Here is a 115,343-nt window from a genome sequence, read left to right as displayed (position 1 = left end):
TTGTAGTGGGATAAGAACTTGTCCAATTGGATATTTTAGCAGATGGGGAAGTAAATATCTTGCTGAGCAAGGGAGAGATTATTTGAATATTATTAGAAACTATTATCCGGTAGCAGAAATTCGATTTGTATAATTGAGGGTTTGAGAGGAATTTTGAAGGATATATTCTATAAGAAGATAAGCATAAAATCTTGATTCTAGTTCCAAAACTTTAATTCCTCTCTCAATCTCGACATATTGATTAATATTAACCTAAAAAGGTGGAAGATAAAGAAAATATCTAATGATTGGAAGTGACGCTTTAGTAATCGCCTATACAATGATTATGAGGTTCATCAACATGTTTTGAAATTAGATAAGCGAGTTCGTTATCTCTGAAGAAAACAAATAACTGGTAGCGAGTAGAAGAAACGCCTATTAAAGTAAAAAGAAAGTGGATGTATCTTTGACGTGGCGTAAATTTTGCAAGAAATATGATTGTTTTTATCACAGTAAAACATGTGTCATTAGCTGATAAGAGCCTAATGTATTCTGAATAAGCAAATAAGAAAGTTTCATAATAGAAATATAGCAATGTATTTTTGTTTTTATTACTATAAAGATTCTTGCAAATGATCCGAAGTAAAGAACATGTACATAAAGAATGCTCGAATGTATGTATAAACATTTATTTTATCGTCATCCTATATAAGTGAATACACTATGAAACCTGAAAGGAAAGTTTAACATAGAATGAAACTAGATGGCGTTTTTGAAGGTGGAGGAGTTAGAGGTATTGGACATGTTGGTGCCGTTTGTGCTTTAGAAGAAGAAGGGTATGAATGGACGCGTTTAGCAGGAACCTCTGCTGGCTCCATTGTTGCTGCACTTCTAGCATGTGGTTATACAGGAAAAGAATTAAAAGACATCATTGGTAATTTGGATTATACAAAATTTATCAGTAAAACATGGATGCATAAAGTCCCTTTAATTGGAAGAGGGTTGAGCATCTGCTTTCAAAATGGTTTATATAAAAATGACCATGAAGAAGAATGGATAGGATCTTTGTTGCTAAAAAAAGGCTTCCGTTATTTTGATGACCTAGGTAATGATGGGAGATTGAAAATTATTGTTTCAGATATCAGTAATGGAAAAATGGTAGTAATACCTGACGATTTATCACAATATGGACTGTCATATAAGGATGTCACGATAGCTCGAGCAGTAAGGATGAGTGGAACCATACCTTTCTTCTTTCAACCAGTAAAATTAAAGATTCCGAAATCAACACACCCTTGTTATATCGTAGATGGTGGAATTCTTAGTAATTTTCCAATATGGATTTTTGATGATCATCCAGAATGGCCTACATTTGGATTTCGTTTAGTAAAAGATGAAATAATTGGGAAGCCTATTGAGGATGGAAATCCTATCTCTATGTATAAGGCCATGTTTAAAACAATGATGCAAGCTCATGACCTTCGTCATCTAACACCGGAGGCTAATGCGCGCACCATCAAAATCTCCACCGGGAAAATTGTAAGTACAAATTTTCGCTTAACTCTTGAAGAAAGAGAAAAACTTTATGTATTTGGTTATCAAGCAGCTAAAAGTTTTCTTGAAAAGTGGGATTTTGAGGAATATAAGAAGACATACAGGTAATTAATTCTAACTTTCAACATAAAAAACTCTCTTACAAGAATAAGGTGTAAGAGAGTTTTTTATCAATGAAATTCGTTAATTTATTATATTTTAGAATATAGAATTCGATGTAATCTTTTTTCATATTCTGTCCATACCCCTTAAATAGACGGTAATATTTGATTTGAAAATATATCAAAGACCATTCTTACATTTTTAAATATGTACCAAAAGGATGGTTTTTTATTTGAATTCATCCATCATTTTTATAAATGATTTCTATTAAAATAATTCATTTTATTTATTTGTATTCTAAATATATAATAGCGATTAGGTGAGTGCACAGGAACTGCTATTTAATGAGTAGTTAGGATAGAGAATAAATGATTTTATTAGAGAATCACTCAAGTTGAAAATATATGAAATTGTTACTAAAACCAACTAATTGCATGAGAATGATGACTTTTATGATGTCTTGTTAGATAATGGACTGTATTTTCGCGTAAGAAGAAAACGATGTAACTTACATATTCATTTTCTCATTATTATGGAGATATGGATACAACAAGAAAAACATCAAGAAATTATATGATTGTACAACAGGAGGGGTAAGTATGGAGCTGCGCCATTTGAAAACTTTTATTATTGTAGCGGAAAGCGGTGGCTTTACACGGGCCGGTGAACAACTTGGGTATACGCAATCGACAATCACCAATCATATTCGATCATTAGAAGAAGAGATTGGGAGTCCATTATTTGATCGTCTTGGCAAAAGAGTAATTTTAACTGAGGTAGGAGAGCATATGCTTTCTTATGCACATAAAATATTGGAATTATCAAACGAAGCATTGGAATCATCTCAAATGAACGGCAAATCGTCAGGAACAATACGCATTGGAGCGAATGAGTCTTTAATGATTTATCGATTACCTGCTGTTTTATATGAATTTAAAAGGAAGTATCCACAAGTCCATATCATTTTACAACCATCAGAGAGTCAAGAGTTGCATAATGAATTAAAATCAGGGAAATTTGATTTTGCTTTATTTACACATCCGGAACAACTGGGGGCAGACATCGTTACTCATTCTCTTGTTCAAGAGAAGATTGTGCTTATTGCTCCGCCGAAACATCCGTTAACAAAAAAAGTGAGCGTTAGTCCTGCTGATTTAGAAGGAGAAATGTTGTTGCTCACAGAGCCAGGGAGTTATCGAGATTTGCTAGAAAGACGGATTAAAGAAGATGGAATTAATTGTTCCCATATTCATTTTTGGAGTATTGAGGCGATTAAGCAAACCGTTATGTGTGGGCTAGGAATATCTTATTTACCGTTTATAACGGTTAAAGAAGAAGTCGAGCAAGGAAAGCTAAGTGTACTGCCATGGACGTATAGTGAAGATTTCGTTACAACTGAATTGGCATACCATAAAAGTAAATGGTTAACTCCTGCAATGAAGAAATTAATTGAAATGATAGAGAAACATGCAGAAAAATGGAAAGAATTCGCTTGATTCTCTGAGATGAAATTAGGATAAAAAATATGTATTGGGGTAGATAGGGGGAAAAGTAATGAACGCACGAGTAAAAGAAATAGCACTTGTCGTAATTGGATCATTGTTGTTTGCGATTGGAATTAACTTTTTTGCTATTCCAAATCGATTATCTGAAGGTGGCATTATTGGACTTACAGTTATTACATATTACTTGTTTGAATGGTCACCAGGTACTGTAAACCTTTTAATAAATGCAGTATTACTTGCAATTGGGTATAAGTTTTTTGATAAAAAAACAATGGTGTATACAATACTTGGTATTGTCTCTTCATCTTTCTTTTTATATATCACAGAAGATATTGCGACTCCGGTAAATCATGATACATTATTAGCGGCTCTTTTTGCTGGTGTTTTCGTTGGTGTTGGTTTAGGGTTTATGTTCCGTGCAGGTGGTACATCAGGTGGGTCTGCGATCATAGCTCAATTAGCAAACCAATATTTAGGCTGGAGCGTTGGAAAAGGCGTATTGATTATTGATATCGTAGTTATTGCAGGTTCAGTATTTATTATTGGACAGGAAAAGGCTATGTATACGCTTGTAGCGGTATTTATAGGTGCAAAGGTTATTGATTTTATTGTAGAAGGATTGAATACAAAGACTGCTGTAACAATTATTTCAAGCTATCCAGACATGATCAGAGAATCTATTATGAAGAATATGACACGCGGTGTAACAGTATTAGAGGGGAAGGGCGGTTACACAGGAAATAACAAAGAAGTATTATATATTGTCATTAATAAACAAGAACTCGTGCAATTAAAGAAAGTCGTGAGTCAAAAAGATGAAAATGCATTTGTTGTCATTCACGATGTACGTGATGTATTAGGTGGTGGCTTTAAAGCGAGTTAAAAAGGCTGGTCTTCAAATTTTGAGGACCAGCTTTTTTGTTTAAGTTGGTAAAAAGATTTACTAGTAGAAGAGTTTAATAATTAAGGATATTGATTATATCAGGATGAAAGGAAGAAGTAGAAGGTGATGTGATTCTGTCTGTGTATCGAATACGTTTTCTGATGTTTGGGATGATTAATGTATTAATAATTTCTTCTTTATCCCGCTATTCGCGGGTAGTAAGACTCCCACCTCAAAATTCAGCGAAAGAAAAGTAGTTAGGTGGGGGACGGGCTGCCCGTAAAAGCCTGATTTATGAGGGTTAATAATCAGTGGGAGATGAAGGAAAACCCCACTGATTAAAGTTTCACTTTATTGTATTTGCTTATGAAAAAGAGGGATTCAAGATATTGAAAAATTGTTAAATGTAAAGAAAAGAGTATAGTGAAATTTTTATCGTTCACAAGACGTATATAATTAACCCTATTGTGAAGGTGTGAAGATTAAGCGTATAATATTATAGGTCTAAAAAATATAAGACGAATTGTGAATGATAAAAATGATAGATATTTTTCATCACTTATAAAAAAGAGATAAAATAAAGTAGTATTGGAATTTAGATAGGGAGTTATAAAATGAAATTAATTATTGCCGAGAAACCAGATCAAGGTTTGGCCCTTGTTTCTCAATTTAAATATCGCCGAAAAGACGGCTATTTAGAAGTGGAAGCAAATGAGTTATTTCCAAATGGAGCTTACTGTACATGGGCAATTGGTCATTTGACGCAGTTATGTAATCCGGAACATTATCACACTGAGTGGAAAAAATGGTCATTAGATACATTACCAATGATTCCGGAGCGTTTTCAATTTGAAGTCACCAAATCGAAGTATAAGCAATTTAATGTTGTGAAACAGTTGTTACACAATCCGCAAGTGACGGAAATTATTCATGCAGGCGATGCGGGGCGTGAAGGGGAATTAATTGTACGAAATATCATTAATCTTTGTAACGTGCAAAAACCGATGAAACGTCTGTGGATTTCCTCCTTAACGAAACAAGCTATTTACCAAGGATTCAAAAATTTACTCGATGAATCAGATACAATCAATACATATTATGAAGCATATACACGGTCTTGTGCTGACTGGGTCGTTGGAATGAATGCATCACGTGTCTTTAGTATCTTGTTAAAGAAAAAAGGAATGAATGATGTGTTTTCGGCTGGACGTGTACAAACGCCGACACTAGCTTTAATCGTAAAACGTGAAAAGGAAATTGAAAACTTTAAATCAGAACCATTTTGGGAAGTGTTTGCAACTTTTAATATAGAAGGAAAGAAATATGAAGGAAAGTGGGAGAAAGATAATGAGTCCCGCTTAAAAGATCCTGATATGGCAAATAAAATTGCAGCATTTTGCCAAAATAAACCGGCTGAAGTAAAAGAAATGAAAACGGAGCGGAAAGAGTTTCAACCACCGTTTTTATTTAACTTATCATCACTGCAAGCAACTGCAAACAAAGCATTTAAGTTTTCGCCGAAAAAGACTCTTGATATTACACAAGCGTTATATCAAAAAGGGATTGTTTCTTACCCACGTTCGGATTCTAACTATGTAACAAAAGGGGAAGCAGCAACGTTTCCTGACATCTTACAAAAATTAAGCCAATTTGATGATTATAAAGAATTGTTACCAGCACCGATTGAATCTATTATGAATAATAAGCGGTATGTAAATGAGAAAAAGGTTACGGATCACTACGCTATCATTCCAACGGAACAGGTTACAAATCCAGGTAAACTATCTGGGGATGAAAAGAAAATTTACGATATGATTGTTAGAAGATTAATTGCGGCTCATTATGAAGTTGCGATTTTTGACTATACAACAATTACAACACTTGTTGATGGACGTGCGGAATTTATTTCAAAAGGGAAGCAGCAAATTCAAGAAGGATGGCGCAAAGTTATTTTCCAAGATGATAAGGACGATGAAACCATTCTTCCAATCGTAGCAGAAGGTGAACAAGGAAAAGTTGTAAAGGTGAAAGTGAAAGAAGGAAAAACGCAGCCGCCAAAGCGTTATACAGAAGGACAACTTATTACGCTAATGAAGACAGCTGGGAAGTATTTAGATAATGAAGAGCTTGAGAAGGTCTTAAAAAAGACAGAAGGTTTAGGGACTGAAGCGACTCGTGCAGGCATCATTACAATGTTGAAAGACCGTAAGTATATTGATGTGAAGAAAAACCAAGTGTATGCAACCGATAAAGGGAAAGTATTAATTACCGCAATTGGGGATAAAATTTTAGCCTCTCCAGAAATGACAGCAAAGTGGGAGCAGCGTCTTGCAGAAATTGGGGAAGGGACAGCTTCACCAGCAACTTTTATGGAACAAACGAAAAAATTATCAGCGAAGATTATTGAAGATGCGGTTGAAATGTCTGAGAAATGGGATTTTACCGGATTACATGTTGAATCGATTGAACGTAAAGGCTCGAAATTTACAACAGGTAAAAAAGTAGGGAAATGTAAAAAGTGTGATGGTGATGTGATTGACAAATCTACTTTTTACGGTTGTTCGAATTATAATACAACGCAGTGTGACTTTACTATTTCTAAAAAGATACTAGGAAAAACGATTTCGCAAAAGAATATGAATAAGCTCTTAAAAGACGAACTGACAGATTTAATTAAAGGGTTTAAGAAGAATGATAAAACGTTTGATGCGAAGCTAGAGTGGAAAGAGAATAAAATTAATTTTGTATTTGAGAAGTGAGAGTGTCAACAAATAAAAAAGTCCTTTACTGGGTAAAAGGTTCTTAATAAGTTAGGACTAAAAAAGATTATTCATTGAAAACAATGAGGTGAAGCATGACGATAAAATGTCATGCTTTTTTATTTTATAATTGCAAAGTGAGAAAGGATTTTAAGAGGTTTTGAAGAATTAATGATAGTTAGAGACTGAAAAGTTAATTCACCGAAAGCTCAGCGACGTGCGGCGCAATTATGCATTGTTAATGCATGGCTTAGTGATTAAACGAATATATCTAAAAAAGTCAGAGCATGGAGTGTTGTGATTTTTTACGAATTTTATATTGTGTATTTATTGATTAAACGCTATAATTATAGTGTTAAAGATGGAATCGTGATATGACCTGTTATGAATCTATCATTTTATTTATGAATAAATGGATTGGTATTTTAGCAAGATGTGCTAATGAACTACTCCACCATGATGATATCGTACCTATTAATTCGGTACGTATATTTTCGTGGTGGAGTTTTTTTATTCTCAAAAAAGGGAGGAAAGACCATGAACGACAGCATGGTTCATATTACAATCGACGGAAAAAGGTATACAGCTGAGCCGGGTTCAACTATCTTGGGCATCATTAATCAAAACGGGATAGAACATCCACAAATCTGTTACGTGCCTGAAGTGGATCCTATTCAAACGTGTGATACTTGTATTGTAGAAGTTGATGGAAAACTTGTGCGATCCTGCTCGGCAGTAGCAAAGAACGGTATGAATATTGAGTTGTCCTCTATTAGTGCCAAGGCAGCACAAACGGAGGCGATGGACCGCTTATTGGAAAACCATTTACTTTATTGTACGGTCTGTGACAACAATAATGGGAACTGCAAATTGCATAATACGGCAGAATTAATGGAAATTGAGCATCAAAAATATCCTTACACGCCAAAAGTAGATGTAAGTGAAGTTGACATGTCTCATCCATTTTATCGCTATGATCCTAATCAATGTATTGCGTGTGGTCAATGTGTAGAAGTTTGTCAAAACTTGCAAGTAAATGAAACTTTATCTATTGATTGGGAGGCAGAGCGTCCTCGTGTTATTTGGGATGACGGAGCGGCTATTAACGATTCTTCATGTGTAAGCTGTGGTCAATGTGTAACCATTTGTCCTTGTAATGCTTTGATGGAGAAATCGATGCTTGGAGAAGCTGGATTTATGACTGGGCTGAAGCCGGACATTCTTGAGCCTATGGTTGATCTTATAAAAGAAGTTGAACCTGGATACAGCGGTATTTTCGCAGTTTCAGAAGTAGAAGCTGCGATGCGTGAAACTCGTACGAAGAAAACGAAAACAGTATGTACGTTCTGTGGTGTAGGGTGCTCATTTGAAGTGTGGACGAAGGGTCGTAAAATTTTGAAAGTCCAACCAACTTCTGATGCACCGGTTAACGCAATTTCTACTTGCGTTAAAGGAAAATTTGGTTGGGATTTCGTAAATTCTGAAGAACGTCTTACTAAGCCTTTAATTCGTAAAAATGGAACATTTGTTGAATCAACTTGGGAAGAAGCACTGGATTTAGTTGCCAATAAATTAGGCACTATTAAACAAGAGTACGGTAACGGTTCTGTAGGTTTTATTTCTTCTTCTAAAATTACGAATGAAGACAACTATGTTATTCAAAAATTAGCTCGACAAGTATTCGAAACGAACAACATTGATAACTGCTCTCGTTATTGTCAATCGCCAGCAACAGATGGATTGTTCCGTACAATTGGTATGGGCGGAGATGCAGGAACGATTAAAGATATTGCACAAGCAGGTCTTGTTATTATCGTTGGCTCAAATCCAACAGAAGGCCACCCGGTTTTAGCTACTCGCGTGAAACGTGCGCATAAACTTCACGGTCAAAAACTAATTGTTGCGGATCTGCGAAAAACCGAAATGGCAGAGCGTTCAGATGTCTTTATCAGTCCAAAGCAAGGAACAGACCAAGTATGGTTAATGGCTGTTACCAAATATATGATTGATCAAGGCTGGCATGATCAACAGTTCATCGACGAGAATGTAAACTTCTTTGAAGATTTCAAAGATAGTCTTGCAGAATATACACTTGAATATGCAGAAAAGATTACAGGCATTTCAAAAGAAGTGCTCATTCAAATGGCAGAAATGATTCGAGATGCAGATGGTACTTGTATTCTTTGGGGTATGGGTGTAACTCAAAATACTGGTGGATCAGATACTTCCGCTGCGATTTCAAACTTACTTCTTGCAACAGGAAATTATCGTCGCCCAGGTGCTGGTGCATATCCACTTCGTGGCCATAACAACGTACAAGGTGCTTGTGATATGGGAACTCTCCCAGGATGGCTTCCAGGATATCAGCACATTACTGATGATGTAGCCCGTGAAAAATTTGAAAAAGCTTACGGGGTGAAAATTGATAACAAGCCAGGTCTGAATAACATTCAAATGCTTCACGCAATTGAAGAAGGGAAAATGAAAGCCATGTATCTTGTCGGAGAGGATATGGCCCTTGTAGACTCTAACGCAAATCATGTACATGAAGTTCTATCAAGCCTTGATTTCTTTGTCGTTCAGGATGTTTTCCTTTCTAAAACTGCTCAATATGCCGATGTAGTGTTACCTGCAACTCCATCTCTTGAAAAAGAAGGGACTTTTACAAATACAGAGCGTCGTGTACAAAGATTATATCAAGTACTTCCTACGCTGGAAGATGCGAAACCAGACTGGTGGATCGTACAAGCGATTGCAAATAAATTAGGCGCAAATTGGAACTATAGTCATCCAAGTGAAATCTTCGCTGAAATGGCAAGTTTATCGCCACTTTTTGCACAAGCAAACTATGAAGTGCTTGAAGGCTGGAATAGTTTCCATTGGGGAAGCTTTGAAGGAACGAATACGCCACTCCTTTTCCTAGATGGATTTAACTTCCCAGACAAAAAAGCTCGTTTCGCTATAGCTGACTGGGTACATCCAGCTGAATTCCCAGAGGAATACGATCTTCATATTAATAATGGTCGTATGCTGGAACATTTCCATGAAGGTAACATGACAAATAAATCAAATGGTATTCAAGCTAAAGTACCTGGTGTTTTCGTTGAAGTTTCTCCAAAACTTGCACAAGAACGTGGAGTTAAAACTGGTTCGTTAGTGCGATTGGTTTCTCCTTTTGGAGCACTTAAATTACGTGCACTTGTAACGGATCGTGTAAAAGAAAATGAGCTTTATTTACCGATGAACTCGACAGACAACGAATCGGCAATTAATTTCTTAACGGGTCCTGCGGTCGATCAACGTACCAATACACCTGCATATAAACAAACGAAAGTTCGTATGGAAGTGTTACAAGTAGAAGGGGAAAATCCGATGCCAAAAACGAATCCACGTAACAAAAAGCGTCATCCTCAAAATGGGATTGAGGTAAATCGCAAGTGGGCTCGTCCAGGATACGTGCACTTAACGGATAACTAGGGAGGAGAAAAGAATATGGCAGCACCTATTAAAGCTATCCGAAAGGATGAGCCAACTGAGGAAGAACAACGACAACAAAAGTTAGAAGATTTAAAAGTACTTCTAGCAAATAATGAAGAAGCTTTAAATCAAATGTTTAATATTGTAGGTGAACTGAATGACATTGGGATGCTGGAAGCTGCAAGTTCTATGCTTCAAGCGAAAGAGCAAATCGCAAAAATTATTCTAGGACAAGTCACTCGTGAACCAGTCACGAATTTGATTAACAATATGATGGGCGCTGCAGGAGCTTTAACAGAACTTGATCCGGAACTTACTAAAAAACTTGTAAGTAGTGTATTGATAGGTATGGATGAAGGAAGCAAGCACCTGCAAAGTAATAAAAAAGTAGGAATACTGGACCTTATGAAAGTACTTAAGGATCCAGACATTAACCGTACTATCGGATTCGGTCTTCATTTCTTAAAAGGTATGGGTAAGGGGTTAAAAGACGAATAGGTAAGCAACAATAATATTATTTCATAGGTTTTATGTATGTTTGAAATAATTCTAAAAAATGAGCCTTTTTGTTTAATTATTTGAGTGAATAATTCAGACGAAAAGGTCATTTTGTTAAAATATTTATGATGAAGTAGTACTGGAAAAGTATTATTGATGAATCGGGGAGGAATGTGAGTATGTCAAAAATGGTACATGAGTTTAATGATATGATACGAAAGCTTCGAAAAGATTTGTTCGGAAAAGGACCGGAACGAATTCATACTGTATTTGCTGAGAATATGGCTATTGCCACACTTTATGGAAATTTGACACCTACTGAGAAATTCATTTCGGGAACTTTGGATGGTGCGGAAATGGTTCATATGGCTAGAACGAAAATGATTCAGGAGGTCTATGCTGTCAATTCTCGTGAGCATTTGGAGGAACTTGTTGGAGCCAAATTAGTTCATCTGTTTTCGGATATGAAAGTGGATGAAGATATTGCAGTTTCAGTGTTTGTCTTTGATAAAAATATAACGTGAGGGAAGGATACTGATCGTGAAATCGATACAGATGGAACGGGAAATTTTCCGGTATGAACAAGGGGAATTTAAGCATATAGAGGACAGCATTGTAACAGAGTTTCCAGTTACGGTTAAAATTAACGGACAGGAATTTGTTACAATGGTTAGTACTCCAGAGTATATTGAAGATATGGTAATAGGCTTTTTAGCATCTGAAGGTGTTATCCGAAAGTATGAAGACATTGATGAAATATGGGTACAGGATAAAGAAGGATATGTACACGTAACAACGACAAAGATCAATCCTTATTATCGTGACATCCAAAATAAGCGTTATATTACTTCATGTTGTGGAATGAGTAGACAAGGATTTGTTTTCGTAAATGATGCACTGACTGCGAAGAAGATAGATGATGTTCACGTAAAGATCTCTGCCCAGGATTGTTTTCGATTAATGAATGATATGCAGCAATCTGCGGCTACTTTTCAGCATACAGGCGGGGTTCATAATGCCGCCTTATGCGATGTGAATGGAATCATTTTAAGCCGAATGGATATAGGAAGACATAATGCTTTAGACAAAATTTACGGCTATTGTTTAAAAAACAACATTTCTATTAGTGATAAAATTATTGTTTTTAGTGGCCGTATATCTTCTGAAATTCTATTGAAAGTTGCGAAAATTGGCTGCGAAATAATATTGTCAAAATCTGCTCCAACTGAGTTAGCACTGGAGCTAGCAGAACAATTAGGGATTACTACAATAGGCTTTATTCGTAATCAATCTTTAAATGTATATACTCATCCAGAGCGGGTTGTAAATATTAAGTAAATGCAAAGTGGTTAGCAAATAAAACTTGTACGAAATCATAAAATATGCAAAAGTGAGGCAATAAACATGAAATCTGTCACATTAGACAAATTGCACCGTCCTTTAAGGGATTTACGTATTTCTGTTACCGATCGCTGTAATTTTCGCTGTCGATATTGTATGCCGGAAGAAATATTTGGTCCTGATTATTCTTTTTTGTCTAATGATAAAATTTTATCTTTTGATGAAATTGAAAGGGTAACACGTATTTTCGTTTCTTTAGGTGTAAGAAAGGTGCGTATTACTGGGGGAGAGCCTTTACTTCGGAAAAACCTTCCTGAACTAATTGAGCGACTTAACAAAATTGATGGAGTAGAGGATATTGGTTTAACTACAAATGGATCTTTACTTAAGAAGTTTGCTCCTGATTTATATAAGGCGGGTTTATCACGTGTGACAGTTAGTTTGGATTCTTTGGAAGAAGAGCGTTTTACTTATTTAAATGGTAATAGAAGTAAAGTAAAAACGGTTCTTGGAGGAATACAGGCTGCAGCGGAAGTCGGGATGAAAATTAAAATGAACATGGTTGTCCAAAAAGGAAAAAATGAACAAGACATCGTTCAGATGGCGCAATACTTTAAAGAGAATAAGCATATTCTTCGGTTTATTGAATATATGGATGTCGGGAATTTTAACGGCTGGGAATTAGACGAGGTAGTCTCTAAACAAGAGATATTAGAGATGATTAATAAAGTTATGCCGCTGGAACGAATTGAAGCAAACTATCCTGGCGAAGTTGCTACTCGCTATCGTTATATCGGTAGTGATGAGGAAATAGGAATTATTTCATCTGTAACAGATTCTTTTTGTTCATCATGTACAAGAGCTCGTATTTCCGCAGAAGGAAAATTATATACTTGTTTGTTTGCTTCTAAAGGAAATGATCTTAGAGAATTGCTTCGTTCTGGGTATACCGATGAGGAGATTATCGATGTTATTCGTGACATTTGGAATAATCGTTCAGATCGCTATTCAGATGAACGGCTAAGCAATACAAATAAAAAAACATTGCCAAAAATTGAAATGTCGCATATTGGTGGTTGAGAAATAAAGGATATGTTAGGGTGACATTCAAAACACTATGAAAGAAGGCTATTAATAGATCTTCTTATTATAGCAAATGTCGCGAAGTGGAAAGCGTGCAAGTTTTGCAGATTTTCTATTTTATAGTAAAAGTGATGATTGATATCTCTGTAAGAGAAATGCAGAGAGATTAAGCAGCATTCAAAAATCCTTACGATGTTAAGGGTCTATTGAAGCTGCTTTTTTATTTTAAAAAAATGGAGGAATTGGTTATGGCATTTCATAAACCGGAAAAAATCGCTGAGCTTGTGATTGAAGCCGGTGTTCAAAAGGTAAGGCAATCGTTATCCGCCATGCTTATCCTCGGTTTTTTAGGAGGAGCATTCATCTCGTTAGGGTTTTTACTTAATATTCGAGTTTTAGGTAATTTACCGGAGCATTGGGGAAGTCTAGTGAATTTTTTGGGAGGAGCAGTTTTTCCTATAGGGCTTATGCTTGTTGTCTTGGCAGGCGGAGAGTTAATTACGGGAAACATGATGTCAGTGTCCATGGCCCTGTATGCGCGAAAAATCTCATTGAAAAGTGTGTTAAATAATTGGATTTGGATAACTTTAACTAACTTTGTTGGTACACTTTTCGTAGCTTATTGTTTCGGTCACCTTGGCGGGTTGACGGAGGGTGCATATTTAAATAAAACAGTGGCAATAGCCCAAGAGAAATTACATGAATCGTTTGGGAAAACATTAATTTCAGCAATTGGTTGTAACTGGCTCGTTTGCCTTGCGATTTGGTTAGCTTATGGAACTAACGATTTTGTTGGGAAAATTATCGGGATTTGGATTCCTATTATGGCATTTGTCGTGATTGGATTTCAGCAAGTCGTAGCAAATATGTTTGTAATCTCAGCAGTTATTTTTGCGGGTTACCTTTCATGGATGGATCTTGTCGAGAATTTTGTTCCGGTTTTTATCGGAAATGTAATTGGTGGAGCTGGATTTGTTGGATTTGCTTACTTCTCTTGTTATCAGAAACAAAGTCATATAGAGAAAGATTTCTAAAAAAATAACCATATATGCAGCAGATTTTTTAATTAATTGATAATTATTTACAAGAAAGGAAGGCCATCTAATGATAGAGCGGTATTCACGTCAACAGTTGTTCACTCCTATTGGGAGTAAAGGACAAGAAAAGGTTAGAAATAAGGGTTCTGGTGCAAATAATATGTAGATTAGAAATAGCAGTGTAGACTCCTAATGGAACCTACTACTATGCGGTGAGACCGAAGAGTTGATTGATTAACTTGATTTGTTTTTTGACAGACTTCTCCCCTTGCAAAGTCTGTCCTTTTTTAATCATTCTCATCGCTTCCAGTCCAGCCAACACTCGTTTAGCTGATTGAAAAGATTTCAATCCTAACATGGTACGCACTCGCTTCTTGATAAAGCGATGATCTTGCTCGATTATGTTATTCAGATATTTTATTCGTCTTATTCGGATGTCAGCGAGCGTCCGTTGTTCTTTCTTCAAATGTTCTATAGCGATAGGATAAGCTGGATTTTTATCAACGGTCACAACACGAGGTTTAGAAACATGAAAAGACTGCAAAGCTTTCTTAAAAAAGCGCTTTGCAGCCTTATGATCTCTTGTTTTACTGAAGATAAAGTCAATGGTGTTTCCTTCGGAATCAACAGCTCGATATAAGTACATCCACTTTCCTTTGACTTTAATATACGTTTCGTCTACTCGCCAAGAATCATTCGTTTTCTTAAGGTGACGACGAACTCTCTTATCTAGCTCAGGACCATATTGGTGAACCCAACGCATAATCGTTGTATGAGCAATGGATAAGCCCCGTTCCTCCATCATTTCGACTAAATCACGAAAACTGAGGTTGTACCGCAGGTACCATCTTACCGTTAATAAGATAACATCAGGCTGATAATGCTTCCATTTAAACAAATTTTCCTTTTCCATACCGAGCACACACCTTTTTTAGAGTAATACTATCAGTATGTCCAAGTTTAGGAGATTACTTGCAAGAGATTTAAAGTTTTTGCACCAGAACCTCGAAACCCGTATTTGCTTTCTTGTCAATTAGATGATTATCGTGTGGTCATTTTTCAAGATGGTCGTGTATTTATTCACGGGACAAATGAAATTCAAAAAGCGAAACAAATATACTATCGTTTATTAGGTTAATAGAAGGGTTTGGTAATTATGGAAAGAAGAGTGCCGATTGCGGTTGGAGAGGCCGTTCGTAAAGTAATGGAATTTGCCAATCGTGGTTTAAAAGAACTGGTGCCACTTGAATTAGCTTACGGACGTACATTAGCAGAGGATTTAGTAGCCGATCATGATGTTCCTTCCTTTAATCGCTCACCATATGATGGATTTGCTATTAGGGCAGAAGATACTGCCTGGGCAAGTTTTGAGAATCCAACTTTATTCGAAGTAATTGGCGAAATTGGGGCAGGGTCCATATTTCCTCAAGAGGTAGGTCAATTTCAAGCAGTTCGAATCATGACGGGAGCACAAATTCCAAAAGGATGTAACGCAGTTGTGATGCTAGAACTGACTCGTCAATATGAGGATGTCGGTAAAACATATATGGAAGTGAGACGCTCATTCAAAGAAGGAGAAAATATTTCCTTTCAAGGTGAAGATACACGTAAAGGGATGATTCTTGCGAAGAGAGGTTCTTACATTAATCGAGGCATTTCAGCGTTCCTTGCTACATTCGGTTACAGCGAAGTACCAGTTGCCAAAAAGCCTGTGATTGGAGTATTAGCGACGGGAAGTGAGCTTCTTGATGTCAATGAATCACTACAACCTGGAAAAATTCGAAATAGCAATACGTACATGATATTGTCCCAAATTCGAAGAGCAGGGGGAAGAGTGAAATACTTTGGTAAGTTTAGTGACGATATTGATACGTGCCACGCAGCCGTAAAAGAAGCGTTAAGCCAAGTGGATATGTTCATTACAACTGGTGGTGTTTCAGTAGGGGATTATGATTATTTGCCAGCTATATACGAAAAATTAGGAGCATCGGTTCTTTTTAATAAAGTTGCAATGCGGCCAGGTAGCGTCACGACCGTAGCACAATTAAATAAAAAACTATTATTTGGATTATCAGGTAATCCTTCTGCTTGTTATGTAGGCTTTGAGTTATTCGTAAGACCTAGCATTCGTACCTATATGTTTAGTGAAAAGCCACATTTAAAAAAAGAAAAAGCATTATTAGGAGAAGATTTTCTAAAACCTAATCCATTTACAAGGTTTGTACGAGCAAAGTTTAAATATAACGAAGGACAATTAATCGCCTATCCATCAGGGCTTGATAAGTCTAGTGCGGTTTCTTCATTAGCTGAATCAAACGCTTTTATCGTACTCCCAGGCGGTACAAGAGGATATAAGAAAGGGATGTTTGTAGATGTTCTCTTATTAGAAGATAATCAAGGCAGTGAATGGCCTTGGAGCAATATTATTCCATCTTACAAATAATAGAGCTTTAAAAAAAGAGGAGGATCATGTTGATGGGACAAGTATTATTTGAAATAGTAGATACTCCTATTTTAGTCGAAGAAATAACGAATAAGGTAGCAAGAAGAGAAGCTGGTGCTATTACAACCTTTATTGGAACAGTAAGAGAATTGACGAAAGGAAAACGAACTTTACATTTAGAGTATGAAGCATATAAATCAATGGCGGTAAAAATGTTTACTCAAATTGGTGAAGAAATTAAGAAAAATTGGCCGGATGCAAAAATAGCAATTACACACAGAGTGGGACGATTAGAAATAATGGATATTGCAGTTGTAATTGCAGTTTCGTCGCCGCATCGTAAAGTGGCTTATGAAGCGAATGAATACGCAATCGAACGTATTAAGCAAATTGTTCCAATTTGGAAAAAAGAATTTTGGGAAGATGGAACAATGTGGATTGGAGACCAGCTTGAAAATACTCCGTATCCAGAAGGAAAACCAAAGAAGGAAGAATGAGAAGATGATTACAATATTACTGTTCGCAAATTTGCGAGAGGAAGTCGGCGTAGACCAATTGGTAATAAGAGAAAAACAAGAGATTAGTGTTCAACAATTAAAAAAATGGCTTAAAGATAGTTATCATTTACAATCTTTGGATCAAGTCATGGCGGCTATCAACGAAGAATTTGCAGTTGACGAAGATATTGTAAAAGACGGAGATACAGTTGCGTTTATCCCGCCTGTAAGTGGAGGATAATGTTGTTTGTTAGTAAAGTTAACGCTATATTTATGATTATAATAGATGGAACGATAATAATGGATTGTTATCATTTTATCACTTTTTATTTATGTTATAAATGGTTGGATTGGTATATTAGTAAGTATTGCTAGTAATCTATTCCACCATGAGTACACAAGCCTATTTAAGTAGGTTCGGGTACTCATGGTGTTTTTTTTGTTTGCAAATTAAGACCGGAGGAGGAAATATACACTAATCTATCTCCGGTATTAAATATGAGGCGTTGAATTCAAGGGTAATTTTATTTGTACTAAAAATTATCAAATAATAATAAAAAGGACTGAGATTTATGCTTACTCATGAACAAATTATGAAAGTTCTAAGCCATGTTCAGGATCCAGAGTTGCACAAAAGTATCGTGGAATTAAACATGGTAAGAAATATTCAAATTGATGGCACACAGATTTACCTTGAAGTTATTTTAACTATTCAAGGTTGTCCATTAAAGGCGAAAATTAAACAAGATATTGAAGACTCTCTGCGGAACATTGGAGCCTCTAAGGTTTCTTTGACCTTCGGCTCCATGACACCGGAAGAACGAGCTGCATTAACAGAAACTTTAAAGAGAAATTCTAGAACGGAAACCGGCATGCCTAGTATGTTGCGACCAGATTCAGGTGTACGTTTTATTGCTGTGACAAGTGGAAAAGGTGGAGTCGGAAAATCAACTGTGACGATTAACCTTGCTACTGCTTTAGCCCGTATTGGGAAAAAGGTTGGGATTTTAGATGCAGATATATATGGATTCAGTATCCCTGCTATGATGGAAGCTAATCAAAAGCCAACAATGATAGATCAGACAGCGATTCCGGTCGTTAGCCACGGCGTTAAAATTATGTCAATGGGATTTTTTATAGAGGATAATAACCCAGTTATGTGGCGAGGGCCAATGCTAAATAAATGGATTCAAAATTTCTTTGCCAACACTCACTGGGGAGAACTAGAGTATCTTCTTCTTGATTTGCCTCCTGGTACAGGAGATGTTGCGATTGATGTGGCTGCGATGATCCCTCACGCGAAGGAAATTATAGTTACTACTCCTCATAATGTAGCTTCGTTTGTTGCTTCCAGAGTAGGGGTAATGGCAAAGCATACAAAACACGATATTTTAGGTATCGTTGAGAATATGGCATATTATGAGGAACAAGAGGGTTCAAGGAACTATCTCTTTGGGAAAGGTGGCGGCGAAATGTTAGCAGAACAACTGCAAACAGAAGTGATAGCACAAATACCTTTTGCAAAGCCTGAAGAAAACAAAGGTTCGTCCGTATATGACGAAGATTCGCTTGTTGGAGAGATGTTTACATCATTAGCTCAAGATCTTATCTACAAAGGATAATTTATTAGAAAACTAAAAGGCTTTCATAAAAATAGAAGGGAATTTCTTTATAAAAATCTTCTAGTTAGCTAAAATAGCTTTTCGTCTCTTATGAATGGAATCGGCGATTATTTCTTATGAAGATAAAATATAAACAGAAATATAAGGAGTGAATGACCTTGGGGAAAAATTGTCCTATCCTGCAGATTGTAGGATTCCAAAATAGTGGAAAAACAACGCTCACGGAAAAATTAATTTTTAGAGCTAGTATAGCTGGATTAAAGGCTGCATCAATTAAACATCATGGCCATGGAGGAACCCCAGATACTGAATTAAGCTCCAAAGACAGTATACGTCATCCATGAAGCAGGGGCTGTTGTTTCTAGTGTGGAAGGAGAGGGGGTCTTATAGATACGTGCTAATTTTGATAATTGGGATCTCGAGGAAATGATTAAGTTATATCACTTTTTTTCTGTAGATATCATTTTCGTAGAGGGATATAAGAAGAAGGCTTACCCAAAAGTTTTTTTAATCCGAGATGAGGACGATCTTTCATTACTTAATTCACTAGTTAATGTCCGGTGTGTAATAAGTCATGTGAAATTGGATAGTAAGGAACTCGAGCATTATCAGGTTTTTCAGCTGGAAGATGATGATTTGTATATAGATTTTTTAATGAAAGAAGCAATGAAAAAGAGTAGGAATAGAACTATGTGGTTTTTTTTGTAATCTAGTACTTGTTGAAGAAATTATCAGCATGTTCTCATATGAATAAAGGATTTTGAGAATATGGAACAATATAGGGCAGGGACAAAGGAATGATTCCGGTTCTATTTTTTCCGAAATACGTGAGGAAATTGGATTAGATTATTTAATAATAGAAAAGCAAGACATAACGATTCGACTGGATTTGAGTCAATATTTTGGACACAAAAAAGTTAAATCTAAGCTGCTTTTTTAGCTAGATCTTCTATTACTTGAGGGGTTTTATCCCGCATAAACGGGCAGTAATACTCCCACCTAACTTCTTTGCCCTCTCTAAATTTTGAGGTGGGGATCCTACGGTCTTACTGCCCATTAATGCAGGATAAAGTTGTTTAAAAATTTCATGTGAAGTAATTATAAAATTACCATACAAAAAGCCCCACAAGCATAGCGCTTAATAAGGAAACAGCCATGCCACTAACAAGAAGCTTCCAAACATTCTTACCGATAATTGCTGATTTTTCCCCACCAAATAATGAATTATAAGTCCCATAAATCATACCAACTGTACTAAAGTTAGCAAAAGAGGCTAGAAATGTTGTTGCAACTGCAACTGTATGTGAAGCTAAAGAGGGTAAATGTGACTTTAAATCCATCATCGCAACAAATTCATTAGTTGTTATTTTTATCCCCATTAATTCAGCTACATACATAGCATCAGTTCCTGATAAACCAAGTAAGAAAGCAAACGGACTAAAGATGATAGAAAAGATTTTTTGAATTGTTAAACCTGTTACAAAGAAACTTAGAATACCATTTAGACATGCCGTTAATGCTACATATCCAATAACCATGGCTAGAATAACAATAACCATATTCATACCAACTAACATACTGTTTGAAATGGTAGAGAAAAAATCTTTTTTTTCTTCTTTTGATGGTGAATAAACAATATCTTCTTCCTTAGTAATTTCTATAGGGTTTAAAACATTTGCCAAAATTAATGCATTTAAACAGTTTAGAGGAATTGCACTGAAAATATATGTCGCTGGAACCATCGATAGATAAGCACCAAGAATGGATCCACTAACACTACTCATACTCATAATTCCAAAAGTTAATAAACGATTTTCTTTTAAAACAGATAATTGATCACGAACAACAGCAAGTGCTTCTGTGTTTCCTAAAAACATCATTTGAATGGAAAAGAAACTTTCTAACTTTGGTAAACGAGAAATTTTTGAAATAATTGCACCTACTTTATCAATAATCCAAGTTAAGATTCCAAAATAAGAAAGAATATCAAAAAATGTAATAACAAAAATGATGGGAAGTAATGCGCTAAAGAAAAAGTCAATCGTTTGATTTTCCATAGCTGATGGAAATGCAAATCGAATACCTTCATTCGCGCACGATATTAGCCAAGTGAAAAATGATGCGATTTTATCAATTATGATGTTTCCAAATTTGGTCCCTAACATAAACCAAGTAATAAAAATTTCAAGTATTATCAGAATAATGATTGGTTTCCACTTTATTTTTCTTTTATTAGGCGAACATAAGAAAATTACTAATAATACAATAAAAATCCCTATAATGTTTAATATCAAATTCATGTCAACAACTCCTTGAGATTTATCCCGCTATTCGCGGGCAGTAAGATCCCTACCTTGAAATTTAGTGGTAGCAAAAATGTTAGGTGGAGGATCAACTGCTCGTAAAATTCCAATTGGTTAGTGCTAATAATCAGTGGAGGATGAAGAACCCCCCCACTGATTAAAGTTCCACTTTATTCTTTGTATATAAAAAAGCTCTTATTCTTCATAATTTGGATAATGACCAGAAATTATGAAGAATAGGAGGGAAATGTAAAAGATATTTGAAATGAATCGATTTTAGAGGGAGGTATTATTTTTCTAGGTATTTTAAATTCACGAAAATATTGTTAAGTTTGAGATAAAATTGTATATTAAATGAAGAATTGAATTCCCATATGTAACTGGCGCAACATGGATTACCATGAGGGAGCATATGGATTATGAGCCGCGCGCCTAGGCAAGCACTTGATATTTTTAATCAAGTGCTTTTTATTTTTCTAAAAAAATAAAGGAGTAGATGGGGATGAATTCTAAACACAAGAAGATGGGGACTTTTGCTCTTACAATGACAGGGCTCGGTTCTATGATTGGTTCAGGATGGTTATTCGGAGCTTGGAGAGCTGCTGAAATTGCAGGGCCGGCTGCTATTTTTTCTTGGATCATAGGTATGGTTGTTATTTTATTTATTGCTTTGTCTTATGCGGAACTAGGTGCTATGTTTCCTGAAACGGGAGGAATGGTGAAGTATCCACAGTATTCTCAAGATTCGTTTGTTGGATTTTTGCCTCTCTTACTTTGTACTGGGCCCGCTGGCCGCTGACAGGTGAAGTTCTTTTCATTATGGCAATTGGATTACCAGTATATTTTTATTACCAAGCTAAAAATAAATGGCATGATTTTAAAAATCAGTTCTGTTCTGGGATTTGGTTGATTGCATATTTATTATGTATGATAACGATATCATATTGTGGAAGTAATAAATTTGGTGGACATAATTTTATTCCATATGGTTGGGATTTACTTCTAATTACTGCATTGGCACTATTCTTTTATTATTGGGGAGTGCGAAGTGGACGATATACAAAATATATGAAAGAAGCTGAAAAAGTGAATGGAGTTTTATTACATGAAGAAGGCAAGAATAGATATACGTCTACAAGTAAAGTAGTTTAGTATAACTTTGTAATGAGTAGAAAACTTGTTAACATTATAGTGAAAATAAAAAAATGAAATTTATGTGTAAGAGGTTCGGGTAAAATGGACCTCTTTTTAAGTTGCTTTTTATACGGTGCGGATTCATTATTTTAGATGAATTATTAGGTTTATTCAAATAGTAATGAATTATAGCTACAATCAGAAAAAATATGGTTAGTGTTTTAAATTCTTTTTTATGGGAATACAGAAAAACATGTAAGAGGGAAGGGTATTGCATATAAAGATGAATAATATGAAGACGTTAATAAAGATTTTAGATAACTTTCAACGATGCTTTAAATCTGTAATATTTTTTCGGTTTTTTATGATGAAAATAAATTTAATTAAAAAATTCAAAAAATAGTATTGAAATAAATTATTCTTAAGACTATAATAAGTAAAGAATAATTTATTTGTAAATTAAATATTCAGAATCTTCAATTAGTTAAAATTGGAAATGAGATAATTATTTTTGTAGTGGAGGTAATATCATGACGAATAAAGTACCGTTCTCGTTCATAGTCGTTATAGGGTTAATGTTATTTGCTCTATTCTTTGGGGCAGGAAATTTAATTTTCCCAGCGATGCTTGGTCAATCAGCTGGAACTAATATTTGGTCAGCAAATGCAGGGTTTTTAGTAACCGGAGTTGGGCTACCATTACTTGGCGTATTAGCATTTGGAATTTCAGGTAAAGAAGATTTACAATCATTAGCAAGTCGTGTTCACCCTGTTTTTGGAATTGTGTTTACAACAACTTTGTATTTAGCAATTGGTCCTTTATTTGCTATACCGAGAACGGGTAATGTTTCTTTTGAGATTGGGGTTAAACCTTTCTTATCAGAAAATGTTGGTTCTCTGCCTTTAATTATTTTTACAATTATATTCTTTAGCATTACTTGTTTTTTTTCGCTCAATCCTGCGAAAATTGTCGATATTGTTGGAAAAATCTTAACGCCAATTAAATTAACGTTCATTGGAATTCTAGTAATCGTTGCTTTCATTCATCCAATAGGGGATATGCAAGCACCTGTTGAGACGTATACATCTAACGCGTTTTTTAAAGGTTTTCAAGAAGGATACTTAACAATGGATACGCTTGCATCTTTCGTATTTGGCATTATAATCATTAATGCAATTAAAGAAAAAGGTGCGAAAACGAAAAAGCAAATTATGGTTGTTTGTGCAAAAGCAACTATCATTGCTGCATCCGTTTTAGCGATTATTTATACAGCACTTTCTTATATGGGAGCTTCAAGTGTAGCAAAGCTTGGGCATTTAGAAAATGGTGGAGAAGTGTTAGCGAAGGTTTCAAATTATTATTTCGGATCATATGGAGGGATACTATTAGGGTTAATGATTACAGTAGCTTGTTTAACAACTAGTGTTGGGCTTGTATCAGCATGTTCTTCATTTTTCCATAAGTTGTTCCCGAAGGTTCCATATAAAGCAATTGCAATTATGTTATGTGTATTTAGTGCCATTGTTGCAAATGTAGGTTTAACGCAATTAATCGCAGTTTCTGTTCCTGTATTAACAGCGATTTATCCACTAGCAATCGTGTTGATTTTCTTAACATTCTTCCACTCATTATTTAAAGGAAGGGCTGAAGTTTATCAAGTGAGTTTGATTATAACGTTTATCATCAGTTTATTCGATGGGTTAAATGCAGCTGGAGTAAACATCCAAGTAGTAAATCAGTTATTCACGAAGTTTCTTCCGATGCATGAAGTAGGTTTAGGATGGATCTTCCCGGCTATTATTGGTGGATTTATCGGATATGGTATTAGTGTTTTAAAAACAAAAAATCAAATCCATTCTACAGCTAAAGTAAATAAGTAATGATATTGTATTAAAAAAGTTATAGAATTTCTTTCTATAACTTTTTTTGTTACTATTTAAATGATATGAAAGTATTTTTGAAAGAAAGTAATATAATTTTATTTGAATATAAAATTGAACTGTAAAATGTATTTTGTAATATGATGATTACATATCTTTCATATAAGAGAAATAAATATGAAACTAGGAGAAATGAAATGAATAAAAAAATGGATCATATCGGTATTGCGGTTCGTGATATAGATAGTACCATAAGCTTTTACGAAAAGGTTTTACAAGGAACTTTAATAGATCGTTATGTAAGTGAGGCACCGGGTGTTGAAAGTGAAGTAGCTATTCTTGAAATGAATGGAGATAGAATTGAGTTACTTGCACCGACTAATAATACGACTTCACCAATAGCAAGATTTATAAAGCAAAAAGGGAAAGGTGTTCATCATATCGCTTATCGCGTAGATGATTTAGATCAAGCTTTAGAAGAGTTAAAAAGACAAGGAATTCGAACGTTAGAGCATACTCTTCGTATAAATAAGCATGGTAGAAGACTTATTTACCTTAACCCAGCGGATACAGAAGGTACAATTATTGAGTATTGTGATTACCCGGAAGAAAAATAAAGGGATTTTAATCGTGAGCAAAGGTGTTACGTATTAACGTAGCACTTTTTTGAATTAGATATTGTGTTATATATAAGAGGATTTCACATTTTCTTCACAAATGATTCACGATATCTTTTCTTCTTGAGAAACTTATATAAATATATTTTATGTTATAATAATAATTGACTTTAAAAATATAAGTTGTATTTTAGTTAGTAGTTACTAATATATTGTAAGTTAAAAGGTGAGGGATAGATAGAGTGTAATGTTATATAGTTTCTAATACTTAATGAGGTTAAGTTATTAACTTGGGAATAAAATGAAGTACGGAGAAAGAAGTGAAATAAGTATGAGAGTGGTAAAAAAACTGGGGGCATGGATCTTAGTAGCGTGCGTGTTAATAATATTGATACCAAAAAACGCTTCTGCTCATGCGTATGTTGTGAAATCAAACCCTACTGAAAATGAAACGCTGAAAAAAGCACCTTCTGTTGTGAAAATTGAGTTCGATGAGGAGATACAAGTTTCGCATTTTAATACATTGTTCGTAAGGGATGCTTCAGGTAAAAGGGTAGATTTAAAAGATGCTCATATTGATAAAAGAAATAAAAAGTTATTAGAAGCTGGTTTAAAAGAGAACATAAAAAATGGTCTGTATTCTATTCAGTGGAAAGCTATTTCAGCCGATGGGCATCCAATTCAAGGAGTTATTCCATTCCGTATTGGATCAGCAGGAGAGGGAACAGATGACATACAAGTAGAAGAGATGGGTTATGTTCCGCAAATAGATATGATTATGGAACGCGGAATTTTATATACAAGTCTTTCCTTATTTATAGGTGTTCTATTTTTTAATCTTATCATTTATAAAGAGAATGCAATTCAAGTTCAATCAAGAAGTAAGAAATTAATATGGTTAACCTTATTTGGTATATTCATTAGTTTACTATTCAATCTACCATTGCAAGCGAAAATTAACGCTGATGTTTCATGGTTGGAAGCCTTCCACCCTTTATTATTAAAAGAAACATTACGGTTATCTGTTTTTGGATATGTATGGATGACTCAAATTGGCCTTATTAGTACGCTCATTATTGTTACATACTTTGCTTTGAAACGTGAAAAGTTCTCATCTTTTAAAGTATGGACAATTCCGATTTTGTTGTTTATTGGTTTACTCATAATGAAAGCCATAAATAGTCATGCATATGGTTTAAAGTATAAAGAAATTGCTGTAACTATGGATTTTTTACATTTACTTGCAGCTTCGCTATGGATTGGAGGACTAGCGGCAATCGTTCTTCTTTTACCTAAAGATCATGAGAATGGGAAATGGACGATGTATTGGGATGCCATTAAACGTTTTTCACCATGGGCAATATGCGCGGTGATTATTATTTTTGTAACTGGTCTCTTTAATAGTACATTCTTTATTCCAACAGTCCATTCATTATTTGATACAAGTTATGGATTAGCATTGTTAACGAAAGTCATTTTATTTATTAGTATGGGGATATTGGGACTTATTCATCATGTAAAGGGAAGGATGAGAGGGCAGAAAAGATTGGGTGCTACGGTGAAAATCGAGTTTGGCGTAGGGATCGCTATTTTTATAGTAGTAGCCTTTTTAACGAATGTACAAACGCCACCAATGCCGCCGACGGGACCTTTTACAGAAAGTCAGAAACTCGATAATGGATATGAGCTTACTTTACATGTAAGTCCAAATAAGGTAGGAATGAATACATTTCGTATTGATTTAAAGGATATAAATGGTCAGCCTGTTACCAACATGGAGCAAATCGTACTGACAACAAAATCTTTAGATATGGATATGGGAAAAGGTACGTTTAGAGTTTCTTCAGTTTCACCAGGATCGTATCAAGCAGAAGGACTGTATATTAACATGACAGGTAAGTGGAATATACATGTCCATGGATTAACGAAAGATCTTGATAACTTTGATACGGATTTTCAATTTATGGTAGGTGGACGATAAAATAAAGCGTCTAAAACCAGCTACTTATAGAGAGTCAAAAAGGAGTCGTAAGAAAATGAAACGTATAAAAAAATTTGGAACAACAATGATAGCAACAGTAATTGCAATGGGACTTTTCTCGTTACCTGTTAGTGCACATGTAACGGTGAAACCAGCTACTTCTGGAATTAGCTCTTGGGAAACGTATACAATAAAAGTGCCTGTTGAAAAGGATATAGCAACAACGAAAGTTACCCTTAAAATACCAGCGGGAGTCGAGTTCCAGCAGTATGAACCTGTACCGGGATGGAAAGTTAATGAACAAAAAGATACATCTGGGAAAGTTAAATCTGTTATATGGGAAGCGACTGGAGAAGGGATTTTACCTGGTCAATTCCAACAATTTACTTTTGTTGCGAAAAACCCAGATAAAGAACAAAAAGTAGTTTGGGATGCATATCAACAGTATAAGGATGGAGATATTGTAGAATGGACAGGTGATGAGAAAGCGGATAAACCGCATAAACCGCATTCACTTACTACAATTACAAAAGGTACAACACTAACAGGGGAACATGGAGAGTCAAAAGCATCGGATGTGAAAGAGAAAGAAAATGCAAGCCTGCAAACAATAGCTATTATTTTATCCATGCTTTCTATTATAGTATCATTCGGTACATGTATCTTTGTATTACGTCGTAAAAAGCGGTAAAAAGAAAGAGCCTATGAGATGGTAGGCTCTTTCTTTTTTATTTTTGATTAGCACCTTTTAGGTTCAACCGATTGTTTCATCATGAGTGATTTAGGTTTTATATTCACAAAGCAAATACTTACGACAATAAATAAAAGGCCGACAAATAAGCTAATTGTGATTGCTTCATGTAGAAAGATAGAACTTACAATAATTGCAATAAGGGGAATGAGAAATGTATAGGCACCAACCTTACTCGTTTCTCCAGCTCCGACAAGTGTAAAGTAAGCTAGCCAGCCCATTGCAATCACAAAGATTGAAATGAATAATAGTACGATTACAAATGGTATGCTCCAAGCAATACTGGACCAGTTTTCAAACCCTGAACCAAATCCAATTAAGCAAAATCCTCCAATAATAAGTTGAAGTGTGACCATCCAAATTGCATTTACACGGTTTCCAGTCTTTTTAATGAATACTGTACCAAGGGCCCATCCAATTGCACATCCTAAAGCAAGTAAGATGCCGATGACAGAAATATGTCCGGTTAAGCTGCTAGAACTAATAACAGCAACGCCTGTAAATCCAAGGATAAGACCAAAAATTTTCAAGCCATACATTGCTTCTTCAAGCCAAATCCAAGAGAAAATTCCAAGTAAGACAGGCTGAAGAAATACAATAGCGGAAAAGAGTCCAGCGGGCATATATTGAAGTCCGACAGTTTGTAGTCCGTAAAATAAAATAATGTTGAGTAAAGCAGAAATAAAATATAAATGCCAAGTTTCTTTTAGATTTAGTTGTTTGTATTTCGGTAATGCAAATATAAGTAGAATAAATCCTCCTATTACTGTTCTGATCCCTGCAAATAATACGGGTGGTGTATAATGCAAAGCAAATTTAGATAAAGGCCAATTAATCCCCCACATAAGAACGAGAAATGAAAGGAGTAAGGCCGTTTTTGTTCGTGAAAGCTGTGTCATAATAATCCCCTCCTTGTTGTATTCCATTTCACTATGATATGATATTGAACATGATAAATAAAATGAATCTTTTTTATAAGGAGTATAAGTAATTAGTTATGACGATTACACAACTTCAAGTTTTTGTAAAAGTAGTTGAACTGGGAAGCTTTACGAAAGCAGCTCGAATCTTGAATATGACACAACCAGCTGTCAGCCATGCTATTTCTAGCGTGGAATCGGAATTAGATGTGAAACTTATTATACGTGATAAAAGAAAAGGTTTAATTCTTACTGATGTAGGAAATCGTATTTTGGTTCATTTTAGAGAAATTTTAAATGGCGTTGAGAAAGTAGAACAAGAAGTAGCGATGGAGAAAGGACATGAAGTTGGTACAATTCGAATCGGAAGTTTTCCAAGTGCATCGGCGTATTTCTTGCCTAAAATGATCAATATCTTTCGTGAGAAATATCCGAATTTAGAGCTGGTTCTCCATGAAGGAACACTGAAAGAAGTGGAAGAATGGCTATTATCACGTGTAATTGATGTAGGAATTGTGATTTTGCCAAATAAAGAAATGGAGATCGTACCTTTAACGAAGGGAAAGATGGTTGTTGTTCTAAGAGATGATCATCCTTTGTGTAAGAAAACGACGATTACAATAAAAGACTTAGAAGATGAACCAATCATTATTTGTAAAGGTGGCTATGAGCCGCCAATTATAGAAATGTTTAACCAAGCTTCAGTACCGCTTTGTATTGAATATGTTGTGTCTACTGTGACGACATCTTTGAATATGATACAAGAGGGATTGGGTTTAGCTATATTAGCTGAATTATCTTTATCAGATATACCTCCGAATGTTCAGACAAGAGAATTAGAACCACAAGTGTGGAGAGAAATTGCTTTAGCTGTTCCTTCATTAAAGGAAGCTTCGCTGGCTGTTCAACTATTTATTGAAGAATTTCAAGCTTTGTTTGCAGAATCGTAAAAGGTATCTCATTTGTGAGATGCCTTTTTATTGCTATCACGTATTTAAAAAAGTTTTTTAGAAAGGCTTGACTTATTTATCTGTTGTAACTATAATGATTACATCAAGGTGGTGATTATGATGAAAATTAGTAGCCGCTTTTCTATCGCTGTTCATATTTTATCTGTTTTGAAAAATAATCCATCATCTATTTGCACTTCAGAATTTATGGCTGAAAGTGTAAATACAAATCCGGTTGTGATTCGAAAAATAATGTCTTACTTAAAACAGGCCAAGTTTGTTTATGTGAATCGAGGCCTAGGTGGAGCAGGATTATTAAAGGATTTAAATGAAATCACATTATTAGATGTGTATCATGCAGTGAATGTGGTTGAAGAAGATAAGTTGTTTCACATTCACGAACAACCTAATCCGGATTGCCCGATTGGAGCGAATATTCAAGCAGTTTTAGAGGTTATTTTAGTTCAGGCACAATCTGCAATGGAAGAGGTTTTGAGAAGTATTACTATGGGGCAGTTATTTGAATCTTTACAACATAAAATGAATGCTTGAAATAAGTATTGAGGAATGCAAATCTCTATAAAAAAGAGAATGCATATTTTTTTCTCAGTGATGTAACTAATTTGATTACAACGTTTAATAATAAAAGAAAGTAAGGTGCAATAATATGACTGTAAAAATGAAAGTGTACTCTGATTTTATTTGTCCATTTTGTTTCTTAGCAAAAGGTCCATTGGATGAAGTAGCTAAGGAGAAAGATGTAGAAATTGAATGGATGCCATTTGAATTACGTCCAAGTCCATATTCAAAAATTGATCCTTGGCAGGAGCCGGATAAATTAGGATCATGGGATTCCTTCATTCTTCCTACTGCAAAAAAATTAGGAGTTGAGATGCGTCTACCACGTGTTTCTCCTCATCCATATACGCATTTGGCGTTTGAGGGATATCAATTTGCAAAGGAACATGGCTTGGAGAATGCTTTTCATCATCGAGTGTTCACAGCATTTTTCCAGGAAGAACAAAATATTGAAGAGATAGACGTACTAACAAAATTAGCAGGTGAAGTGGGGCTTCCTGAAGCTGAATTTAAAGAAGCTTTAGTAACTCGTAAATATAAAGAACAACACCAAAAAGCAATTCAACATGCATACGATGAAGCAAATATTATGGCCGTTCCAACTGTAATGATTGGAGAAGAAGTAATTCAAGGTCTTGCTAGTAAAGAAATGTTAGAAAGAGTAATTGATAAAGAAATACAAAAGGAAAAAACAAATTCATTTGATGGAATGCAATGTACGACTGACGGATATTGCTAAGCCAAATCTTTCATTAAAGAATCAAATCTATTTGTTTAAATAAATTATACAACTTATATACTTGGAGGAATTAACATGTCAGTAACTACAACAAACTTAAAAGAAGCAATTGTGAACCGTCGTTCAATTCGTAAAGTAACAAAAAATGCTACGATTACAAAAGAAAGAATCAATGAAGTTTTAAAAACAGCTTTACATGCACCAACATCTTTTAATATGCAAAGTGGTCGTATGGTTGTATTAATGGATGCAGAGCATGAAAAGTTTTGGGATATCGTAAAAGAAATGCTTAGAGCTCGCGTGCCAGCAGAAAACTTTGAAGCAACAGTAGAAAGACTTAAAGGTTTCCGCGAAGGAGTAGGAACAGTATTATTCTTTGAAAATCAAGCGACAGTAAAACAAATGCAAGAAAATGCACCATTATATAAAGAACAGTTCCCATTCTGGTCTCATCAAGGAAATGCAATGCTACAACATACTGTATGGATGCTATTATCTGCAGAAGGAATCGGAGCATCATTACAACACTATAATCCAATTGTAGATGCTGAAGTGAAAGAAACTTGGAATATCCCAGCAGAGTGGAGCTTAGTAGGACAAATGCCATTTGGTGAGCCAAATGAACAACCAGGTGAAAGAACGTTCTTACCTATTGAAGATGTAGTGAAATTTTATTAATACGGAAAATATATGTAGTAGAAAAAGAAGCTATTTGCCAAATAGCTTCTTTTTTCATGCAATGATTTTAGCAGTTAGGATTTAACGAGTATGAATTCTTAGTTTAGGGAAGAAATATAACAAATAATATGTACTCGACTTAGTGGAATTTTATAAAAGGATGTGTCGTGATGAATAAAGAGAAGAAATATACTGTTGTAGGTACTGATATTGATGAAGTGAAACGCTTAAATAAAAATTCAGGGTTAACGTATAATCAAGTAAAGGAATTACTAGCGAAGCAAGTCGATAAGGGGAAATAGGGAATCTCCCAAAATCTAGAAAAAGGGTAGTGATGCTTTATATTTGTGTGTACAAATATAAAGAGGGATTATACGATTTAGAAAGAACACAATGTATATAAAGAAAAGTGTAATTTGCACTCTCTCGCTACGGATTATATGAAGTGGGAGAGTGCTTACATATAAATAAAGATAAATGATAGAATACATAAGATTGTGAATGGAGAGTTTTAGAGAATTATAATAATATGTGAAGTGAGAGTTGTTTGAGAATTTTATAATACAGATGGAAAATGAGACTTTTCAAAGTTAAAAGAAAGATTGAAGAGTTTTATTCATAAGATGTTTTAAATAGAGTGTTTTATTATTTAAGAATTGATAGAACTATTCATGATGAACAGGATAAAGAAACTGGAAGGGGGAGGTTTGAAATAAATGATGCAAATGAAAAATTTCTTTCAAAGTAGAGGGTTTCAGCGGCTTCTTGTATTAGTCATTTTGGCTCTTATACTATACGGGCTAAAAAGTATGATTAATTTAATATTAATTACCTTTATCCTTACGTTTTTAATGGATCGGTTTCAAAGGTTTATTTCTGAAAAGATTAATCGTTTTGTACGGATAAATAGGAAAGTGATTATCGCTTTTTTATACATTGTTTTAGTAGCGTTTATTATTACTACCTTATATAAATATTTACCTGTATTAACAATACAAATTTCACAATTGATTCACCAATTTAAGCTGTTTTTTAAAAATCCTCCTGATAATGAAATGATCAGATATGTGCTTGCTGCAATTAATCAGATGGAAGTATCGAAGTATATTGAACAAGGTGTGGATGTGATTTATCAATCGTTAGCGAATATCGGAAAGGTAAGTTTCCAAATTTTCCTTTCTCTTATTTTAAGTTTATTTTTCTTGTTAGAAAAAGAGCGTATTATTGCTTTTACTTCTAAATGTAGGGATAGTAAACTTAGTATTTTTTATGAGGAAATTGCATACTTTGGTCAGAAATTTGTCCGTTCATTTGGAAAAGTTATTGAGGCACAGTTTTTAATCGCAGTTGTAAACTGTATTCTTTCTGTCATTGCCCTTGTATTTCTAGGATTCCCGCAGCTACTTGTATTAGCAGTTATGATTTTTCTGCTCGGTCTTATTCCTGTTGCAGGTGTTATTATTTCACTATTTCCACTTTGTATCATCGCTTATAACATTGGTGGGATTGCGTATGTCGTATACATATTAATTTTCATTACAGTTATTCATGCGATTGAAAGCTATTTATTAAATCCGAAATTTATGTCTGCAAAAACGAATTTGCCAATTTTTTATACATTTATGGTTCTTATATTTTCGGAGCATTTTTTAGGGATATGGGGCCTTATTATTGGGATTCCGATTTTTATCTTTTTACTTGATGTGCTTGAGGTGAATAATGAAGAAGAGGATCGTATCCATAATAAATAGCAATGAATTAGAGATTTCTTCAGAGAATGATATAAGTATGCTTATTCTCTAAGTCGATTTTATCAAGTAAGAACCCTACAAGAAGTTAGAAAGAAGCTGTCATAAAGGTTCGACTGGTGAAAGATAATGATTAGAGGAGGATGAGAATCTCCTCTAATCAAGAATGCTTTCAAAGTTCCTGTGCTTAATGAGCATACCTTCAATGATGTGCCAAAAACATCTTGGGCAAAGGGAGCTATTAGTGCAGTGCAGTCAAATGGCATTGCATCAGGAACCAGTGATGGGAAATTTGAACCAAATAAGACAGTAACTCGTGAACAATACGCACAGTTTTTATATAATGCATTGGAGTATAAGAAACGTCTTAACGAGAATGTGTTGCCTGATGAGAAAAATTCTAGTGATACAAATTTATTAAAAGGGTTTCAGCAAGAATTAAAGCAGCATATTGATAATCGAGAAGAAAACATTACAATTACATATAAAACAAATCATAATAATCTTCAAGAAGTTATGGATACGCTTGTTAAAGAATACGGTAAGACAGTAGATTCAGATGAATATTTAAAACATAATGTAGCAAGTACAAAGTATTCAATACGTGGTATACCTGGAAACTATGTATTCACATTGAATATTACATATCGTGAATCAAAAGAACAAACGCAATATGTAAAGGAACAGGAAATGGAGAACCGCATGCTTGGAATTTAGTGAAAATTGAAAGGAAATGGTATCATCTTGATACAATGTTTGATGACCCTGTTCCCGATAAACAAGGGCGAGTTATGTACTCTTACTTAAACATGTCAGATGAACAATTAAGTAAAGATCAACAATTGGACCGTAGTGCATTCCCGAAAGCAGTAACAAATTACTATGGTGAATTATAAAATAAAGGCAGGTAGTCCGAAAGCTTTGGTATATCAACAAATGTTACACGATACAAACCTTCTTTATTTATCTGCTCAATATGGAGCGGAAAACTACAATGAATTTAAAGGGAAATTGCAGCAGCAATTTGCATCAAAACCAACGAAAGTTGAAATTCGTTATAGGCAGTCTATGAATGGAGCAATTCAAGATATTAAGAAAGCATTAAATGAAATCTCTTGGCCTATAGGTGCAAAACAAGTATCTTATCAAGCAGCACCTTATAGCGCACAAGTTGGATATTCATTGGTGACAATTACATTTACGTACTAAAGCAGGAAAAAAGGGTGTCCTAAAAGGGCGATTTCATCAATCTTTTAGGACACCCTTATAAAAACATAAATTTTTTAATGAAAGAGCAATTCTCTTTAAAGGACAGGGGCCATTGTTTCCTTCAGTACTTGTACCGAATGATCAAATTTTAATTCTTCTTCTTCACTTAATTCAACTTCTAAAATCTCACGAATTCCTTGTCGGTTAATAACTGCAGGAACGCCAATATATACATCCTTTTGCCCATATTGTCCATCAAGATAAGCAGATACGGTTAGTACACTATTTTCATTATTTAAAATGGCTTTTGTTACACGTAATAGCGACATGCCAATTCCATAGTACGTAGCACCTTTTCGTTCGATAATATGATAAGCAGCGTCACGGACATTTACAAAGATGTCGTCTAAATCTTTTTGGTTGTGCTGATGGTCTTTTTCAAGGATTGTTTGTAGTTTTTGAATTCCAATGGATACGTGACTCCAAACTGGAAGCTCAGTATCACCATGCTCACCAATGATGTAGGCATGAATGTTGTGAGGACCAATATTGAAATATTCTCCTAGCATGTATCGGAAGCGAGCAGAATCAAGCGTTGTACCAGAACCAATGACACGTTCTTTTGGTAATCCAGATTCTTTCCAAGTTACGTATGTTAAAATATCGACTGGATTTGTCGCGATTAAGAAAATGCCATCAAATCCACTATCCATAATACTGCGAACAATTTGTTTAAAGATTTTAGCATTTTTTTCAACTAAGTCTAAACGAGTTTCACCTGGTTTTTGTGGTAAGCCTGCTGTAATTACAACAAGGTCTGCGTCTTTACAATCTTCATAGCTACCTTTCCAAACTCTTGTCGGTGCTGGAGCAAAGGGAACCGCATGACTCAAATCCATTGCTTCTCCCTCTGCTTTCGCTTCATTTACGTCAACAAGAACGAACTCTTCTGCAACACCTTGGTTAATCATACAGTAGGCATAGCTACATCCTACAGCTCCTGTTCCGACTAATACAACACGATCGATACCTTTTTTCATCTGAAAATTCCTCGCCATTTCATAAATTTTTTGATCTTGCTTTTTCAATTCAATCATATGTAAGAAAATATATAGGTCTTACTTCGACAGATTCAAAACTAGTTTATTACATTTCATAAAAGATATTCAAGTATTTGAAAATTCATCCATTATAATCTTTTTAAAACATGAAGAATTAAACATAGGCATCTTTTTCATTGAATATAATGCAATGAAATCCTTTTGAAGAGGAGAAAATTAGGATGCCTCATAATATGAATAACAAATTAACGACGGAACAAATGCTACGAATCATTAAAGAAGGACTTTCTAAGTCGCAAGCCCCTAAAAATATTATTATTGTGGGGGCTGGATTAGCGGGATTAGTTAGTGCCTCGCTTTTAAAGGATGCTGGTCATAAAGTTAAAATTCTTGAAGCGAATAACAGAATAGGAGGAAGAGTACTTACGCTGCGGGCTCCTTTCAGTAAGGGACTATATTTTAATGCAGGACCAATGCGTATCCCTGATGTACAGACTTTAACTTTAGGATATATAAATAAATTTCGTTTGCCAATGAACGAATTTATAAATCGAACTCCTATGGATATCATTTATACAAATGGTATTCGAACACGCCTTCATACATTTGAACAAAATCCGAGTGTTTTACATTATCCAGTTAGACTAGAGGAAAAAGGGAAAACCGCGGAAGACTTAATGAATTTAGCACTACAGCCGATTATTGATTTCATTAAGAAAGACCCAGATAAAAATTGGACTATTGTAGAAAAACAATATAGAAGATATTCATTAGGTACTTTCTTAAGTTGTTATTTTTCAGATGGGGCAATTGATATGATTGGTGTACTTCTTGATATGGAAGCTTTTATGGGAATATCTTTAATCGAAGTATTGCGAGAAATGATTTTTTTTACATCTACCACGAAGTTTTATGAGATTACAGGTGGGATGGATGCATTACCCAAAGCATTTTTACCACAGTTAAAGGAAAATATATTTTTAAATTACAAAATGACTAAAATAATACAATACGATAACAGTGTTGCGATCCAGACAAATCACGAGCAAACTTTAGAACAGTTTATGGCGATAGGAGATCTTGCGATTATAACAATCCCATTTTCTGCTTTGCGTTTTGTAGAAATTGAACCGTATCATTCTTTTTCTTATTACAAACGAAGAGCGATTCGTGAGCTTAACTATATGGCTTCAACAAAAATTGCAATTGAATTTAAAAGTCGATTTTGGGAAAAGGCGGGGCAATATGGCGGAAAATCGATAACGGACTTACCAATTCGATTTACATATTATCCGAGCCGAGGGATCCATACAGCGGGAGTAGCTGTACTGTTAGCAAGTTATACATGGGCAGATGAAGCATTAACGTGGGACAGTCTGTCTAATGAAGAACGTATTCGCTATGCATTAAGAAATTTAGCGAGAATTTACGGAAATCAAGTTTATGCTGAATTTGTAACAGGTACATCGTTTAGCTGGGGGCAAAATCCTTATTCTTGTGGAGCATTTACTGCTTTTGAATCAGGGCAAGAACTGGAACTATTCCCTTATATGCCGACACCTGAAGGGAGAATACATTTTGCAGGTGAGCATACAACACTCACTCATGGTTGGATGCAAGGAGCAATTGAATCTGGAATACGGGTTGCATATGAAGTAAATGACTTACCCAAATGAATATATCAAATGTTCATAAGTAGGGGTCTAAATTATATAAATATGAATTAGACCCTTAATCGTGACTTGTATTTTAAAGCATTAATTGAAATAGATTATCATTTTTTATTTACAAATGAAAAAGATTTTAATAGAATAGATTTCATAAATCGTAATGATTACTGTTTGGGGAGGGTTGTTATGGAATCCTCTTTTCTTAGTTGTAAAAAGTAAGAAAAACAATAATAATGAAATAAGAAATGATAAAAAGTAGTTAAAACGAAATGGATGGTTGGTCATATGAGTAAAGTAGAAATTCACATATTAGGTGGCTTTTTAGGTAGCGGGAAATCAACACTGCTACAAAATTTATTATTAGCAGAAAAAAAGAAAAATCGAAAAGTTGCTGTTTTAATGAATGAAATAGGAGAATACTCGGTAGATACAGATATTATAGGGAAAGAGAATGTTTTAAGAGAACTTCTCAAAGGTTGTATTTGTTGTACGTTGAAAGATGAACTTGAGATTCAGTTACATTCTTTATATCAACAAGAAAGACCGGATGTAATTTATATAGAAACAACGGGAGTTGCTCATCCAATTGAAGTGTTGGATGCATGCTTATCACCTATTTTAGCTCCGTTTCTTGAAGTGAAGTCAATTGTTGTTGTATTAGATGCAATGAGATGGTTAAATCGTGATACATTAAGTAAAAATGTTCAACAACTTCTAAATGAACAAATCAAATACGGAAGCCATATTCTTATTAATAAATCAGACTTGCTAAAAGATGAGGAAAAGAAACAGATTTTAGAAGAAGTAGCAGCGATAAATAAATATGCAAAATTGTATGAAACACAGTATTGCAATATATCTTTAGAAGATATAGAAGGCGTGAAATTAGAAGGTAATGAAGAACATAAAACGTTACATGTGAAACAGCATTTACATATACAAACGATGACATATCAATTTGCAAAGTCAATCGATCAAGATCAACTATACGAATGGCTTTCCAATTTGCCACAGGAGATTTATCGAGTTAAGGGATTTGTGAAATTTCATGGAGATAAATATCCGCACCTATTACAATACTCATTTGGTGTACCCATTTTATTGGAGCAGGACTTTGGGTTCCCAACAAATCTTGTGATGATTGGTGAGAATTTAGATAAGAAACAATTGGCAGAAGGATTAGATGGTTTAGAGAGTAACTCAATTTCATAATTTGTGTTGATATAGAAAAGCAGCGTAGAATTATAGATTCTACGCTGCTTTTGCATGTGTGAAAATGATAGTGATTGGAAAGTTAATATTATTTAAAGGAAGCGTAACCTTCATCTGCAATAACAACACTCCCGTTAATTGTACTTGCTTCCTCCAATGAAATAAGATGAATAGTATCTGCGATTTGCTCAGGTTGAGTTAATTTATTTCCCATTACTTTTGCTTTCATTGCATCAATTAACCTTAAATCTTTATAGCCTTGAATAATGGGTGTATCAATGGCATCCAGTGCTAATGCAATCACGTGAATACCGTATTAAGCCAATTCTAAAGCAGCTAAGAGCTTTGTGAATAGATTCATACATGAACTGTAAATGGCACTGTATATTTTGTATTTTTGAAGTTAATCATAATCACATTGGAATGAATTTTTTGGAGATCTTTCCTTGCTGTTCATAATTAACGATATCGGGTTGAATATGTTTTAATTCAAGGAGAATAAGATGAATAAGAAATATAGTTTTACAAGAACTATTAGTGTTCCGGCTTCAATAGCTGTTAGTTTAAACGATTTACTGATTGTAAGGAATAGGAAGACCACAGATAAGAAGGGTTTTATGGATTTTTTTACACTATTCGATAAGAAAAACACAATTGAAAATTTCCGCAATCTTTATAAAATATATCCAGCTCAAAAGGTGAAACGTAAAGGAGCTATTTCTCAATTTGATTATGATTTGAAGGATATGAATGTTACGTATAGCTATAATGGGAAGCAATCAACTCTTGATGAGTTTCTTAAAAATACGATCACAACGGGTTTTATCATCATGAAAGATCATAAAGTTGTAAATGAACAATACTTTCATGGAAATACATGTGAATCACTTAATACATCATGGTCTCTCGCAAAATCTTTTTTATCAGCTTTAGTAGGTATAGCGATTGATGAAGGGCACATCAAATCAGTGCAAGATTTAATCATCACTTATTTGCCAGAGTTAAGGGACTCGGGATATAAGAATGTTTCTATTAAGGAATGTCTACAGATGTGTTCTGGCATTTATTTCAATGAAGATTATCATAATTTTTCATCAGATTTTTATATGCTAATGCAGGCATCATTGATTACAAGTAAGGGTGTGAATAATTATATAAACCGATTTAAGTATAAAGAATTTTCTGGGAAATTTTCTTATAAAAGTATAGATACACAAGTGTTAGGGATGCTGGTTGCGAAAGCAACTGGACGGAATTTAGCACAATATTTACAAGAGAAAATATGGGAACCGCTTGGAATGGAGTCACATGCATTTTGGAATATAGGTAGTGATGGGAGCACGATACCTTATTCTTTCTTGAATGCTACGTTGAGAGATTTTGCTAGATTTGGATTGCTCTACTTACATAATGGAAATTGGAAGAGGAAACAGATTATTTCACAAGAGTGGATTCGAGAATCAACCATACCTGAAAGACATAATCTACTGAAAGATAATCAATCTCATTTCACTGATAACTATCAGTATCAATGGTGGACTCCTGGACCAGATTATATAGTCGGAGAATTTCTTGCTATAGGAATTTGGGGTCAGAATATTTATATAAACCAACCAGAAAACCTTGTTATTGTGAGAACAAGTGCTGATCCTAGTTTTGAAAAACATCACTACGAAATGTATGCCATTTATCGTGCAATAGTAGACTTTTTACGTAAAGTGTCTTAAGAGTAGTGCGATTGGTGGAAAAGACTAACTCACTTTGGAAGTTAGTCTTTTTTTGTAGGGCTAATATATTAGAGGAAGAGAACAGTTATTTAAATGTATAATTTAAATAATTGTATGAATATTTACAAATGCATTGGAAGGGATTTGTAAATGCCTGGCGAATGTAGAAGTACTTCGAGAATTTTCTATTGATAACATAATTCACATTGTTAAAAGCGAAAAGTCATGATTACGGATGGTTTACTATGGCGTATTTGATTCTATCAGAAAGTAAAGTATGGGGAGGATCACAATGTCAGCAAAAAAACGTAAGTGGCTAAAAATGGTGTTTACGGGATGTATTCTTGGCTCATTGTTAGTAACAGCCGGTTGTTCGGGAGAAAAAGTAAGTACAGACAATGAGAAAACGATTAAGGTAGGTGTTCTTGCTTCGTTAACGGGTCCGCTTGAATCGTATGGGAAACAAACAGTAAATGGATTTGAACTAGGACTCGATTATGCAACAGGTGGAACAGGGAAAGTCGAAGGAAAGAAGATTAAGTTTGTTGTAGAGGATACGGAAACGAAAGCGGATGTAGCGGTTAAAAAAGCTACGAAACTATTAGAAGAAGATAAGGTTGACTTTCTCGTTGGATCTTCAAGTTCAAGTGATACATTAGCAGTGTTACCACTAGCGGAAGAGTATGAAAAAGTAATGGTCGTTGAGCCTGCAGTTGCAGATAGTATTACAGGTAAGAACTGGAATAAATACATTTTTAGAACGGGAAGAAATTCATCTCAAGATGCAATTGCTGGCGCTGCATCAATTGCTAAAAAAGATGTGAAGATTGCAACGTTCGCACCAGATAATGCATTTGGTCGTGAAGGGGTTGCTGCATTTAAAGCTGGGGCAAAGAAATTAGGTGCGAATATAGTAAACGAACAATATGCTGATACGAATTCTACTGATTTTACGGCAAATATTCAAAATATCATTAGTTCAAAACCGGATTATTTATTCATTGTTTGGGCTGGTGCAAACTCACCATGGAAGCAGTTAAAAGATATGAACGTGGAGGCACAAGGGATTAAGATTTCAACGGGAGCACCGGACATACCAGCATTAAAAACGATGGATGCATTAGTAGGTATGCAAGGATTTTCAGTGTATTATCATACCCTTCCGAAAAATAAAGTAAACGATTGGTTAGTAGAAGAACATAAGAAGCGTTTCAATGGAACAGTTCCAGATTTATTTACAGCTGGAGGAATGTCAGCGGCAATTTCCATTGTTGAAGCCTTAAAGAAAACGAAAGGCGATACAGATGTTGATACACTTATTAAGAAAATGGAAGGAATGGAATTTGATACGCCAAAGGGAAAAATGAAATTTAGAGAGAAAGACCACCAAGCTTTGCAAACGCTTTATTCTATAACGTTGCAAAAACAAGATGGTGTTGATTATCCAGTACCTGTTCTAGAGCGCGAACTAACAATGGAAGAAACAGAGCCACCAATTCAAAAAAAATAAACAGAATATTTATTAAATTAAAAGGTGTAAGGAGAGAAGGATAACTCTCTTTACATCCGTCTCTCTTTTTTTACCCTAAAAATAAAAATTTTTATGGGGGAGGACAATAGAGTGAAGAATTTGTTAGAGACTAGAGACCTTTGTGTCTCATTTGGAGAACATCATGTTATTAAAAATGTAAATTTGACGATACAAAAAGGGAAACTTATTTCTATCATTGGACCGAATGGAGCAGGAAAGACAACTCTATTTAACTTGTTAAGTGGACAGATTACTCCAACAAAAGGAGAGATTTATTTTAAAGAACGTGATATTACAAAGTTATCGATTCCAGAGCGAACGCGCCTTGGAATGGGGCGTTCTTTTCAGCTCACGAACATCTTTCCAGAATTAACAGTGATTGAAAATGTACGTTTAAGTGTACAGTCTTTTGTCCAAGATTATTATCGTTTTTTTCCAAGTTCCTCTCGATTGAAACAACAGATGGGAGAGGCAAGGCGGCTTTTGAAGACAGTATTGCTTCATGAAAAAGAAGAAGTGTTAGCGAAAGATTTAGCACATGGCGAAAAGAGGAAATTAGAACTGGCTATGCTGTTGGCACTCAGGACAGATGTATTGCTTCTTGATGAACCGACAGCAGGTATTTCTGTTGAGGAAGTCCCGGCTATTCTTCAAGTAATAGAGAATATAAAGAAAAATCGAGAGAATACAATTGTACTTATTGAACACAAAATGGATATGATTTTGCATTTGTCAGATCATCTTATTGTATTATTCCATGGTGAATTATTAGCTGAAGGAGTGCCAGAGGAAATTATGAAGGATGAGCGTGTACAAACGGCATATTTAGGAGGATTACACGGTGACACTATTAAAAGTGGATAATATAGAAACGTATTTGGATCAGTTTCATATTTTGCAAGGTGTTTCTTTTGAGGTTGAGAAAGGAACAATCACAGTGTTGTTCGGAAGAAACGGTGCTGGAAAAACAACAACTTTACGTTCTATCATGGGATTTCATCGGATTTCTAATGGAGAGGTTTATTATGGTGATGAAAAAGTAAATGGTTTATCCACTCATTTAATTTCGCGAAAAGGTATGGGGTATGTGCCAGAGAATCAAGGAATCTTTCATGATTTAACGGTAGAAGAAACATTTGCTCTTGCTGGAGCGAAGAAAGGGATAGAATATGCGGAAAAGGTAGAATGGATGCTCGATTTATTTCCAGACTTAAAACAATATTGGCATAAAAAGAGTGGATTTTTAAGCGGAGGGCAAAAGCAAATGCTAGCAATTTCAAGGGCGTTCATTAATAGTGAGGGATTGTTGCTTATCGATGAGCCAAGTAAAGGGTTAGCACCAATTATGATTGAAAAGTTAATGTCGGCTATTTTGAAAATGAAAGAGAAAACAACTGTTTTACTTGTGGAACAAAATTTTATGATGGCAAGTCAAATAGGTGATTATTTTTACATTATGGATAATGGGAAAATCGTACACAAAGGTCCAATGAATGAACTGAAAGAAGATAAGGAAACATGTCATAAATATCTAGGGATTTCTTAACATTGATGCGGAGGAGGTATAGGACGTGGACGTGTTAGTTAACTTGTTTGTCAACGGCGTTTCAACAGGTATGCTTATTTTCTTGTTAGCATCTGGACTGTCACTTATTTTTGGCTTAATGAGCGTCCTTAATTTTGCCCATGGTGGCTTGTTTGCATGGGGAGCCTTTACAGGGGTTTGGTTATTCAACATGACCGGTAGTTATATACTTGCATTAATTGGAGCAGTTGTGATGGGAATGTTCCTTGGTTTCGTTTTAGAAAGATTTCTCATTCGGCCTGTCTATGGAAATCATGTTCGCCAACTTCTTGTTACACTTGGTGGAATGCTCGTACTTAGTGAATGTATAAAAGTATTTTGGGGACCGAATCCAATTGGAGCTAAATTACCATCATGGTTACAAGGGAGCTTCACATTTGATGGAATTATATTAATAAAGTATCGATTGTTTGTTATTGTTGTTGGGGTACTGATTTATATTGGCTTGATGTTGTTGCTACGTAAAACCAAAATTGGCCTTATGATTCGTGCGGGTGTAATAGATAAGGAGATGGTTCAAGCTCTTGGCATTAACATAAAGGCTATATTTTCATTTGTCTTTTTATTAGGGGCTGGAATGGCGGCGTTAGGCGGGTTTCTTCTTGCACCATATTCAGGGGTTATTTTTGCTGAAATGGGGATGCAGTATGCTATTTTAGCTTTTATTGTGGTCATTATTGGAGGATTAGGCAGTGTGCAAGGTTCAGCAATCGCATCATTAATTGTTGGTTTGGCTGGAGCGTTTACAGCGTATTATATACCTGATTTATCACTCGCAATAAATATGTTAATGTTATTATTTTTCTTGATAGTCAAGCCAACGGGACTTGTTGGTGAAAAGGGGTGAAATGGTGAACATCACATTTAATCGGGCCGGGATATATTTTGGGATAGCCGTATTGATTTGTTTAAGTGTATTCCCTTTCGTAAATGATTCACGGAGCTTACTCATTTTGTTCACACAAATTTTCATCTTTGCAATATTTGCAATGAGTTTTGATATTCTTCTTGGATATACAGGAATTGTTTCATTCGGTCATTGTATGTTTTTTGGAATAGGTGCTTATTGTGTTGCACTCTTATTAGATCGACAGGAAGTTTCTATAGCAAGTTTTTTAATCGGTATCGGGGTAGCGGTTGTACTATCAGCGATAATCAGTTATATAATTGGTTTGCTCTCTTTGCGATTAAAAAGCCATTTTTATGCGATGCTAACACTGGCTATTTCCCAGCTATTCTTTGTACTTGCTGAAAAATGGCGAGCTGTCACGCATGGAGGAGATGGTTTTACATTTGGTGTACCTGATATGTTTCGTGATCGTTTCGCATTTTATTACATTACACTCCTCTGTCTAGTTGTAATCTTTCTATTACTTCGTCTATTTACACAATCCTCTATCGGAAAAGTTTTGAAAGCAATTTCGCAAAATGAGCAACGTGTAGAAGCACTTGGATTTAAAATTCTTCATTATAAAATTATTGCGAGTGTAGTTGCTGGAATAGTAGCAGCGCTTAGCGGTGGTTTATTTGTTATCACATTGCGTTTTGTAAATACAACTGTTTTTTCAATTGAAATGACTTTAAACGCTTTATTAATGACAATGATTGGGGGAGTTGGCACATTAGTTGGAGCAATAGCAGGCGCAGGAATTATTGAATCTCTAAAGTATTATTTATCAGAACTTGCGACGCAGTATCCAATCTTTGAACGGTGGACGATCTTCCTAGGTTTATTATATATTATTGTATTATTAGGATTCCCAACAGGGTTGGCTGGAACGGTTAAAAAAATAAGAAATATAACAAAAAAGAAGAGGAAAGAGAAAAGTAAGGAAGTTGAACATAGTGCATGAAACCCTGCCTAAAGATCTAAAGGGAAATGTGGAAGGTAAGTGAGATGAAATCTCTATCAGCGGAGCGGTAGTCCGCTGATAGAGATTTTTGGCTTGCAATTTTATCAGTTGAGTAGTAAAGTGATAAAAAGATCAGTGATGAGGAGGTATTCGAAATGCGTGAAAATACAATAGGATCGTTAATTTGGTTGCGCTTAATTCGTTTTACAAACCAAAGTAATCAGTTGTCAAATGACTTTTTAAAACGCTTTGATTTAACAACTGCTCAATTTGATGTACTCATGCAAATTCGAATTTATCAGCCACTCACGCAAATGGAGTTAGCTGAAAAAGTTACGGTTACACAAGGCGGTATTTCGCGTATGCTCGCACGTCTTGAAAAAGAAGGATATATTGTACGTAAGCAGGACTGGAAAACGAAAATGATTAGTCTTACGGAGAAAGCGGAATCTATTTTAGAACAAGCATTACCGGAGCAACTTGCATTTCAATCATCATTTTTTGATGATGTATTAAACGAAGAAGAACAAGAAACACTATATAAGCTAATAACACGTGTCCATAAGCATAGTCAGAAAAAAGAATTACCACCAGAGTAATTTTTTTTGCACTATCACTTGATTAGTCAAATGAAAAAGGGAGGAACAAAAATGTATACAATTCCTGGACATCATCATATTTCAATGATTACGAAAAATGCTCAAATGAATAATCAATTCTATCAAAAGGTATTAGGGTTACGCCGGGTGAAAAAGACTGTTAATCAAGATAATCCTTCTATGTATCACTTGTTTTATGGAGATTTAACAGGGAGTGCAGGAACAGAGCTTTCATTTTTTGAAATGTCTATGGCAGGAAGAACGACTCGTGGTACAAATGCAATCACACAAATTGGTTTACTTGTTCCATCATTTGAAAGTCTTGTATTTTGGAAAAAACGTTTTGAACGATTGGATGTAAAGTATAGCGAAATTACAACATATGCTGGGCGAGATGCTTTACATTTTGAAGATCCAGATGGATTACAATTGGTACTGTTAAATAATAAAGGCGAAGAGATACCAGAATATTGGTCTGCGTGGGATGATTCTGTTGTAAATCAAAAGCATCGTATTTTAGGAATGGGAACTGTTGAAATCACAGTACGTGACTTGGATGACTTAGGAAAAACCTTAAAGGAAATGTTTGGTTATGTAGAAGTATCTCGTTCCGATGAGGAAGCAATTTATCAGGCTGTTCGTGGACAGTCATTTGGAGAAATTATTGTGAAACAGAAAGAGGGACCGAAGGAAAAGCCTGGGAGAGGAAGTATTCATCATTTAGCAATCCGAGTAAAAAACGAAGAAGAACTGCGGTATTGGGACAATGTTGTTAAAGAAAATGGATTTCATTCAACAGGGATTGTAGATCGTTTTTACTTCCAAAGTTTATATTTTCGGGAATCAAATGGTATTTTATTTGAAATTGCGACAGATGGTCCTGGATTTACTATAGATTCAAAGGTTGAAGAGCTTGGTAAAGCGCTAGATTTACCACCATTTTTAGAAGATCGACGTGTAGAAATTGAAGAAAAGTTAACACCAATTGAGTAAAAAGGAGAGAGAAATGATGCAACAATATCGTATAGATACAAGTAAAGGGATTGAGTTTGGTTTATATTCGATTGGGGATCACATACCAAATCCGCATACAGGCTCAAAGATTAGTGCAGAGCAGCGCATTCGAGAATTAATTGAGGCAAGTAAGTTAGCTGATGAAGCAGGACTTGATGTCTTTGCTGTTGGGGAAAGCCATCAAACGTACTTTACAACTCAGGCCCATACGGTTATTTTAGGAGCAATTGCACAGGCAACAAAAAATATTAAAATTGCTAGTTCGGCAACGGTGTTAAGTACATCGGATCCCGTTCGTGTGTATGAAGATTTTGCCACAATTGATTTAATTTCAAATGGCAGAGCTGAAATTGTTGCTGGACGTGGTTCACGTATAGGAGGATATAGCTTACTTGGTTACGATGTAAATAATTATGAGGAATTATTTGAAGAGAAAATGGAGCTTTTATTAAAAATAAATAACGAAGAAAGTGTAACCTGGAAAGGTCAGTTCAGAGCACCGCTTGAACACGCGACTATTATACCAAGACCTAAAGAGAATAAGATACCAGTTTGGCGTGCTGTTGGTGGACCACCTGCGAGTGCAATTAAAGCAGGACATGCTGGTGTACCGATGATGTTAACGACACTAGGTGGACCGGCTATTAATTTTAAAGTTTCAGTAGATGCTTATCGTGAAGCAGCAGAGCAAAGTGGATTTGATCCAGCAACTTTACCAATTGCGACAACAAGTTTATTTTATACAGCGGAAAATTCACAGGATGCACTTAGTGAATACTATCCTCATATTAATGCTGGTATGCTTGCATTACGTGGTGGAGGTTATCCGAAGCAACAATTTACAGGGGCGATAGATTATCGAGATGCGTTAATGATTGGTAGTCCACAGCAAATTATTGAGAAAATGCTCTACCAATATGAATTATATGGGCAACAACGATTTATGGCACAAATTGATTTTGGTGGTGTGCCATTTGGTAAGATTGTAAAAAATATTGAATTGATTGCGACTGAAATTATGCCAGCTATTAAAAAGTACACAGCAAAATAAGTCAAAAGAAACACCGGGAATGTAATCCATTCTCGGTGTTTTTATTACTTTAATTGAGAAGTTTTCCTTAAACGAAGTGAAGGTAGAAGTAGTTCGATATATTTGTACACTTTTGGAAAATGACCAAAATGTGAATTTTTATATAAAAAAGGAGAGGGATTTTTCTATTTGTGAATAGTAATATTCTTGATTTGAATTTTGAAAATACATTTTTCTCTTGACAAAATGTAAGAGGGTTTCTGGATGGGATTCAGGGACATTTTTTGGAGGGGAAGTCAAGTGTGCAAAGTGATTTTCTGGTCTTTAATCGTTTGAAAAATAGATTGTATGTTTAAAAAACAGTTTTTTGTAATATGAAATTTCTATTTCAAAAAAATTACAAAAGACATATTTCAGACAAAATCCTGTCAAGAATAAGTCAAAATTCATCTGAATTTATTATGTAAGTATATTATACAATTCGATTAACGAACAAAACACTGTGGAAATAGTGAAAAAAGTAAATCTCATGAAAAAATGTTTTTCTTTCATGTATAAAAAGACTGAAAATTTCTATTTTCCAACAATACATAAATGATACTATCTTTTCGTATTTCCGATTAATTGAGTTGTAAGATCTATTAGTTCTATCATTACGACTCAATTAATTTAAACATATAAAAAAATTAAGAAGGAAGTGACTTTGACATGGATACGCTCGAATTAGCACGAATTCAATTTGCATCCACGACGATTTTTCATTATTTTTTCGTTCCGCTGTCTATTGGTTTAGCTTTTATCATTGCGTTAATGCAAACGTTGTACGTGGTAAAGGGACAAGAAATTTATCAGAAGATGACGAAGTTTTGGGCGCAGTTATTCCTTGTTAACTTTGCAGTAGGTGTTGTAACAGGTATTTTACAAGAATTTCAGTTTGGTATGAACTGGTCAACTTATTCACGTTTTGTTGGTGATGTTTTTGGACCATCACTTGCAATTGAAGGGCTATTAGCCTTTTTTATGGAGTCTACATTCCTTGGATTATGGGTATTCGGTTGGGATAAACTCCCGAAACGAATTCACCTTCTATGTATTTGGCTTTTATCACTTGGAACAATGTTATCGGCATTTTGGATTTTAACTGCAAGTGCGTTTATGCATGCACCAGTAGGGTATGAAATGGTGGATGGGCGCGCACAAATGAATGGTTTTTGGGCGATTATCCAAAACCCACAATTATGGGTACAGTTCCCGCATACGATTACGGCAGCGCTGGCAACAGGTGCATTCTTTATTGCTGGTGTTAGTGCATGGAAAATTTCGAAAAGACAAGAAACCGAAATGTTTAAAAAATCTTTCCGAATTTCCATTATTGTTGGAACAATTGCAACAGCGTTTGTATTGTTCTTTGGGCATGCGCAGGCACAGCATTTAATTAAATCACAACCAATGAAGATGGCAGCAGCTGAAGCGTTATGGAATACAAGTGAAGATCCAGCACCATTTACAGTTTTAGCAAACATTAATCCGGAAACAAAATCAAACTCGTTTGAAATTCAAATTCCATATATGTTAAGTCTATTGTCCTACGATAAATTTAGCGGTCAAGTAGAAGGGATGAACCAACTTCAAAAGCAATATGAAGAAAAATATGGACCTGGAGATTATATCCCACCAGTTCGTACAATGTTTTGGAGCTTTAGAGCAATGGTAATGAGCGGGACATTTATGTTACTTCTAGGAGCTTATGGATGGTTTTTATCAAGAAAAGATCGCTTAATTGAAAAGCCTTGGTATTTAAAGATGATAGTTTATGCGATTGCACTGCCGTTTATAGGGAATACAGTAGGTTGGATTATGACGGAAATGGGTCGTCAACCTTGGGTTGTCTTTGGCGTTATGAAAACAGAAGATGCTGTATCACCAAATGTTACATTTGGAGAAGTATTATTCTCGCTTATTTCATTCACATCACTGTATTTAATTTTAGGAGGAATTTGTGTGTACTTATTCGTTCGTATAATTAAAGGGCATGCGAATAAGAAGGCTAAAAAGGATTATCAAAGCCATGATCCGTTTGATAAGGAGGAAGGGTATGTTGTCTCTTAATGAGTTGTGGTTTTTAATTATCTCAACCTTATTTATTGGCTTCTTTGTACTTGAAGGTTTCGATTTCGGAGTAGGGACAGTTTCAAGATTTTTAGGGAAAAATGATTTGGAAAAACGAATATATTTAAATACAATTGGACCGTTTTGGCACGCGAATGAAGTATGGCTTGTTTGTGCTGGTGGCGCTATGTTTGCAGCATTTCCACATTGGTATGCCACACTATTTAGTGGTTTCTATATTCCTTTTGTATTTATACTTCTCGCTTTAATTATAAGAGGAGTCGCTTTTAAATTCCGAGGTAAAATAGAAAGTCATAAATGGAAAGGTATATGGGATTGGGGGATATTAATTGGAAGTGCATTACCACCTCTACTTTGGGGGATTACAATTTCAAACTTTATGGTTGGTGTACCAATTGATGAAAATAAAAATGTTGTAGGCGGGTTCATGCAATTACTTCATCCATTTGCCTTACTTGGCGGAGTAATGTTCCTTCTTTTATGTATTGTTCATGGATTGCAATTTATTACTTTACGTACAACAGGTAAATTACGGGAACGTGCACGTATTGTTGCGATAAAAATTGCTCCTGTTACATTAATAACACTTCTTATTTTTGCAGGTGTAGGGTTATGGAAAACTGATATTTTTACTGTCCATGGAACAGAGTGGATTATGGTTCCAATTGGAGCCTTTGTAGCGTTATTTGCCTCTACATTATTAAATAAAAGAAGAAGAGATGGTTGGGCTTTCTTTATGACAAGTTTAACAATCATTTTACTTAGTGCAAGTGTGTTTATCGGTATGTTCCCACGTGTCATGATTAGCACATTAGGAGCAGCGAATGATTTAACAATTTATAATGCGGCATCAGGGGCTTATGCATTAAAACTCATGAGTTATTTTTCTATTACTATTTTACCGTTTGTTATAGGAAGTCAAATATGGAGTTTTTATGTATTTAAACAACCTGTTAAGTCAAACAACGATTTGGAGTACTAATGAAAAGACAAAGAGGACTCCCATCGTATCCTGGTAGCCGGTTTTTATACTTAGTATTAAGTTTTATGAGTATTTTGGAAGCGTGTAGTATCATTGCACAGGCGATATTTTTATCGCGTTCTATTACATTTTTATTTCAAGGTGCACAAGTACAGGAAGTAGTGAACGAAATTCTATACTTTGGAATTTCATTCGCCGTAAGACAAATACTTGTTCATATGTCACAGTTTTTCGTAGAATGCTTTGCAGAAAAAACAGGATTAGCATTACGTAAACAATTAATAGAAGCATATTTCAAACTAGGACCCAAGTTTGTACAAATAAGCGGAACTGGTCATCTGGTGACCTTATCGGTTGAAGGAGTTGAAAAGTTAAAAACATACATTGAGTTAACAATCCCTAAAATGATGCGAAGTTGCATCGTCCCAGTACTTCTTGTCATATATGTCTTTACACTTGATGTTACTTCAGCTGTAACTTTAGTTATAACAATACCAATTGTTATTGTTTTTATGATTCTTTTAGGCTTAGCGGCACAGAAAATGGCTGATAAGCAATATGACACATATCGTGTATTATCGAATCACTTTGTAGATACGCTAAAAGGATTAGAAACATTGAAATATTTAGGGAAGAGCAAAGAGCATGAAGGTAAAATTGAAAAGGTCAGTAAAAGATATAGAAAGGCAACGATTCGCACATTGCGAGTTGCTTTTCTTTCTTCTTTTGCACTGGATTTCTTTACAAGTTTATCAATTGCTTTTGTTGCAGTAGGACTTGGAATTCGCTTAATAGACGGATCTATTATTCTATTACCTGCTCTTACTATTTTAATTTTAGCTCCAGAATATTTTTTGCCAATTCGCCAAGTCGGGACAAATTATCATGCGACGTTAGATGGACAAATTGCAATGGAGCAAATTGAAGAGATTTTACAAAAACAAAAAAATATATTAGCTCAGTCAGTTGATGAAAAGATTAGATGGGATTCCTTTAGTAGTATGGAATTAAAACATATATCAGTTTGCAATGATGAACCTGAAAAAGCAATGATACGAGACGTTAGTTTTTCGTGGAAAGGCAATGGAGCAATTGGCATAATTGGAGAAAGTGGGGCTGGGAAATCAACATTTATCGATGTGTTAGCAGGTTTCCTTGAGCCTACGCATGGAAGCGTAATGATAAATGGCATAAAAATAAACTCATTAACGCGTGAAAATTGGTTACAAAACATTGCTTATATTCCGCAACAGCCATATGTTTTTCCAATTTCATTAAAAGATAACATTTGTTTTTATGAACCAGATGCAACCGATGAAGAAGTAGAGAAAGTTATAGATGAAGTAGACCTTCGTTCGCTTGTTCAATCCTTACCAAGTGGAATGCACGAAAGAATTGGAGAAGGGGGCCGTATGCTGAGTGGAGGACAGGAACAACGAATTGCAATGGCACGTGCTCTTTTAAGTAAAAAGCCTATTATTTTATTAGATGAACCGACGGCTCATCTTGATATTGAAACAGAGTTTGAGATAAAACAAGCGATGCTTCGTTTATTCAAAGGAAAGCTTGTTTTCCTTGCAACGCATCGTATGCATTGGATGAAACAAATGGATCATATTCTTGTTTTAGAAAAAGGTAGAATGATAAAAAAAGGAACGTATGAAGAGCTATTTATACTGAAAGGAGAGAAGGAAAATGAATAACTGGATTGGGCCTTATATAAAGCAAAATAAAGGTAGAATGCTTCTAACTGTTATCCTTGGAATTTTTGGAGTGAGTTCAGGTGCGATGCTTCTATTCATTTCAGGTTATTTAATTTCTAAATCTTCTCTTCGACCAGAAAATATAATGGCTGTATATGTCCCGATTGTTGCAACACGAGCATTTAGCATAGGGCAAGCTGTTTTTCATTATATGGAGCGACTAGTTGGCCATGATGTAGTCCTTCGTATATTAGAAAAGATGCGTACAAAGTTATATAGAATTGTAGAACCACAGGCTTTGTTTTTACGTTCTCGTTTTCAAACAGGAGATGTATTAGGCGTATTATCTGAGGACATTGAACATCTGCAAAATTTATACTTGCGTACAATCTTTCCTAGTATATTGGGATTAGCGGTATATAGTATATTTGTTGCAGTTCTTGGAACGTTTGATTGGATATTTGCAATTACGGCGGGGAGTATGTTAGCTGTTATTATTTTTTTCGTTCCAATGTTATCGTTATTTTTGATGAGAAAGCACCATACTACATTGAAGCAGGGCAAAAATCACTTATACCAGCAACTAACGGATGCTGTATTTGGATTATCTGATTGGCAAGCAAGTGGACGAACAGCTGAATTTATAAAGGAATATTCAGAGCATAATATTTCGTTGCTAAAAATCGAGAAGAAGATGAAACGTTGGCAACATATTCGAGATGGGATCATCCACTTAACGATAGGAATCGTTGTAATTTCTATGATTATGTGGGCTGGAAAACAGGTAGAAAGTGAACAAATAGCCCCAACGATTATTGCAGCGTTTGTTTTAATGACATTATCAGTGACAAATGCACTTATACCTGTCTCAGATGCAGTTGATCGAATTCCATCGTATATAGATTCTATAAGTCGACTTAATCGTATTGAAAGTGCTGTCGTTTCGTCTAGCGAATATCAGGACAACTTTGTATATGAAGAGAAAAACTTTAGTGTACCAAAGAAAGTGGAAATTCAATTAGAAAATGTTTCGTATAATTATCCAGAAAGTAACGAATTCGTATTGAAAAATATATCACTTAAAATTCCAGCAGGAAAAAAGATAGCTATCTTAGGAAAAAGTGGGACAGGAAAATCTACTTTATTAAAATTATTAACAGGAGCATTACAACCAATAGATGGTCAGATATTGGTTGATAGGAAAAAAGCACATACTGATTTTTTATCTAAGTATATTTCTGTATTAAATCAAAAACCACATTTGTTTGATACAACGATTGGGAATAACGTACGTATCGGGAGATCAGAAGCAGCCGATCAAGAGATTTGGCATGCTTTAGAACAAGCACAAATCGCATCACACATTTCGTCTCTTCCAGATGGACTTCAGACAAAAATGCATGAAATGGGGAAGAGATTTTCTGGGGGAGAGCGACAAAGAATCGCATTTGCAAGAACTCTTATGCAAGAAGCACCAATTATTGTACTGGATGAACCGACTATGGGTTTGGATCCTAAAACAGAATCAGCTTTATTAGAAACGATGTTTACAGCAACAAAAGATAAAACTGTAATTTGGGTAACACATCATCTTATAGGGATTGAGCATGTGGATGAAATTATTTTCCTTGAAGATGGTCACATCACGATGCAAGGTAGTCACGAGCAACTTCTTGTAGAAAATGAGAAATATCGTAGACTTTATGAGATGGATAAAGGGATGTGAAATCATATGTAATAAAAGTACAAATTCTTGTTAAATCAAGGTTTGTGCTTTTTATTTTGGAGATTTTTAAATGAGTATAAGTATGAAGAATGTAAGCTTTATTCCGCTATTCGAGGGCAGTAAGACCACCATCTCAAAATTCAGCAAAAGTAAAGAAGTTAGGTGGAAGATAAACTTCCTGTAAAAGCTTGATTCGTGAGGGCTGATTAAAGTTTCACTTTATCGAATGTAAGTACTTTTAATTGGGTTTAGAACCCAGCAGGTAAAGGCAATACTGAGCCATATTAGGGATGTATGTGAAAGGATGATTATATGTTTGAGGAAGATGGCATAGTGTTACTTATGGAACCTGTAGACGAAAGGAATCTTAGGAAATTCCTTTTGACTATACCTCAGTCAGTTTATAAGAAAAAAGAAATTTCTTTAAAATATGGAGCGGCTATAGGAGAAGGATACACAAATATTATTGAGGAAATTATCGGTGTACATATAGAATCAGAACTTGTAACAGTTATAGGATATGTAGGAAAGTAAACGGGATGATAAAGGAATTGACATACTTAAGTGAGTCTTAAGTATGTCTTTTTTTTCTAAAGATGTATTCATATGTTCATATAAGGAAAGACGGGGAAGAACATGCATAAAAATGGTAGGAATGTATAATTTACTTGTAGGTGATACATATGTGGGAAAATATAAAGAATACTTTACTGAATATAAATACGCTTTTGACGATGCTTATTTTGTTCATGGTTCCAATTTATCCCGCTATTTTAGGACAGTAATACTTCCACCTCAAAATTCAGCGAAAGCATTGTCCAGCTCTAGCGGCTAGAATCTCCGGTCGTTTCGCCCCCTCGGACGAGGCAAAAAGCGCCTCTCTGTCGGGTGCTTCAACGTCCTGCGATTCTGAGCGAGCCGCTTCCGCTTTTCTAAAGAAGTTAGGGCCCGTAAAAGCCCGATTGGTGAGGGCTAATAATCAGTGGGGGATGGAGAAAACCCCACTGATTGAAGTTTCACTTTATATTTCAAAATGTACTACATGGCTGTACAGTTTTAGTATGAAGAGATATTGGGGAAATCGAAAAGAGTATCCTTTTTAACCATGAAAACTTCTGATGTTCTTCAAAACTGATTATGAAAAGGAAATTGAAAAGTTTTGCTAGAATATATAAGTTGAGGAAAGGGAAATGAAAACTAAATAGCTAGTATTTTTGGATGATAGTATAACGAAAGGGATAAGTGTTTATAAATATGTAGAAGAAACAATAGGTTAATATTTATTTAGGAGGTAAACAATGAAATTGAAAAAGACGATGTTACTTGTGTTTTTAATTACAATTGGTTTAATGGGGTGTTCTGTAGTTGAAGAAGGTAAGAATTCAATTGATTATGCTCAAAAGGCAACAGACTACGTTAATGAAGTAAGTGCGTTTGCAAATGAGGCACCAGGGTTAGCAGAAAAGGCAATTAATGATAGTGCTGCTCGAAAAGAATTAGAGACTAAACTGAGAGAAATTCAAAAGGATATTCCAGCTTTTAATGAATTGACACCTCCGGATGTAGCAAAGGATATTCATCAGCAAATTGTTGAATATAATGAAAAGCTAAATGCATTAATTGATACAACTATGAAAAAAATAGAAGAAGGGAAAATGGATGTAGAACAATTTAAAAACTCAGAGCTTATGCAGACAGTTCAACAATTTCAGGATTTAAAAGATAAGGTTCAAAATTTAGGGCAGTAGAGAGTGGAGATTGTATGAAAAAAGTCCGTTATTAATAACGGACTTTTTTATGCGAGGATATTATAATAGGGCGTGTACTTGTTATTGGATAGAAAAAACGACGATCCCAATGATAATGTTACCAATGATTTTTCTTTTTGTTATTTTCTCTCCTAAGAAATACCAACCAAACACTAAAATAATGACATAGCTAAGAGATTCTAATACAGGAGCCTGTTTTAATGGAACGCCTTTTAGTGCAATAACGTTTAGCCCAGCGTTAATTACAAATAAAGAATAGCCAATAATAACATAATGATTTACATATTCTCTCCATTCGGAATCGTATTCTTGTAAAGTTGCTTTTTTGAGTAAAATTTGTGAGTAATTCGCTAAAATAATGCCGAAAGTATATAACAATATATAATTATTCATCTTTCGTCACCACCACAATTCCAATCATAATAATAGCTGCACCAAGTAAATTGTTCCACTTTATCGTATCGCCGAAAAAGAGGACAGACCATAGCATGAACCATAGTATAATAATACCCCGGTGCGAATATGCCTTGGAGATTTCAAAATGTTTAATGACTTGCTGCCAGAGAATAGCGTAGCCAAATAGAAACACAACAAGTCCAAAGTAAGCGGCGAAAAACAAAATGGATGAAACAGGAAATTTAGCGGACCATTTGTAAATCATGATAATAGAATATAGCAAGAAAGCTACATGTAAAAATACATAATTTTTCATAGGCGGCTTCATATATCCAATCTATTTTATATATAAATACATCAATTTAAAAAGAATGTATTTCATCTATATTTTCTTATTACATGGAATGTGGTTTGAAATTTTTTTGGTTTTATAATGTGTATACTTTGTCTATCTCTTCACATTCCAAGGTATATAATACCATGAGTGATGTTGTAAAACAATATAGAGAAACGAGTTGCTTTTTAGTATCGAAGCCACTCGTTTCTCTATATTCATTATGTAATTTCTATTTTATTATTAAAATAAAAATTTATATTATTTGATGTTTTTGTAGCATACCATATTTTTAACAAGTAATCTTGAAAGAATAGTTATCGTAGATTCTTTCCTGTTTGACCTTGACGATTTAAAGGCATTGTTGTTATGTTTAAATTTGAAATTATAAATAGGTAGAGTAAAAGGAGATTTAGTGATGAAAAGGTTAGGGTGGGGAAGCATAACAATACTCTGTGCTATTATTTTGGGTACATGTTGGTTCTTTTTCCAGGGGAGTATTCTAGAAAAGAATAGTACAAATGTTTCCAAAGCAAAAGAAAAAATAGTGATAAATGGTTCACTTTTACAAGTAGCAGAGCTTCCAAAGACAGGGTTGTCCGAAAAAGAAATCCCGCAAAAATATGTACCAGTAGTTGAAGCGAAAGCAGCAATGATCATTGATGCGAGTGATGGACAAGTTATGTATAAAAACCATGAAGAAGATGTGCTTGCCCCAGCGAGTATGTCAAAGATGATGACAGCATATATTCTTTTAGAAAATATACATAAAGGAAAGGTCCATTGGGAAGATCAAGTGAAAATAAGCGCTAAATCAGCACAAGCGGAAGGCGCTAGAATTCCGGTACAAATGGGAGATTTAATAACGGTTAAAGACTTATACCATGCGTTAATGATCCAATCTGCCAATAATTCTGCAGTTGCTTTAGCAGAGCATATAGCAAAGACAGAGCAAGATTTTGCAGAGCTTATGAATCAAACAGCGAAACAACTGGAGTTATCAGAAGCAACTAAGTTTGCGAATGCTTCTGGCTTGCAAGAAGCTGATGGAAGTGAAACAAAGATGACTGTAGCTGATGTAGCGAAGTTAGCGTACCACCTTGTAAAAGATTACCCAGAGATATTAGATGTCACACATTTACGTCAAAGTCAGTTAGCATTTCAAAATACGACTGTTACGAGTACAAATGAAATGTTGAATCCCGCTAACCGAGGATTATACATAGAAGGAATGGATGGATTGAAAACAGGTTTCACTGATAGTGCAGGTTATTGTTTTACAGGGACTGCAAAACAAGGTGACAAACGACTCGTAACAGTTGTTATGGGTACGAAGAGCAAAATGAAACGTTTTACAGAAACGCATAAACTAATGTCCTATGGTTTCGAGATTGTTAATTAGGTGAAGAGTCGATAGTGAAGGAAGACAGCTTGTTTGAAACTCGAATTGAGTGGAAAATAGGCTGTTTTTTAATTTTTAGGGAATATAAAAAGTATTAAAAACAAAAACTAAAAAAGTATGAGTGCTATTGTTTGAAATTGTTTTTCTTTGTAGATATAATAAAGTTATAAACTTATTATTAATAAGTTTAAGGTGGGATATACGATAATACATATCAGTAAGCCTCAAAATAAAAATTGGAGGGAATTAGTATGGCAAAAGATTTTTATTCAGCAATTGAAGACAGAAGATCAATTTATGCAATTAGTAAAGAGCAAGTTGTTTCTGATGAGAAAATTCAAGAAGTAGTGAATCATGCCGTAAAGTATACACCTTCATCTTTTAACTCTCAAAGTGCAAGAGTTGTTGTTTTATTAGGAGAACAACATGATAAACTATGGGATATTACGAAAGAAACATTACGAAAAATTGTGCCAGAAAATAATTTTGCACCAACTGAAGAAAAAATGAATGCATTTAAAAGTGGATATGGAACAGTTTTATACTTTGAAGACAGTAAAGTGGTAGAAGATCTTCAAGAGAAATTTGCATTATATAAAGATAATTTTCCAACATGGTCACAGCAATCATCAGGAATGTTACAATTTGCGATTTGGACAGCATTAGAAATTGAAGGGTTTGGCGCAACATTGCAGCATTATAATCCATTAATTGATGACGAAGTGAAAAAAGAATGGGATATTCCAGACACTTGGAAATTAATCGCTCAAATGCCATTTGGTAAACCAGTAGCACCGGCAGGGGAAAAAGAATTTCAGCCGTTAGAAACTCGTGTTAAATTTCATAAATAAAAAAACAAAAAAGGATTACCGATATTGGTAATCCTTTTTTGTTGTGTACAAATAATGTTTATAATTTGTAAAGGTCATTTTGTTTTACATGATCTATTTGTTTATTAATCGTATTTTTTAAAGCGATCTTTTTTCTTTCGATAACTGGAACTTTTTTGAATGTTAATAAAGATAGCAGGCGTATACATGCGTAGTAAATTTCAATATGGTGTTTGGAACTATTATCAATAATGTGCTCCATAGATAAAAATAAACCTCCTAGTATGTCGATATACAGTAGTTATTTTATCATTTTCAGGTTATATATTCCATTTTTGATTAGAAGATTCCTAAATAATCTCCAATATTTTTTCCAATGAGAAGTAGCGTTACAAAAATAAATAATACTCGCACATAAGAGACGCCCTTTTTTATAGCAAAATTTGATCCAACAAAAGCTCCAAAAATCATCGCAATTCCCATGGGAAGTCCATATGCGAAATTAACAATATCTAAATAAAGAAAAATGATAAGTGCAGCAATGTTACTACTAAAATTTAAAACCTTCGCATTGCCTGCTGATTGCACAAAATCAAACCCAATTATTAAAAATGTAAATAACAAAAATGATCCTGTTCCCGCTCCGAAAAAGCCATCATAAAATCCAATAATGAAAATAACAACAGAAAAAATAATTCCCTTTTTTACAGTCACCCCGCTATATACTGCATCTTTTCCCCAATCTTTTTTCATAATTGTGTAAATGGCAACAGCGATTAATAACACGAGTACTAACGGCTTTAATATTTCAGATGAAATATGTTTGACTACAAATGCGCCAAGTATAGATCCGATAAAAGTTAAAGGAAATAACTTAGAGACCAATTTGAAATTTACATTTCCTGATCGAATAAATGAAATGGTACTCATAAGTGCTCCCATAGAACTTGCCAGTTTGTTAGTTGCAACGGCCGTTGATGGTGGGAGCCCGGTGAATAGCAAAGCCGGTATAGAAATTAATCCACCGCCACCTACTACAGAATCAATAAATGCAGCTAAAAAACCTGCAACAATTAAAAACAGCATTGTATAGAGATTGATGTCTTCCATATGTATTTCCCCCATCCAAAGTAAAAAAAATAGTCACTACTAAAATAGTACCTATTTATCTGCTATATGTAAATGAAAATTTTAATAATTCAGTTGTAATGTTTACTACATCTATTTTTATGGTTACTATTAGAGTAATGACTACTGATAATATTGCAGAAGGAATTAAACATATGGGAGGCTTACAATGGACGATTTACTACAAAAAATTCAAATGCTTGGCTTAAATCAATATGAAACAAAGGCATATGTTTCATTAGTTCAACAGGGAGCTTCTAGCGCTTATCAAGTTAGCAAAAATTCTGGAGTCCCTCGTGCACGTATATATGAAATATTGAATGCTCTTGAACAAAAAGGCATTGTAATGAAGGAAGAAGTAAATGAAGCAGTGCAATATTCTCCTTTACCTGTAGATGTATTTTTAGAGGCAGTAAGAGAGAAGTGGGAAGAAACATACACGTATGTAGAAAAAGAATTAAAAGTATTTGAAAAAAAAGAACCTGAGGTGGATACAAGAGTAACCACTTTGAAAGGGGAAGAAAATATATTAGCTTTTTGCAAAATATTAATTCGAAGAGCACAAAAAAAGGTTATTTTATCGATTTGGGATACGATGTATGAAAAACTACTAGTGGATTTAAAGGAAAAAGAAAAGGAATGCAGTTTAAAAGGTATCGTTTTTCAAGTTGAAAATCCATTGCAGGGATTAGAAAATCACCGAAAAACAAGTTATGTTGATAATATTGGAAGTCATAAATGGTTTATCTTATCAATCGATGGAAAAGAAATGATATATGGTCATTCAATCGAACAAAAAGGAAATGCTTTTTATACAGATGATCCTGTTCATATATATTTATTAGAGAATTATATATGGCATGATATTTTAGTAAATCGTTTAGTGAAGGATAGTGAACAGAATATGGATTCTTGGATTGCCCCTGAACGTGATAAATTCTTTTTCGTATAATTTTAATTTTTTTAGAATATTATATGGTTGCGTATTTGTTAGATTTTTGTCATGATAAGAAGGTGACTCATGAAAAGAACTCTTTTGTATGCAAATAGTTAATACTATTTTGTAAGACCAGTAGGGAAATCAATTGTTTACTTAGGTACTATCTTTTTATTCGTATTATAGGTAAAGAAGGGATACTTCTGGAAACTTCAATTCGTTTTGTAATAAAAAAGGAAATGTTTTATTGCGAAATTACTCTATATGAAGTTGAAATTCACATGAAGTTCACATGAAATTCACATTAATAATTTAAAATGTATGACGTATGAAAAAGAAAGCCCTTGGTAAAAAAAGGAATTTAATGTGGAATTATTTCCAATGTTTTTGGAAAATATTAAGTTTATTTTTTAAGAGGGTAGTAGGGAAAGGGAGTTAATACAACTTATGAAAAAAGTACTAGCAGGTTTAGCAGCAGCATCTGTAGCTGGCGTAGCAGTTCCTGGAATGGATACTGCTCATGCACAAGTTTCAGCTGATGCACTAAAAGAAATCAATGGACAAACTCAAGAACAAACGGTTGAAACAAATGTAACTGAAACAAATGCAGTAGAAACAAATTCTGAACTAAAATATACAGTAACAGCTGATGTATTAAATGTTCGTTCAGGTGCTGGCACAGGACATAACATTATTTCTAAAGTAACAGAAGGCCAAGTGCTACAAGTAACTGGTCAAGAAAATGGCTGGTTTAAAGTAAATGTAAACGGTCAAACAGGCTATGTAAGCGGCGACTTCGTAACAACTGGTGGAAAACAAGGAACTGCTGTTCAACAAGGAACAGGTACATATACAGTAAATGTTTCTTCACTTAACGTACGTACAGGCCCTAGCGCTTCTCATACAGTTGTAGGTACTGTAAACAAAGGACAAACTGTACAAGTTGTCGGTGAAGTACAAGACTGGTTTAAAATTAACCGCGATGGCGGAACTGGCTATGTAAGTAAAGACTTTGTAACAAAAGGCGGCACAACTACAAATGTAAATACAGAAACAGAAAAGCCTAGCAACAATGAAATGACAATCCGAAAAGATGGTTCATATGTTGTTGATACAGGTGCTTTACGTGTACGTACAGGCCCAGCTACATATAATCCTGTAATTGGTGGCGTAGTGAAAGGTCAAACATTACAAGTTATTAGTGGGGAAAACGGTTGGTATAAAATTAACCACCAAGGAAAAACAGGTTATGTAAGTGCAGATCTTGTTAAGTTTGTAAAAGGTGGTACAGCAAATGTAACTACGCCTTCTCGTCCAACTACTGGCGGTGAGCAAGGAAATACACAAACAGAAAAACCGACAACACCATCTGCTAATGGATCATCAATTGTGTCTATTGCACAATCATTAAATGGTTCACCATATACATGGGGAGGTACAACACCTAATGGCTTTGACTGCAGTGGTTTCATTTACTATGTATTAAAAGAAGCAGGTCATTCTGGTGGACGTCAAAATGTTGCTGGCTACTGGAGCAGCAAACAACATACTAGTAATCCACAACCAGGCGATTTAGTATACTTTAGCAATACTACTGGTGCTGGAGGTATGACTCATATGGGTATTTACTTAGGAAACGGTCAGTTCATCAGTGCAGAAACTGAAAAAACTGGTGTAAGAGTTCAATCAGTAAATAGTTCTTACTGGAGTCAGCATTTAGCTGGTTATACAAAAGCGTAATAAGAGAATTTAATTCTTCAATATTATAAAGAAAAGCTTTCTAGGAAACTAGAAAGCTTTTCTTGTCTTTAGTTTTATTTTTGAAAATATAAATGAATGATAGAAATGAAAAAGAGGGAAACACTTGTATAAATACATGTTTCTCTTTTTGCATTTTGTGCGACTATATATTTTTCTATTTTAACTCTCCTTGTAAAAAGCGAGAATACAAATCATGGAAATAGTTAGGACGAAATAAATTTGCTGCATGCCCAGCTAGCGGGATTTCTCTGTATAACACGTTTGGGAGAATAGATTTTAAGTCAAATAGACAAGATTTGTAGAGATGATCATGTTCTCCCATTACCCATAAAATAGGCTGCGACAATTCTTTTAAACGAGATTTTAAATCAAATTCTAAACGGTGCTTGAGCGATTGAACAATAATGGACGAGTGTAGCTGTAATCCAAAGCGATAATAAATGTTTTTTGAAATGACTGCAAAAGGACTTGCTTTTAATATTCCACTTGGGAAAATTGTATTTGCATATTGATATAGCCAAGTAGAATAGTCATGTTCTCTTTTATCCCAAAATTTTCGAAAGACATTATATAAAAGGGATGGATTATTATAATGTCCACCAATATGACAAAGGCTTAATACTTTTTCAGGGTATTTGTGTGCAAATATAGTAGCAATATAACAACCATAGCTTAAGGCACAAATATGAGCTTGTTCAATTCCTTCTGTTTCATACAGGTCGGATAGCTGTTGTACTAATCGGTCTAAAGAAAATTCGATTGCTTGTCCTTTGTCTTCACCATGTCCTAGCAAGTCATATGTTACTATATTGTAAGAGGAAGAAAAACGTTTATATTCTTTTTTAAAGGCACGACGATTTCCGACTAATCCATGAATGAATATAATGGTTTTCTTTTTGGGATTCTTGTTTGTGTACAAAGGGATACTCCTTTCAATCAATGAAGATTTGTAAGGTTTGTGTGATATTCCTACAATCGTAGGGTGTAAAAATACATGTTATATATATTGGAATCATTATTGTATAATTCCTTTTTATTGAAATGAAAGAATACTCATTCTCATAAGTACCAGGTAATAATATCAGATAATTATATCTGTTGTAAAGATAATGTTTGATGTGTTTTATTTCCAAAAAAAATAGATTAAGTATTTGACTGTTTACATTCAGTTTACATTCATATCGTATTCTAATTTTAGAAATAGCCGTTTGGATTGAAATAAGGAGATGAACAGAAGTGGAAATAAAAAATAAAGAGAAACAAAAGGGCAGTTGGCGAAAGTTTTTACGCCTCATACAAGATACAAATCCTCCGAGAGGTATTCTTATTTTTGCATTAGTAATGAGTTTGTTCTCAACAGGAGCGAGTTTGTTTATTCCAATGCTTACAAAAGGGTTAGTTGATAATTTTTCAATCTCATCAATAAATACAATTCAGATTGTTGGATTAGTTGCATTTTTTGTTGTTCAAACAATTGCAGCAGGGTTATCGATTTATTTCCTTAATTATATTGGGCAAAAAATTGTAGCTGGAATTAGAGAACGACTATGGAAAAAGGTTCTGATCTTACCGGTTTCTTACTATGATCAAAACAGGACGGGTGATACGATTAGCCGTATGACAAATGATACAGGTGTTGTAAGAACATTAATTTCAGAGCACCTGTCTAACTTATTAACAGGTGGTATTTCTATTGTCGGATCATTAATTGTATTATTTGTTTTAGATTGGAAAATGACAGTTCTATTGTTAACAGTTATTCCGTTATCTGTTTTGATTTTAGTGCCACTTGGAAGAATGATGTATAAAATTTCTAAAACACTACAAGATGAGACGGCTTCTTTTACAAGTGTGTTAAACCAAGTATTATCAGAAATTCGTTTGGTGAAATCGTCAAATACGGAGTCAAAAGAATATGAAAATGGTAACAAAGGAATTCAAAAGTTATTACAATTTGGATTAAAGGAAGGAAAAGTGCAAGCTTTAATTACGCCAGTTATGTCGTTTGTTTTAATGGCGTTGCTTGTTATTATTGTAGGGTATGGTGGAATGCGAGTTTCTAGTGGGGCACTAACAACAGGAGAACTTGTGGCATTTATTCTATATTTAGTGCAAATTGTTATGCCGATGAGTCAGCTTTCAATGTTCTTTACGCAATTCCAAAAGGCAATCGGTGCAACGGAACGTATTAATACAATTTTAGAGTATGAAGTTGAAAATCATATAGATGGTGTTAATGTGACAAATGCAAAGCAATCCATTTTGATTGAAAATGTAGATTTTGAATATAACGAAGAAGAAAAGGTACTACAAAATATTCATTTTACAATTGAATCAGGAAAAGTAACTGCAATTGTAGGACCTAGTGGTAGTGGGAAAACGACATTGTTTTCTTTACTAGAACGTTTTTATGAACCGACGAGTGGTGTTGTAAAGTTAGGGAAAGAGCCTATTTCAACATATTCATTACAATCTTGGCGACGCCAAATTGGATATGTATCACAAGATAGTCCGTTAATTGATGGGACGATCCGAGATAATATTTGCTATGGAGTTGAAGGGAATGTTAGTGACGAGGAAATAGAACGAGTATCCGCGATGGCTTATGTTGATGCATTTATTCATGATTTACCGAAAGGATATGATACGGAAGTCGGAGAACGTGGTGTGAAGCTATCAGGAGGGCAAAGGCAAAGAATTGCGATTGCTCGTGCGTTGCTCCGAGATCCGCAAATCTTAATGTTAGATGAAGCGACTTCAAGTCTTGATAGTAAATCGGAATCTGTAGTTCAAAAAGCGTTAAATAACTTAATGAAAGGCAGAACAACTTTAGTTATTGCACACCGACTTTCTACTGTTGTAGATGCAGACAAAATTATCTTTATTGAAAAAGGAAAACTTACAGGGAGTGGCTCTCACGATGAATTGTTACAATCTCATGATATGTACCGTGAATTTGCAATGCAGCAATTGAAAATTAAAGAGAGGGCGCTATAAAACGATTGCATGTAGTATTAGATTTTGAAGCAGTGGGGACATTTTTTACTTCACTGCTTATTCATTATTATAAATGGCATGATAAAAGAGAAGAGGTGACGATTTGATGGCGAAAATTTTAGTAGTAGATGATGATCCACACATTAGAGAATTAGTTTCTGTGTTCTTGGAACGAGAAGGTTTTCAAACATACGAGGCGATTGATGGGATGGATGCTCTCCGTAAAATAGAAGAAGTGAAAATGGATATGGTTATACTCGATATCATGATGCCAAATATGGATGGCTGGGAACTATGCTATGAATTAAGAAAATATTACGATATCCCTCTTTTAATGCTTACAGCAAAAGGAGAAACTTCGCAAAAGGTGAAAGGGTTCCAGTTAGGGACAGATGATTATCTCGTAAAACCTTTTGATCCATTAGAATTAGTTGTACGAGTAAAAGCGTTACTGAAGCGATATCAAATCAATGTATCACAGTCTATCCAAGTGGGAAATGTATTATTAAATCGTAAAACATTTGAAGTTACAATTGGAGAGCAAACGATAACATTACCTTTAAAAGAATTTGAGCTATTGTTTACTATAGGTTCAAAGGTAGGTAGAACATGCTCAAGGGAGCAATTGATTGAAGCAGTGTGGGGGTATGATTTTGAAGGGAATGAACGGACTTTGGATGTTCATATTAATCGCTTGCGTGAAAAGTTTCAGGAAGAGCAAACAGGTTTTACAATAAAGACAATTCGTGGGCTAGGTTATCGATTAGAGGTAAGGAAATGAGTAGACGAAAGTTTTGGAAGGTAATAGTAAGTGTTGGGGGAGTATTCCTCTCTCTTATTATACTTTGGGCAATTGCCTTTTTTGTATCATCATATGTGCTACGTGTTTTAAGCATAGAAGTGGCACCTTTTGTTAGCTTTCTGATTAGTAATATTTTAAGTTTGTTATTTGCTATTTTAGCTAGTATGACAATTGGACTTTTAATGAGACCAAAGCGAGAAGCAATGGTTTGGTCTATTATTGAGCCGATACAAAAAATTACAAAAGGTGATTTTTCTGTGAAAATAAGGAATGAAGAGCAGTATGATGGAGAAATAGGTGTCCTTGTGAAAAGTATTAATGAAATGGCGGATGAATTGAATGCAATGGAAAGAATGCGACAAGAATTTGTATCTAATGTTTCGCATGAAATTCAATCGCCGCTAACATCGATTAAAGGATTTGCGCGCGCACTCCAAGATGATCACTTACCAGATGAAAAGAAAAAGCATTACCTTACGATCATTGAAACAGAGACAACAAGGCTATCTAAGCTTAGTCATAATTTGCTTAAATTAACGTTGTTAGAATCTGAAGAACATTTGCCAGAGCATATAACATATAGATTAGATCAACAATTAAAACAAATTGTGCTAAATTGTGAACCGCTTTGGAGTGAAAAGGAAATTGAGTTAGAACTATCTTTAGACAAAGTATACGTTACGGCGGATAAAGAAAGTATGAGTCAAGTATGGATAAATTTACTTCATAATAGTATTAAATTTACGCCAAGTGGTGGAGCAATTACGATTCAATTAATGCAAAATGACGAACAAGCTGAGGTTCATATTCGTGATACAGGAATAGGAATATCAGAGGAAAAAAAGCAACATATTTTCGAGCGATTTTATAAAGTAGATTCATCACGAAATCGTGCACATGGGGGGAACGGCTTAGGATTGGCGATTGTGAAAAAAGTGATTGACCTTCACCAAGGGAAGATACGGGTAGAGAGTGTGGTTGGAAATGGAACTGAATTTATTGTTTCGATTCCTGGCAGTAAATCTATAAACTAAAAGAACATGACCCGAATCAATATAGATAAGATAACGAAGAGAGAAGCATAGTTTCTCTTCTTCTAAATAGCAATAGTCTTTTAGAATACAGCCCGTATTCAAAACAAGAAATATTCTATGTCTAAGAATGATTAAATATGTGTAATGTTATAGAGACTATATTAAACACATTAGTTACTTACAAGTAACCTACGCACATCAAAGTGCATAATTGCATTTAGGGTGATATACATATAGAATTCATGGTATGAAAAAGTAACTTAGAATGATTGAGGAGTGTTATATTTGGCAGAGTTATTACAAGGGAAAAATGCATTAATTACAGGAGCAGGAAGAGGAATTGGCCGTGCTGTAGCAATTGCTTTAGCAAAAGAAGGCGTAAATGTTGGCCTTTTAGCGCGCTCTGAAGAAAACTTAAAAGCAGTGGCGAAAGAAGTGGAAGCTGAAGGCGTAAAAGCTGTTATTGCTACTGCTGATGTATCTTCATATGAAGAAGTTACTACTGCTATTGAAACATTAAAAAGTGGATTAGGTTCTATCGATATTTTAATTAATAATGCAGGTATTTCTAAGTTCGGTAAGTTCTTAGAATTAGATGTTGCTGATTGGGAAAAAATTATCCAAGTCAACTTAATGGGTGTATATTATGCAACTCGTGCAGCATTGCCAAGCATGATTGAACAACAATCTGGTGACATCATTAACATCTCATCTACAGCTGGACAAAAAGGTGCACCAGTAACAAGTGCATACAGTGCTTCAAAATTTGGTGTTCTTGGTTTAACAGAATCATTAGCGATGGAAGTACGTAAACACAACATTCGTGTAACAGCTTTAACACCAAGTACAGTTGCAACAGATATGGCAGTAGAATTAGGATTAACAGATGGTAATCCAGATAGAGTCATGCAAGCAGAAGATATTGCAGAGTTTATCGTAGCGCAGCTGAAATTAAATAAACGTACATTTATTAAATCTGCTGGGCTTTGGTCTACTAATCCGTAAGAAATTGTATATGAATAAAAAAAGATTTGGTTTAAAGCCAAATCTTTTTTATTTATTTTTAATTCCGAATTTTATGAACTATAATGGAAGTGAAAGTTATTGAAGGGTTATCCCATACAATTCGAAGGGAATGGTATTTACGTGAATCATATTGATAAATGGACAGCTGTTGATGACTATATTACGAATTTACTTGTGCCAACTGATTCTATTCTTGAAGAGGTACTTCAAGTGAATGCGGAAGCTAATTTGCCAGCGCATGACGTTTCAATAGCTCAGGGGAAATTCTTATAATTACTTGTACAAATCCACGGGGCACGGAATATTTTAGAGATTAGAACTTTAGGGGGATATAGCACAATATGGCTTGGAAGAGCATTACCAACAGGTGGTCGTCTTATTACGCTTGAAGTAAGTGAAAAGTACGCTGAAATTGCTCGTGCTAATATTGAAAGAGCTAAATTGAGTGATGTAGTTCATGTACGAACAGGGATGGCAATAGACTCCTTACAACAAATAGCTAATGAAGATTATGAGCCATTTGATTTTATTTTTATTGATGCGGATAAACAAAACAATTCAGCGTATTTTGAGTGGGCTCTTAAACTTTCAAGGCGTGGTAGCTTAATTATTGGAGATAATGTAGTGCGTGAAGGGGAAGTGATTGATGCTTCAAGTGATGATTCGCGTGTACAGGGGATACGTCGTTTCTATGAATGAATTGCTGCTGAACCGCGTGTAAGTGGCACAGCAATTCAAACAGTAGGGAGTAAGGGATATGATGGATTTGTAATGGCGCTTGTAACAGAGTGATAAAATTTAAATGGCGTCGATCTACTAGACTAGGAGGAAAAAATGAAGAAAATGTTTGATATGTTATAACATGTATGGAATACAGGTGATTCTTCTCGTGCCCCTCCAAAATGAATATAGTACGGTGCACTAATAAAATTTGGAGGTTATGAAAATATGAGAAGCGAAAAAGAAATGATGGATTTAATATTAAATACAGCGAGAGAAGATAAACGTATTCGTGCAGTTATTATGAATGGTTCTCGTGTGAATCCAAATGTGAAGAAAGACTGTTTTCAAGATTACGATATTATATATGTTGTGAAAGATATAAGGTCATTCACATCTGATCACAGCTGGATAAATAGATTTGGAGAAATAATGATTGTACAAATGCCAGAAGAAAGCACTTTAGTTCCACCAGAAGAGGATGGGAAATTTCCTTATTTGATGCAGTTTATAGACGGGAATCGAATCGATTTGACTTTAGTTCCAGTAGAATTAGTAAATGAACTTCTTGATAGAGATAGCTTAAGTGTACTTCTTCTTGATAAAGATGGCTGTATTGAACCATTTCCACCAGCAAGTGATTCAGATTATCTTATAAAAAGGTCAATTGAAAAAGAATTTGCGGATTGCTGTAATGAGTTTTGGTGGTGTAGTACCAATGTTGCAAAAGGATTGTGGAGAGAAGAGCTACCCTATGTAAAAGGGATGCTTGAAGGTCCTGTGAGAAATATGCTGATGCAAATGCTAGAATGGCATATTGGGATAAAGACAAATTTTACAGTTAGCGCTGGGAAATTTGGAAAGTATTTTGAACAATATCTTGAGAATGACATGTGGAAACGATATGTGGAGACTTTTTCAAATGCAGAGTATGAAACCATTTGGAAGTCTTTCTTTGTAATGGAAGATTTATTTAGAGAAACTGCAATCGGAGTTGCTAGCTATTTTAGTTATGAATATCCACGAAATGATGATGACAGAGTGATAAGGTATTTAAAGCATGTGAAATCTTTACCGAAAGATAGTAAAGCAATTTATTAATTGTATATGATAAAGTCAACACCGTTCAAATAATTGGACGGTGTTATTTCTGTTTCGAAAGTTCTAACACAATATGAATCAATAGCATATAAAAACTGAAGAGAGTTTTTTTATAACAGAGATATAAGGGGAAATTTACAGCTTTAAAGGGGAGATTTATCATAATGTATTATTTCTATCCATCAGAAATATTGCTTCCTTTTCAATGGATTCCAGAGCGTAATATACCTTTGTATAATGCGTATTCCTATATGCCGTATCCTAGTACATTTCATTATCAAAACTATTTAAATATAACTCCTAACTTATCAAATATTAGTTTAGAAAATGAAGTTCAAGGTGGAGAAGAGCTTAGAGGATCTTGGACTCCGTTTTCATGGGTTGAAAAATATGCTTATGCGTTTTCAGGTCCGTATAATAAAGCTGAAGTTGCTCTTACATTTGATGACGGACCAGATCTTGTATTTACTCCGCAAATATTAGATAAGTTAAAAAATTATGGTGTAAAAGCTGCTTTTTTCCTTCTTGGCGAAAATGCAGAAAGATATCCTAATGTAGTAAAGCGAATTGCAAATGAAGGCCATACGATTGGGAATCATACGTATAATCACCCAAATTTAGCGAAGGTGAGCGATGAAGAATATCGGAATCAAATCGTAAAAACAGAAGGGATATTGCAGAAGTTGGCAGGATACGCTCCGAAGTTTATCCGTCCACCTTATGGCGAAATACGCGAAAAACAACTGGAATGGGCTACAGGGCAAAACTTTATGATTGTGCAGTGGAGCGTAGATACCGTTGATTGGAAAGGTGTAAGTGCAGAAAAGATTACAAATACTGTATTAGGGAATGCGTTTCCGGGAAGTGTTATATTACAACATTCTACGCCAGGAGGGAACTTGCAAGGATCCGTAGACTCATTAGATCGGATTATTCCTGAACTGAAAGCGAAAGGGGCGCGATTTGTGACGCTCCCTAGCATGTTTCAAACGTCGAAACAGAGAAAGTAAATAAATATGAACTCGAATGAGAAAAACGATATGAACTCTTTCTATTTAGACGGAAGAGAGCATCCAAAATATCAATATATTAAATAATTAATAGGGAAAAAATAATAGGGGCATTCATTTATACATCATTTAAATAAGAATGATGTATGTTTTTATTTATGATTATATTAATCATTGATATGTTTGTACTAGTAGAGAAGAAATTAAAGGTACTGGAGAAACAATAAATCGTCTTTATCACGTATTAGTTGGTAGTAATACTCCTCTTCAAAATTCAGTGAAATCAAAGATAAGGAAATTAGGTGGGAGGTGAACTGATAATAAAAGTCCGATTGGTGAGAGTTGATTAAAGTTTGAGTCCTCCTATTTAAGTAGGGGGGACCCAAGCTTTAAAAAATTATTGTTTTTTTAGCATAGCTCGTCCTTTTTCTATGACAAATTTATAATATTCAAGTTCATATGGATAGATATCTTCAAATGTTATTGTAATAGGTTTAGCGTCTTTGTTTAAAACCGGAATGCCTATTGTAGATAAGGTTTCTCCTTTTAAAAGCTGTAAAAAAGAAGTTGCATTTACTTTCATTACATCTTCAACCTCATCACCTGGAGTAAACGGAAGTGGTCTTGTAACAGCGTGAAAATACATATGGCACATTTCACGGTCAATGAAGTGCGGGGTTTCATGATTGATTTTAAAAATGCCTTTGTATTCTAAATCAGTAGCTCGAAAGGATAGACCTAATTCCTCTTCTATTTCACGAAGACCACCAATTCCTGCATCTTCACCATGCATAATATGTCCAGCAGATGTAATATCCCATTTTCCTGGGAAATCTTTTTTGTTTTTAGCTCGTAATTGGAAGTATAAAAAAATGTCTTCGTTTTCTTTTTCTACAAACCAGCAATGGAATGTTTCGTGCCAATCACCGTCACGATGTACATCATCACGTAGTTTTTTTCCAATTTTGTTTCCTTCTGTATCAAATATCGTTAACCATTCTGTCATTTATATTCCCCTTTCTGTATAGTTTAGTATACAATAATTGTATGTAATTTTGGGAAAATAAAGAAAAATAGTAAGGGGTGTATATTGAATGGGACTGGAGGAAAGAAAAATAAATTCTTTCATTTCAACGGAAGAAGAATTACGTCTTATTTTAGGGTATCCAAGTGAGCGTGCGGTGAAGAAAGTGATTCCATCTCTTGATCATCATTGTCGTGACTTTCTGTCTAAATCTCCTTTTCTAGTAATGTCTACTTCAGACAAATTTGGTCATTGTGATGCATCACCTAAGGGAGATGCACCTGGATTTGTATATGTTTTAAATGAAAATCAAATTGTAATTCCAGAAAGACCAGGGAATCGGCGAGTTGATTCTATTCTTAATATTTTATCTAATCCAAGGATAGGACTTATCTTTTTTATTCCAGGACTTGGGGAATCATTACGAATAAATGGTCGTGCAACTATCACAAAAGACGAAGAAATTTTAGAAAAAATGCAAGTGAATGGCCGTAGTCCACTGGTTGGAATTGTTGTAGAAATAGAAGAATGCTTTATTCATTGTGCAAAAGCATTCATAAGATCTAAGTTGTGGAATCCAGATTCTTGGTTAGAAAAGGAAGAATTGCCATCAGCGGCAAGAATACTTGTTGATCATGCCAAAGTGAATGCAAATGAAGAAGAAGTCGCACGCTCTTTAGAAGAGAGTTATACAAAAAGGTTGTATTGAAAAAATTGTATAGTATGTTGTTAGATAAAGTATATAAATATAATTCATATAAAGGCGTTTTTTCATTGATAATTAGAAAGCCTTGGAAACTAGAAATACAATAATATAAGTTGTTATTATCCGCATAATCCGCACTTTTTTTAATGAAAAGGATGCAGATTTAATAGCTTTAGTGATTGGTGATGATATTATTTCAAGATATGAAATAAGACAGTAATTGTGTTATGTGGAAAAGATTATATAAATATCAAAATAAATATTTTTTTAAAAATAAGCTTGCTTTTTTGAATTGTCGTAATTATAATAATTTAACAAATAGACATGAACGAAAAGTAACGATAAGGACACGAGATCATTTTTACGGTTTGCAGAGAGGGAGGCCATAGGCTGCGAGCTTCCTAACACGGAAAATAATCTTACCACCTTTGAACTCTGGTAGTGAACGAGTAATCTAGTAATTATTGGCGGTCTCAGCCGTTATCTGATCTTGAGCAATCCAAAGCGAATGTATATTTGGATTGGAACAAGGGTGGAACCACGAAAACACATTCGTCCCTTTTTTAGGGGTGAGTGTGTTTTTTTATATGGAATAAATATTTAAAAATTAAAAAAATAAAAACTTTTCTTGCTTTTTTGTAATATGTACGTATAATGAATTAACAAATAGAACTGAACGAAAAGTAATGATAAGGACACGAGATCATTTTTACGGTTTGCAGAGAGGGAGGCCATAGGCTGCGAGCTTCCTAACACGGAAAATAATCTTACCACCTTTGAACTTCAATAGTGAACGAATAATCTAGTAATTATTGACGGTCTCAGCCGTTATCTGAACTTGAGCAATTCAAAATGAATGTATGTTTGGATTGGAACAAGGGTGGAACCACGAAAACACATTCGTCCCTTTTTTAGGGATGAGTGTGTTTTTTTATACAATTTATTACTGAATTGAAAGGAGGTGCAGTTAGAGTGAGACGATTGATACGAACGAGAACCACCATGGACTGCGCAAATAGGAAGAAAATAATGATCAAATACTTTGAAAAATAGGAGGAGATTTAAAAATGAGAAATGTAGTACATGTTGGAGTATTAGGGCTTGGAACAGTAGGGAGCGGTGTCGTTCATATTTTGAAAGATCATAAGGAAAAAATAAGTCTTGATACAGGATATGAAGTAAAGGTAAAGGCAGTGGCAGTACGTGATGTGGAAAAAGAACGTGATGTTTCAATTGATGGAATTAGGATAACAAGTGATGCAAATGAAATTTTAGAAGACTCTAATATTGATATCGTAGTAGAGGTGATGGGGGGGATCCAAGAAGCAAAACAGGCTATTGTCAGGGCGTTACGTAATAAAAAACATGTCGTAACTGCAAATAAAGATTTAATGGCTGTATATGGTAATGAATTATTAAAATTAGCGAATGCAAATGGCTGTCAGTTGTATTATGAAGCAAGTGTAGCTGGAGGAATTCCAATTTTAAGAGGACTAGCAGACGGCTTAGCTTCGGATCATATAGAAAAGATTATGGGAATTGTAAATGGTACAACAAATTATATATTAACAAAAATGAGTCAAAATGGTTGGTCATATGAACAGGCGCTGCAAGAAGCGCAAAAACTAGGCTTTGCAGAATCAGATCCGTCAGCCGATGTAGATGGACTAGATGCTGCGCGAAAGGTGGCTATTCTTGCAAACTTAGGGTTTTCGATGAATGTTTCTTTAGATGATGTACATGTTCGAGGTATTCGAAATGTAGAAAAAGAAGATTTAGAAATGGCTAGGAAACTAGGTTTTACTATGAAACTGGTTGGGAAAGCGGAGAAGCAAGGTTCAGCTATTAACTTAAGTGTAGCGCCTACTTTATTACCGAGTCATCACCCCCTATCTAATGTGAATAACGAATTTAACGCAGTATATGTACATGGTCATGCTGTTGGTGAAGTTATGTTTTATGGGCCAGGGGCTGGAAAATTACCAACAGGATCTGCTGTAGTGAGTGATATTATTTCAATCGTTAAAAACATGAATCAAGTAGTGAAAAGTCAAGATGTGTTAAAAGAGTTAGTGCCTTATAAATTAAAACAAGATGAAGAAGTTGTTTCGAAATATTTCTTACGTATTTTATTACGGGACGAACCAGGAATGTTTCAAAAAATAACAGAATGTTTCGTTAATGAATCGATTAGCTTAGAAGAAATTATACAACTGCCATTCAATCAAGAGCTTGCAGAAATTGTAATTGTGACACATCAAACTTCAAAGTATCAATTTGAACAAGTTTTAACATTGCTAGAGAATGTAACAAATGAAATAAAAAGTTATTACGCTATTGAGGAGGAAAAAGAATATGTATAAAGGACTATTAAATCAATATGCTTCTTATTTACCAGTGAATGATAATACACCAGATGTAAGCTTGATGGAAGGAAATACACCACTCATTCCACTTCTGAATATTTCTAAAGAATTAGGGATTCATTTATATGGAAAATATGAAGGGGCTAACCCAACAGGATCTTTTAAAGATAGAGGAATGGTGATGGCGGTTGCGAAAGCAAAAGAAGAAGGATCACAAGCAATCATTTGTGCTTCAACAGGCAATACTTCCGCATCGGCAGCGGCATATGCCGCTCGCCTTGGGATGAAGTGTATTATCGTTATACCAGAAGGGAAAATTGCTCATGGAAAGTTAGCACAGGCAATCGCATATGGAGCGGAGATTATTTCAATAGAAGGAAACTTTGATGATGCACTTCGAGCTGTACGCCAAATCGCGGCAGAAGAGCCGATTACATTAGTAAACTCTGTAAATCCATATCGAATTGAAGGACAAAAAACAGCTGCGTTTGAAATTTGTGACCAGTTGCAAAAAGCACCAGATGTTCTTGCTATTCCGGTTGGAAATGCAGGTAACATTACAGCGTATTGGAAGGGATTTTGTGAATATGAGAAAGAAAAGGGGTTCAAGAAGCCGAGAATTCACGGTTTTGAAGCGGAAGGTGCAGCTGCAATTGTTAAAGGTCATGTCATTGATTCGCCAGAAACAGTCGCAACTGCGATTCGCATTGGGAATCCAGCAAGCTGGTCCTATGCTGTAGAAGCAGCGGAGCAATCAAATGGTGAAATTGATATGGTAACAGATGAAGAAATTTTAAATGCTTATCGGTTGTTAGCGAAAACGGAGGGAGTTTTTGCAGAACCAGGGTCAAATGCTTCTCTGGCAGGTGTAATTAAACATGTTCAAGCAGGAAAAATTCATAAGGGCGAGACGGTTGTTGCTGTGTTAACAGGAAATGGTTTGAAAGACCCTGACATTGCTATTGCTTCTAATCATTTGGAGATTGCAAGTGTTTCAAATGATATAGAACAAATAAAAGAACATATTAAAGGAGTGATTGTTTCGTGATTCCATTTAAAGTTCGTGTTCCAGCTAGTACGGCAAATGTAGGTCCTGGTTTCGACTCTGTTGGAATAGCGTTATCATTATATTTGGAAGTAGCTGTGAAAGAAAAGTCAACTCATTGGCATGTTGCACATTCATTTGATTCTTCAATCCCGAATGATGAAAGGAATTTAATTGTAAGTACGGCACTTAAAGTATGTCCTTCCTTATCTCCATATAGAATAGAAGCTACTAGTAATATTCCGCTCGCGCGAGGGTTAGGTAGTAGCGCATCAGCCATTGTAGCAGGAATAGAGCTTGCCAATCAACTTGGGGAATTACATTTAACAACAGATGAGAAAGTTCACCTTGCTACGAATTTCGAGGGACACCCTGATAATGTAGCTGCTTCTATTTTAGGAGGTATCGTTATTGGTGCGATGGATGGAAATCATGTGTCTGTTGTTAGAATAGAGAGTAAAGAATTAGGTGTAATCTCTCTTATTCCTGATGAAGAATTAAATACAAATAAAAGTCGTTCTGTATTACCAGAGACATTTCACTTCCATGATGCAGTTCGTGCCAGCGCAGTAAGTAACGTATTAGTGGCAGCATTATGCCAAAAGAAATGGGAAATTGTTGGTGAAATGATGGAAAGGGATCTGTTTCATGAACCATATCGTTCACAGCTTATTCCCTTATTACCAGAAATTCGCCAGTATGCAAAAAAAAATGGAGTATATGGAACTGCGCTTAGTGGTGCTGGACCAGCAGTTTTTATTCTGACTCCGTATGAAAAACGTCAGGAAATTGCTGTGCAATTAGCAAAAATGTTTCCGGTGATGCGAGTTTGTGAGTTAGAGATTGATCATGAAGGAACGGTTGTGAAAAGAGGGCAAGGTGCGGGTTTATCAGTAGGAAAATAAAGTGCTAAAGCAAAAGAGTACAGACTTAATCTAAAAGATTAAGTCTGTACTCTTTTGCTTTATTCATTAAAATACTAGAGCTTTTTATAATGAACTACGTTTGTATCTCCAATGATTTCTTTATCATTTAGCATTTGCCACATTCCTGTAACAAACCACCTGTATATTCAGTGGTGGAGGTGCAGAAGATGAAAAAAATGATGACGATATGTCTTCTTACAATAATGACAATCACGGCTTTGACAGGATGCGATTGGAAAGAAAAGAATGTTTCACATGAATTCAAAGCAAAAAAAGTAACATATAAAGATTTTTCGTATGAGGTGAATCCAGAAACGTTTTCTTTAACAATAGACAATGATGGAGTGAAGGAACAAGCATCACAGCCTTTACCGAAAATGAAAGTATCAAAATTGAAAAAAGATGATACACATACATCATGGGAATATCCTGATCAGAAAGTAAAAGTGAATTTGGAAAAGAAAAAAGATCATTTGAATATTGCGATTGAATCTACAGGTGCAGAAAGCTTTACTTGGCCAAAAGTGCAAGCTGAGAATTATACACTTCCTTTATGGGAAGGTAAGTATATTTCGAGTAATGATGAGAATTGGAAGAAATTCTTAAAAGATGAAACGTATTCATTTGCGGAGTCATTTTCAATGAAATTTTTTGCATTAAATGGTTCGAAATATTCCATGATATATGTTGCAAACAATATGTTTAATAACGAAGTGAACTTCCATTCTGATCCGAAAATTAGATTTGATTTCACTCATGAATTTCCGAGTATTAACAAAAATAAATCGTACGGTTTTCAACTGTATGTGACTGATAATGATGCAGTAAATATTGCGAAATTGTATAAGAACAATATTGTAGAGAAAGGTGAATTTAAAACATTACAAGAGAAAGCAAAACAAAATAAAGAAGTCGCAAAGTTATACGGAGCAGCTCATTTTTACTTTTGGAATCAAAATGTTTTATCGCAAAGTGATGTAGATTGGCCAAAACTAAGACAACAAATCAATAGTCCTGTATTTGACTGGATGAAAGAATTAATTCAAAAATATAGTAAAGAGCCTGGCGAATTAAATGTATTTGATCAAATTAATAAGCAAGATTTTATTAATAAGTATCAGAAAAATGTTGTTTTACGTTATATAAATGAAGTATTGGGCAGGAAGGAGTTTTATAAAGAAGATATTTTTCAGAAAGTTGATGATGAATCAAATCGGTTATTGAAAAAAGGCATAGATCACTTAACTGAAACGGAATTGTATAGCTTAAATAAACATTTGTTAAAATCTGTACTTGGTGATGCAGTTGAGGATGTTGAAAAATGGGGGAGTGCAGATGGAACAAATATATTAAAAGAGATGAATGAAGCAGGTATTGACCATGCATGGGTTGGACTGCCAAATTGGGAGCAAGGATTCATTCAACCAGAATTTGTGAAGCAAGTTGAGAAAATGGGATACTTAGTTGGTCCATATGATTCTTATCATTCCATTCATGAAAAAGGTGATAAAAATTGGAATACAGCTTCTTTTAAAGATCCTTCATTATTTGAAGGTGCAACGGTTGCGAAAAAGAATGGTGAGAAAATACAAGGATTTTTAGGGAGAGGTCGTAAATTAAATCCTACATTATCTTTGCCTAGTGTGAAAGAACGTGTCAGTGACATATTAAATAATGGTACCCCATTTAATTCCTGGTTTATTGATTGTGACGCTACAGGGGAAATTTATGATGATTATTCTCCAAAACATATTACAACACAAGAACAAGATTTAAAAGCACGTTTAGAACGGATGGGTTATATCGCGAAAGAAAAAGGTATGGTTGTTGGCTCTGAGGGTGGAAATGATTTTGCAAGTCAAGTTATTGCTTTTGCACATGGTATTGAAACGCCCGTTATTAAATGGGCCGATGAAGATATGAGAAAGAATAAGACAAGTCCATATTATGTTGGGGGTTACTGGTCACCAAATCAAAACGTTCCAGAAAAGTACGCAAAACAAGTGCCAGTAAAGGAAGAATATAAGCAAGTATATTTAAATCCAGTGTATTCAATACCGTTATATAAATTAGTGTACAATGACTCTGTAATTACAACTCATCATTGGGAATGGGGCAGCTTGAAGGTAAAAGATGAAGTCGGAAATCGAATGTTATATGAACTATTGTATAACGTTCCTCCTTTATATCATTTAGACGAAGTGGAATGGAAGAAGCATAAAAATGAAATTACGCATCATTTAAAAATATGGGAAGCATTTCATAAAAAAGCAGTAACAGAAGAGATGACGAACTTTGCATATCTTTCAAAAGACAAACTTGTGCAAATAGCTTCTTATGGAAAGGACATAAAAATAATTGTAAACTTCTCTGACCAAGATGTGAAAACAGAAGATACAAAAGTACAAGCAAAATCAGCTGTGATTTATGAAAAAGGGAAGGGAATGATTTACAAACCTGAAATAAATAAACAGTGATAAATGTAGCAGATTCCCACTGGTATGGTAACGAAAGTGCTAATTGGTGAGGATTTTTGTACTATTATATAATGAATAAGGTTGTGGATTTTTTGAAATTAACGTTTGGTATCTTGTTAAAATACAACACGAGAGTATAATGTGAAATGAAATACATATTGATTTTACTTCTTTACAACCAAACCTTACAAAAATGTAAGGTGAATGAAATGAAATTCAATATGAAGATTGATAGACATGGAGTATACTAGGGAAAGAGAAAGAGAGGAGAATAGACATGAGCTCTGAATTAGAACAAAACACAAGAAGTAAAAAGAAACGTTCTAAAAGAAAATCTGTGAAATGGTTCATCTTGATTCCATTTTTACTGCTCGTTTTTGGAGGAGTAGGGTATGGTTCGTTTTTATATAATAAAGCAAACGCGGTTGTAAGTGATGCGTATGCCGAAATTGATAAATCGACTAAACGTGATAAAGAGGTTGAACCGTTAAAAGATAATATTTCTGTTTTAATTATGGGTGTTGATGGAAGCGATATTCGAAAAGGACAATATGGAGAAGCTGTTCGTACGGATGCACTACTATTGGCAACAATTAATAAAGATGATAAATCAATAAAATTAGTAAGTATTCCACGTGATACTCGCGTGTACATTCCATCAAGAAAGAAATTGGATAAAATTACGCATGCTCATGTATTCGGTGGAGTTGAAAGTACACGAGATACAGTAGAGAGATTTTTAAATGTTCCAGTTGACTATTATGTGAAATTTAACTTTGATTCCTTTGTGAAAATTGTAGATTCACTTGGTGGTATTGATATTGATGTACCAGTTACATTTACAGAACAAGATAGTAAAGATCAAGCAGGTATGATTCATTTAGAAAAAGGCTACCAACATTTAAACGGAGAGCAGGCTCTAGCGTTGGCGAGAACACGTAAAATTGATAGCGATGCAATGCGTGGTCAAAGACAAGAGCTCGTTATTGAAGCGATTGCGAAAAAAGCAATGTCTGTTCAATCAATTAGTAAATTAGGTTCCCTTTTAGATGCAGTTGATAACAACATGAAAACAAACTTAACATTTGATGATATGATTTCCATTACAAGAAATATGGCTGGAACTGATTTGCAAATGGATAAAATGCAAATAGAAGGTACGGATAAACGTATGGGCGGTATATATTACTACATTCCAAACGAAAAAAATGTGCAAGACATCTCTAAAAAGTTGAATGAGCATCTAGGTGTTACGCCAAAAGCGGTTCGAAACTAATTGTAAAAGGTTGGCGCCTAGCCAACCTTTTTTAGTTCATGATATATGGATTATCAGTATTAAATAAATCAAAATACTATTAAAGTTATTTAAAAATGTTTACATATATAATAAAATGCATATATATAGTTAACGAAGAATTACGAATTACACGAATTAGGATAAAACTTCCTTTGTATATAGTTTGTTAATGTTCATTTTAGAAGGTTGAAAAGAAATTGAATATACAAATACAAATTGAAAAACCGACTAAAAATCTTTCTTTTTAGATGGGAGAGAGTATTCGTCCATGCGTAGAAGCGGTCAGATTCTCTTCTTGCCTCATACATAAGAAGTTAAAACAAAGAGAGAAAACGAGTGTATGCCACCTTTTGTTCTTCGTGGCAGCGACTTATATGTTAGAAAATTAAAATGGATATACATACTAATATGAATGGAAGAATTATATAAGATTAATAGAAAGGAATTTCATAGAATGGGAAATGTATTTAATGTAAAAAGTATAATAGTTACAATAGTGGCTATTATTGCTATCGCAGTTGGGTATTTTATGTTTCAATCAATCACATCATCGGCCAGGGCAGTAGCAAATCAAGTGAATTCAGTACAGCTTGCAAGCGAGCAGTCAAAAGTTGCGATGAATAAAACAGCACCAATTCAATTTAATGGTCAAGTGAGAAAAGTTGCTTACCTTACATTTGATGATGGGCCAGGAAAATATACGGCTGAACTGTTAAATATATTGAAACAAAATGATGCGAAAGCAACATTTTTCTTAATCGGTGCGAATGTAAAACAGTTTTCAGATTTAGTAAAACGTGAAAAAGCAGAAGGTCATTATGTGGGTATGCATAGTATGACACATGACTTCAAAAAATTGTATACAAGTGGCGAGTATGTGAATGAAATGAAAGAAGATCAAGGCTTAATAGCAAATATTATTGGAGAAGCTCCAAAATTAACACGTCCTCCATATGGTTCCATGCCTGGTTTAAATGAAGCACTTCGTAATAAAGTAGTAGAAGATGGCTTTAAAGTTTGGGATTGGACGATTGACTCTTTAGATTGGAAATATAATAAAATGCCTGTTGATGCTGCTTCAGCCAAAATCGCCCAAAATGTACTTACAGGTGCAACGAATCCAAAAGAAGTTATCTTAATGCATGATATTCATCCACAATCTGTTGCCGCAGTACCAGCAATTATAAAAGGGTTAAAAGAAAAAGGTTATGAATTTGAAGCGTATCATGAAGGTGATCACTTTTCGGTGAATTTTTGGCATGATAAACGTATGTAACATAGGAGGAAATGACGTTGACTTATAGAAAATTAGCACTAGTTGGAGCACTATCAGTAGGATTATTATCAGGTTGTTTTGGCGAGAAACCAGAAGAAAATCTATTTGTTGCATTTGAAAATGCAGCTAAACAAGAAAAGTCGTTATTTGAAGATGCGAAAAAATTAGAGACGTTGGAAAAACAAGGACAAGAATTATATGCTCAAATTATAACAGAAGGAAAAGAGCATAATGAGGCGGTTGTACAAAAACTAGACCAGGCAATTTCAAATGTGGACGATCGTGAAAAAATATTAAAAAATGAAAAAGATGCATTAGAGAAAGCACAGAAAGAAACGAAATCAGTTCAAAGTAATGTAGAAAAAATTGAAGATAAAAAAATACAAAAACAAGCGAAAAAAGTAGAAGAAGCTTATAAAAATCGTTATGATGCTTTTCAAAAAATGAACGAAAGCTATGTGAAATCAATGGCAATTGAAAAAGAGCTTTATGCGAAATTAAAAGTAAAAGAAACAAAGTTAAAAGAAATTAGCGAGAATGTGAAAGAAGTAAATAAATTAACGGAAGAAATGAAAAAAGAAAAAGAGAAGTTTAATAGATATACAAAAGAGTATAACGAAGGAAAACTAGCATTCTATAAAGAAGCGGAAATTAAGATTAAGGAACAAAAATAAAGTATATAAATCCAAATTTAAAATAGACATACACCCTTTCTTTTTAGACGTGAGAGAACATCAGGCCATGCATAGACCGTGGTCAATTCCTCTTCTTGCCTCATGCCAAGTGAAAACAGAGAGGGAAAATAAGTGGAAGTTACCTTTTTCTTCGTAGCGGCGACTTATATGTCGAAAAATTAAAATGGATTTACATAGTATGATTTTAGGTAATACGTAAATTTAAGGTGTAGGGCCCGAATACAAAAAAATCATATAATACTTAGATCAAATAATATAGATAAAAAAGCCGAAAGAACATTTAAATCATAATGTTTTTTTACGGCTTTTTTTATTTACAAGATAGAAAAGACTGGAATTGAAGTGCTAAAAGAGTTATAGTTTAATATTTAAAGGAAAAAATGATGTTTAAGAAAAGAAATGATGAACATCATATAAGTAAGGAGAATGAAAAATGACATATGAATTTTTACTCAAATTAGGTTTGGCACTCTTTTTAGGCTTATTTATAGGAATTGACAGGCAGCTAAAGAATAAACCGCTTGGTGTGAAAACAAGTATGGTCATTTCTGTAGCGAGTTGTTTAATTACGATGGTTTCGATTGAATCAGTGAATGTTTACTCTTCACCAGGACATACAAATATGGATCCGATGCGTTTAGCAGCTCAAATTGTGAGCGGCGTTGGTTTCCTTGGAGCAGGTGTAATTTTAAGAAGAAATAACGATGTGATTTCAGGATTAACAACGGCATCAATGGTTTGGGCAGCATCTGCTTTAGGGATTGCAATTGGAGCAGGTTTTTATATACAAGCAACAGTTGCGATGATTTTAATTATATTGGCTATTAATGTACTGCCACACATTGTTAAGATTGCTGGCCCTTATTCTTTAAGACAAAGGGATTTAGCAATTAAAATTATAGTAAAAGAGCACCGAGAATTGGATGGTATTTTTAAGCAAATTAAAAACTTAAACATGCAAGTGAAGCGTGTGAAAATTAAAGATATTGACAGTGAATCTCAGCAATTAGAAATGGTTATATTAGCACCTGAGGATTTATATACAACCGAATTATACAGTTCATTAAAAGAAATTGATCATATTGTTTCGGTTGAAGTTGAAAGTAGATAAAGTTTTTGTTGTGAAAACCTTCCAATTATGAATTGAAATTGGGGGTTTTTCTTGTTGTATTAAATGCCAGAAAAATAATATGAGGGAACTTTATGCTTTACATTTCTATACAAAATCAAATAAAATATTCATTGATAAATAGACTGAATTTTCTTTATTTGGGCGGGGGTGAAAAATTGTTATATTCAGAATTTGTTTCTGAAACAGAGATGATATTGGAATCTTTAATGGATGATTTAATTGTAACAGATGTAAATGGGACGATTCTAAAAGCGACACAATTTACCGCTGATAGATATGGAATTAAGTATGAAAGCTTAATCGGTGCTTCTATTTATGAGTTGGAACGAACAGGTATTATTACTCCGATTGTGACACCGTTAATCATACAAAAAAAAGAGAAAATCACAGTTGTTCAGCTTACAAAGACAGGAAATAAATTGCTAGTAACAGGAATACCTTTATTTGATGAAGAAGGTGAAGTGTATCGAGTAGTAAGTTATTCTTATGATGTTTCGGATTTGATAGAAATTCAGAAATACTTAGATCATATGCAAGAGGAACTGGAGCGTGTGAAAGAGGAAGCTCAACTTGCATTGCGTGAAAAAATTACATCAGTGGGATTAATTGCCGGTGATCCTGCTATGTATAAAGCAATGGAGACAGTACATCAAGTTGCAGAGGTGGATGTAAATACAGTTCTGCTTGGGGAATCAGGAGTAGGAAAAACGGCTATTGCTCGTTATATTCATGATAAAAGTCCAAGAAAATATGGCCCTTTTATTGAAGTGAATTGTGCTGCTATACCTGAGTCTTTATTTGAGGCTGAATTCTTTGGGTATGAAGCAGGCTCTTTTACAGGGGCGAAAAAAAATGGGAAACTCGGATTTGCAGAACTAGCTCACGGGGGGACTTTGTTTCTTGATGAAGTAGGAGAGCTTTCACTTGAACAACAAGTAAAGCTTCTTAAGTTAATTGAAGAAAGACAGTTCTATCGTGTAGGGGGTACGAAGCTTAAAAAAGCAGATTTTCGTCTTATTGTCGCAACAACTCGTGATTTAGAAGAGCTGGTAGTGAATAAAAAATTTAGGCAAGATTTATATTTTCGTTTATACGTTGTACCAATTTTGATTCCTCCATTACGTGAACGACCTAAAGATATTATGAATTTGATGTATTTATTTTTGAATAAATTTTGTACTCAATATAAAAGGAAACGGGAACTGGATCAGGCGGTCATACAAATTTTATTACAGCAAAAGTGGAAAGGAAATGTAAGAGAATTAATGAATATAATAGAACGACTCGTGATTACATCACATTCAAAACTTATTACCATTGAAAATATACCAGATTACTATAAATTTAGGAGTGGTGATGAATTCGTTACAAAACCGTCTCAAACCCTTACAGAAATACTAGAAATGGTAGAGAAGCAAGTATTATTTGATGCTAAGAAAAAATATAAAACGACTGTGAAAATAGCAGAGAATTTAGCGATAAGTCAGCCTTCTGTAGTAAGGAAATTGAAGAAGTATAAGATAAATTAAAGTTATGAATTGTGAGAAGATGGATGAAATATTTTCGTCCATCTTCTTCTTTTTTTCTAAATTGGTATGATATTTGCGTTAATAAACAATACAGAGGGGGAGAGAACATTGCCTTCTATATAAATACTTATTTTCAATGCCTTATGATTTAGCAATAGAAAAATAAGTAGGGGATAAATTGATAAGCCGATCTTTATTAGTATGAGGTAAAGAATATCCCATTAATGGAAGAATTATTTTATTTAAATTAGTAGAAAAATAAATGGTAGGAGTGAGAAAATGTATAAACCTAAGGATTCTGCTATGTCACCTCGTTTTTGTGGAGTGAAAACGTTTATGAGACTAGAACAAAAAAATACTACTGAAAATGTAGACTTTGCAGTGTTAGGAATTCCCTTTGATACTGCACAGTCGTATCGTGTGGGAGCGCGTTTAGGACCAAATCATATTCGGAATTTTTCGAGTTTATTACGTCCATATAATCCGGATCAAGCGATTGATATTTTTGATTATTGTTCAGGTGTAGACTATGGAGATTTAGATATTGTACCTGGTAATATTCATCGTACATATGACAACATCGTAGAAGGTTTAACACCTTTATTAGAAAAAAGGATTGTACCTATTATATTAGGTGGGGATCATTCTATTTCATTAGGAAATTTAAGAGCATTCGCAAAGCAATTTGGCCCCATAGCTCTTGTTCATTTTGATTCTCATAGCGATACATGGGATCATTACTATGGAGAAAAATATATGCATGGAACTCCATTTCGGCGGGCGGTTGAAGAAGGGCTTATTAATACCAGTCATTCTATTCAAATAGGAATGCGTGGTCCTTTGTATGGGCCAAATGATATAGAGGATGCGAGAGAGTTAGGCTTTGAAGTTATTCCAATGAGAGAAGTGCGGAAAATTGGATATACAGAAGTGTTACGGAGAATTCATGAACGAGTAAAGGATGCAGTAACCTTCGTTTCATTTGATATTGATTTTATAGATCCTGCATACGCACCTGGAACGGGAACGCCTGAAATTGGCGGGCCTACAACGATTGAAGCAGTGGAACTTGTGCAAGGATTAGATGGATTATATATTGTTGGATTCGATTTAGTAGAAGTATTACCTGCGTATGATAGTGGAGAAATTACAGCAATTGCGGCATCAAGCATTGCATATGAAATGATTACTCTTGTAGCGATGCAAAAACGTCGTAATTTAGTCAGACTAAAATAATATGTATTGAAAAGGAGGATGTTATGAATAAAGTAGATGTATTACTAATGATTGGCTATTTTTTAATTATTATTAGTATTGGTTTCATAGGGGCAAGAAAAGCGAAAACATCTGAAGATTTTATGGTGGCTGGTCGTAGTTTAGGTTTAGTGATGTATCTTGCTTGTTTAGCAGCAGTAATTCTTGGCGGGGCATCTACAATTGGAACTGCAAGATTAGGATATGAATTTGGTATTTCGGGGATATGGCTCGTTGTTATGATTGGAATCGGAATTATTCTATTAGGAATATTTTTAGTGAAAAAAGTATCGAAATTCAAAATTATTACAATTAGTGAATTGTTAGGTTTACGCTTTAATTCCCAAACGAGAGTAATTACTTCATTAATTACTTTTATATATGTAACCATGATTACTGTAACCCAAGTGATTGGTATGGGAACTATATTAAATGTCTTGCTTGGATGGGACATTAAACTTTGTATGTTACTAGGTGGTAGTGTTGTTGTTCTCTATACACTACTTGGCGGAATGTGGTCTGTAACAATGACTGATATATTTCAATTTATTGTAATGACAATTGGCGTTTTTGTTATTATGTTACCGCTTAGTTTACAAAAGGCCGGGGGATGGGCTAATCTTCAAGAGAAATTACCACAAAGTCATTTTGAATTTGCTAATATTGGCGGCGATAAAATATTTTCTTACTTTCTCTTGTATTGTTTAGGGGTACTAATCGGGCAAGACATATGGCAACGGATCTTTACGGCAAAGACAATTGGAATTGCTAAGAAAGGAACAATTGGTGCTGGAGTGTATTGCGTATTATACTCGCTTGCAATTGCCATTATTGGTATGTGTACAGCGGTTATTTATCCGAACCTAAGTGATCCACAAAGTGCATTTATCACAATGGCAATTTCAATATTACCAGCCGGTTTATTAGGGATTGTCATTGCGAGTATTGTTTCGGCTCTAATGTCGACAGCCTCGGCGACATTGTTAGCTTCTTCAACGTTAATTGTAAATGACATAATAAAAGGTACTTCATCTAAGGGATTAAGTGAGAAAGCTATGATTCGAATGTCGAGAATCGCAACTTTAATTGTCGGAATATTCGTAATTGTAAGTGCTATATGGATTCAGGATGTTATTGTAGCGTTAGATGTTGCGTATGCAATATTATCTGGTTCAGTGTTCTTTCCGATTATTTTAGGCTTGTTTTGGAAACGTGTAACAGACAAAGCTGCGTTTTACTCTATTATTTTAAGTGCAATCGTAACAATAGGTGGTTTAATTGTACAAGGTCTTTCTGCTACAGATCCAATCTTATATGGAATGGCATGTAGTGTCTTATCAATTGTCATCATTTCGTATTTAACCTCACCAGAATTTGAAAAGTATGAAGAGTGGAAAGAACAGCATACCAATGCAGATGTAGATGCGTAAGCAAATGAATTAATGATTTCTGTAAAAACCTTGGAAACAGTTTGACAATTTAAAGGAGGAATTTATATGAGCGCAAACTGGAAATATTTAATTGAAAGAATGCCGCAATTATTAGCACCGAGTATGGCGAAAGATCATCCTAATTTACCAGTTGTAAAAGAAGAAGGGTGTTATTACTTTGGTTTAGATGGAAAAAAGTATCTTGATTTCACATCAGGTATTGCAACGACCAATGTTGGACATCGTCACCCGAAGGTTGTACAAGCAATTAAGGATAGTGCAGATTGTCTAACTCACGGTCCATCTGGAGTTATTATGTATGAGTCAATTTTGCGTCTTGCGGAAGAACTTGGGGAGGTATTGCCACCTAAGCTAGATTGTTTCTTTTTTGCAAATAGTGGTACAGAAGCGATTGAAGGGGCAATTAAGTTAGCAAAATATGTGACGAAAAGACCATATGTTGTTTCTTTTTTAGGTTGTTTCCACGGGAGATCAATGGGATCATTAAGTGTAACAACTTCCAAAAGTAAATATCGGAAGTTTATGCAACCGAATGGGCTAACGTATCAAATACCATATGCAAATATAAAAGATTGTCCAGAAGGGATTGATCCAGAGAAACACTGTGTTGAAAAACTAGAAAGAGATTTTGAAACATTATTTAATCATCAAGTTACACCAGAAGAAGTTGCATGTGTAATTGTAGAGCCTGTGTTAGGAGAAGGGGGATATGTTGTTCCACCAGCAGCGTGGTTAAAGAAAGTTCGTGAAATTTGTAATCATCATGGAATTCTATTAATCTTTGATGAAGTACAAACAGGGTTTGGGCGGACAGGTGAATGGTTTGCGACACAAACATTTGGAGTAACACCGGATATTATGGCAATCGCGAAAGGAATTGCATCAGGCTTACCTCTTAGTGCGACGGTTGCTTCAAAAGAGTTGATGCAGAAGTGGCCTCTAGGAACGCATGGTACGACTTTCGGAGGAAATCCAATTGCATGTGCAGCAGCTTTGGCAACGCTTGAAGTAATGAAAGAAGAACGACTGGTTGAAAATGCTAAAGAAATGGGTGCTTACGTAGTTCAGAAATTGTATGATTTAAAACAAAAACATGCTGTTATCGGAAGTATCCGAGCTGTTGGGTTAATGATTGGAATTGAAATTATCCATCCAGAAACAGGTACACCTAATAGTGAAGCTTTATTTAAAATATTAGATATCGCATTAAAAAAAGGCGTGCTGTTTTACTTCTGTGGAAATTCAAGTGAAGTTATTCGAATGATTCCACCACTTTCTGTGAGAAAGGATCAGATTGATGATGGTTTAACTATTTTAGATGCGGCACTTACAGAATATGAGGAAGAGTTGAAGGTTTTGGTGAAGAACTAAAAAATAGTTGGTGTTGTGATGATTAATAAATTGCATAAAGAGAAGAATTGGCAGTCACTTGTTATGTTGATTTTAGGATTTGGTGCGAGCTTTCTGTTTCTTGCGATTGTAATGAAAAGTTTACCGATGGGAACAGCGTATGCAATCTGGACTGGAATTGGTGCATCAGGAGGAGCTATCCCCGGTATGGTTCTATACGGAGAATCCAAAAGTTTTCTTCGTATTTTGTTTATCAGTATGGTTTTAGGGGCTGCAATTGGTTTGAAATTAATATCGTAAAAAGGTGGTGAAAAACCACCCTTTTTAATTATTTTTTGAAATCAGCAGGAAATGAAAGGCCAATTTGTTTTCTAGCTTCCTCCATAATTTTCGCTGTAATCATAGAAGTTGTATGAGAATTTACAGTGGACTGTAATTGATTTTGTTCAATAAGTTCAATAAATTCTTTTGTTTCGTATGACATGGTTGCAATGGACTGTGGATATGTAATATCTTCAATACGTCCATCAGGATAATGAATCTCTATTTTTGTAGGTGAGCTAATTTTATCAATAATTATGTTACCCTTTTCCCCTTGAATTTCAGATGGTACATATGAATTCGATATTTTAGAGTACATAATTACAGCTTCCATATCATCATATTTTAATAAAAGGCTACCTTCTCCATCTACACCAGAATCTAGAAGGTAGGCATTTGCTTGTACATGAGATGGTGCTCCAAATAGCACAACCATTGGATAAATGCAATACACTCCAATATCCATTAATGCGCCGTTTGAAAGAGCAGGATTAAACGCATTTAGAATGGTTCCTTCTTTATAAGCATCATAACGAGAAGAATATTGGCAGAAACTTGCAAAATAACGTCGAACCTTTCCAATCTTATGTATGTTATCTTGAATGGTTTGGAAGTTGGGAAGAAGGGTGGATTTTAAAGCTTCCATTAAAACGACATTATGTTTTTTAGCGGTTTGAATCATTTTTTCTACTTCTTTTGTATGAGAGGCAAGTGGTTTTTCGCATAATACATGTTTACCATGTTCCATAAAAAGAATAGCTTGTTCAGCATGCAGCGAGTTTGGACTTGCAATGTAAACTGCATCAATTACATCGCTTTTTGCCATGCTTTCTAAGCTAGTAAAAGTGGTAGCTACGTTATATTTACTTGCAAATGCTTTTGCTTTGTCTTTTGTTCGTGAATAGACTGCGGTTAGAGAAAAATCTTTTAGTGTAAGGGAGTCCTCAATAAACTTAGTTGTGATTGTGTTTGTTCCAATTATTCCGAATCGTATCATCTAAATTTCTCCTTCTGTAAAATATTTTCGTGATTGTTTGCCGTAGAAAACTAATTATATAGAGAAGTAAATAAAATATTAAATCATTTGCTTAACCAATATAGATCATATAGTTTCTTTTGATACAATGAAATATAAATGGGGAGGAGAAAAAATGGATATAAAAATTAGAAAGGCAATAGAAGATGATATTGAAAGTATAGCAAAAGTGCATGTTGAGAGCTGGAAGGTAACATATAAAGGGATAATACCTGATGGAATTTTAAATAACATAACACATGAAAGCCGAGAAAAACAATGGAGAAAAATCTTTAAACAAGGGGCATCTGATCAGTATAGATATGTGGCGGAAACGTTAGAAGGAAAAATTATAGGATTTATTGACGGTGGTCCAGAAAGAAGCGGGAAATATAATTGCGATGGTGAATTATATGCGATTTATCTTTTGCAAGAATATCAAGGGTATAAAGTGGGACAACGATTATTTCAATCACTTGTGTCAAAATTTATAAAAAATGATGTTCGTTCTATATTAGTTTGGGTTATATCGAATAATCCTTCAAAAGGTTTTTATGAAAATTTTTCTCCAGAGCGAGTCGATACAAAGTTTTTAGAGAGATTGAATGTTCAAGAAACGGCGTATTGTTGGAGAGATATGGATAATCTTTATAGATTAATATCTAATTGAACGAAATTACACTAATAATATAATTATGTAAACATTTAATAGAATTCAAAAGGAGATATACAACTTACTATGTATATCTCCTTTTTTATCCCGCTATTCGCGGACAGTAAGACCTCCACCTCAAAATTCAGCAAGAGCAAAAAAGTTAGGTGGGGGGACGGGCTGCCCGTAAAAGCCCGATTGGTGAGGGCTAATAATCAGTGGGGGATGAAGAAAAAAACCACTGATTAAAGTTTCACTTTATATGCACTTGGTTGTTGAAGATTTATAGATCATTTTTGCATATCTTAAGATTTTTTATGTACTGTATCTATAACCTATCAAGAGATTGGATTGTAATTAAGTTGAAAATTATAGAAGAAATACATCGCGATGATAAGTGATTATTTAGATATTTCATTGTCAGCAGATTTTGAGAAAACGATGGAAAAATCAGAACAATTAGCATCGCTAGCGAATTGGTGTAATACAAATAAGATTCGTACATTTGCTGGACAAAAACGAAGCAATAGTTTTACAAAAGAAGAACGTCAGGAATATGTAAAACGAATTCGCATTATTTGTGATTTATTTGCACAGCACAATATGTACGTGCTATTAGAAATATATCCGAATACATTAACAGATTGTTTAGACTCAACTCTAAAATTATTAGAAGAAGTGAATCATCCATATTTAAAAATTAATCTCGACTTTCTTCATATATGGGAATCTGGTGCGGATCCAGTAGAAAGTTATCGCCAATTAAAGCCGTGGGTATAGCATTACCATATGAAGAATATATCTGCAGCTGCTCATTTAGATGTCTTTGAACCTAATAATGTATACGCATCAGCTGGTAGTCGAAAAGGAATGGTTCCGTTATTTGAAGGCGTTGTGAACTACGAAGAAATCATTAGAGAAATTCAGGATACGGAACATTTTGCTTCGCTAGAATGGTTTGGATATGATGCAAAAGAGGTATTACGAGAAGAAATCATTCGGTTGAGAAGAAAACAACTGACAGTATTGACTCCATAAAGTGAAACATTTTCGATTGTTAGTGTGATGAAATGCAATATTTTCGTTTTTGAATAAAGATAATATTAGAGTGGAGATAAAAAGAGTCTCGTTTTCCGAGATTCTTTTTTTCATGAATTCAAAGTGTAAGTTATTCAAAAATAGTCTTATTTAAAGGAACCATAATTTACCATGTATTTTATTTTGAAATCTATACATTTTAATATGTAAAGGAGGTGAACGGAAATGGCTAGAAATCGTAATTCTAATCAGTTAGTATCGAACGGAGCACAAGCTGCTCTTGATCAAATGAAATATGAAATTGCGCAAGAGTTTGGTGTGCAACTTGGTGCTGACACTTCTTCTCGTGCAAATGGTTCTGTTGGTGGTGAAATCACGAAACGTCTTGTAGCTATGGCAGAACAACAGCTTGGTGGCGGGTATACTCGTTAATGTAAAGGTATATGAAAGAAGGGAAGAATTCTTCCTTTCTTTTTTTATATCGTTTTTTAGTGAAAATAAATTTTTCCATTTAATAACACGGATATAATGTTGTAAGGATTGGAAAAGTAGAAGTAATGCTATGTTATACTCCAATTTCTTTTGTTATATAAGTTAAACAGCAGACAAAATGTGATAGTCCTGATGAAATTTAAAATTGAATTTCATCAGGGCTACTATATGGAAAGAAATACGAGATGAAAGGTTTCGAAATCAACATGTTTAAAAAAGAAAACTGTTGTTTAATTGCACTTGCATCTGTTCCGCTTGTTATGACATTAGGAAATTCAATGCTTATTCCAATCCTTCCGACACTTGAAAAAAAACTCCATATCTCTTCTTTTCAAGTATCCATGATTATTACAATATATTCTATCGTCGCTATTTTATTGATTCCGATTGCTGGGTATTTATCGGATCGCTGGGGACGTAAAATGGTAATGGTTCCAAGTTTGTTTATTGCAGCTATCGGCGGTGCGATAACAGGTTGGGTATCATGGAAAGTGGAAAATCCGTATGTCTGGATTCTAATTGGAAGGGCGATTCAAGGGATAGGTAATGCTGGAGCAATGCCAGTTGTAATCCCATGTGTTGGCGATTTATATAAAGATGAAAAACAAGTAAGTACGGGTTTAGGGGTTATTGAAACGTCAAATACGTTTGGAAAAGTTCTAAGTCCAATATTAGGTTCTGCTCTCGCAGCAGTAGTATGGTTTTTACCATTTTGGGCTATTCCAGTTTTATGTGCTGTTGCTATCGTCTTATTATTACTATTAGTAAAAGCAAAGAAACAAGAAAATCAAGCACCGCCTTTTAAAGAATTCATTCAATCAATTAGTTCGACTTTCCGAGAAAAGGGAAGATGGTTAGTCGCAATTTTTGCATTAGGTGCTATCATTATGCTCATATTATTTGGAATTCTTTTTTATTTGTCTACGATATTGGAAGAGAAATACAACATTCATGGAATTTGGAAAGGATGTATACTTGCGATTCCATTGCTTGTATTATCAATAAGTTCATACATGGCAGGAAAGAAAATTGGTGACGATCAAGTTGTTATGAAAAAATGTATATATATAGGATTTATATTAGCAGCTGTGTCTGTTATATTGCCGTTATTTTTAAAAGGAATTTACTTGTTAATTCTTTGTCTTGTCATTATGGGGATAGGAATTGGTATAGCTTTACCATGCTTAGATGCTCTTATCACACAAGGAATTGAAAAGGAACAGAGAGGAACGGTTACTTCTTTCTATAGTTCGATGCGTTTTATTGGTGTAGCAGCAGGACCACCTCTATATTCTTACTTTATGAAGGGAACAGATTATGAAGTGTTTTACTTAACCTGCATATTTGCAGTTACGGGAGCAATTATTACAATTATATGGATTAAACCTAAAAAGAATAATGAATCTTTACATTCAGTTCCGAAACCTACATCTTAACTTGGAATTTTATAAGAGATAGCAAAAATCTATCTGTAAATCATTACAAATGGATTTTTTGGTATCTCATTTTAATTGGTTAGTTCTCTTTCGTATTATCAACATAACGACCATAATCAGGTATTGCCAGCTGATCAAAATTTTTAACAAGTTTATTCAGGCCTGTTGTTAATGACTCACCAGATATCGGAGTTCCATGACCTGTAATTGCAATAGAAGGTTGTAAACTCGCTAATTGTTTAACTGAATGCCAAGCTTTTTGCCAATCGGTTGTAAAGTAGCGTGGAGGGCCATTTATCTCTTGCTGTTGCGTGAAAACCTTATAGAGTGAATCCTGTCTTACAGTAATAAAAGCATCACCAGCAATTAGTACATGATCTTTTTGTCGGAATAAAGAAATATGTCCAGGTGAATGTATCCATTTCCAATCTGGTAATTCTGGAATAGTACCATCGGCAGGTAATAATTTGATATGATGGTCTAGATTTATTGGTTCATTTGGGAAAAAAGAAGATATTTTCGCGATTAAACCGCCTTCAACACTAGAGTCAGGTTCTGGATAACTCATTTTACCAGTTAGATAAGGAAGCTCTAGTTCGTGTGCATAAACATTGACATCCCATTTTTTTATGAGTTCAATGACAGCACCGATATGATCAAAATGTCCGTGTGTTAAAATAATAGCCTTCAATTGAATATCTGGGCCAAATCGATTGGTTAGTGCAGAAATAATTTGATTTACAGATTTAGGCATACCTGTATCAATGAGTACACATTCGTTGGTTTCTTGTGGATTTCCGATTAAACAAACATTAACAATTTGAATAGGTAAACAGTAAATATCAGGAGTGATATCTATTCCTAATCTACTTTTGATAGATGTCATAGGGATAAACTTATAATCTTTGCTATATTCCATATAAGTAACGGCTCCTTTTGTGAACAGTATAAATAAAATACGACTTCAATTATTGTTTAACAATTACCTATAAATATACTGAAACGTTATACTTTCTTTTCTAAAACATGAGTTGCTTCAGCATATAAAGAGCAACTCCCCAAACAATAACCCCTGAAATTTTATTTAGAATTGTAATTGTGCTTCCTGATGGATCTACTTTTCCAAGCAATCTCCCTGCAAATGCTAAGCCAAGAAACCAAAGCCAAGAAACCGTAATTGTTGTGAAAGTAAAAGCCCATTTTTCGCTGCCTACATATTGAATAGAGTTTGTGCCAATGACGCCAATCGTATCTAGAATTGCATGTGGATTCAATAGGGAAACAGAGGCGGCAAAGATAATTTGCTTTTTGATAGTCATCTTTTTTGCTTCAATCGTTTCTTTTGTAGACTCACTTTTCCAAATCATCCATCCCATATAAATCAGAAAGAAAAATCCAATTACATAAAGTGTTGTTGTTAACCATGAAAAGGTCAGAAGCATAAGCGATACACCTTGTACTGCAATCAAAATTAAAATTGTATCGCAGATTGATGCGGTTAGAACAACTGGTGTAGCCCGCAAAATAGTTGGTTGACTAGCACCTTGGTTAAAGACAAAGACATTTTGTACACCTAATGGAATAATGAGTCCAAACGCAAGAACCATTCCGTGAAGGATTGCTTCAATCATTTTATTGCCTCCCATATAAATAGCTGAAATATGATAGTGTATATTGTATAAAAGAAAATCAAATTTGTATCCATCCATATGGTTGGATAACAAACCAACCAAAAATAAGTGGAGTGATAATATGGAGCGATTTGACTGGAAGCCAAATGGATTCTCTCCGGTTCCTTTATATAAGCAAATTGAGGAGTATATAAAAGAGAAAATTATAAATGGAGAATGGACGATTGGTACAAAATTGCCGTCGCAGCGAGCTCTCTCACATGCATTTGAAGTGAATCGAAGTACAATTGTAATGGCTTTAGATGAATTAGCAGCGCAAGGATTAATTGAGGGACAGGGGAGAAGGGGGACAATTGTGAGAAACGATACATGGAGTGTATCGACTTTGGCGTCACCTCCTAACTGGAATTCTTATGTAGAAACAGGTATTCATTATCCGAATCTCCCCACCATTCAAGAAATTAATCAAGCCGAATTTTATCCAAATATAATTCGGCTAGGTACTGGTGAGCTTTCACCAGAGCTTTTACCTGAGAAGAAAATGAAGCTAATCATGAAGGAACTTTCGAATAGGCAAATTCCTTTAGGATACGAGGAACCAAGAGGGGACCTCAAATTGAGGGAGCAAATAGCAAAGTATTTACAAAAATATGATATTCTTGCATCGCCAGCATCTATATTAATTGTTTCGGGAGCAATTCAAGCACTGCAGCTTATTTCGATGGGACTTCTATGCAAAGGATCGTCCATTTTACTTGAAAAACCATCTTATTTATACTCTCTCAATATTTTTCAGTCTGCAGGAATGCGTTTGTTTGGTATTCCAATGGATGAACATGGAATTCAGTCGTCACTTATTTCAAGATATAAAAGACAATTCAATGGTTCAATTTTATATACTATCCCGTCTTTTCATAATCCAACAAGTCTTGTCATGAATGAACAAAGAAGGCAAGAAGTTATAAAAATATGTAATGAAATTGGATTACCTATAATTGAAGATGCTGTGTATCAAGATTTATGGCTTGATTCGCCTCCACCTAAACCATTGAAGGCATATGATACAAATGGGATCGTATTACATATTGGAAGTATGTCAAAAGTCATTAGTCCTGGTTTAAGAATCGGCTGGGTTGTTGGACCAGAACCAGTCATCAAAAGATTGGCAGATATAAAGATGCAAATGGATTACGGCTCGAGTTCGTTATCGCAACGAGCTGCTGCAGAATGGTTTGTAAGTGGGTTATATGAGAAACATATACAGCAAATACGAGTTGATTTAAAAAAACGGAGAGACTTTATGCTCGAAATGATAAAGAAATACTGTAGAGATGTGGCAACTTGGCAAATACCAATAGGTGGATTTTATATTTGGCTACATATTGAACCAAACATTTCGATGCGGGAATTGTTTGAAAAAGCATTACATGAAAAAATTCTACTCAATCCTGGAAATGTGTATGATAGAAATGCAAGCCAATATTTACGTCTTTCTTATTCATATGCCTCGATGCATGATATAGAGAAAGGGATTAAAAAGGTGGCAAGATTGATAAAGAACCTTTCAGTATAATAATCATATTTTTTTAGAAGTAAAAAATGATATCATAAATGCGAGTAACTGAAAAAGGGGAAGAAATATGAAACAATATGTCATTTGTCAGGTTATTGATGGAATCAAGTATTTAGCTGCCTATGCAGAAACGAGGCAAGAAGCGATTGAAAAAGCTGAATTACTAGGGTTAAGGACAGGAGGACGCTACGTTGTTGTTACTGCTGAAGAAGCGGAGGGGTTACAGTATCCTTAATATTACTAAGTGAAGCAAGATTATGGAATTGGCATTCTTAAAGAAAAGAAAGAGTCACATGTATAAATAAGAAACGTGGATGGGAATTATTTCATTAATAATCATGGGGAAAAGAGCGAATCTTAGATTCGCTCTTTTCATTTTAAAATAATACAGAAAGTAAATGGAAAAGGTAAGAGAAGAATCTATGAAATTTAGATAGCACTACGAATCTAGATTCTGGTTTTGCTGATTTGTTTTTCAAATTCGATTCCCTTGTCTAAATCGATTAATATATGTTTTGAAATTCCAAGACTTTAAAAACTTTTCAGCAGCGTTAAAGCCAGATTGATAGAGCCATTCTTTCTCATCAGTAGTTAATTGGAATTTTGTGCTTGTAATTGTTCCGGTTGGAATTGTAATGGTTCGTGCTTTTGATTCTTTATCTAGATGACGTAAATCGTGTGCTTGCATCATCGTTTTAAATAAACCTTTAAACATCGAGAGGGGATCTTTATAAGGAACAGGTTCCGCTTGAATCTCATCTTTCACAAAATGAAAGCCAAAAGTAGGCCAGCGAGGTATAGTGGATGAGTCGAAAACCCATACTGGATAATTGCTAAGAAGGCCGCCATCAACCATATAGCAAGGTTGTTCCCATCTAGGTGTTTTCCATTTCACAGGTTCGAAATAGAAAGGAATGGTACTGCTCATTCTGACTGCTTTTGCGATAGAGAAATTCTGGTTTCTAAATCCATAGTTTGGTAAATTATCGGGGAAAATAACCATTTTTCCATTACTAATATCTGAGGCAATGATTTTTAATTTATGTGGATTAGGTAAGTCGCTAAAATTATGAATATCTTTTTTGTGTAGGAGGTCTTCTAACCATTTTTCTAAAAAATCGTTTGAATAAATGCCTAATTTAGCCCATACATTTACCCCTTTTCCTACAAAAGGGATTTTATCAAGTAAATTTTTTTTTATAAATTGATGATAATCAACGTTACTTATAATTGTTTTTAATTCTGTACACGAGTAACCTGCTGCCAGAAGAGCTGCAATAATAGCTCCAGCTGATGTTCCCGCTACACGTTCCCATTCATACCCTTGCTTTGCTAATGCACAAATTGCACCAACATGTGCAATTCCGCGCACGCCACCACCTTCAAAAACACCATCGATTTTCATAGGGATAATTCCTTTCAAAGATTGGATTTGCTGTATAGCAAAAAAGCACGCGAATCACGTGCTTTTTTGCAATAGTTTTTACAGCTTACTTAGCAACCGATGAAGCCGCCCCAGCAGCTAGCTCCAATGATGATTAAAAGGATGAATAAAACGATTAGTAAAGCGAAACCGCCGTAACCGCAACCACCACCACAACTGTAACCGTAACCGCAACCATAACCCATATGGAATGCCTCCTTATAATAAAAATTGAAATAAAGAAAGATGAACAATTTGAGGATCTGCTATAAGGAATGATGAAAGATCGTGTTTGTAGGAACAATGTATACTATGCTGTTTTAAACTTATTCGCGTCCTAAGGATAAGCCCGTTTTTTTTTTGAATAGCTTATTTCGATTTTTTAGGATGAAGGAAATGTCGTATTTATGCTATGATACGAATAAGCACATTTACGTAAGGAGAAGTTATGAGAAACCAGATCGATTCATTAATTGATAAATATGATTTAACACATATAAAAACAGAACTATTAGCTACTATATTTCCATGTGTAAAAGTTATTCCGAGACAAGAAAACTCCCTTTCAATTGGCTGCTCAAAAATGGGGGGAAGCCCTGATGTCCCGTCTACATTTGAATATCCAACTTATGAAGGGAAGGCATTAGATTTTATTGCCCAGTTCCATTTAGCCGATCTACAAGGCGTGGGTATGAAGCATGACTTACCTGAAACAGGTATGTTGTATTTCTTCTATAATGGCAATTATCAACATGAAGGTACTTGGTGTGTTCTATATTATAACGTTTCGACAGAACAACTACAGAGAGTAAGTGATCAACCATCAAAATATACACAATGCGAATTATCATTCAAGCTAACATATAAACTCCCTGAGCTATTTATTGAAGATGAAGCTGATTCGGATCGTTTTCTACAACTATTAGAGGAGTTAATGCCAGATCATTATGATAACCATCAAGTGTTCGGTGAACCGTTCTCGGTGCAAAGAGAAGTATTTGAGGAAGCTGGCGAATATACTGGTATTAATGATCATGAGATGACATTGTTATTCCAAATCGACTCTGATTATACAAATTGTAATATGATGTGGGGAGATTTAGGGATGCTTTATTTCTGCATTGGAAATGAAGATTTAAAGCAACGTCGTTTTGAAAATACATGCTGTGTATTGCAGTCTTGTTAGAAAGAGAAGCAGTAGTTCATTCTCATTGAAAAATCTACTGCTTTTCTTTTATAGTATATGTTTCTTGAAAATATAAAACTTATTATATTAACATGCATATTAACAAATATGAATAATTACATATTTTCTTTTTGAAAAAGTATTATATACTTTAAAAATATATGAATACTTTTATGACTTTAAGTAGAAAGGCATGACTAGATGAGATGAAGAAAACAAACAAATATATGACAACAGTCGCACTTTGTTCAACGATTTTGATTGGTGGTTTACAAGTTCCGGCTGTTTCTTATGCAGCTACAAACCAAAAAGTCGCGATTACACAAACAGATGCTAAATTGTTAGGGAATTTTCAGAAAGAATTAAAAAAACATATTGATAATCGCGAAGAGAATATTACAATTACGTATAAAACAAAAGCTAAGAATGGTAGAGAAGTAATGGATACGCTCTATAAAGAGTATACTAAAATAGTAAATACAGATGAGTACTTAAAATATAATGTAGCAAGTACAAAATATTCAATTCGTGGTATACCAGGAAATTATACTTTCACATTACAAATTACATATCGTGAATCAAAAGAACAAACACAATATGTAAAGGCGCAAGCAAAATCAATTGTAGGTTCTATTTTGAAGGCGGGCATGGATGAGCATGAAAAAGTGAAGGCAATTCATGATTATGTTGTGAAACATGTTTCCTATGATACTTCTTATAAGGCTTATACAGCATATGAAGCATTGGCAAATCGCTCTGCTGTGTGTCAAGGATATACATTATTAACATATCAATTACTAAAAGAAGCAGGGATTCAATCCCATATTGTAACAGGAAAAGGGAATGGGCAAGCTCACGCTTGGAATCTAGTGAAAATTGAGAACAAATGGTATCATCTTGATACTACATTCGATGATCCAGTTCCAGATAAAGCTGGTCGTGTCACATATTCTTATTATAATATGTCTGACGAGCAGTTAGGAAGGGACCATGAGTGGGATCGTAGTAAATATCCAAAAGCATCAACTAATTACTATAATGAATTAACAAGTAAGATAAAAACAGGTGGTTCTAAAGCGGTAGTATACCAACAAATGCTAAAAGATACGAACTTAGTTTATCTTTCCGCACAATACGGAGCTGAAAACTACAATGAACTTAAAGGTAAACTGCAGAAGCAATTCACTGCAAAGCCTACAAAAGTAGAAGTGCGTTATAAACAGTCAATGGATGGAACAATGCAAGATATTAAAAAAGCATTAAATGAACTGTCTTGGCCAAAAGGAGCGAAGCGAGTTTCATACCAAGTTGCACCATATAGTGCGGTGGCAGGATATTCATTAGCGACAATTACATTTACGTATTAATGAAAAGGAGCATCTGTAATAGATGCTCTTTTTGTATTTGTGAGTGTGAACTGTTCGTGACGGTTAGAAAGGAATCGGTTATAGTTATAATATGGTAAACTAGGGTGTAGGTGTAGAATGTCTTTGTTTGAAAATAATATATTTGTAATCGCTTACCTATGTTTGATAATCGGACTAATTGTTTTGTATCTCACTTACTTTGTTTATAAAAAGGTTATTTTTAAACACTTCTATACACACTACTCGTACTAGGAATATAGAAGAAAAGCTTGATAGAATTATTGAATTATTTGAAAGAGACAAAGAATAACCATACATGAGCTGGGGAGGAAGAAAGTGGCTAATTATATTAAAGAAATACGAAAAAGAGTAGGACATGACTATATCATTTTAAATTTTGCAGGGGGATGCGTCTGTAATGAGAAGGGCGAAGTGCTTTTACAAAAAAGAGGGGATAATGAAGGTTGGGGATTTCCAGGAGGAGCAATGGAGATTGGGGAATCGGCTGAAGAAACTGCAATTCGAGAAATAAGGGAAGAGACTGGGTATATGGTAGAAGTAGATGAGTTTATAGGTGTATATACAAAGTATTTTCAAACATATCCGAATGGAGACCAAGCACAGACAATTGGAATGTTTTTTAAATGTTCTATACTTGGTGGCAGTAAAAAAATAGATGGAGAAGAAACTTTAGATTTGAAGTTTTTTCCGTTAGATCAAATGCCTGTTCTTTTTAATGAACAGCATAGAGATTGTTTAGAGGATATTTTAGAAGGAAGGACAGCTGTATATCGTTAAAGAAAATTCCAAGAAAAAAGAAGCTAATATAATTTAGCTTCTTTTTTCTTTATATGTCTATTTCCACCAATCATCAAACATCGATGCTGGTACTTGTCGTTTATGTTCGCTTACTGTATAACGTTTTTCAATTTTTTCTGCAACATCTTCTGGAACGTTTTTTCCCTCTAGATAATCATCTAGTTGATCATATGTAATACCTAATTCTGTTTCATCCGCTTGCCCCGGTTTTTCATCTAATAAATCTGCTGTTGGCATTTTCAAGTAAAGGCGTTCATCGGCACCTAATTCTTGTAATAAACCTTTTCCTTGTCGTTTTGTTAAGCCTGTAAGTGGTAGAAGATCGGCACCGCCATCTCCGAATTTTGTAAAGAAACCTGTTACAGCTTCAGCAGCATGGTCTGTTCCGATAACAAGTAAACCTTGTTGTCCGCCAATTGCATATTGTGTGACCATACGAAGACGAGCTTTAACGTTTCCTTTGTTAAAGTCTGTTAAGGATTCGCCTAATAGGTCTTTATATTGGTTAGAAAATGCATCGACAGCCGGAGCGATATCAAAAGCAATTGATTGATCTGGTTTAATAAATTGAAGTGCTAATTGTGCATCATCTTCATCTTTTTGCACTTTATATGGAAGACGTACAGCAATAAACGTTGCATTACCTCCTTCATTGCGAACCTCTTCAACAGCAAGTTGTGCTAGGCGACCTGCTAGTGTAGAATCTTGTCCACCACTAATTCCAAGCACAAATCCTTTTGCGCCGGTTTTTCTTAAATAGTCTTTTAAGAAGTCAATTCGTTTACGAATTTCTGCCTTCGGATCGATTACAGGCTGAACATGTAATGCTTTCATAATTTGTTCTTGTAATGTCATTATGTTTTCCTCCTATTCATTTAGAACGAGCGATAAGTATATATGTACTGATTCATAAAGTGAAACTTCCATCCGCGGGGAGGTTTCATCCCCCGCGGATGGAAAGCCCGCACCAATCGGGCTTTTACGAGCAGTTATCCCCCACCTATCTTCCTATGCGCTCTCTCAATCTTGAGGTGGGGGTCTTACTGCCCGTTAATGCGGGGTAAATCTCCATTCTTATTATTTCGCAAAATTAACGAATATACAATAGGTTGAACGTATGAATATGAATGTAGTTATTATAATGAAACTGCTTCGTTTAATCAATTTTTCTGTAACCTTTCAAAAATGTAAGGTTTTTGTCATTTGAATCGATGGAAGATATTTCTTCGCTTTATTATGATAGCAATATAGTTATTGAGAGAGCGGAGGGTACAACATGAATATTAGAGAATTAGCGTTTCGTAATGTAACGCGAAATAGACGAACATATTCAGCTTATTTTTTGAGTAGTGCATTTGCAATTATGGCCTTTTTTGTTTATTCATTTTTTGCTTTTCATCCTGCATTAAGTGCGGGGCAATTGGGACAATATGTGTTTGTAAGTATGTCTTTCGCACAATTTATTATTTATCTTTTTACATTTTTCTTCATTCTATATTCAATGAGCATGTTTTTAAAAACTAGAAAGCGTGAACTAGGAATTTTAATGATGCTAGGTATGACAAAATTTCAATTAAAACGTCTTATCTTTTTTGAAAATGTAATGATTGGGATTGCGGCTATTATTACGGGTATTATTTGTGGAATGATATTTTCAGGGATATTGATTGTGGTGGCACCATTTTTGTTAAAGCTAGATTTACCTTTATCATACTATGTACCAACGACAGCAATTGTTGTAACAAGCACTATGTTTTTTATCTTATTTATTATCATTTCTTTCTTTAGTGCAGGGTTAATTCGTAAAAATCAAATTATGAAACTATTTAGAGGTTCAGTAAAAGCCAAACCTGAACCAAAAGCATCTATTATTTCTTCAATACTAGCCGTATTATTACTTGGCGCGGGATATTTAGGTGCTTTAACTTCGCATGGTGCCATGGTGTTTATTATGTTAATTCCTGTAACGACAGTTGTCATTATTGGCACATACTTATTTTATAAGCAGCTCAGCGTATTTATTATTCGAGTATGCAAGAAGAGTAAACGGTTCTATTGGACAAGAACAAATATTATTACTCTCTCAGATTTAGCGTACCGTATGAGAGATAACGCGCGAATGTTCTTTATTGTTACGATTATTTCAACTGTAGCATTCTCAGCCATTGGTACATTAGTAGGCTTTGCTTCTATGACAAAGGGAATTATGGAGCAACCCATTGCATTTCATTATCAATCTAAACAAGGGAATGAAAATGAATCCGGGCATGTAGAATTGATTGAGCAAACATTAAAGAAACATAATATATCTGCTGAAAAAATAGATATTGCATCAAAGCAGACTGAAAATAAACCATTAAGAGGTGTGACTTTTGTAAGAGAATCTGATTATAAAAAGTATGCAAAATTAGCGGGGGAGCCAGTTGATTTATTAACTGAAAATGCAGTTCTATTTCTATCAATAGAAATACCCGGTCCACCGCAAAAAGAGAGAAAAACAATTGAATTACCGAATGATAACAAATCGTTGCAGGTGAAAAAAGTTAATACATCTTCTCTTGGTAAAGTACTTACTGGAAATATATATGTAGTTTCAGAGGCTCAATATAATTTATTACAAGATGGATTTAAAGAAGTAAAAGATTATATGTATAAAACAAAGGAAATGAAAAATGAAATTGAAGCTGGAAAAGAACTCACAAACCAGATAAAAGCCCATCAAGAGCATTCAAGGCTTAGTGCGGCAGAATATGATCAAAATCAGGCTTTACAATTTGCTGGACCTATTTTGTTTGTAGGATTCTTTATTGGTATTGTATTCTTTGTTTGTGCAGGTAGCTTTCTATACTTCCGTCTATTCTCGGACTTAGAAGATGATTATCGTTTATTTGATTCCATTCGAAAAGTGGGATTAACAAGTAGTGAGTTAGCAAAAGTAGTAACAATTCGATTGGCGTTATTATTCTTTGTTCCAATTGGTGTTGCAACATTACATGGTGCGGTTGCGTTAACAGCTTTAGGGCAAATGTTTGAGTATTCGCTTTTCAAAGAAAATGCGATTGTGTTAAGTATATTTGTCGGCATTCAAATTGTATATTTCATTATGATACGATCTCGTTATTTAAAGCAATTGAAGGAACGATTGCGGATCAATTAAACATAATATTTAAAGTCCCTAACATGTAGATGGAGACCGTGTTAGGGACTTTTATTTAAATGGTTATATAATATAAATGGGGAGGAATAATGAAAGAATGGCTGACTATATTTGACGAGAATGGAAATAAGCAAGGGAAGAAACTACGTGATGATGTTCATCAGGATGGGGATTGGCATGAAACATTTCATTGCTGGTATCATACTAGCCGCCACTTTTGCTGTGCTAACAACCCAGCAATTGCTAGGGCTGTTTATGTTTGGATTTGTAGTTGCACTAGGGGTTATTATCGATACATTCCTTGTGCGGACATTGCTTGTTCCATCAATTATGCTGTTATTAAAGAAGTGGAGTTTGTGACCACAAAAAATTAAGTAGTACAATCAAAAATGTCTTTTTCGTCAGAATATTTGATGGAAAAGACGTTTTTTATGTTGAGAAAAATTTTGAAGCAGGAAAATAGGAGCGAGAAAACGAATGTTGTTAATAATTGTAAGCGTATTCAAAAGGAGAGAATAATATATTTTTTAGGAGGGATTATGATGAACAGTAGTACAGCGAATAAACAAAAAGGTATTCAATTAATTCCGTTTACGGTCGACAAAGTAGTAGAGCAAGTAAACGAAATTCCACCAGGTGTACAACTGATTCATGCTCCTGGAGTTTGGGAAAAGAGTGCAAAAGGAAAAGACATTGTCGTTGCTGTTTTAGATACAGGTTGTGATGTGAATCATATTGATTTAAAAGATCGAATTATTGGCGGAAGAAATTTTACTGAAGATTATGAGGGGGACCCGAAAGTTTATCTTGATAATAATGGCCACGGTACGCATGTTGCAGGAACAATTGCAGCAGCAGAAAATGGGGTAGGGGTACTGGGAGTTGCTCCACTTGCAAAATTATTAGTGTTAAAAGTATTATCAGGAGATGGTTCAGGAAGCTATCAACAAATTATTGAGGCAATTGATTATGCAGTGCGTTGGAGAGGTCCGAATCAAGAACGGGTACGGGTCATTTCTATGTCACTTGGTGGGCCACAAGATGTTCCAGAATTACATGAAGTCATTCAACATGCGGTGAAACAAGATGTACTTGTTGTATGTGCTGCAGGAAATAATGGAGATTGCAGTGATGAAACAGAGGAATTAGACTTTCCAGGTGCCTATTCAGAAGTAATTGAGGTAGGCGCTGTTAATTTAGAAAGGAAACTCGCTTGCTTTAGTAATTCAAATCAAGAAATTGATTTAGTAGCACCAGGGGAAGGGATTCTCTCTACTTATCCAGAAGGAAAATATGCAGTATTAAGTGGAACATCAATGGCTACGCCACACATTGCCGGAGCATTAGCGCTTCTTATTAAGCAATGTGAGAGAGAGTATGGTAGAAAGTTATCAGAACCAGAAATTTATGCACAGCTTATTAAGCGTACTGTACCTTTAGGATATGAACGAACATCTGAAGGAAATGGTTTAATAGATTTATTAAAAGAATAGCTGTTAACTAAAAAAACATCTCATTTTGAAATGAGATGTTTTTTAGTATGGTTCTGTTGCATGTAAGATTGTATCAAGTAATCCTGGGAATCTAACGTTTAAATCTTCTGTTCGGATCGAAATAAAACGCTGTGTTCCTTCTATACGTGTATACATTACACCTGATTCACGTAAAACTTTAAAATGATGGGATAAGGTTGATTTTGCTACAGGAATATTTAGCGAACCGCATGATTGTTCACTTTGTTCCAATAGCATGTTTACAATTTGTAAACGAATTTGGTCGCTGAGAGCATATAAGACAGAAGAAAATTGAATTTCTTCTCGATTTGGATGGTATAGTGTTCGCATAATTTCACCTACTTTTATAAGTTCTTTCAGTTGCACTATATCATATCACGTGCTATATTTCTATTGTTCGAATATATTTGAACAATAGAAATATAGGGGGATGAAAATGAATTATACGACGTTGCTAAAGGCAGGATTACAAGTTTCTCAAATTGGTTTAGGAACAAATGCAGTAGGGGGCCACAACTTATTTTCGAATGTAAATGAACAAGAAGGAACGAAAATGATTGAGGAAGCTATAAGGCAAGGAATTACATTTATAGATACAGCGGATGCATATGGTTTTGGAAGGTCTGAAGAATTAATTGGAGAGACAATTAAAGGAAAACGACAAGATGTTATGCTTGCTACAAAAGGAGGAATACAGCCTTTATTAAAGGGCTCTACTTGTATTAACAATGAACCAAATTATTTAAGAAGTGCAGTAGAAAATAGTTTGCGAAGACTACAGACAGATTATATTGATTTATATTATTTACATTTTACGAATCCAGAAACTATGTACATAGATTCAATTGGAGAACTTGTTCGTTTAAAAGAAGAAGGGAAAATTCGTTCAATCGGAATATCAAATGTGAATCTAACTCAGTTAAAAGAGGCAAATCAGTTTGAGGATATTGATGTACTGCAGTCTCCCTATAATATGTTAGATCGTACAGCAGAGAAAGAACTTTTACCATATTGTATAGAAAAAGGGATTTCATTTATTCCATATGGACCTCTTGCTTTTGGAATTTTAGGTGGTGAATATACGGAAGATTTGAAATTAGATGAAAAAGATTGGCGCTGGGACGTATCGTTATTTGAAGAACATACATATAAGAAGAACTTTATGAAAGTTAAAAAATTAAAAGATTTTGCTAGAAAAAAAGATACAACATTATCTAATATAGCGCTAGCCTGGCTTCTAAATCAAAGAGGAATTGATACAGTAATTCCAGGCGGGAAACGTGCAGAGCAAGTGATAGAAAATGTAAAGGTAGTAGATGTCTGGCTAAATGAGAGTGATTTGGAATATGTACAATCTATTTTAGAGGATTAATAAAGAGGGGTGAAACGTCTACCCCTTTCTTACCATTTAAGGAGATGAAAATGATGAATAAAGTTATGATTATATTTTTTGTCATAATGTTTATGATTGGAACAGATACTTTTTTAATTTCACCACTTTTACCAACATTACAAACGGTATACGGGGTTCCAACAGAAATTTCGGGATGGATGGTAAGTGCGTATGCATTAGGGTATGCTGTATTCGCACTTATTGCCGGCCCTATTTCTGATGGGTTAAATCGGAAGAGGGTAATGCTAGGAGGCATGAGCTTTTTTGCGATTAGTACGTTTTTATGTGGATTAGCACCGAGTTTTTGGTGGATGCTAACATTTCGTTTTTGCTCAGGGGTAAGTGCAGCATTTGTATCTCCGCAAGTGTGGGCATCTATTCCACTTCTTGTACCAAAAAATCAAATTGTGAAATTTATCGGAATTGCAACGGCAGGATTGTCGTTAGCACAAGTGCTTGGTTTACCTATTGGAGCGTATTTAGCAACAATACACTATACAACCCCTTTCTTTACAATTGGTATTTGTTCAGCGATACTTGTCATTTTTATTTATGTTGTAGTGCCGGAAATTCACCCGCTACAAATAGAACAAAAGCGTCAATCCATTATAAGTCGCTATCAACAATTATTGGGGAATTCCAAGGTTTCACTTTCTTATTTTGCATATTTTCTCTTCCAAACTGGCAATTTTGCAGCATTTTCATTCTTTGGAGTATGGTTAACCACTCAATTTGGATTACAAGTAAACGAAGTAGGAACCGCAATGCTTATACTTGGATTAGGAAATCTAACAGGTAATATTTTAGGACCTAGATTTGTTAAAAAACTAGGTTATGCTTCTACTTTTTATGGTGGTATTCTTGTTGTAGCTGGTTTATATGTCATTTTACCGCATTTGAAACAAATTCTATTGGTTGAGCTATTTTTCTTTATCTTATTTTTTATTACAGGAATTTTATTTGTGTTAATGATGAGTCACTTGCAAAAAATGTCTAACACAGCTAGAGGAACCGGTGCAGCACTTGCAAACTCTTCTATGTATATTGGACAAACGATAGGGGCTGCGGTCGCAGGAGTTTTCTTTGCATCATTTCATAGCTTCGTATCAATTGGTTATTTTACAGCTGTTACGTATGTAATTGCATTTCTCGTGTTTAGAAGAAGTGATCGGCATATAGAACAAGAAATAGGAGAGAAACAGAACGTTGTTTCATAATAAAATAACTATAAAAAAATTATGTAAACAAAAAAACAAAAAGCACTGTTTTAGACACATTACTAAAACAGTGCTTTTCGTTTAGACTGAACAGTTGCAGCATTTTCATCTTCGATTCCTGCTTCTTCAATAATTCGTTTTTTTGCTTTATCTAATAGGTGATTGACTGTTTCACCAAAATAGTTAGCTTCGCGCTTTGTGCGGGCTGCTCGTAAACATTTATAGTTTTCTATCAGTTCCTCTTTTTCAGAGTCTGTTAAGAAATCTTCTATTTTCTTTTTTGTCATACGACACAACCTTTCTTCTGACAGACGACGCAATTCAGAAATATTTATTTCTCATTATAACAGTAATTTTTAGATGAAGTATAGACTAACGTCGTAATAATTTGTCAATTTCTTGAATTTTCTCATCCGCTTTACCAATTTGTGTATTTTTTGCTTGTTCACCACCGAGAGCCTGATGAAGTAAGAAAGTTTGCCCAGAAATGGCAGTCACAATAGAAACTTTAATAATCTCTTTTATTGTTACCGCATCAAATAAAACGAGCCCAAGAAGTGCAGCAAGACTACCAGTCAAAATATCAGTAAAAAAACCAAGGTGGAAAAATGTTTTTAAACGGCGTGGAAGCAATAACTTGCCTTGGTTATTGATCAGATGGGAAACGAAACCAGTAACGCCACCAATGAGAACAGCAGTTAGCCATTGATACATCTCCATCAAATCCACTCCTTTTAGTATATAAAATTCGGACTACGTTGTATGGATTCCTTTTTCAATTTCATATACAAATATTGAGAAAATTTGGTTTGGCTACATGCATGTTCAATTTTATTATAACAGAAAATTCTGGTATATTTCAGTCTATTATATGACGTTCTTTTTCATTATTATAAATCTAGAGAAGGAGGATGAGAAAATGCAAATAGATTACCGAATAAGAAGTGTAGAGGATTATACGCCCAATATTGGACAACTTGTTAGTATGCTTGAGCATACAAGAGCGGTTACATTGCAAGAAATAAAGGATTTAACAGTTGGAGATTTAGATTTTATCCTGGTTGATGGTGGCAATTCTATCGGAGCATTGTTAAAGCATATTGCTGCAATAGAAAAAGTTCATCAGCTTATTTCCTTCCAAAAACGAGATTTTACAAAAGAGGAGTTGAAGGTTTGGAATGACGCTCTTTTCTTAGGAGAAGCGGGAAGAAAAATCTGTGGATATGAAGTACAATACTACGTACAACTTTTAAATAAAGTTCGAGAAGAATCGTTGCGATACTTAAAAGAACAAGATGATGATTGGTTAATGTCAGAAGGACGATGGGATAACGGAGTCGTATATAATCAGTACTATTTGTGGTTCCATGTACTAGAAGATGAGATCAGCCATCGGGGACAAATAAGAACGATAAAAAAACGAATATCTGAAAATTTAGTTAAATAAAGTAGCTTTTCAAAATAATATTTCATATAATGAGATTAACTAAAAGAAGAACGGAGTGATGTATTATGGCGATGATTTATATGAGTGTTAAAGCGAATACAAAGGTGGACGGAAAGAGCGGGACTTTGTAAGGAATCGCGCTATCCTTCCGCTGGGCTCAAAATAGGGAGGATATAAATTTGAATCAAAATCGATTAGAAGCATTTGGATGGGATTCTTTTTTTGAGGATCAATCTTTAGAAAAGTATGAAATAGGTCGAATTTTACTTGAACATAAGCACATGTATCGTATTATTTGTGATGATGGCGAATATATAGCAGAGTTATCTGGAAAGTTTCGGCATGAGGCGCTAGATAAAGGTGATTATCCAGCAGTTGGTGATTGGGTGCATATAAAGAAAATAGAAGAGGAAAGCAAGGCAATTATTCATCGTGTGTTTCAAAGAAGAAGTTCCTTTTCTAGACAAGCGGCCGGTGAAAGAATGGATGAACAAATTGTGGCAGCGAACGTTGATTATTTATTCTTAGTAAATGCGCTTAATCATGATTTTAACGTAAGGAGAATCGAGCGTTATTTATTATTAGCTTATGAAAGTGGGGCAATGCCTGTTATTGTTTTGACGAAAAGTGGCCTATGTGAAGATGTGGAGCAAAAAATATTGGAAACAGAAGCGGTAGCTATTGGTGTTCCAATATTTGCAGTTGATAGTCTGCAACAAGCGGGAATTGAATCTTTGCAACAATTTGTCGCTCCTGGTAAAACGATCGCTCTCGTTGGTTCATCTGGTGTGGGTAAATCTACTTTGTTAAATGCATTAATGGGAAGTGAAGTTGCAAAAACAGGTGGTATTCGCGAAGAGGATAGTAAAGGACGACATACTACGACCCATCGTGAGTTGTTCCAGTTACCGAGTGGTGGTTTAGTTATTGATACGCCAGGAATGAGAGAGCTTCAACTATGGGAAGGGAGCGAAGCGATTCATGCGACGTTTTCTGATATTGAAAAATTTGCGGAAGAGTGTCGTTTCCGTGACTGTGAGCATGAAAATGAACCTGGATGTGCAGTTCAAACCGCCATTGATGAAGGTATTTTAGCAGCAAACCGTTTGCGGAATTATAAAAAGCTGCAAAGAGAAATTGCATATGCGATGAGAAAACAAGATCCGGTACTTGCTCGTGCTGAGCGGGGAAAGTGGAGAAAAATAGCGAAGCAAAATCGGAAAAAGTAGCATAGAGTGAGAACCAAAAGCGAATGGAATGCTTTTGGTTTTTTGTCATTTATTCTATAAAAATAAATAATTATAGTCGAAAAATAAAGGAATTTGTTATATGCGTGTATAATTATTGAAAAGTAGACTATTTATAAAGGAGAAGAATATGGGAGTGTATTGGGGAACAAAAAGACATTCTTGGCTTAGTTATGTTTCATTCTGGGTAAGTATTTCATTTTTTCTTATCTTTTTAATTGAAGTGTTTGTATTTAGAACACTTTTTAATAGCTCGAGTGGTGTCATGCAATTTATTAAATATTTTTATTTCATATTTGTGCCATTAAATATCATTATTAGTTTAAGACTATTGTTTAAAAAGAATGAAAAGAAAATATTACCGATTTTTAGTTTTATTGTGTCATTACTCTTTGCAAGCTTAATAGCGGTATTAGCTTTAGCTGCGACAGGGAAAGTATTTTAATGAAAAACAGGAATGATAAATGTCATTCCTGTTTTATTTTGGTGAATTCTATTATAGGGGGAAAGTTATTAAGCAGATGAATAAGGAAAGGGAAGTGATGTATGGTACAATAAGCTTGATAGTGATAGAGAAAAAGGGTATATAAAATACTCATTGTTTTTTAGTAAGAGAGGGGTTATCTTATGCTATACGAGGATTTGATGTCATTATTTCAAGCTGCTCCAACGGAAGATGGAAAAAATGGCTGGAAATATGTAATCCAAGAAAAAGATGGTAAGTATTCAATTGTTAATGATGTATCAACAGAACATATGAGTATAGAATTGTTTTTTAATGAATATGACGAGTTGCGAATTACTTTATATAAAGAGGGTCAGCCAATTACAACTATACAACGAATAGCAATCTTAAAAACCGAGTTAGAAGAAGATGGAGACGGGATTCAATTTGTTTTAGAGCGTATGCCGAGTCGGATGATTCGGTTACAATTAAAACCATTTCTTGCAGTAGAGATGGGGCTATATTGGGAAGTCTGTGAAGATTGTGAGTAAAAAAGCATCCGGACATATCGGATGCTTTTTTACTATGTTTTTTCTAGTTGTTTATATGCGATAATTGGCAGAAGAATGATGCTAACCCATCCGATTATTGGATACAAGATGTGAAGAAGTTCACTGTAACCAATGTAGCTAAAGGCATAACTAATTAATAAAATAAAATAAACAATATTGTTGTTTTTCCAACCGGTGATAGACTGCATTTGTTTTGTCATCCCAAATACATTTCCAACTAATGTTGTAAACACTTCTCCAAAAATAATTAGGACAAAGAAGAAATGAAAAGTAGCATTAAATCTTCTTACTACTTCAGCCATAGGAATGTTATATTGATAAAATTGGTCAACAGATAAAATGGCTAAATGACTACATAATAAAATAAAGCATAGTCCAGCTCCTCCTAAAATTCCGCCCCATAGAATGGCTTTTCGATCTTTTACTTCACTTGCTAACGGCACTAGAACACTTTGAGCGAGAGAAAGATTTAAGGCGACATATGTAAGTGGGCTTGTTACCCATTTCATATTCCACTTTTCTGTAGGAACAGTGTTAAGGATTGGTACTGTGCCATGAATAAAAGTTATAATAGCAAGTCCGATAATGAAAATCATCATAATTGGTACTACAATTGTATTCACTTCAAATACACCTTGCAATCCACGGCTACCAATAATAATACATGCGATAACTGTAATGAAAATACCGAGTTGTCGTGGTAGACGAAGTTGTTCTTCGAATACAGCACCAGCACCTGATAGCATAACGCTTGTTACACCAAAAAGTACGAGTAATAACAAAGTGTTTATCACATTTCCAAATACATCACCAAACAAATATCTGTTAAATTCTTGAGCAGAAAATGCACCAATTTGTGAAGAAAGTAACATCATCTTTGTACCTAGCCAAATAAAAAAAATTCCACTTATGCATATTCCGATTGTTCCGTATAATCCGTTAATCGTAAAAAATTCAACAATCTCTCGCCCTGTTGCAAATCCAGCCCCGACGACAGTCCCAATATAAGTAGCAGCAACTTTTTTAGCTACTTGCCATTGCTGATTATCCATGTAATCCCTCTTTCTACTATGATGAGCTTGACCTATTATTATGCATATGTGTGAGCTTGGACAATTAGACATATGAAGTGAAAGAAAGGGTACATGGATTTTTTAGCATTAGGGAATGATTAAAGTTGTTGCAACTTTATTACATATAAGCGGATGATTTGGACGAGTAGGGAATTTATGGTACAATAAGAGTGTATTATTAAAAGAGAATAATTCTAAAAAAGTAAGAGGAGTGGATTGAATGAGTACGAAAACAAATGTTGTTGAAGTATTAAACAAGCAGGTAGCAAACTGGAATGTGTTATATGTAAAAATTCATAACTATCACTGGTATGTGACAGGCCCACACTTCTTTACATTACATGAAAAATTTGAAGAATTTTATAATGAAGCAGCAACGTATATCGATGAACTAGCAGAGCGAATTTTAGCGTTAGAAGGAAAACCATTAGCAACAATGAAAGAGTATTTAGAAACAT

At 34.7% G+C, this 115,343-nt stretch carries 104 protein-coding genes, 11 pseudogenes, 1 riboswitch and 1 other annotated feature (2 of these 117 cut by a window edge); of the genes and pseudogenes, 94 read left to right on the top strand and 21 right to left on the bottom strand.

Annotation, left to right across the window (positions count from 1 at the left end; all coding sequences use genetic code 11):
• The 11 genes from Y7E_RS0115760 to Y7E_RS0115710 all read left to right on the top strand — a co-directional run.
• Positions 1-133 carry the end of a SpoIID/LytB domain-containing protein gene (locus tag Y7E_RS0115760; protein WP_017152233.1) on the top strand. 905 nt of this gene lie to the left of the window's left edge, so 133 of the gene's 1,038 nt are visible here — the last part of the coding sequence; the start codon falls outside the window, past its left edge; the stop codon is at positions 131-133.
• A gap of 599 nt (positions 134-732) precedes the next feature.
• Positions 733-1,641, top strand: a complete 909-nt coding sequence (locus Y7E_RS0115755) for a patatin-like phospholipase family protein (protein ID WP_017152232.1) — start codon at positions 733-735, stop codon at positions 1,639-1,641.
• A gap of 593 nt (positions 1,642-2,234) precedes the next feature.
• A complete protein-coding gene (locus Y7E_RS0115750; RefSeq protein ID WP_017152231.1) occupies positions 2,235-3,131 on the top strand; it encodes a LysR family transcriptional regulator in 897 nt (298 codons plus the stop codon).
• Between the two features lie 58 nt (positions 3,132-3,189).
• Positions 3,190-4,023, top strand: a complete 834-nt coding sequence (locus tag Y7E_RS0115745) for a YitT family protein (protein ID WP_017152230.1) — start codon at positions 3,190-3,192, stop codon at positions 4,021-4,023.
• A 614-nt stretch (positions 4,024-4,637) separates the two neighbouring features.
• A complete protein-coding gene (topB, locus tag Y7E_RS0115740) occupies positions 4,638-6,782 on the top strand; it encodes a DNA topoisomerase III (RefSeq protein ID WP_017152229.1) in 2,145 nt (714 codons plus the stop codon).
• A 537-nt stretch (positions 6,783-7,319) separates the two neighbouring features.
• The gene (gene fdhF / locus Y7E_RS0115735; RefSeq protein WP_017152228.1) at positions 7,320-10,259 is read left to right on the top strand and encodes a formate dehydrogenase subunit alpha; all 2,940 of its coding nucleotides are present in this window, start codon (positions 7,320-7,322) and stop codon (positions 10,257-10,259) included.
• Between the two features lie 15 nt (positions 10,260-10,274).
• The gene (locus Y7E_RS0115730; RefSeq protein WP_017152227.1) at positions 10,275-10,757 is read left to right on the top strand and encodes a helical membrane plugin domain-containing protein; all 483 of its coding nucleotides are present in this window, start codon (positions 10,275-10,277) and stop codon (positions 10,755-10,757) included.
• A 179-nt stretch (positions 10,758-10,936) separates the two neighbouring features.
• Positions 10,937-11,281, top strand: coding sequence for a Na-translocating system protein MpsC family protein (locus tag Y7E_RS0115725; protein WP_017152226.1), 345 nt, complete (start codon positions 10,937-10,939; stop codon positions 11,279-11,281).
• 16 nt (positions 11,282-11,297) lie between these two features.
• Entirely contained in the window at positions 11,298-12,095 is a 798-nt protein-coding gene (fdhD, locus tag Y7E_RS0115720) for a formate dehydrogenase accessory sulfurtransferase FdhD (RefSeq protein ID WP_017152225.1), read from the top strand.
• A gap of 66 nt (positions 12,096-12,161) precedes the next feature.
• Entirely contained in the window at positions 12,162-13,178 is a 1,017-nt protein-coding gene (gene moaA, locus Y7E_RS0115715; RefSeq protein WP_017152224.1) for a GTP 3',8-cyclase MoaA, read from the top strand.
• Between the two features lie 251 nt (positions 13,179-13,429).
• Positions 13,430-14,215: a formate channel gene (locus Y7E_RS0115710; protein WP_017152223.1), complete on the top strand. Its 786-nt coding sequence runs from the start codon at positions 13,430-13,432 to the stop codon at positions 14,213-14,215.
• 208 nt (positions 14,216-14,423) lie between these two features.
• Here Y7E_RS0115710 and Y7E_RS0115700 read toward each other — a convergent pair whose 3' ends face one another.
• On the bottom strand, positions 14,424-15,131 hold the full coding sequence (locus Y7E_RS0115700; RefSeq protein ID WP_017152221.1) for an IS6 family transposase: 708 nt from the start codon (positions 15,129-15,131) through the stop codon (positions 14,424-14,426).
• A 93-nt stretch (positions 15,132-15,224) separates the two neighbouring features.
• Here Y7E_RS0115700 and Y7E_RS31820 point away from each other — a divergent pair.
• From Y7E_RS31820 to mobB, 6 genes and pseudogenes are all read left to right on the top strand, one after another.
• Positions 15,225-15,356: pseudogene (locus Y7E_RS31820) on the top strand (molybdopterin biosynthesis protein MoeB); the annotation flags it as partial.
• Between the two features lie 18 nt (positions 15,357-15,374).
• On the top strand, positions 15,375-16,661 hold the full coding sequence (locus tag Y7E_RS0115690; protein ID WP_017152220.1) for a molybdopterin molybdotransferase MoeA: 1,287 nt from the start codon (positions 15,375-15,377) through the stop codon (positions 16,659-16,661).
• Positions 16,662-16,693: 32 nt separating this feature from the next.
• Positions 16,694-17,158: a molybdenum cofactor biosynthesis protein MoaE gene (locus Y7E_RS0115685; protein WP_017152219.1), complete on the top strand. Its 465-nt coding sequence runs from the start codon at positions 16,694-16,696 to the stop codon at positions 17,156-17,158.
• Between the two features lie 4 nt (positions 17,159-17,162).
• Positions 17,163-17,399, top strand: coding sequence for a molybdopterin converting factor subunit 1 (moaD, locus tag Y7E_RS0115680; RefSeq protein WP_017152218.1), 237 nt, complete (start codon positions 17,163-17,165; stop codon positions 17,397-17,399).
• 331 nt (positions 17,400-17,730) lie between these two features.
• Complete coding sequence (locus Y7E_RS0115675; RefSeq protein WP_017152217.1) at positions 17,731-18,780, top strand: Mrp/NBP35 family ATP-binding protein; 1,050 nt, start codon at positions 17,731-17,733, stop codon at positions 18,778-18,780.
• Between the two features lie 152 nt (positions 18,781-18,932).
• Positions 18,933-19,488 (top strand): annotated as a pseudogene (gene mobB / locus Y7E_RS29970) (molybdopterin-guanine dinucleotide biosynthesis protein B).
• Between the two features lie 398 nt (positions 19,489-19,886).
• On the opposite strand, the gene Y7E_RS0115665 reads toward mobB, so the two are convergent.
• Positions 19,887-21,080, bottom strand: a complete 1,194-nt coding sequence (locus tag Y7E_RS0115665; RefSeq protein WP_017152216.1) for a nucleoside transporter C-terminal domain-containing protein — start codon at positions 21,078-21,080, stop codon at positions 19,887-19,889.
• Positions 21,081-21,449: 369 nt separating this feature from the next.
• Positions 21,450-21,528: riboswitch (ZMP/ZTP riboswitch) on the top strand.
• A 57-nt stretch (positions 21,529-21,585) separates the two neighbouring features.
• On the opposite strand from Y7E_RS0115665, the pseudogene Y7E_RS35065 reads away from it, so the two are divergent.
• From Y7E_RS35065 to Y7E_RS0115630, 6 genes and pseudogenes are all read left to right on the top strand, one after another.
• Positions 21,586-21,846: pseudogene (locus Y7E_RS35065) on the top strand (amino acid permease); the annotation flags it as partial.
• Positions 21,847-21,902: 56 nt separating this feature from the next.
• On the top strand, positions 21,903-22,235 hold the full coding sequence (locus Y7E_RS35060; protein ID WP_026049232.1) for a hypothetical protein: 333 nt from the start codon (positions 21,903-21,905) through the stop codon (positions 22,233-22,235).
• A gap of 512 nt (positions 22,236-22,747) precedes the next feature.
• Positions 22,748-24,097 (top strand): branched-chain amino acid transport system II carrier protein, encoded by a 1,350-nt coding sequence (gene brnQ, locus Y7E_RS0115645; protein ID WP_017152214.1) that lies wholly within the window; start codon positions 22,748-22,750, stop codon positions 24,095-24,097.
• Between the two features lie 197 nt (positions 24,098-24,294).
• A complete protein-coding gene (locus Y7E_RS0115640) occupies positions 24,295-24,714 on the top strand; it encodes a VOC family protein (protein WP_017152213.1) in 420 nt (139 codons plus the stop codon).
• A 331-nt stretch (positions 24,715-25,045) separates the two neighbouring features.
• Entirely contained in the window at positions 25,046-26,695 is a 1,650-nt protein-coding gene (locus Y7E_RS0115635) for a copper resistance protein CopC (protein ID WP_087957961.1), read from the top strand.
• A 55-nt stretch (positions 26,696-26,750) separates the two neighbouring features.
• Positions 26,751-27,386 carry a YcnI family copper-binding membrane protein gene (locus tag Y7E_RS0115630; RefSeq protein WP_017152211.1) on the top strand — a complete coding sequence of 212 codons (636 nt, stop codon included), beginning with the start codon at positions 26,751-26,753 and terminating at the stop codon, positions 27,384-27,386.
• 47 nt (positions 27,387-27,433) lie between these two features.
• On the opposite strand, the gene Y7E_RS0115625 is transcribed toward Y7E_RS0115630, so the two are convergent.
• The gene (locus Y7E_RS0115625) at positions 27,434-28,345 is read right to left on the bottom strand and encodes a DMT family transporter (RefSeq protein WP_017152210.1); all 912 of its coding nucleotides are present in this window, start codon (positions 28,343-28,345) and stop codon (positions 27,434-27,436) included.
• A 98-nt stretch (positions 28,346-28,443) separates the two neighbouring features.
• On the opposite strand from Y7E_RS0115625, the gene Y7E_RS0115620 reads away from it, so the two are divergent.
• From Y7E_RS0115620 to Y7E_RS29965, 8 genes and pseudogenes are all read left to right on the top strand, one after another.
• On the top strand, positions 28,444-29,316 hold the full coding sequence (locus Y7E_RS0115620) for a LysR family transcriptional regulator (RefSeq protein ID WP_017152209.1): 873 nt from the start codon (positions 28,444-28,446) through the stop codon (positions 29,314-29,316).
• Between the two features lie 120 nt (positions 29,317-29,436).
• Entirely contained in the window at positions 29,437-29,868 is a 432-nt protein-coding gene (locus tag Y7E_RS0115615; RefSeq protein WP_017152208.1) for an Rrf2 family transcriptional regulator, read from the top strand.
• A gap of 115 nt (positions 29,869-29,983) precedes the next feature.
• Complete coding sequence (locus Y7E_RS0115610) at positions 29,984-30,634, top strand: DsbA family oxidoreductase (RefSeq protein WP_017152207.1); 651 nt, start codon at positions 29,984-29,986, stop codon at positions 30,632-30,634.
• A gap of 75 nt (positions 30,635-30,709) precedes the next feature.
• Positions 30,710-31,312: a nitroreductase family protein gene (locus tag Y7E_RS0115605; RefSeq protein WP_017152206.1), complete on the top strand. Its 603-nt coding sequence runs from the start codon at positions 30,710-30,712 to the stop codon at positions 31,310-31,312.
• Between the two features lie 170 nt (positions 31,313-31,482).
• Positions 31,483-31,614, top strand: coding sequence for a hypothetical protein (locus Y7E_RS34780; protein ID WP_017152205.1), 132 nt, complete (start codon positions 31,483-31,485; stop codon positions 31,612-31,614).
• Between the two features lie 414 nt (positions 31,615-32,028).
• Entirely contained in the window at positions 32,029-33,063 is a 1,035-nt protein-coding gene (locus Y7E_RS0115595; protein ID WP_017152204.1) for an AI-2E family transporter, read from the top strand.
• Positions 33,064-33,243: 180 nt separating this feature from the next.
• Positions 33,244-33,378 (top strand): annotated as a pseudogene (locus Y7E_RS34775) (S-layer homology domain-containing protein); the annotation flags it as partial.
• A gap of 78 nt (positions 33,379-33,456) precedes the next feature.
• Positions 33,457-34,269: pseudogene (locus Y7E_RS29965) on the top strand (transglutaminase-like domain-containing protein); the annotation flags it as partial.
• 95 nt (positions 34,270-34,364) lie between these two features.
• Here Y7E_RS29965 and Y7E_RS0115575 read toward each other — a convergent pair.
• Positions 34,365-35,309, bottom strand: a complete 945-nt coding sequence (locus tag Y7E_RS0115575) for an L-lactate dehydrogenase (protein WP_026049228.1) — start codon at positions 35,307-35,309, stop codon at positions 34,365-34,367.
• 254 nt (positions 35,310-35,563) lie between these two features.
• Here Y7E_RS0115575 and Y7E_RS0115570 point away from each other — a divergent pair, with 254 nt between their 5' ends.
• Complete coding sequence (locus Y7E_RS0115570) at positions 35,564-37,006, top strand: flavin monoamine oxidase family protein (protein ID WP_026049227.1); 1,443 nt, start codon at positions 35,564-35,566, stop codon at positions 37,004-37,006.
• A 279-nt stretch (positions 37,007-37,285) separates the two neighbouring features.
• Entirely contained in the window at positions 37,286-38,212 is a 927-nt protein-coding gene (locus Y7E_RS0115565; protein ID WP_017152200.1) for a CobW family GTP-binding protein, read from the top strand.
• A gap of 88 nt (positions 38,213-38,300) precedes the next feature.
• Here the strand turns inward: Y7E_RS0115565 and Y7E_RS29960 are convergent.
• Positions 38,301-38,549 (bottom strand): annotated as a pseudogene (locus tag Y7E_RS29960) (SDR family oxidoreductase); the annotation flags it as partial.
• A gap of 166 nt (positions 38,550-38,715) precedes the next feature.
• On the opposite strand from Y7E_RS29960, the gene Y7E_RS0115555 reads away from it, so the two are divergent.
• The 15 genes from Y7E_RS0115555 (at position 38,716) to Y7E_RS0115480 (ending at position 55,840) form a co-directional block, all read left to right on the top strand.
• Positions 38,716-39,939, top strand: a complete 1,224-nt coding sequence (locus Y7E_RS0115555; RefSeq protein ID WP_017152198.1) for a serine hydrolase domain-containing protein — start codon at positions 38,716-38,718, stop codon at positions 39,937-39,939.
• Positions 39,940-40,231: 292 nt separating this feature from the next.
• Complete coding sequence (locus Y7E_RS0115550) at positions 40,232-41,449, top strand: substrate-binding domain-containing protein (RefSeq protein WP_017152197.1); 1,218 nt, start codon at positions 40,232-40,234, stop codon at positions 41,447-41,449.
• Positions 41,450-41,560: 111 nt separating this feature from the next.
• Positions 41,561-42,334 (top strand): ABC transporter ATP-binding protein, encoded by a 774-nt coding sequence (locus Y7E_RS0115545; RefSeq protein WP_017152196.1) that lies wholly within the window; start codon positions 41,561-41,563, stop codon positions 42,332-42,334.
• Positions 42,312-43,016, top strand: coding sequence for a branched-chain amino acid ABC transporter ATP-binding protein (locus tag Y7E_RS0115540; RefSeq protein WP_017152195.1), 705 nt, complete (start codon positions 42,312-42,314; stop codon positions 43,014-43,016). The genes Y7E_RS0115545 and Y7E_RS0115540 overlap by 23 nt, the downstream gene beginning before the upstream one ends.
• A 25-nt stretch (positions 43,017-43,041) precedes the next feature.
• On the top strand, positions 43,042-43,902 hold the full coding sequence (locus Y7E_RS0115535; RefSeq protein ID WP_017152194.1) for a branched-chain amino acid ABC transporter permease: 861 nt from the start codon (positions 43,042-43,044) through the stop codon (positions 43,900-43,902).
• Between the two features lies 1 nt (position 43,903).
• Positions 43,904-44,908 (top strand): branched-chain amino acid ABC transporter permease, encoded by a 1,005-nt coding sequence (locus tag Y7E_RS0115530; RefSeq protein WP_051128664.1) that lies wholly within the window; start codon positions 43,904-43,906, stop codon positions 44,906-44,908.
• A gap of 155 nt (positions 44,909-45,063) precedes the next feature.
• Positions 45,064-45,507 (top strand): MarR family winged helix-turn-helix transcriptional regulator, encoded by a 444-nt coding sequence (locus Y7E_RS0115525; protein ID WP_017152192.1) that lies wholly within the window; start codon positions 45,064-45,066, stop codon positions 45,505-45,507.
• A 51-nt stretch (positions 45,508-45,558) separates the two neighbouring features.
• A complete protein-coding gene (locus Y7E_RS0115520; protein ID WP_017152191.1) occupies positions 45,559-46,500 on the top strand; it encodes a ring-cleaving dioxygenase in 942 nt (313 codons plus the stop codon).
• A gap of 16 nt (positions 46,501-46,516) precedes the next feature.
• Positions 46,517-47,572, top strand: coding sequence for an LLM class flavin-dependent oxidoreductase (locus Y7E_RS0115515; RefSeq protein ID WP_017152190.1), 1,056 nt, complete (start codon positions 46,517-46,519; stop codon positions 47,570-47,572).
• A gap of 687 nt (positions 47,573-48,259) precedes the next feature.
• Positions 48,260-49,660 carry a cytochrome ubiquinol oxidase subunit I gene (locus tag Y7E_RS0115510; protein ID WP_017152189.1) on the top strand — a complete coding sequence of 467 codons (1,401 nt, stop codon included), beginning with the start codon at positions 48,260-48,262 and terminating at the stop codon, positions 49,658-49,660.
• Complete coding sequence (gene cydB, locus Y7E_RS0115505) at positions 49,647-50,663, top strand: cytochrome d ubiquinol oxidase subunit II (RefSeq protein ID WP_017152188.1); 1,017 nt, start codon at positions 49,647-49,649, stop codon at positions 50,661-50,663. Before Y7E_RS0115510 ends, cydB begins: the two co-directional genes overlap by 14 nt.
• Positions 50,663-52,366, top strand: a complete 1,704-nt coding sequence (gene cydD, locus Y7E_RS0115500) for a thiol reductant ABC exporter subunit CydD (protein WP_017152187.1) — start codon at positions 50,663-50,665, stop codon at positions 52,364-52,366. The genes cydB and cydD overlap by 1 nt, the downstream gene beginning before the upstream one ends.
• On the top strand, positions 52,359-54,092 hold the full coding sequence (cydC, locus tag Y7E_RS0115495; RefSeq protein WP_017152186.1) for a thiol reductant ABC exporter subunit CydC: 1,734 nt from the start codon (positions 52,359-52,361) through the stop codon (positions 54,090-54,092). The genes cydD and cydC overlap by 8 nt, the downstream gene beginning before the upstream one ends.
• Before the next feature lie 312 nt (positions 54,093-54,404).
• The gene (locus tag Y7E_RS0115490; RefSeq protein WP_017152185.1) at positions 54,405-54,626 is read left to right on the top strand and encodes a hypothetical protein; all 222 of its coding nucleotides are present in this window, start codon (positions 54,405-54,407) and stop codon (positions 54,624-54,626) included.
• 764 nt (positions 54,627-55,390) lie between these two features.
• Positions 55,391-55,840: a DUF6376 family protein gene (locus Y7E_RS0115480; RefSeq protein ID WP_017152183.1), complete on the top strand. Its 450-nt coding sequence runs from the start codon at positions 55,391-55,393 to the stop codon at positions 55,838-55,840.
• An 81-nt stretch (positions 55,841-55,921) separates the two neighbouring features.
• Here the strand turns inward: Y7E_RS0115480 and Y7E_RS0115475 are convergent, their stop codons facing one another.
• Both Y7E_RS0115475 and Y7E_RS0115470 read right to left on the bottom strand, forming a co-directional pair.
• A complete protein-coding gene (locus tag Y7E_RS0115475) occupies positions 55,922-56,254 on the bottom strand; it encodes an EamA family transporter (protein ID WP_017152182.1) in 333 nt (110 codons plus the stop codon).
• The gene (locus tag Y7E_RS0115470; RefSeq protein WP_026049225.1) at positions 56,247-56,585 is read right to left on the bottom strand and encodes an EamA family transporter; all 339 of its coding nucleotides are present in this window, start codon (positions 56,583-56,585) and stop codon (positions 56,247-56,249) included. The genes Y7E_RS0115475 and Y7E_RS0115470 overlap by 8 nt, the downstream gene beginning before the upstream one ends.
• A gap of 424 nt (positions 56,586-57,009) precedes the next feature.
• Here Y7E_RS0115470 and Y7E_RS0115465 point away from each other — a divergent pair, with 424 nt between their 5' ends.
• Positions 57,010-57,993: a D-alanyl-D-alanine carboxypeptidase family protein gene (locus Y7E_RS0115465; protein ID WP_017152180.1), complete on the top strand. Its 984-nt coding sequence runs from the start codon at positions 57,010-57,012 to the stop codon at positions 57,991-57,993.
• 251 nt (positions 57,994-58,244) lie between these two features.
• Entirely contained in the window at positions 58,245-58,844 is a 600-nt protein-coding gene (locus tag Y7E_RS0115460; protein WP_017152179.1) for a nitroreductase family protein, read from the top strand.
• Between the two features lie 58 nt (positions 58,845-58,902).
• On the opposite strand, the gene Y7E_RS0115455 is transcribed toward Y7E_RS0115460, so the two are convergent.
• Both Y7E_RS0115455 and Y7E_RS0115450 read right to left on the bottom strand, forming a co-directional pair.
• Positions 58,903-59,085, bottom strand: a complete 183-nt coding sequence (locus Y7E_RS0115455) for a hypothetical protein (RefSeq protein ID WP_017152178.1) — start codon at positions 59,083-59,085, stop codon at positions 58,903-58,905.
• A 77-nt stretch (positions 59,086-59,162) separates the two neighbouring features.
• Positions 59,163-59,933, bottom strand: a complete 771-nt coding sequence (locus tag Y7E_RS0115450) for a sulfite exporter TauE/SafE family protein (protein WP_017152177.1) — start codon at positions 59,931-59,933, stop codon at positions 59,163-59,165.
• A 187-nt stretch (positions 59,934-60,120) separates the two neighbouring features.
• Here Y7E_RS0115450 and Y7E_RS0115445 point away from each other — a divergent pair, with 187 nt between their 5' ends.
• Together Y7E_RS0115445 and entFM are read left to right on the top strand one after the other, a co-directional pair.
• Positions 60,121-60,903, top strand: a complete 783-nt coding sequence (locus Y7E_RS0115445; RefSeq protein ID WP_017152176.1) for a TrmB family transcriptional regulator — start codon at positions 60,121-60,123, stop codon at positions 60,901-60,903.
• A gap of 432 nt (positions 60,904-61,335) precedes the next feature.
• Positions 61,336-62,628 (top strand): enterotoxin EntFM, encoded by a 1,293-nt coding sequence (gene entFM / locus Y7E_RS0115440; protein ID WP_017152175.1) that lies wholly within the window; start codon positions 61,336-61,338, stop codon positions 62,626-62,628.
• Positions 62,629-62,803: 175 nt separating this feature from the next.
• Here entFM and Y7E_RS0115435 read toward each other — a convergent pair whose 3' ends face one another.
• A complete protein-coding gene (locus Y7E_RS0115435; RefSeq protein WP_017152174.1) occupies positions 62,804-63,568 on the bottom strand; it encodes an alpha/beta fold hydrolase in 765 nt (254 codons plus the stop codon).
• Positions 63,569-63,885: 317 nt separating this feature from the next.
• Here Y7E_RS0115435 and Y7E_RS0115430 point away from each other — a divergent pair, with 317 nt between their 5' ends.
• From Y7E_RS0115430 to Y7E_RS0115400, 7 genes and pseudogenes are all read left to right on the top strand, one after another.
• Complete coding sequence (locus tag Y7E_RS0115430) at positions 63,886-65,646, top strand: ABC transporter ATP-binding protein (RefSeq protein WP_017152173.1); 1,761 nt, start codon at positions 63,886-63,888, stop codon at positions 65,644-65,646.
• Between the two features lie 103 nt (positions 65,647-65,749).
• Positions 65,750-66,427 carry an envelope stress response regulator transcription factor HitR gene (hitR, locus tag Y7E_RS0115425; protein WP_026049224.1) on the top strand — a complete coding sequence of 226 codons (678 nt, stop codon included), beginning with the start codon at positions 65,750-65,752 and terminating at the stop codon, positions 66,425-66,427.
• Positions 66,424-67,482 carry a sensor histidine kinase gene (locus tag Y7E_RS0115420; RefSeq protein WP_017152171.1) on the top strand — a complete coding sequence of 353 codons (1,059 nt, stop codon included), beginning with the start codon at positions 66,424-66,426 and terminating at the stop codon, positions 67,480-67,482. The genes hitR and Y7E_RS0115420 overlap by 4 nt, the downstream gene beginning before the upstream one ends.
• 285 nt (positions 67,483-67,767) lie before the next feature.
• The gene (locus Y7E_RS0115415; protein WP_017152170.1) at positions 67,768-68,487 is read left to right on the top strand and encodes a 3-ketoacyl-ACP reductase; all 720 of its coding nucleotides are present in this window, start codon (positions 67,768-67,770) and stop codon (positions 68,485-68,487) included.
• Between the two features lie 141 nt (positions 68,488-68,628).
• Positions 68,629-69,300, top strand: a pseudogene (locus Y7E_RS29955) (O-methyltransferase).
• Between the two features lie 156 nt (positions 69,301-69,456).
• Positions 69,457-70,329: an aminoglycoside 6-adenylyltransferase gene (locus Y7E_RS0115405; RefSeq protein WP_017152167.1), complete on the top strand. Its 873-nt coding sequence runs from the start codon at positions 69,457-69,459 to the stop codon at positions 70,327-70,329.
• 164 nt (positions 70,330-70,493) lie between these two features.
• Positions 70,494-71,339 (top strand): peptidoglycan-N-acetylglucosamine deacetylase, encoded by an 846-nt coding sequence (locus Y7E_RS0115400; protein ID WP_017152166.1) that lies wholly within the window; start codon positions 70,494-70,496, stop codon positions 71,337-71,339.
• Positions 71,340-71,736: 397 nt separating this feature from the next.
• On the opposite strand, the gene Y7E_RS0115395 is transcribed toward Y7E_RS0115400, so the two are convergent.
• Positions 71,737-72,345 (bottom strand): NUDIX hydrolase, encoded by a 609-nt coding sequence (locus Y7E_RS0115395; protein ID WP_017152165.1) that lies wholly within the window; start codon positions 72,343-72,345, stop codon positions 71,737-71,739.
• An 88-nt stretch (positions 72,346-72,433) separates the two neighbouring features.
• On the opposite strand from Y7E_RS0115395, the gene Y7E_RS0115390 reads away from it, so the two are divergent.
• The 14 genes from Y7E_RS0115390 to Y7E_RS0115325 all read left to right on the top strand — a co-directional run bounded on the left by Y7E_RS0115390 (position 72,434) and on the right by Y7E_RS0115325 (position 90,167).
• Positions 72,434-73,072: a pyridoxamine 5'-phosphate oxidase family protein gene (locus Y7E_RS0115390; protein WP_017152164.1), complete on the top strand. Its 639-nt coding sequence runs from the start codon at positions 72,434-72,436 to the stop codon at positions 73,070-73,072.
• Between the two features lie 674 nt (positions 73,073-73,746).
• Positions 73,747-73,980, top strand: a binding site (T-box leader).
• Between the two features lie 156 nt (positions 73,981-74,136).
• Positions 74,137-75,432: a homoserine dehydrogenase gene (locus Y7E_RS0115385; RefSeq protein WP_017152163.1), complete on the top strand. Its 1,296-nt coding sequence runs from the start codon at positions 74,137-74,139 to the stop codon at positions 75,430-75,432.
• Positions 75,425-76,483 (top strand): threonine synthase, encoded by a 1,059-nt coding sequence (thrC, locus tag Y7E_RS0115380; RefSeq protein WP_017152162.1) that lies wholly within the window; start codon positions 75,425-75,427, stop codon positions 76,481-76,483. The genes Y7E_RS0115385 and thrC overlap by 8 nt, the downstream gene beginning before the upstream one ends.
• Positions 76,480-77,385: a homoserine kinase gene (gene thrB, locus Y7E_RS0115375; protein ID WP_017152161.1), complete on the top strand. Its 906-nt coding sequence runs from the start codon at positions 76,480-76,482 to the stop codon at positions 77,383-77,385. The genes thrC and thrB overlap by 4 nt, the downstream gene beginning before the upstream one ends.
• 188 nt (positions 77,386-77,573) lie before the next feature.
• Positions 77,574-79,883: a glycoside hydrolase gene (locus Y7E_RS0115370; RefSeq protein ID WP_017152160.1), complete on the top strand. Its 2,310-nt coding sequence runs from the start codon at positions 77,574-77,576 to the stop codon at positions 79,881-79,883.
• Positions 79,884-80,160: 277 nt separating this feature from the next.
• Positions 80,161-81,159, top strand: coding sequence for an LCP family protein (locus tag Y7E_RS0115365; protein WP_017152159.1), 999 nt, complete (start codon positions 80,161-80,163; stop codon positions 81,157-81,159).
• A 475-nt stretch (positions 81,160-81,634) separates the two neighbouring features.
• On the top strand, positions 81,635-82,456 hold the full coding sequence (locus Y7E_RS0115360; RefSeq protein ID WP_017152158.1) for a peptidoglycan-N-acetylglucosamine deacetylase: 822 nt from the start codon (positions 81,635-81,637) through the stop codon (positions 82,454-82,456).
• A 17-nt stretch (positions 82,457-82,473) separates the two neighbouring features.
• On the top strand, positions 82,474-83,130 hold the full coding sequence (locus Y7E_RS0115355) for a YkyA family protein (RefSeq protein WP_017152157.1): 657 nt from the start codon (positions 82,474-82,476) through the stop codon (positions 83,128-83,130).
• A 454-nt stretch (positions 83,131-83,584) separates the two neighbouring features.
• On the top strand, positions 83,585-84,262 hold the full coding sequence (locus tag Y7E_RS0115350) for an MgtC/SapB family protein (protein WP_017152156.1): 678 nt from the start codon (positions 83,585-83,587) through the stop codon (positions 84,260-84,262).
• A gap of 176 nt (positions 84,263-84,438) precedes the next feature.
• Complete coding sequence (locus tag Y7E_RS0115345; protein WP_017152155.1) at positions 84,439-85,812, top strand: sigma-54 interaction domain-containing protein; 1,374 nt, start codon at positions 84,439-84,441, stop codon at positions 85,810-85,812.
• 279 nt (positions 85,813-86,091) lie between these two features.
• On the top strand, positions 86,092-87,048 hold the full coding sequence (gene speB / locus Y7E_RS0115340; RefSeq protein ID WP_017152154.1) for an agmatinase: 957 nt from the start codon (positions 86,092-86,094) through the stop codon (positions 87,046-87,048).
• Between the two features lie 23 nt (positions 87,049-87,071).
• Positions 87,072-88,496, top strand: coding sequence for a sodium:solute symporter family protein (locus tag Y7E_RS0115335; RefSeq protein ID WP_017152153.1), 1,425 nt, complete (start codon positions 87,072-87,074; stop codon positions 88,494-88,496).
• 66 nt (positions 88,497-88,562) lie between these two features.
• A complete protein-coding gene (locus tag Y7E_RS0115330) occupies positions 88,563-89,888 on the top strand; it encodes an aspartate aminotransferase family protein (protein ID WP_017152152.1) in 1,326 nt (441 codons plus the stop codon).
• 3 nt (positions 89,889-89,891) lie between these two features.
• Positions 89,892-90,167: a DMT family transporter gene (locus tag Y7E_RS0115325; protein WP_026049222.1), complete on the top strand. Its 276-nt coding sequence runs from the start codon at positions 89,892-89,894 to the stop codon at positions 90,165-90,167.
• Positions 90,168-90,195: 28 nt separating this feature from the next.
• Here the strand turns inward: Y7E_RS0115325 and Y7E_RS0115320 are convergent, their stop codons facing one another.
• On the bottom strand, positions 90,196-91,185 hold the full coding sequence (locus tag Y7E_RS0115320; protein ID WP_017152150.1) for a Gfo/Idh/MocA family protein: 990 nt from the start codon (positions 91,183-91,185) through the stop codon (positions 90,196-90,198).
• A gap of 154 nt (positions 91,186-91,339) precedes the next feature.
• Here Y7E_RS0115320 and Y7E_RS0115315 point away from each other — a divergent pair, with 154 nt between their 5' ends.
• The 4 genes and pseudogenes from Y7E_RS0115315 (at position 91,340) to Y7E_RS0115295 (ending at position 94,821) form a co-directional block, all read left to right on the top strand.
• Positions 91,340-91,873, top strand: coding sequence for a GNAT family N-acetyltransferase (locus Y7E_RS0115315; protein ID WP_017152149.1), 534 nt, complete (start codon positions 91,340-91,342; stop codon positions 91,871-91,873).
• A 366-nt stretch (positions 91,874-92,239) separates the two neighbouring features.
• A pseudogene (locus Y7E_RS29950) lies at positions 92,240-92,893 on the top strand (sugar phosphate isomerase/epimerase family protein); the annotation flags it as partial.
• A 225-nt stretch (positions 92,894-93,118) separates the two neighbouring features.
• A complete protein-coding gene (locus Y7E_RS0115300; protein ID WP_003197017.1) occupies positions 93,119-93,325 on the top strand; it encodes an alpha/beta-type small acid-soluble spore protein in 207 nt (68 codons plus the stop codon).
• A gap of 245 nt (positions 93,326-93,570) precedes the next feature.
• The gene (locus Y7E_RS0115295) at positions 93,571-94,821 is read left to right on the top strand and encodes a bacillibactin exporter BcbE (protein WP_017152145.1); all 1,251 of its coding nucleotides are present in this window, start codon (positions 93,571-93,573) and stop codon (positions 94,819-94,821) included.
• Positions 94,822-94,900: 79 nt separating this feature from the next.
• Here Y7E_RS0115295 and Y7E_RS0115290 read toward each other — a convergent pair whose 3' ends face one another.
• Positions 94,901-95,740, bottom strand: coding sequence for an MBL fold metallo-hydrolase (locus Y7E_RS0115290; protein ID WP_017152144.1), 840 nt, complete (start codon positions 95,738-95,740; stop codon positions 94,901-94,903).
• Positions 95,741-95,840: 100 nt separating this feature from the next.
• The gene (locus tag Y7E_RS0115285) at positions 95,841-96,452 is read right to left on the bottom strand and encodes a LysE/ArgO family amino acid transporter (RefSeq protein ID WP_017152143.1); all 612 of its coding nucleotides are present in this window, start codon (positions 96,450-96,452) and stop codon (positions 95,841-95,843) included.
• Positions 96,453-96,573: 121 nt separating this feature from the next.
• On the opposite strand from Y7E_RS0115285, the gene Y7E_RS0115280 reads away from it, so the two are divergent.
• Together Y7E_RS0115280 and Y7E_RS30950 are read left to right on the top strand one after the other, a co-directional pair.
• Entirely contained in the window at positions 96,574-98,025 is a 1,452-nt protein-coding gene (locus tag Y7E_RS0115280; protein ID WP_017152142.1) for an aminotransferase-like domain-containing protein, read from the top strand.
• Positions 98,026-98,092: 67 nt separating this feature from the next.
• Positions 98,093-98,260, top strand: a complete 168-nt coding sequence (locus tag Y7E_RS30950) for a DUF3933 family protein (protein ID WP_017152141.1) — start codon at positions 98,093-98,095, stop codon at positions 98,258-98,260.
• A gap of 240 nt (positions 98,261-98,500) precedes the next feature.
• On the opposite strand, the gene Y7E_RS0115270 is transcribed toward Y7E_RS30950, so the two are convergent.
• Both Y7E_RS0115270 and Y7E_RS0115265 read right to left on the bottom strand, forming a co-directional pair.
• Positions 98,501-99,430 carry a patatin-like phospholipase family protein gene (locus Y7E_RS0115270; RefSeq protein ID WP_017152140.1) on the bottom strand — a complete coding sequence of 310 codons (930 nt, stop codon included), beginning with the start codon at positions 99,428-99,430 and terminating at the stop codon, positions 98,501-98,503.
• A gap of 89 nt (positions 99,431-99,519) precedes the next feature.
• Positions 99,520-99,654, bottom strand: a complete 135-nt coding sequence (locus Y7E_RS0115265; RefSeq protein ID WP_017152139.1) for a YjcZ family sporulation protein — start codon at positions 99,652-99,654, stop codon at positions 99,520-99,522.
• A 242-nt stretch (positions 99,655-99,896) separates the two neighbouring features.
• Here Y7E_RS0115265 and Y7E_RS0115260 point away from each other — a divergent pair, with 242 nt between their 5' ends.
• The 4 genes and pseudogenes from Y7E_RS0115260 (at position 99,897) to Y7E_RS0115250 (ending at position 102,799) form a co-directional block, all read left to right on the top strand.
• Complete coding sequence (locus Y7E_RS0115260) at positions 99,897-100,634, top strand: YwqG family protein (RefSeq protein WP_017152138.1); 738 nt, start codon at positions 99,897-99,899, stop codon at positions 100,632-100,634.
• Positions 100,635-100,840: 206 nt separating this feature from the next.
• Complete coding sequence (locus tag Y7E_RS0115255; protein WP_017152137.1) at positions 100,841-102,001, top strand: transglutaminase domain-containing protein; 1,161 nt, start codon at positions 100,841-100,843, stop codon at positions 101,999-102,001.
• A 117-nt stretch (positions 102,002-102,118) separates the two neighbouring features.
• A pseudogene (locus Y7E_RS31805) lies at positions 102,119-102,311 on the top strand (DUF4083 family protein).
• A 26-nt stretch (positions 102,312-102,337) separates the two neighbouring features.
• Positions 102,338-102,799 carry an NUDIX hydrolase gene (locus Y7E_RS0115250; RefSeq protein ID WP_017152136.1) on the top strand — a complete coding sequence of 154 codons (462 nt, stop codon included), beginning with the start codon at positions 102,338-102,340 and terminating at the stop codon, positions 102,797-102,799.
• Positions 102,800-102,856: 57 nt separating this feature from the next.
• Here the strand turns inward: Y7E_RS0115250 and nadE are convergent, their stop codons facing one another.
• Positions 102,857-103,675 carry an ammonia-dependent NAD(+) synthetase gene (nadE, locus tag Y7E_RS0115245; protein WP_017152135.1) on the bottom strand — a complete coding sequence of 273 codons (819 nt, stop codon included), beginning with the start codon at positions 103,673-103,675 and terminating at the stop codon, positions 102,857-102,859.
• A 421-nt stretch (positions 103,676-104,096) separates the two neighbouring features.
• Between nadE and Y7E_RS0115240 the strand changes: the two genes are divergently transcribed.
• From Y7E_RS0115240 to Y7E_RS0115230, 4 genes and pseudogenes are all read left to right on the top strand, one after another.
• Positions 104,097-105,977 (top strand): FtsX-like permease family protein, encoded by a 1,881-nt coding sequence (locus tag Y7E_RS0115240; protein ID WP_017152134.1) that lies wholly within the window; start codon positions 104,097-104,099, stop codon positions 105,975-105,977.
• 89 nt (positions 105,978-106,066) lie between these two features.
• Positions 106,067-106,177 (top strand): annotated as a pseudogene (locus Y7E_RS32750) (NUDIX hydrolase); the annotation flags it as partial.
• A pseudogene (locus Y7E_RS0115235) lies at positions 106,170-106,337 on the top strand (MMPL family transporter); the annotation flags it as partial. The pseudogenes Y7E_RS32750 and Y7E_RS0115235, both read left to right, overlap by 8 nt.
• A gap of 182 nt (positions 106,338-106,519) precedes the next feature.
• Positions 106,520-107,470, top strand: coding sequence for a S8 family peptidase (locus Y7E_RS0115230; RefSeq protein ID WP_017152132.1), 951 nt, complete (start codon positions 106,520-106,522; stop codon positions 107,468-107,470).
• 42 nt (positions 107,471-107,512) lie between these two features.
• Here Y7E_RS0115230 and Y7E_RS0115225 read toward each other — a convergent pair whose 3' ends face one another.
• A complete protein-coding gene (locus tag Y7E_RS0115225) occupies positions 107,513-107,821 on the bottom strand; it encodes an ArsR/SmtB family transcription factor (RefSeq protein ID WP_017152131.1) in 309 nt (102 codons plus the stop codon).
• Between the two features lie 106 nt (positions 107,822-107,927).
• Between Y7E_RS0115225 and Y7E_RS0115220 the strand changes: the two genes are divergently transcribed.
• The gene (locus tag Y7E_RS0115220) at positions 107,928-108,863 is read left to right on the top strand and encodes an aldo/keto reductase (RefSeq protein WP_017152130.1); all 936 of its coding nucleotides are present in this window, start codon (positions 107,928-107,930) and stop codon (positions 108,861-108,863) included.
• A 53-nt stretch (positions 108,864-108,916) separates the two neighbouring features.
• Positions 108,917-110,101, top strand: a complete 1,185-nt coding sequence (locus Y7E_RS0115215; protein WP_017152129.1) for an MFS transporter — start codon at positions 108,917-108,919, stop codon at positions 110,099-110,101.
• A gap of 62 nt (positions 110,102-110,163) precedes the next feature.
• Here the strand turns inward: Y7E_RS0115215 and Y7E_RS0115210 are convergent, their stop codons facing one another.
• Together Y7E_RS0115210 and Y7E_RS0115205 are read right to left on the bottom strand one after the other, a co-directional pair.
• Positions 110,164-110,388 (bottom strand): hypothetical protein, encoded by a 225-nt coding sequence (locus tag Y7E_RS0115210; RefSeq protein WP_017152128.1) that lies wholly within the window; start codon positions 110,386-110,388, stop codon positions 110,164-110,166.
• A gap of 85 nt (positions 110,389-110,473) precedes the next feature.
• On the bottom strand, positions 110,474-110,821 hold the full coding sequence (locus tag Y7E_RS0115205) for a DUF4257 domain-containing protein (RefSeq protein ID WP_017152127.1): 348 nt from the start codon (positions 110,819-110,821) through the stop codon (positions 110,474-110,476).
• Positions 110,822-111,020: 199 nt separating this feature from the next.
• On the opposite strand from Y7E_RS0115205, the gene Y7E_RS0115200 reads away from it, so the two are divergent.
• The 4 genes from Y7E_RS0115200 to Y7E_RS0115185 all read left to right on the top strand — a co-directional run bounded on the left by Y7E_RS0115200 (position 111,021) and on the right by Y7E_RS0115185 (position 113,791).
• Positions 111,021-111,548, top strand: coding sequence for a DinB family protein (locus Y7E_RS0115200; protein WP_017152126.1), 528 nt, complete (start codon positions 111,021-111,023; stop codon positions 111,546-111,548).
• 179 nt (positions 111,549-111,727) lie between these two features.
• Entirely contained in the window at positions 111,728-112,777 is a 1,050-nt protein-coding gene (gene rsgA, locus Y7E_RS0115195) for a ribosome small subunit-dependent GTPase A (RefSeq protein ID WP_017152125.1), read from the top strand.
• Between the two features lie 148 nt (positions 112,778-112,925).
• Positions 112,926-113,240, top strand: a complete 315-nt coding sequence (locus Y7E_RS0115190; RefSeq protein ID WP_017152124.1) for a hypothetical protein — start codon at positions 112,926-112,928, stop codon at positions 113,238-113,240.
• A 182-nt stretch (positions 113,241-113,422) separates the two neighbouring features.
• Positions 113,423-113,791 carry a DUF3979 family protein gene (locus tag Y7E_RS0115185; RefSeq protein WP_017152123.1) on the top strand — a complete coding sequence of 123 codons (369 nt, stop codon included), beginning with the start codon at positions 113,423-113,425 and terminating at the stop codon, positions 113,789-113,791.
• Positions 113,792-113,823: 32 nt separating this feature from the next.
• On the opposite strand, the gene Y7E_RS0115180 is transcribed toward Y7E_RS0115185, so the two are convergent.
• The gene (locus Y7E_RS0115180; RefSeq protein ID WP_017152122.1) at positions 113,824-114,864 is read right to left on the bottom strand and encodes a YkvI family membrane protein; all 1,041 of its coding nucleotides are present in this window, start codon (positions 114,862-114,864) and stop codon (positions 113,824-113,826) included.
• A 241-nt stretch (positions 114,865-115,105) separates the two neighbouring features.
• Between Y7E_RS0115180 and Y7E_RS0115175 the strand changes: the two genes are divergently transcribed.
• Positions 115,106-115,343, top strand: partial view of a Dps family protein gene (locus tag Y7E_RS0115175; RefSeq protein WP_017152121.1) — the 5' portion only. Its footprint extends 206 nt past the window's final position; only the first 238 of its 444 coding nucleotides appear in the window; it begins with the start codon at positions 115,106-115,108; the stop codon falls past the right edge of the window.

The sequence above is a fragment of the Bacillus bingmayongensis genome (assembly GCF_000299035.1).
Taxonomy (GTDB): domain Bacteria; phylum Bacillota; class Bacilli; order Bacillales; family Bacillaceae_G; genus Bacillus_A; species Bacillus_A bingmayongensis.
This window is presented reverse-complemented; position numbering and strand designations above follow the sequence as displayed.

Excerpts from the sequence above, each read along its gene's own strand:
- Y7E_RS0115755 (WP_017152232.1), top strand. The coding sequence starts at position 733 with ATGAAACTAGATGGCGTTTTTGAAGGTGGAGGAGTTAGAGGTATTGGA.
- Y7E_RS0115750 (WP_017152231.1), top strand. The coding sequence starts at position 2,235 with ATGGAGCTGCGCCATTTGAAAACTTTTATTATTGTAGCGGAAAGCGGT.
- Y7E_RS0115745 (WP_017152230.1), top strand. The coding sequence starts at position 3,190 with ATGAACGCACGAGTAAAAGAAATAGCACTTGTCGTAATTGGATCATTG.
- topB (WP_017152229.1), top strand. The coding sequence starts at position 4,638 with ATGAAATTAATTATTGCCGAGAAACCAGATCAAGGTTTGGCCCTTGTT.
- fdhF (WP_017152228.1), top strand. The coding sequence starts at position 7,320 with ATGAACGACAGCATGGTTCATATTACAATCGACGGAAAAAGGTATACA.
- Y7E_RS0115730 (WP_017152227.1), top strand. The coding sequence starts at position 10,275 with ATGGCAGCACCTATTAAAGCTATCCGAAAGGATGAGCCAACTGAGGAA.
- Y7E_RS0115725 (WP_017152226.1), top strand. The coding sequence starts at position 10,937 with ATGTCAAAAATGGTACATGAGTTTAATGATATGATACGAAAGCTTCGA.
- moaA (WP_017152224.1), top strand. The coding sequence starts at position 12,162 with ATGAAATCTGTCACATTAGACAAATTGCACCGTCCTTTAAGGGATTTA.
- Y7E_RS0115710 (WP_017152223.1), top strand. The coding sequence starts at position 13,430 with ATGGCATTTCATAAACCGGAAAAAATCGCTGAGCTTGTGATTGAAGCC.
- Y7E_RS0115700 (WP_017152221.1), bottom strand. The coding sequence starts at position 15,131 with ATGGAAAAGGAAAATTTGTTTAAATGGAAGCATTATCAGCCTGATGTT.
- Y7E_RS0115690 (WP_017152220.1), top strand. The coding sequence starts at position 15,375 with ATGGAAAGAAGAGTGCCGATTGCGGTTGGAGAGGCCGTTCGTAAAGTA.
- Y7E_RS0115685 (WP_017152219.1), top strand. The coding sequence starts at position 16,694 with ATGGGACAAGTATTATTTGAAATAGTAGATACTCCTATTTTAGTCGAA.
- moaD (WP_017152218.1), top strand. The coding sequence starts at position 17,163 with ATGATTACAATATTACTGTTCGCAAATTTGCGAGAGGAAGTCGGCGTA.
- Y7E_RS0115675 (WP_017152217.1), top strand. The coding sequence starts at position 17,731 with ATGCTTACTCATGAACAAATTATGAAAGTTCTAAGCCATGTTCAGGAT.
- Y7E_RS0115665 (WP_017152216.1), bottom strand. The coding sequence starts at position 21,080 with ATGAATTTGATATTAAACATTATAGGGATTTTTATTGTATTATTAGTA.
- Y7E_RS35060 (WP_026049232.1), top strand. The coding sequence starts at position 21,903 with ATGGCAATTGGATTACCAGTATATTTTTATTACCAAGCTAAAAATAAA.
- brnQ (WP_017152214.1), top strand. The coding sequence starts at position 22,748 with ATGACGAATAAAGTACCGTTCTCGTTCATAGTCGTTATAGGGTTAATG.
- Y7E_RS0115640 (WP_017152213.1), top strand. The coding sequence starts at position 24,295 with ATGAATAAAAAAATGGATCATATCGGTATTGCGGTTCGTGATATAGAT.
- Y7E_RS0115635 (WP_087957961.1), top strand. The coding sequence starts at position 25,046 with ATGAGAGTGGTAAAAAAACTGGGGGCATGGATCTTAGTAGCGTGCGTG.
- Y7E_RS0115630 (WP_017152211.1), top strand. The coding sequence starts at position 26,751 with ATGAAACGTATAAAAAAATTTGGAACAACAATGATAGCAACAGTAATT.
- Y7E_RS0115625 (WP_017152210.1), bottom strand. The coding sequence starts at position 28,345 with ATGACACAGCTTTCACGAACAAAAACGGCCTTACTCCTTTCATTTCTC.
- Y7E_RS0115620 (WP_017152209.1), top strand. The coding sequence starts at position 28,444 with ATGACGATTACACAACTTCAAGTTTTTGTAAAAGTAGTTGAACTGGGA.
- Y7E_RS0115615 (WP_017152208.1), top strand. The coding sequence starts at position 29,437 with ATGAAAATTAGTAGCCGCTTTTCTATCGCTGTTCATATTTTATCTGTT.
- Y7E_RS0115610 (WP_017152207.1), top strand. The coding sequence starts at position 29,984 with ATGACTGTAAAAATGAAAGTGTACTCTGATTTTATTTGTCCATTTTGT.
- Y7E_RS0115605 (WP_017152206.1), top strand. The coding sequence starts at position 30,710 with ATGTCAGTAACTACAACAAACTTAAAAGAAGCAATTGTGAACCGTCGT.
- Y7E_RS34780 (WP_017152205.1), top strand. The coding sequence starts at position 31,483 with ATGAATAAAGAGAAGAAATATACTGTTGTAGGTACTGATATTGATGAA.
- Y7E_RS0115595 (WP_017152204.1), top strand. The coding sequence starts at position 32,029 with ATGATGCAAATGAAAAATTTCTTTCAAAGTAGAGGGTTTCAGCGGCTT.
- Y7E_RS0115575 (WP_026049228.1), bottom strand. The coding sequence starts at position 35,309 with ATGAAAAAAGGTATCGATCGTGTTGTATTAGTCGGAACAGGAGCTGTA.
- Y7E_RS0115570 (WP_026049227.1), top strand. The coding sequence starts at position 35,564 with ATGAATAACAAATTAACGACGGAACAAATGCTACGAATCATTAAAGAA.
- Y7E_RS0115565 (WP_017152200.1), top strand. The coding sequence starts at position 37,286 with ATGAGTAAAGTAGAAATTCACATATTAGGTGGCTTTTTAGGTAGCGGG.
- Y7E_RS0115555 (WP_017152198.1), top strand. The coding sequence starts at position 38,716 with ATGAATAAGAAATATAGTTTTACAAGAACTATTAGTGTTCCGGCTTCA.
- Y7E_RS0115550 (WP_017152197.1), top strand. The coding sequence starts at position 40,232 with ATGTCAGCAAAAAAACGTAAGTGGCTAAAAATGGTGTTTACGGGATGT.
- Y7E_RS0115530 (WP_051128664.1), top strand. The coding sequence starts at position 43,904 with ATGGTGAACATCACATTTAATCGGGCCGGGATATATTTTGGGATAGCC.
- Y7E_RS0115525 (WP_017152192.1), top strand. The coding sequence starts at position 45,064 with ATGCGTGAAAATACAATAGGATCGTTAATTTGGTTGCGCTTAATTCGT.
- Y7E_RS0115520 (WP_017152191.1), top strand. The coding sequence starts at position 45,559 with ATGTATACAATTCCTGGACATCATCATATTTCAATGATTACGAAAAAT.
- Y7E_RS0115515 (WP_017152190.1), top strand. The coding sequence starts at position 46,517 with ATGCAACAATATCGTATAGATACAAGTAAAGGGATTGAGTTTGGTTTA.
- Y7E_RS0115510 (WP_017152189.1), top strand. The coding sequence starts at position 48,260 with ATGGATACGCTCGAATTAGCACGAATTCAATTTGCATCCACGACGATT.
- cydB (WP_017152188.1), top strand. The coding sequence starts at position 49,647 with ATGTTGTCTCTTAATGAGTTGTGGTTTTTAATTATCTCAACCTTATTT.
- cydD (WP_017152187.1), top strand. The coding sequence starts at position 50,663 with ATGAAAAGACAAAGAGGACTCCCATCGTATCCTGGTAGCCGGTTTTTA.
- cydC (WP_017152186.1), top strand. The coding sequence starts at position 52,359 with ATGAATAACTGGATTGGGCCTTATATAAAGCAAAATAAAGGTAGAATG.
- Y7E_RS0115490 (WP_017152185.1), top strand. The coding sequence starts at position 54,405 with ATGTTTGAGGAAGATGGCATAGTGTTACTTATGGAACCTGTAGACGAA.
- Y7E_RS0115480 (WP_017152183.1), top strand. The coding sequence starts at position 55,391 with ATGAAATTGAAAAAGACGATGTTACTTGTGTTTTTAATTACAATTGGT.
- Y7E_RS0115475 (WP_017152182.1), bottom strand. The coding sequence starts at position 56,254 with ATGAATAATTATATATTGTTATATACTTTCGGCATTATTTTAGCGAAT.
- Y7E_RS0115470 (WP_026049225.1), bottom strand. The coding sequence starts at position 56,585 with ATGAAGCCGCCTATGAAAAATTATGTATTTTTACATGTAGCTTTCTTG.
- Y7E_RS0115465 (WP_017152180.1), top strand. The coding sequence starts at position 57,010 with ATGAAAAGGTTAGGGTGGGGAAGCATAACAATACTCTGTGCTATTATT.
- Y7E_RS0115460 (WP_017152179.1), top strand. The coding sequence starts at position 58,245 with ATGGCAAAAGATTTTTATTCAGCAATTGAAGACAGAAGATCAATTTAT.
- Y7E_RS0115455 (WP_017152178.1), bottom strand. The coding sequence starts at position 59,085 with ATGGAGCACATTATTGATAATAGTTCCAAACACCATATTGAAATTTAC.
- Y7E_RS0115450 (WP_017152177.1), bottom strand. The coding sequence starts at position 59,933 with ATGGAAGACATCAATCTCTATACAATGCTGTTTTTAATTGTTGCAGGT.
- Y7E_RS0115445 (WP_017152176.1), top strand. The coding sequence starts at position 60,121 with ATGGACGATTTACTACAAAAAATTCAAATGCTTGGCTTAAATCAATAT.
- entFM (WP_017152175.1), top strand. The coding sequence starts at position 61,336 with ATGAAAAAAGTACTAGCAGGTTTAGCAGCAGCATCTGTAGCTGGCGTA.
- Y7E_RS0115420 (WP_017152171.1), top strand. The coding sequence starts at position 66,424 with ATGAGTAGACGAAAGTTTTGGAAGGTAATAGTAAGTGTTGGGGGAGTA.
- Y7E_RS0115405 (WP_017152167.1), top strand. The coding sequence starts at position 69,457 with ATGAGAAGCGAAAAAGAAATGATGGATTTAATATTAAATACAGCGAGA.
- Y7E_RS0115400 (WP_017152166.1), top strand. The coding sequence starts at position 70,494 with ATGTATTATTTCTATCCATCAGAAATATTGCTTCCTTTTCAATGGATT.
- Y7E_RS0115395 (WP_017152165.1), bottom strand. The coding sequence starts at position 72,345 with ATGACAGAATGGTTAACGATATTTGATACAGAAGGAAACAAAATTGGA.
- Y7E_RS0115390 (WP_017152164.1), top strand. The coding sequence starts at position 72,434 with ATGGGACTGGAGGAAAGAAAAATAAATTCTTTCATTTCAACGGAAGAA.
- Y7E_RS0115385 (WP_017152163.1), top strand. The coding sequence starts at position 74,137 with ATGAGAAATGTAGTACATGTTGGAGTATTAGGGCTTGGAACAGTAGGG.
- thrC (WP_017152162.1), top strand. The coding sequence starts at position 75,425 with ATGTATAAAGGACTATTAAATCAATATGCTTCTTATTTACCAGTGAAT.
- Y7E_RS0115370 (WP_017152160.1), top strand. The coding sequence starts at position 77,574 with ATGAAAAAAATGATGACGATATGTCTTCTTACAATAATGACAATCACG.
- Y7E_RS0115365 (WP_017152159.1), top strand. The coding sequence starts at position 80,161 with ATGAGCTCTGAATTAGAACAAAACACAAGAAGTAAAAAGAAACGTTCT.
- Y7E_RS0115360 (WP_017152158.1), top strand. The coding sequence starts at position 81,635 with ATGGGAAATGTATTTAATGTAAAAAGTATAATAGTTACAATAGTGGCT.
- Y7E_RS0115350 (WP_017152156.1), top strand. The coding sequence starts at position 83,585 with ATGACATATGAATTTTTACTCAAATTAGGTTTGGCACTCTTTTTAGGC.
- speB (WP_017152154.1), top strand. The coding sequence starts at position 86,092 with ATGTATAAACCTAAGGATTCTGCTATGTCACCTCGTTTTTGTGGAGTG.
- Y7E_RS0115335 (WP_017152153.1), top strand. The coding sequence starts at position 87,072 with ATGAATAAAGTAGATGTATTACTAATGATTGGCTATTTTTTAATTATT.
- Y7E_RS0115330 (WP_017152152.1), top strand. The coding sequence starts at position 88,563 with ATGAGCGCAAACTGGAAATATTTAATTGAAAGAATGCCGCAATTATTA.
- Y7E_RS0115320 (WP_017152150.1), bottom strand. The coding sequence starts at position 91,185 with ATGATACGATTCGGAATAATTGGAACAAACACAATCACAACTAAGTTT.
- Y7E_RS0115315 (WP_017152149.1), top strand. The coding sequence starts at position 91,340 with ATGGATATAAAAATTAGAAAGGCAATAGAAGATGATATTGAAAGTATA.
- Y7E_RS0115300 (WP_003197017.1), top strand. The coding sequence starts at position 93,119 with ATGGCTAGAAATCGTAATTCTAATCAGTTAGTATCGAACGGAGCACAA.
- Y7E_RS0115295 (WP_017152145.1), top strand. The coding sequence starts at position 93,571 with ATGAAAGGTTTCGAAATCAACATGTTTAAAAAAGAAAACTGTTGTTTA.
- Y7E_RS0115290 (WP_017152144.1), bottom strand. The coding sequence starts at position 95,740 with ATGGAATATAGCAAAGATTATAAGTTTATCCCTATGACATCTATCAAA.
- Y7E_RS0115285 (WP_017152143.1), bottom strand. The coding sequence starts at position 96,452 with ATGATTGAAGCAATCCTTCACGGAATGGTTCTTGCGTTTGGACTCATT.
- Y7E_RS0115280 (WP_017152142.1), top strand. The coding sequence starts at position 96,574 with ATGGAGCGATTTGACTGGAAGCCAAATGGATTCTCTCCGGTTCCTTTA.
- Y7E_RS30950 (WP_017152141.1), top strand. The coding sequence starts at position 98,093 with ATGAAACAATATGTCATTTGTCAGGTTATTGATGGAATCAAGTATTTA.
- Y7E_RS0115270 (WP_017152140.1), bottom strand. The coding sequence starts at position 99,430 with ATGAAAATCGATGGTGTTTTTGAAGGTGGTGGCGTGCGCGGAATTGCA.
- Y7E_RS0115265 (WP_017152139.1), bottom strand. The coding sequence starts at position 99,654 with ATGGGTTATGGTTGCGGTTACGGTTACAGTTGTGGTGGTGGTTGCGGT.
- Y7E_RS0115260 (WP_017152138.1), top strand. The coding sequence starts at position 99,897 with ATGAGAAACCAGATCGATTCATTAATTGATAAATATGATTTAACACAT.
- Y7E_RS0115255 (WP_017152137.1), top strand. The coding sequence starts at position 100,841 with ATGAAGAAAACAAACAAATATATGACAACAGTCGCACTTTGTTCAACG.
- nadE (WP_017152135.1), bottom strand. The coding sequence starts at position 103,675 with ATGACATTACAAGAACAAATTATGAAAGCATTACATGTTCAGCCTGTA.
- Y7E_RS0115240 (WP_017152134.1), top strand. The coding sequence starts at position 104,097 with ATGAATATTAGAGAATTAGCGTTTCGTAATGTAACGCGAAATAGACGA.
- Y7E_RS0115230 (WP_017152132.1), top strand. The coding sequence starts at position 106,520 with ATGAACAGTAGTACAGCGAATAAACAAAAAGGTATTCAATTAATTCCG.
- Y7E_RS0115225 (WP_017152131.1), bottom strand. The coding sequence starts at position 107,821 with ATGCGAACACTATACCATCCAAATCGAGAAGAAATTCAATTTTCTTCT.
- Y7E_RS0115220 (WP_017152130.1), top strand. The coding sequence starts at position 107,928 with ATGAATTATACGACGTTGCTAAAGGCAGGATTACAAGTTTCTCAAATT.
- Y7E_RS0115215 (WP_017152129.1), top strand. The coding sequence starts at position 108,917 with ATGAATAAAGTTATGATTATATTTTTTGTCATAATGTTTATGATTGGA.
- Y7E_RS0115210 (WP_017152128.1), bottom strand. The coding sequence starts at position 110,388 with ATGACAAAAAAGAAAATAGAAGATTTCTTAACAGACTCTGAAAAAGAG.
- Y7E_RS0115205 (WP_017152127.1), bottom strand. The coding sequence starts at position 110,821 with ATGGAGATGTATCAATGGCTAACTGCTGTTCTCATTGGTGGCGTTACT.
- Y7E_RS0115200 (WP_017152126.1), top strand. The coding sequence starts at position 111,021 with ATGCAAATAGATTACCGAATAAGAAGTGTAGAGGATTATACGCCCAAT.
- Y7E_RS0115190 (WP_017152124.1), top strand. The coding sequence starts at position 112,926 with ATGGGAGTGTATTGGGGAACAAAAAGACATTCTTGGCTTAGTTATGTT.
- Y7E_RS0115185 (WP_017152123.1), top strand. The coding sequence starts at position 113,423 with ATGCTATACGAGGATTTGATGTCATTATTTCAAGCTGCTCCAACGGAA.
- Y7E_RS0115180 (WP_017152122.1), bottom strand. The coding sequence starts at position 114,864 with ATGGATAATCAGCAATGGCAAGTAGCTAAAAAAGTTGCTGCTACTTAT.